This window comes from Guyparkeria sp. SCN-R1 (assembly GCF_003932495.1).
Lineage (GTDB): Bacteria > Pseudomonadota > Gammaproteobacteria > Halothiobacillales > Halothiobacillaceae > Guyparkeria.
The window spans coordinates 57318-169994 of sequence record NZ_QZMT01000004.1 but is presented as its reverse complement, the minus strand read 5'-3'; the positions used below and the strand labels follow the sequence as shown (position 1 = coordinate 169994).

Genomic DNA, 112677 nt, shown 5'->3' with positions numbered 1-112677 from the left:
GGAATCCAGGAAACGTAGCCACCAGATACAACCGAGTAGCTAGTCTTCCCAATGGAGCACGGATCGCTTCATTTAGGAGACAACAAAATCAAAACCAGGAGTTTCAATGGAATGAAACAACCCTGCGTCTACCTCCTCGCCAGTCGGCACAACGGCACGCTCTACGTCGGCGTCACCAGCGATCTCGTACAACGCGTGTGGCAGCACAAGAATGACCTGGTGGAAGAAGGTTTCACCCGTCGCTACGGTGTGCACACACTGGTCTGGTACGAGGCTCACCCAACTATGCAAGGCGCCATTGCCCGGGAGAAGGCCATCAAGAAATGGCGGCGGGTATGGAAGATTGAATTAATTGAAGAGTTCAATCCGGAGTGGCGGGATTTGTATGAGTTGATCGTTTGACCAGGGGATGGAAGGTCAACGTTCACTGCTCTCGGAAGACGGACGTGGATTCCCGCTTTCGCGGGAATGACGTGGCCTTTGGTGCCGCTTGATCAAGTTAGGGATTAGGCCGGCAATGGGAGATGGGGACACGACGCGTGTTTTTTCCGTATCCCGCCCGCTCTAAAAGAAACCGTCATTCCCGCGAAAGCGGGAATCCAGAGACCGAAACCACCCGAGCTTTTAGATCGACCAAACACAAGAAAGGGGCCACTTGGCCCCTTCCTCACGTACACCGAACGACAAACCTCACCGCTCCGGGTCGTACGCCTTCACCGCCTTGCTGCCGGTCTGCACTTCACTCAGGTCAGAGCGAATCTCGGCCTTGCGCTCTTCGCCCAGTGCCACCACGCGGTCATTGAGCGTCTGCAGCTCTTCCAGCAGCTCGCGCATCCATTCAGCCGGCGCCGCGTCATTCGGTGCGCCCTGGGCGACGACTTCGTCGATCATCGGGCGGCGGATTTCCTCCGCCTCGATCACGGCTTCCCAGTCATCCGCCTTGGCCGAGGCCAGCATGCCCTGGCTGATGGCCAGCAGGTTCTGGGCCCCTACCGGTAACCTGTCAGGCAGATTGGCGTGTGTCATTGGACTCGGCCTTTTGGCGGACTTGCTCCGGGGCGATACCGTCCCAGGCTTCCTTGATGTCACGCAGCAGCGTGGAGACTTCCTCAAGCTTCTCGATACTGGACTCGATGTTCGCTTCCAGCAGGCGGCGCTGCATGTAGGCGTACAGGCTTTCCAGGTTCTCGGAGAGCTCGCCACCATCCGGGTTGAGCGACTCGCGCAACCCACCGATGATGCCGATGGCCTTGCCGATCTGCTCGCCCTTCACGGCGCGGTCCTCGCGCTGCATCGCGCCCTTGGCGGTTGCGAGGCGCTGCAGGCCGCCTTCGAACAGCATCTGGATCAGGCGGTGCGGGGAGGCATCCTCGATCCCGGCGCGAACCCCGACGCTGGCGTATTGCTGGGCACCGAATGCGGCATTGGCGTACATGGCTAGTCCCTCGTCTTGCTCAGGCCGAATCAATCTTTCTTGAGATTGTTGAACGGCAGGTTATTCAATTGCTGGGACAGGTAATTCCCCGTGGAATTGAGCTGCCCAACCAGGGCGTCCATTGCGTTGAACTGGTCCAGCAGGCGCGACTCCAGGCTTTCCAGCCGGCGACCCAACTGCTCGCGCTGGTCACCGATATCGTCCAGCCGATTGTTCAGGCTGTCGGTGCGGCTCGAGAGGATTCCATTGAATCCCACATAGCCGTCCAGCAGATTGTCAAGCTTGCTGGCGTAACCGTTTTCACTGGCGAACAGCTCGCCCACTCCCTCGAAATCCTGCGCCAGTGCGTCGTCGAGCTTCGTATCGTCGATGGCGAGCGTGCCGTCTCGCTGGGTCTGGATGCCGATGGTCGCCAGCGTCTGGAACATGCCCTCGGCACCTTCGACCGACCCACCGATCTCGCGGCGCAGCTGGTTCATCACCGTGCGCAGCGTGGCATCCCCTTGCAGGGGCCCGGCCCGACCCGAATCCGGGTCATAGGACTGCAGTCGATTGGTGGTGTTAACCAACTCGTTGTACGACTCGACGAAACTGTTGACCTTGGATTTCACCGCGCCCGTGTTCAACGCAACGTCCAAGTTATATGTCGACAGATCGTCGGCTTTCTTTAGGTTCAATGTCACCCCATCGATGGCATCGTCGATGGAATTGGTCGAGCGGGTCACCGTCTGGCCGTCGATCTGCACCACGGCATCTTGTGCAGCCCGGAGCTCCTGAATCTCGCCCGAGGCACTGGAAAGCCGCGACAGCCCGGCCGCATCGGCATTGCTGCCGTCGTCGTCCACCGTCGAGAGCGTGATCTCGTTTGCCGTGCCCGGCGCATCGGACGTGAGTACCAAACGGCTGACCGTGCCGCCGACGCCATCATCCACGTTCACCGTCGTGGCCCTCACACCGGTGTTATCCGGCGAGCCGTTGATGGCATCCCGGATGCCGGCCAGCGTGTTGTTGCTCGCATCGACCGTGATGTCGAAGCTGTTGCCACCCACATCAAGCGTGAGCGTGCCGGTGCCGACCACAGCATCGCTGCCGGTGAAGTCGCCGCTGCGCAGTTTCTGCTCCTGCGCCAACTGCTCGACCTTCACCTGGTAGCTGCCTGCCACGGCACTGGCATCCGCCGAGGCCGAGAAGATGGAGGAATCGCTGCTGGTCGCCTTGCGCGCCTGAAAGGCATCCAGGTCGGTCAAGCCAGACAGCGATTCCTTGAATTCGTTGAGCACGCTCTTGAGCGAACCCAACGCGGAAATATTGGTCTGGATTTCGGCTTCCCGCCGATCCAGGCGATTGCGGGCGGGTTGGGCTTCGGCAGAAACCAGGTCCCTGACGATGCCGCTTACGTCAATGCCCGAACCAATGCCCGTGCTGGTGATCGCCATGTCAGTTACCTCGTTACTCGAAACATCACAACCCGAAACACGCAGTACTCAAGCCTCCAGCTCGAGCATGCCGCTTTCCCCGTCTTCGATCCGTCGGGCGATCTCGAGGAGTTCTTCCGACGGAATCTGTCGCACCACCTCGTCGGTCTGCGCGTTGATCACCTTGACGACGGTGCGCCCGGTGTCATCGTCGACCGAAAAGGACAAGTCACGCTGGCGGGACTGCATGAACTCGGAGAGCTCGGCGGCCTTTTCCTCCAGCGCCTCCCGGTCCAGGGCCAGATCACCTGAACCCGCCCGGGCAGGCTGGGCGGACGACGGGCGCGAACCCGACAACTCCGTCCCGGAAACCGTTTGCCCGGATGCGACAGAGCGCTCGCCGGTCGAGACCGGGCGAGCGCTGGTGTAAAGGCTCGGCATCTTGCCGAAGGCATCTGAGGTGTTCAATTCAGAGCTCATCATGCCACCCCCTTTATCCAAGTGATGACGCCCGTCCGCTGGGCGTCATCTCGTTAGCCCGGATTAGCCGAGCAGGCTCAGGACGTTCTGCTGCGAGGCGTTGGCCTGCGAGAGCATCGCGGTGCCGGCCTGTTGCAGGATCTGCGAACGGCTCAGGTTGGAAGTCTCCTGAGCGAAGTCCGCGTCCTGGATCTGGGAGCGGGCAGCGCTCACGTTCTCCGAGATGTTGTTCAGGTTGGCGATGGTGTAGTCCAGACGGTTCTGGAAGGCACCAAGTTCCGCACGCTTAGCGTCGACTTGACCGAGCGCGTCGTCAATGACGTTAATAGCGCTTTGAGAACCACCTTCGGTGCTGATGTCAATGCTCCCAACCGCGCTCAGATATGTGTCAGCACCGTCAAGGGCCAGGCCCGGACTCGCTCCAATCACGCCGTCGTCGTTAGCGTCGGCAGAAACGGTCAAAGCAGTTACTTCGTTTTCCGCGGACAAGACAAGGCTACCATTGTCATTCTCGGCATAGACGCCCAGGTCGTTGCCTTGGCTGTTAATCGAATCAACAAAGTTATCCAGGCTGCTGTCACCTTGATCCACAGTTACAGAGAAGCTGTTACTTCCTTCAGCCGTAGTGACTGAAAACGTGACGACTTCGTCCTGAGGATCTGTGCCGTTTGTGGCACTACCAAGGTTGGCGGTAGTGATGCCTGTCTGAGTAATTGATTGACGCGACGTGCCAATGTCGCTCGCACTAATTGAATCCAGGCCTAAGCTAACCGTTTCGTTTGCGTTTGCGCCAACTTGAAACGCACGTGTACCAAAGTTGCCATCGAACAGCTTAGTGGCACCGAAGGATGTGGTGTCGGAAATGCGAGTCAGCTCTGCCTGAAGCTCAGTAACCTCCTCCTGCAGCGCTTGGCGGTCCGATGCCGAATTGGTGCCGTTTGCCGACTGAATCGACAGTTCACGCATCCGCTGCAGGATATTGGTAGATTCCTGCATCGCACCCTCGGCGGTCTGCGCCAGAGAAATACCGTCGTTGGCGTTGCGCACCGCCTGATTCAGGCCGTTGATCTGCGAAGTCTGGCGGTTTGTGATCGCCAGACCCGCGGCATCGTCAGCGGCGCTATTGATACGCAGACCCGAGGACAGACGCTCCATGGCGGTCTGCATCTCGCTCTGCGTGGAGCCCAGTTGACGCTGCGCGTTCAGGGCCATTACGTTCGTGTTTACACCCATTACCATGATGTCGTCTCCTCTTTACAGACGGGCCCCGGTCTTGGGGCATTTTCTCTTGGTTACGGTTCCCTTATCGGCGTGTCTTGTCAGAGCTTTAGGCCTTGGGTGAATTTTTTTTGCTTGGTGGTCGGAAGGCGTGCTGGTGCGTTGTCGCCGAGTGTATGACGGGGTGGGTGGTGATGCCAGGGGGTGTGTTGGGCTCTGTTGGTGTTGGGGTTGCCGGTGGCTGTTGGTGGCTTCGATGGCTGGGTTCCCGCTCCCCGCCTACGCGGGGACAGGCTTCGCGGGAACGACAGGGTGGGGGCTCGCCGGCCTCAAGAGAGCAGCCCCTGGCAGCGGTAATGCAAGCGATGGCACCGGCCTACATAGGCACCACGACCTCTTTGCGCACCTCGTGGTCATGACGCACCTCGTCGTCATTCCCGCGGAAGCGGGAATCCATGACAGGTTCGACGAAGCCGATATGGCCGACTCTCCCGTCTCCCGGCCTATGGCATGAGATGTCTTCTACGCTGCTGCCAACCGAGGCTGGCGGTGGCTGCGTTCTCGAGATTCCCGCGTCCGCGGGAATGACGGGGGTGTGGGGTGGGTAGTGCGTGATCTGGCAGTCCGCGACAGGGTTGGGCTGACCGGGTGGCAACCCCCGCCAAGCGGAACCACGACTTCATTACGCACCAAGACGTCATTCCCGCGGAGGCGGGAATCCATGGCTGGTTCGAGGGAGCCGATGTGGCCGATCCTCCCGGCCTATGTCATGAGACGTCTTTTACGCTGCTGCCAACCGAGACTCGCGGTGGCTGCGTTCTCGAGATTCCCGCTTCCGCGGGAATGACAGGGTGGTGGCGCGGGAATGTCGAAATGGGGGTGGGCGGGGCCAGTCCGGTGGGTGACGCCTCCTAGGGGCCCGGCAGTGGCGCTGCCGCCTCGGTCGGCAATCTTGCTGTTACACCACCGACATGATTCAGCCTTACACTCGCTAGCTCATCCCCTCGAGCCCCTGACATGCCCACCATGCACCATCTGGAACTCCGCCCTTCCCTGCCGCCAGCGCTCTCCCGATTAAACGAGCTGGCCGGCAATCTGTATTACAGCCGGTCGCGGGCGGTGCGGGATCTGTTTGACCGCATCGATGCGGAGACCTGGGCGCAGGTGGAGGGCAATCCGGTGCGCTTCCTGCAACTGGTGCCGCAGGCGCGGCTGGACCAGGCGGCGGGCGATTCGGCGTGTCTGGCGGAACTGGCGGCGGTCTGGCGTGAGTTCGAGGTGCATTGCTCGGATGAGCGCGTGGACGTGCTTGGCTCGGTGATCGATCCGCAGGAGACGGTGGCGTATTTCTGCGCGGAGTTCGGCTTTCACGAGTCGCTACCCATCTATTCCGGCGGGCTGGGGATCCTGGCGGGGGATCACTGCAAGGCGGCCTCGGACCTCGGTCTACCGTTGGTCGGCGTGGGGCTCTTGTACCGGCAGGGCTATTTCCAGCAGTGCATCGATGCCGAGGGCCACCAGCACCCGCGCTTCGAGGATCTGGATTTCTCCCACCTGCCGATTCGGCCAGCCACTCGGGGCAGCGCGCCCATCGAGGTGCGTGTGGAATTCCCGGGACGGATGGTGACGGCGCAGGTCTGGGAAGTGCGGGTCGGGCGGGTGGTTGTTTATCTGCTGGATACCGATGTGGCCGACAACAAGGCCGCGGACCGGGAGATCACCCACCGACTCTACGGCGGTGACCGCCGTCGACGGCTCGAGCAGGAGATGCTGCTGGGTGTGGGCGGCGTGCGCGCCTTGCGGGCGCTGGGCATCATGCCCTCGGCCTGGCATATCAACGAGGGGCATGCCGCCTTCTCGATTCTCGAGCGGGTGCGGGAGCTTACCAAGGACGGATTGGCATTTGATCCGGCCCGGCACGCCGTGGCCGCCGCGACCCTGTTCACCACCCACACGCCAGTGCCCGCCGGGCACGACACCTTCGCCCCGGACCTGGTCGAAGCGCACGTCCAACCGTTTCTGGCCGATCTCGGTGTCGATGCATCCGCCGTGCTGTCGTTGGGCACCGACCCGGCCCATGATGGCAAGCGCTTCAACATGACCGCCCTGGCCCTGCGTGGCTCACGTCAGCACAACGGCGTTTCGCGGGTGCATGGCACGGTTGCCGCGCAGATGAGCCAAGCGTTCTGGCCCGAGGTGCCGGCCGAGGAGAATCCGCTCACGCACGTGACCAATGGCGTTCACGTCGAAACCTTCCTCAACCGGGACCTGACCCGCCTGTTCGACGCCACCCGTCGCGACTGGCGAGACCATCTGCACGAGGCGGGCATCGGCGAGCTGGTCGAGCGCATCGATCCTGCCCGCCTCTGGTCCATGCACCTGTCGGCCAAGGCGCATCTGGTCGATGACCTGAAGGCAAGTCTGCAGCGCCAATCGGAGCGGTTCGGCGAGGCTCACGTGCGCCTCAAGCAACGTTGCCGCGTACTGGACCAGCCGGTCGACAACTTCCTGATGGTGGGATTCGCACGGCGGTTCGCCACCTACAAGCGTGCCGGCCTGCTCTTTCGCCAACGCGAACGGCTTGCCCGCCTGATCGAGGCCAGCCCGCGGCCGCTGGTGTTCGTTTTTGCCGGTAAGGCCCACCCCGCCGACGAGCCGGGGCAGGCGCTGTTGAAGGAGGTCCATGAACTAAGCGCTGACCCGCGCTTTGCCGGGCACGTGCTGTTGATCGAGGGCTACGACATGGGGCTGGCGCGCCGGCTGGTAGCCGGTTGCGATGTCTGGCTTAACACGCCGGAGTTTCCCATGGAGGCCTCGGGCACCTCCGGGCAGAAAGCGGGGATCAACGGCGTGCTGAACCTGTCCGTGGCCGATGGTTGGTGGGCCGAGGGCCATGATCACCGCGCAGGGGTCGCCAATGGCTGGTCGATTTCACCGGCGCCGGGGGCGGCCGACCGCAACGAGCGCGAGGCCGATGACCTGCTGACATTGCTCGAGACCGAAGTGATCCCGCTGTTCGATCGCCGAGAGGCGCCTGCCGATAACGCCCCCGAAGGACTGCCGCTTGAATGGATTGCCTGGCAGCGACATGCCATCGCCACCATCCTACCGCGGTTCAATGCCTCGCGCATGGTGCGGGACTACGCCGAACATCATTACCGGCGGGCCATCGATGCGGGCCGCTTGGTTTCACAGCACGGCTATCGGGCCGCTCGAGAGCGTGCCGATTTCGAGCAAGCGCTGGCAGCCCACTGGGCGGGTGTCGAGGGGAAGGTGATCAGCACGCCCGGATCGATCGTGCGACAAGGCCAATCATTGAGCATCGACATCGAGACCACCAGCCCGAGGCTGCCGCCCCACTCGCTTCGCTGCGAGGCGGTGTTGGGTGATGGGGCATCTCGGCGAGTGGTCGTGGGGGAACTGGTTGAGTGGGTGGATGAACAGGCGCGGGGGCTGCATCGGATTGAGTTGCCCGGGGACCTCGCGGGGGAGGTCGATTATCGGCTGCGGGTTGTGCCGACGCACGAGACGTTGCTGCATCCCTATGAGTTGGGACGGATGGTTTGGTTGTAGTGGGGTTGGTCTGACCGCGCATGCGTGATTGGCGTTGGGGTGGCTTTAGCGTTTTGGTGGCTTCGTTCTCTGGATTCCCGCCCCCGTTTTCACGGGGACATGCTTGCGCGGGAATGACGAAGTGGTGGCGTCGTTCACTCGATTCCCGATTTCGCGGGAATGACGGGGTGGTGGCTTCGTTCACTGGCTCCCCTCTTCCGCGGGAATGACGGGGAGGTGGCTCTGCTCTCTGGATTACCGCTCCTCGCCTACGCGAGGACAGGCTTCGCGGGAATGACGGGGGTTGGTAGTCACGATCTCTGGGTGTTTGCTCGCCGCCCTTGCGGAGGCAGGCTTCTTCGGATCGAGGGTTGGTGGCTTCGTCCTGTGGATTCCCGCTTTCTCGGGCATGACGATGTTTGGGGGCGTCGTTAGTCGAGAAGCGGCAGAGGACAAGCGCTCCCCCTCAACCGGCACGCGTCGTTGTTCCGATTGAGGGCCCCGTTTTAATGGCTCCAATCCTGCCGAAGAATCGAAGAGCTCCCTCCCCGCTTCTCGACAGCCCCCACTCCGTCATTCCCGCGGAAGCGGGAATCCAGAAGGTTCAACGGCTGCACCAATCGCCACGCGCACCAATTCCCCTCTTAAAACGGCACCAAGGCGGCTCGGCTACGCTGGCCCGCAGGTAGTCACCTGCCCTCCTCCAAACCATTCCCATAAGCACACCGCTCAAGCAATGGGCACCCACCACAGGCCGGCTTGGCCCGGCAATGCGCCTTGGCGTGCTCGACGATCAGGCCGTGCCAGCGAGCAAGACGCGTGGCGGTAGGTTCGCGGGTGTGTGTGAGCAGGTCGTCGGCCAGCAAGTCATATTTGCGCGCCGCGGTGTCGGGGAAGCCGAGGCGATGGAACAAACGGCGGGTGTAGGTGTCGATTACCCAGACGGGGCGTTCCAGGGCGTAGAGCAGGATGTCGTCGGCGGTTTCATGGCCGACGCCATGGATGCCGAGCAACCAGTCGCGCAACTCGTCGGTGGGACGCGCCTGCAGGCCATCGAGTCCCCCGGCGCCCTGCCATGCCTCGGTCATGGCCCGCAGACGGCGGGTCTTGATGCGAAAAAAGCCCGAGGGGCGGATCAGTTCGGCCAGGTTTTCGTCGTCCAGATCCAGGATACGGGCGGCATCCAGCACCTCGGCGGCGTGCAGGTTGGCCAACGCCTTCTCGACATTGTTCCAGTTGGTGTTCTGGGTGAGCACGGCGCCGACAGCGATCTCGAAGGCACGCCCTTCGGCATCGTGCGCGTAGCCGGCCGGCCACCACGGCATTCCGGGAAACTCGGCACGATTGGATGGCATCTCTGGCTCGCGGGTTTGTTCGCAATCAAGGCGCCGGACCGAAGGCGGGCTCGTTGCCCGCCGAGGGGCGGCAACGCCGAGTGCGGGCAAACCCGCGAGCCCCGTCCGGGCGAGCCTCCAAGGGCCCATCTGCGGTGTTGCAGCCCTTGCAAAGGGCGACGGCCCTTCGCGGCGGACTGCGCCTTGCATCTGGACCCTTGGAGGTCCCGCAGAGACGTCATCCAATCGTGCCGAGGTTCCCTTGGCCGGCTCGCCACGCTCGAGGTGGTGTTGGTGGGCCGCGAGCAACCGCGGCTCGATCCAGTCGAGGCAGTCGGCCAGAGAGACGAAGGACGATGGATGAGGGATGCCGTTGTCGGCGTTGGTCACGGGGTGTACTCCACGGTTGGCTCGAATCGACGGCGGATGCGCTATTGTCACCGGATGGTAAACAAACCGGAGGCCCGACCGTGATCCAGGAAACCGAAATCGCCACCTTTGCCGCGGGATGCTTCTGGGGCGTGGAGGATCGCTTCCGTCAGCTGCCCGGCGTGATCGATGTGATCTCGGGGTATACCGGCGGGCAGGTCGATCACCCGGGTTACCGCCAGGTCTGTACTGGCAGCACCGGACACGCCGAGGCGGTCGAGGTGCGCTTCGACCCCGACCGGATCGACTTCGAAACGCTGACCCGGGCATTCTTCTCGATGCACGATCCGACCACTCCCAATCGACAGGGCCCGGACGTGGGCACGCAATATCGCTCGGCGATCTTCACGCGTGGCGACAACCAGCGCGAAATTGCCGAACGAGTGCGCGACGAACACCAGGCCACGCTGGGTCGCCCGATCGTCACCGAGATCGTGCCGGCCTCGGCCTTCTGGCCTGCCGAGGACTACCATCAACGTTACCTGGAGAAGCGCCGCGCCGGCGCACTCTGATCATCCCTTAGACGACACACAAGGAGATAGCGATGCTCGACTTTCCCTACGGTGGCCTGCTTGGCCTGATCATCCTCTTCCTGGATATCTACGCGATCATCAAGGTTGCGCAGAGCTCGGCCTCGGCCGGCATGAAGGCGCTGTGGATCGTGATCATCCTGTTCCTGCCGATCCTCGGCCTGATCCTCTGGTGGCTGTTCGGCCCCAAGTGATCAAACGATGGGCCGCCTGCAAACAAAACGGGTCTTTGATCCGCCCAAGCGCGACGACGGCTATCGTGTGCTGGTCGATCGGCTCTGGCCGCGAGGCGTGAAGAAGGCGGATCTCGATCACGACGAGTGGCTCAAGAATGTCGCCCCGTCCGGCGCCCTGCGCCGCTGGTTCGGGCATGACCCGGACCGGTTTGCCGCGTTCGCCGAACGCTATCGGAATGAGCTTGAAGGCAACGAGGAAGTCGAGAGACTGGCTGAAATTGCCGCCGAGCGATCGGTCACCCTCCTCTATGCCGCCAAGGACCGTGAGCATAACCACGCGCGGGTGCTGGCCGGCACCATTGAGGGGCGTTTGGAACAGAGTTGAGCCGACATTGCGGCGGCGAATGCTCTGCAAATGGGCCGGCAAGCGGCCTTTTTCGGTTGAGGCGTACTCAGCATCAGCACCCGTCATTCCCGCACAAGCGGGAATCCATAACAAGGTTACACGAAGCCAATACGGTCAACTGTTTCCAAGCGGGTACACCGCTAGCCTTTCCTGCGCCTCAGCCTACCGAGCATGTCTTGGCTCCGATCGCTGGATTCCCGCTTTCGCGGGAATGACGATTCCGGGGAAGCCGTCGGGCCAATGGATCTGGCGACTAGGTCAGGCTGGGATGCCCGCGATATTCACGCGCGAACCACACCGCCCCGTCATTCCCGCGGACGCGGGAATCCACAACGGAGTCGCCTCGAAGGCAGCGAGACCAAATCGCCCTGCCCCCTCTTTTGGGGCCACCGTGCGTCTTCATGCGTTACTGACAGCCTAGGAAGTTGTGGCTTCGATCGCTGGATTCCCGCGTCCGCGGGAATGACGATTCTGGGGGAGGCGCGTCGGGCCAATGGCTCTGGTGACTACGTCAGGCTGGGATGCCCGCGACATTCACGCGCGAACCACACCGCCCCCTTCATTCCCGCGGACGCGGGAATCCATAACGTTGTCGCCTCGAAGGCAGCGAGACCAATCCCCCTACCCCCTCTTTTGGGGCCACCGTGCGTCTTCCTGGGTTACTGACAGCCAAGAATGTCGCGACTTCGTTGGCTGGATTCCCGCTTTCGCGGGAATGACGATCGTGTGGCGTTGAATTGCCCCGCCGCCTTCGAGGCGTGGGGCTGATGGTGCTGCTACCTCACCCCCGCAGACCAATCCCGTTGCGGAACAGGCGCAGCACGTAGAGGTAGGCGATCACGATCCCTACGGCGAGGATGGCGTAGGTGCTCCACACCGGTACGTCCGAGATGCCCAGCATCGCGTAGCGAAAGCCGTTGATGATGTAAAGGATCGGGTTGTAGAGCGAGGCCTGCTGCCAGAACTCGGAGAGCATGTTGATCGAGTAGAACACCCCGCCGAGGTAGGTCAGCGGCGTGAGCACGAAGGTCGGCACGATCGAGATGTGGTCAAAGTGCGTGGCGTAGACCGCGTTGATCAGCCCACCCAGGGCGAACAGGATCGAGGTCATCAACGCCACGCCGAACAGGTTCAGGACGCTGTGGACCGAGAGCTCGGCGAACAGCAGCGCGACCAGGGTGACCGCCCCACCGACGGTCAGCCCGCGCGCCACCCCGCCGGCGACGTAGCCGACGATGATCAGCCAGTTGGGCATCGGCGAGACCAGCAACTCCTCGACGTGACGCGCGAACTTCGCGCCGAAAAATGAGGAGACCGAGTTGGCGTAGCTCTGGGTGATCACCGACATCAGGATCAGGCCGGGCACCAGGTACTGGATGTAGGGCACCCCGTCGATCTCGCCGATGCGCGGGCCGATCAGGTGACCGAAGACCACGAAGTACAGCGCCGTCATGATCATCGGCGGCAGCACCGTCTGCACCCAGATCCGGCCAAAGCGCAGGATCTCGCGGGTGAGCAGCATCATGAAGGCATTCCACGCCCCGCGCGGCGTCAGGCCGACCGCCTTCTCACCCGGCCCCTGGTGGTCGAATGCATCGCTTTCTGAACGGATACTCATGGACGTTCCTCGGCGTTGATGGCGGCATCGTCGTCCTGCACCAGGCGCAGGAACAGCTCCTCGAGACGGTTGGTCTTGTTCTTCATGCGCTCGATCACGATGCCGTGACCGCGCAGCACGTCGAACACGCCGGTCAGCTCCTGGCCGCGGGTGAGATCGACCTCGATGGTCTCGTCGTCGATCAGGCGCGAACCGACCACCGGCATCTCCGGCAGCGATTCCACCGGCTCGCGGGCGTAGAGGACGAAGGTCTCCTGCGAGAGCTTGGCCAATAGGTTCCTCATCGAGGAGTGCTCGACGATCCGGCCCTCGTTGATGATCGCGATATTCCGGCACAGCGCCTCGGCTTCCTCGAGGTAGTGCGTGGTGAGGATGATGGTGGTGCCCTGCTTGTTGATCTGGGTCAGGAAGTCCCACATGCCGCGGCGCAGTTCAATGTCCACGCCGGCCGTGGGCTCGTCGAGGATCAGCATGCGCGGGCCATGCACCAACGCGCGAGCGATCATCAGGCGACGCTTCATGCCGCCCGACAGCGCTCGGGCCATGCCCTCGCGCTTCTCAAAGAGCCCAAGCTGCTTCAACAGCTCGTGGGCGCGCTTTTTCGCCGCCTTGCGGGTCATGCCGTAGAAGCCGCCCTGGTTGATGACGACTTCCTCGACCGGCTCGAACTGGTTGAAGTTGAATTCCTGCGGCACCACACCGATCTGGGATTTCACCCAGGCCCGATCCCGGTCGAGATCGTGACCGAACACCCGCACCGAGCCGGCGGTCTTGTTCACCAGGGAACAGAGGATGCCGATGGTGGTCGACTTGCCCGCCCCGTTGGGTCCCAGCAGGGCGAAGAAGTCCCCTTCGGCAATGGCAAGCTCGATGCCCTTGAGGGCATGCGTGCCCCCCTCATAGGTCTTCTCGAGTTCGTAGATCTCGACGGCATTGCTCATGAAGCACTCGTGATTGGTCAAGCGTGTAGTGAAGCCGACACGGCCCTCAGCGGTTCGCCGACGGCAGGTGCCAGTGATAGCGAATACCCAGTCCGCGCACGGCCAGGGTGACGGTGAACCCGAGGATCACCGCGGCAATCGACCACTCCAGCCAATGGGCGAACAGAACATAGACGATCCCGCCAGCCAACGCGGCCGAGGCATAGATCTCGCGGTGCAGCAGCAACGGCGGCTCGCCGGCGAGCACGTCGCGGATCAGCCCGCCGAAGGCGGCGGTCATGATGCCCATCATCACCGCGATCATCGGGTTGGCATCCATCGACAGCGCGATCTGGGTGCCGATCACGCAGAAGGCCGCCAGCCCGACCGCATCGGCCCAGGGTAGCCAGTTGGCGCGCTGGTGGAACGGCTTGCTGACGTAGAAGGTGACGATCGCCGTCACCGCGGCGATCACCAGGTACTCCCATTGGGTCAACCAAAAGACCGGCCGGTCGAGCAAAAGATCCCGCAACGTGCCGCCGCCGATGCCGGTGACGGTCGCCAGAATCAGGAACCCCATCAGGTCCATGCGCTTGCGATCGGCCACCAGGGCGCCCGTGACGGCGAACACCGCCGTCCCGAAGTAATCCAGTCCCTGCAACACCTCGCCGATCATGCCCGTCTCCCGTGTCCATCCTGTCCCGCACCCGACCATCCGGCCATCCGGCCCAACCCTCTGGCGCGGAAGATCGCGGAGGATAGCCAGTCGGCCGCCGGGAAAAAAGTCCTGGCCGCCGGCAACGCCGGCAATTTCCCAGCATTCTACTCGGGGGACGAGCCGGTGCGGGTGGCGCTAGACTCCGTGTTAGAGCCTATACCCTTCAACGACACAGCGTTCATCGCCCATGAGCCAGATTGAAATCCCCTTCGACGCCGAGCTGATCCGCCGCTACGACACCAGCGGCCCACGGTACACCTCCTACCCGACCGCGGTGCAGTTCCACGACGGTTTTACCGAAGACGACTACCGGGCGGCCGCGGCACGCTCCAACGCCGCCGGCGGGCCGCTCTCGCTATACGTGCACATCCCGTTCTGCGACACGGTCTGCTACTACTGCGCCTGCAACAAGGTGGTCACCAAGGATCGCGCCAAGGCCCGTCCCTACCTCGACGACGTCTATCGCGAGATGGCACTGCAGGCGGCGCTGTTCGACGACGACCGCCCGGTCGACCAACTCCACTGGGGCGGCGGCACGCCCACCTTCCTCTCGCACGACGAGATGCGCGAGCTCATGGGCAAGACCGGCGAGCACTTCACCCTGAAGACGGACGACACCGGCGAGTACTCGATCGAAATCGACCCGCGCGAGGCCGATGCCGCGACCATCCGCCTGCTGCGCGAGATCGGCTTCAACCGCATCAGCCTCGGCGTGCAGGACTTCGACCCGGACGTGCAGAAGGCGGTCAACCGGGTGCAGAGCTTCGAGGAGACGCGCGAGGTGGTCGACACCGCCCGGGAACAGAACTTCCATGGCGTGAGCATCGATCTGATCTACGGCCTGCCCTTTCAGACGCGCGAGCGGTTCATGAAGACCCTCGACCGGGTGATCGAGCTCGACCCCGACCGCCTGTCGATCTTCAACTACGCCCACCTGCCCCAGCGCTTCAAGCCTCAGCGCCGGATCGCCGGCGACGATCTGCCCAGCCCGGCGGAAAAGCTCGACATCCTGGGCTCGACCATCGGCTACCTGCAGCAGGCCGGCTACGTGCTGATCGGCATGGACCACTTCGCCAAGCCCGACGATCCGCTGGCCATCGCCCAGCGCGAGGGCACGCTGCAGCGCAACTTCCAGGGCTACTCCACCCACGCCGAGTGCGACATGGTGGCCATGGGCGCCTCGTCGATCAGCCAGGTGGGCGGGGCGTTCAGTCAGAACGTCAAGGAACTCGATCGCTACCACGAGGCGGTGACGGCCTGCCGGCTACCGATCGAGAAGGGCGTGGTGATCACCGAGGAAGACATCCTGCGCCGCCACGTGATCACCGAGCTGATCTGTCACTTCCGGCTATCGATCCGTGACGTGGAGCAGCGCTTCGACATCGACTTCGCCAGTCACTTTGCCGGAGCCCTGGATGAACTGACCGACATGGCCCGCGACGAACTGGTCACCATCACGCCCGACTCGATCGAGGTCCAGCCACGCGGTCGTCTGCTGATCCGCAATGTCTGCATGGCCTTCGACGAGTACCACGGCACGCTCGATGGTCAGCGCTTCTCCAAGGTGATCTGATCCCTAACGACGAGACGCCGGACGGGCATCCGCGCGTTCGTGGATCAGCCAGGGGCCGATGACGACCAGCATCGCCAGGTAGACCAGCGCCAGCCCTCCGGCCGTGATCGCGAGCCAGACCGGCTCCAACCCCGGCCAGATCGGCAACAGCAGCCGGCTGGCCACCACCGCCAACATCAGCACCAGCACGGGCCGCAGCCACCTGGGCAGGTGAATCGGGCGGCCCGTGTGCCCGGCACTGACCCGCGTCATCATGCCCATTGCCATCACCACGAGCATGCCCAGACCCAGCGCATGCACCGGGCCGTCCAGCCCGCCGGCCGGCAAGCCAACGAGGACCCCCGCCAGCCACACAAGCCCGAGCAGCACCACCGAGACCCCCAGGAACAGCAGCCACAGCATCGGCTCGGTAAGCACCGAACGGTGCCACCAGCGAGTCAGGGCATAACCGCCGGTCACGGCGACCACGGCAGCGATCGTCGCTCCGACCAGTGGCACTGCGTTCGGCAGGATGGGGGCGGCCAGCAGGGTAACGAACAACAGCAACGGCCCACCACCGAGAATGGCCGCCACGTAACGCCCGGTGCGCCGTGGCGGTATGCCCAGCCGGTTGGCCGAAAACGGCGGCACCACCCGCTGGGCGATGAACAGCAGCATCGCCACGATCGGCAACAGCCCCAACCAGCCGTGGATGCCGGCCAATCCACCCTCATGTCGTTGCAGGGCGAACAGCGCATCCGCCAGGACAATCCCGCTCAGCGCAAGCACGAACAACAGGTTGTGCCATTGCCGGGAAAGCAGGATCAGCCGGGCGACGACGAACAGGATGCCCATCTCGGCGGCAATCGAAAGGAGGTACGGCCAGAGCGGATTGCCCCCCATGAGCAGAAACACGAGCCGCGCCGCGAGCCAGAGCCCCAGCACCACCAGCAGACCGGCCGGGTGCCAGGCGCGCCGACCGGTCCAGTTTTGCGCTGCGGTAGTCAGAAAGCCGGCCACCAGTGCCACACCGACACCGAAGGTCATCTCATGGGCGTGCCAGCGCCAGTCGAGTTGCCCGCCGTCGAACAGCCCCTGCATGGCCCCACCCCAACCACCGACGATCCAGACGCCGGCCCACAGACCCATCGCCAGCGTCGCGAAACCCAGCATTAGCAGAAACCAGGGCCGGAACCCGATCGAGAGCACGGGCCAGTGACGCCAATCGCTCATGCCGGTTCTCCTGCCTGCCCCGGCAGACAACCTTCCTGCAAGTGGTTGAACAACTCACGTTCCTCGAACCGCACGTGGGCGACCAGTAATTCACCCAAGCGATGGCAGTTCGATTGCTCGCCGTCACCATCGAGCACCGCGGTCAAGAGCTCCTCGATCTGGCGGTGTTCGCGTTGCATCCGATCGAGCTGCCCTGCCAGGGTTGTATCCGTCGGACATTGCCTTAACGCCTGACGCCCAATGGACTCTTCGGTGGCGAAATGCGCCTCGAGCTCGCCGCGGTGTTCGGTTAGATCCCGAAGCAGGTCGGCATCCGGCTCGCCCCACTGCAATCGCCGTGCGATCTTCAAAGTCTGATGGTGTTCGCGAGACAGGGGCTGCAGGCTTTCGTGACGTTGCATCGGGGGCTCCTCCCGCGTGACTGGTACTGGCCGATCAGAATATGCATACTGATTGCATATTACAAACCCTTGACCCTACCCTGAGCCACCCCTGAGAACGGACGCCATGCAGCTCAACCAGCAGACCGATTTCGCCTTTCGACTCCTGATGTATCTGGCCGACCATGCCGCCAGCAACACCGCGTCGGAGGCCACCACGGATGGGGCTACGGCACCGACTGCCCTGCCGAAAATCCGCGAGATCGCCGATTACTTCGGCATCTCCTACAACCACCTGATGAAGGTAGCGAACACGCTGGCCGCGCGCGGCTACGTCAAGGCGCGCCGCGGCAAGGGTGGTGGCTTGGCGCTCGCCCGCCCCGAGTCGTCCATCTCGCTGGGCGCTGTCGCCCGCGACATGGAAGGTCATTGGGAACTGGTCGAGTGCTTCGGGAAGGCCGGCGACTGCCGGATCACGGCGAGTTGCCGGTTGGCACCGATTCTCGGCGAGGCCCTGGAGGCATTCTGGGCGGTGCTCGACCGCTACACCCTGGCCGATATCGCCCATCTGCCGGCCGGTGAAACCCCACTAACCTTTCACCGTCAGCCCCCGCAACGCACGCAATAGAAACCGCTGTCTGCAAGAAAGGGCGGCGCGTGCCCAGAACAATCGGTGCCGCAACGGCCCCGCCATACCGTCTTCTCGCTCCCCTCACGCCAATCAGCCGATCACGCTCCTGCAAGAGTATTCCGCGCCATATCGGGGCGACGCGTGGACACCAGAAACCGCATGACAGCGCCATTACAGCGTGGTCGACAGGCCTGTCCGACCGGGGTGCCCGGTTGAGCTTTGCGCCTCATGCCCTATAATGGCCGCTCACTTATACGGACCTGATCGCGGCTGGAAACTTAACGCGGACAGGCAAAAAAGCATGACGATTCATTTTCGTGAACCGCGCCTCGAGGATGGGGGTCGGATTCACCAACTGATCCAGCGAGCGGGCACGCTCGACCTCAACTCGGCCTACCTCTACTTTCTGCTTGCGGACCACTTCCGCTCGACCTGCGCCATCGCGGAAAACGGTGATGACCTCGTCGGTTTCGTCACTGCCTACCGCCTGCCGGACAACCCCGACTCGCTGTTTGTCTGGCAGATCGGCGTCGATGCCTCGGCACGCGGCCAGGGCGTCGCCTCCCGCCTGCTGAACGAACTCCAGGAGCGCGACTGGTTCAGCGACATCAAGCGCATCGAACTGACCATCGCCCCGGACAACCCGGCCTCCCAGGCCCTGTTCACCCGCTGGGCGGAAAAGCTGGGTCGCTCGATCCGCAACGAGCCCTATCTCTCCAGCGAGCTTCTCGGCGATGGCCATCAGCCGGAAGACCTCTACGTCATCGATCTCTGATCAACGACATCACCGCCCGGTGCGATTCCCACCGGCGGTGCTATTTTCTTTTCGATCCCGATTTCCTTTTCAAGCTCTAGACGAGGACCTGTGATGAACATCGACCTGTTCGAGAAATACGAGTCCAACGTTCGCGGTTACATCCGCTCGTTCCCGACCATTTTCGTCAAATCCAAGAACGCCACGATGTGGGACCACCACGGCAAGGCGTTCATCGACTTCTTCGGCGGCGCCGGCTCGCTGAACTACGGTCACAACGACCCCGCCATCAAGCGCGCGATCATCGACTTCATCGAGCGTGACGGCGTCACCAACGCGCTCGACAAGGCGACCGACGCCAAGTACCTGTTCATCAAGAAGCTGCAGGAAACCATCCTTCAGCCGCGCGGCCTGGACTACAAGGTCCAGTTCGTCGGTCCGACCGGCACCAACGCCGTCGAGACGGCCCTGAAGCTGGCACGCAAGGTCAAGGAGCGCTCCAAGATCGTCTCCTTCACCAACGCCTATCACGGCCACACCCTGGGTGCCCTGGCAGTCACCGGCAACGAGTTCTACCACGACGACTTCTACGGCGTGCCGTTGAACGTCACCAAGATGCCGTACGACAACTACTTCGACCCGACCGGCGAAGGCCAGATGGACAGCATCGACATGATGCGCCAGTACTACGAGGATGCGAGCTCGGGCTACGACCTGCCGGCCGGCATCATCGTCGAGACCATCCAGGGTGAAGGCGGCATCAACGTCGCCTCGGTCGAGTGGCTCCAGAAGCTCGACAAGATGTGCAAGGACCTCGACATCCTGCTGATCGTCGACGACATCCAGGTGGGCAACGGCCGCACCGGCAACTTCTTCAGCTTCGAGCGTGCCGGGATCAAGCCGGACATCGTCACCATCTCCAAGTCGATCGGCACCGGCCTGCCGATGGCGATCGTGCTGATGCGCCCGGACATCGACGAGTGGTCGCCGGGCGAGCACACCGGCACCTTCCGCGGCAACTCGCTGGCCTTCGTCGCCGGCGCGACCGCACTGGAGCGCTGGGACACCGACGAGTTCTCCAAGGAAGTCGTCGAAAAGGGCAAGAAGGTCGAGGCACGCTTCCGCGCCATCGCCGAGCGCCACAAGGATCTCATCTCCGACGTGCGTGGCCTGGGCATGATCTGGGGCCTCCAGTCCGAGGCCGAGGACTTCTGCAACGAGGTCTCCGCCGAGGCGTTCAAGCGCGGCCTGCTGGCCGAGACCGCGGGCGCCGACGACCAGGTGATCAAGTTCCTCGCCCCGCTGACCATCAGCGAGGCCGAGCTGGACAAGGGCCTGGACCTGCTCGACGAGTCCGTCGACGCCGCCGCGGCCGCTCGCAAGGGCTGATCACGCCAATGACGTCGCCCCGTCTTGCCGACGGGGCCATCAACCAGTTACGGAGTCAAACATGCTCGTACGTTATCTTGATCGAGACATCATCGGCACCGACCGCGAAGTCGAAGCCGAAAACGGCAACTGGGTCAGCCGTCGCCTGATTCTCGCCGACGACAAGGTGGGTTTTTCCTACAACGACACCATCATCCGCGCCGGCACCGAGACCTTCATCCACTACCAGAATCACATCGAAGCGGTTTACTGCGTAGGCGGCAACGGGGAGATCCACGACATCAACAACGATGTCACCTACCCGATCCGCGACGGCATGATGTATCTCCTCAACGATCCGGCCGCCGACAAGCACTACCTGCGCGGTGGCAGCGAGGACATGCGCCTGATCTGCGTGTTCAACCCGCCGCTGACCGGGCGGGAAGTCCACGACGAGAACGGCGTCTACCCGGCACTCAGCCTGGACGACTGATCACGGCCGACTTCCGGTTGCCGTGAAACGAAGAAACCCCGACCTGTTCGCAGGCCGGGGTTTTTTGTTGTGTTACCGAGGTAGCCGTTCAGGCGTAAGCCGCCTCCCGGCCGAAGTGTCGCGTGAGCAGGTAATAGACGACGGCACGGTACTTGTGCCGATTGGACCGGCCGTACTGATCGAACACCTTGTCGAGTGCCGCGTCCAGATCGGGCCCGTCGGTCAGCCCCAGCTTCTTGACCAGGAAATTCTTCTTGATGCTTTCGACCTCGTCCGGATCACTTGCCGCGACCACCGAGGCATCGGCGTTGTAGACCGCGGGCCCCAGCCCGGCGACCACGCGCGCCAGCAAGTCACGATCCGGCGACTCGCCGCATTTTTCCTGAATCTCGTCCGCGTACTTGTCGACCAGTTCATCCCGACTACTCATGGCGATTCCTCCGCTCTGTCTTCGGCCTCGCCCACGGCTCACGACCCGTGACCGCTCGATCAACGAGACCCCAAACCCTTAGATAGGTCAGAGGGGTGGAATTAACAAGTCAGTAATGGAAGCGACCGGCCCGGGGCCCGACGTGGCCGCCATGGATCAACCCGGATTTTCACCCGGATCGAACTGGCGCTGTCGATTGATGTGCATGATCAGGACCAGCGCCTGATTGGGGTCGTTGTCGCGTCGTGCCTCGGTGGTCTTGACGACCAGCCCTTCGAGAATCTGGCGGATGCCGAGCTGCTCGTCGGCGTAGCGACGCATGACCACCAGGCGCATCCCTTCCTTGGCCCAGGTCAAGGGCAGTTGCTGGGCGTAACGCGGCACGATCAGGGCGAGGCGATCCTTGGCGAAGAAATCGAGATAGACACCCTCGAGAATGCGAATACCGCGCTCGTCCGGATTCAGCGCACGCACCGACTCCGGCTGGCCGTTGCGGCCATTGCGATTGTCGAGGCTCATGTCCTCGGCGCCGACCTCCTTGAGGTATTGCTCGGCGGCGCGGATCTGCTCCTCGGAATACAGGCTGGTCGATTTCATCAGGGACCGGTCTTACCTCTGGGGCCGTGCATCCCTGCCCGTTGAGCCGATTCCGTGGCCATGCCCGCTCACTGTACGTGGATTTGCCACGTCGATGGTGTGGTTACCTCAACAACGCCCCTTTGATCCAGAACGCGTCAGGACATTGTCATTTCGATAGGAAGGTTAGCAGAAGTCATGCCGCCAACCGATACCGCTACGATGCCGTCTGTTGAGCGAACCGGGTGTGCCGATAATCGATCAAGGAGGCAAGAAGTCCATCAACGCCGCAGGGCGACGCCAAGGAAACGGCCACAGCCCGGCACGCTCGCTACGCATGCGACCACGCTCAAGGAACAGCGCGCCATGTCGATCCGTGCGCCAGACCTGTGCCCCAGCGGCTTGCCAACGGTCCACGACCTCCGCACGGGGATGGCCCCAGCGATTGAGAAAACCGGCACTGACCAATGCTCGCCGAGCACCGGTGGCCTCAACGAACGCGGCGGTCGAGGAACTGGCCGAGCCGTGATGCGGCACCAGTACGGTCTCGGCATCGACGCGGGCATGGCGCAGCAGCCACTGCTCCGCGGCCGCCTCGATGTCACCGGTCAACAGAAGGCTCCCCGACTGGCCGGCCACGCGCAGCACACAAGAGCGATCGTTGGTGGACCCGCGTGGGGCGCGCAGCAGCGAAAACCGCACCCCGTCAAGCAGCCACTCCGTACCGTGCCGACACGCCATGATCTCCCCACTGACACCGAATCGACCGTCCGTCAGACCGACAACCGCGCCCTGCGCAAAGGCCTGCCGGATCGAGGCGAGTCCACCGGCGTGATCCATGGCGGCATGGCTGATCACGATCCGGTCGAGTTGTGAGACATCCAGCGCTCGCAAGGCCGGCAGCACGATCGCCTCGCCGGTATCGAAACGCCCGTGCCGTGGCCCGGCGTCATACAACAAGTCGTGGCGAGCGGTCCGCAACAACACCGCCGCGCCCTGCCCCACATCCAGCACCACGGCCTCGAACTGGCCGGGCGCGGGCCGCGACGATCCCACCAACAATGCCGGCAGCAACAACAAGATCGCCAGTCCCCGTCCCGGAAACCGCCGCGGCAACCCGAGCCAGAGCACACCCGAGGCAAACAGGGCCAGCGAAAGCGGACCGGGTGGCGCTTGATTGGAATCCGGGAATACCGCCACCAACCAGCCCAGTACCGCAAACAGGCCCTGGCCGAGCCCGTCGATCAGCCAGGCGGGCCAGGCGGCAGCCGCCGGGCTGATGATCGCCAGAAACAGGGTGAGTAGTGCCAGCGGCGTGATCAGCATCGAGACCAGCGGCACGGCCAGGAGGTTTGCCGGCAACGAGGCGAAGGCAACCCGGTCGAACAGCCCCCAGGTCAGCGGCAGCAACCCAAGGGTCAGCAGCCATTGCATCCGCAGCAGTTCCCAGGGCCGCCAGAGCCCGTCGCGGCCGCGAATCATGACGATGATCAGGAGCACCGCGGCAAACGACAACCAGAACCCCATGTCCAGCGGGGCGAATGGATCGATCACCATCACCAGCACGAAGGCGATCAGCCACAGATCGAGCAGCCGCCAGCGCCGCTGCATCAGCACTCCGAGCAACAGGACCGTCAGCATCAGCGCGGCGCGCAGGGTGGGAATCGACAGCCCGGCAATCAGGGCGTAGCTCCAGGCGGCCAACACGGCTACCAGCGCCGCCACTCGCTGGGCCGGCCAACCCCGGCTGATCGCCAACCGCCCCCACCCGACACGTACCAGCCAGGCCACCAGTCCCGCCACCATGCCGACGTGCAACCCGGAGATCGCCAAGAGATGATTGGTGCCGGAGGCCAGCAGCGATTCCCATTGCCGGTCGCTCAGCTCGCCGCGATCACCCAGTGCCAGCCCGTGCAGCAGCGCCGCCCCGGCCGACAGCGGCCCATCGGCAATGTCGCGCTCCGCAACGGCCAGGCTTTCCTGCAACCGGGAACGTGCGGCATCCCGCCAGCGGTCGACCGTCGCCCGCCAGCCAGAGGCCCTGCCCAGGGCAGTTGGTTGATGATCGCGCAGGTAGCCCGTGGCGAGTATCTGGTGACGAAACAGGTAGCGGCGGTAGTCGAAGCCACCGGGGTTGGCGTGGCCGCGCAGGGGCTTGAGGCGCGCGATGAGGTCATAGTCGACACCGGCAACCAGGTCGACCCGCTCGGCAAGCGGGGTGTAGTCGCTGAGCTTGAGGCGCCCGCCCCCAGGCAATTGCTGGCAGATCCGGGCAGCGACGCTGTCATCCGGGTCTGCCGCCCGGGCGGCATGCACTGCAACGGTAAAGCGGCGGCGATCGACCCGGTCATCGACCAGACCGACGATCGCTACCTCGAGTCGGCAATCGACCCGATCGGCGAACACCGGGGTTCGATCGACGAGGCTCGCCACCGGCACCAGCGTATGCAACACACCGGCCAGCCCGATCGCCAGCAAGGCCCAGCCCGAGAGATCCTGCCGCCACGCGACCAGCGCCAGCAGGGCAAGACCGAAGGCAAGCATCCCGGGCCAGCCGCTCCCCACGGCGGCCAGGCCCGAGCCGACCAGCACCTGCCACGGCACGAACCAGGCAAGCAGCGCCGCTCCGGCCCAGGCCAGCAACAGCCAGCGAGCGGCCACACGCCGCCGCGATACGCGTGCGCATGCTCCCCCGGACGCCGAGTCCTCACCCGGCGAAATGACTTCCCTGTCCATCGTTGTCGCGTCCCTGCTGACGTGCCATGTCGCGCGGTGACCCGCCGGTCAATCCGCATTCGGCACACGGGCATTCCTTGCCCCAGTCCGACTACGTTAAGATGCCGCCATGAGCACTGCAACCGCCCCGACCATCCATTGCATTCCCGTCCTATCGGACAACTACGTCTGGCTGATCGAGGGGGATGACCGCGCCACGGTGATCGTGGATGCCGGTGAGGCCGGCCCGGTGATCGAGGCCATCGAGGCCCGTGGGCTCAAGCCGGTGGCCACCTTGATCACGCATCACCATGGCGATCACGTCCAGGGCCTGGCCGAGCTGACCCAGCGCTTTCCCATGACGGTTTACGGCCCCGACAGCTGCCGGCGGGTGGGTGTCGACGCCGTCGTCGGCGAAGGTGATCGGTTCACCGTTCCCGGCGTGGGCGAGTTCTCGGTGATGGCCACCCCCGGTCACACCCAGGATCACCTGAGCTATATCAGGGGGCAGGCCATCTTCTGCGGCGACACACTGTTCACCGCGGGTTGCGGGCGACTGTTCGAGGGCACGGCGGCACAGATGCTGCACTCGCTCGACCGTCTGGCAGCCCTTGGTGATGAGAAGGATGGCGACATGACCATCTACTGCGGGCACGAATACACCACCGACAGCCTGCGCTTCGCTGCGCATGCCGAACCCGACAACCCCGACATCGCCGCCCGGGTCCGCGAGGTCGCGGAGAAGCGATCGAATGGCGAGCCGACGGCGAGTGCCTCGATGGACCTCGAGAAGCGCACCAACCCGTTCCTGCGCGTGCGTGTGCGGGGCCTGCGCAAGGCGATCGAGGCCTACGTCGGCGAACGCATCGAGGACGACATCGACGCCTTCGCCCAATTGCGTCACTGGAAGGACGACTTCGACGGCCTGGCGCGCCTGTGACTCCCCTGATGCTGGTCAACAACTACGGATAGCCGAACGACCCAATGCCTACACAGCCGACTCCCCCGAATTCCTCCCGGCAGCTCGCCTTGTCGTCGAGATTGCTGCGCGGCCTGCTTCTGCCCGTGACCGTCCTGCTGCTGCATGGCTGTGCCGGCCTGGTGCCGCCGGCCGACCGGCAAGGCGTCGACGAGCGGGAAAGCAGTCGACCGAGTTTCTCCACCCTGCCGGCGATCAGCCGCCAGGACGGAGACGAGCAGCAGGCCACGGATCACGAACACGACCTCTGGGGCGCGGTCGCCAGTCGCTTCACCCTGTCGGTGCCGGACAATGCCCGGGTCGATGCGGAGGTCCGTCGTTACGCCCGCCATCCGGAGTACCTGCGCGAGGTCAGCGAACGCGCCGAACCATATCTCTACATGATCGTGGAGAAGCTCGAGGCGGCCAATCTGCCGCTGGAGCTGACCCTGTTGCCGATCGTGGAGAGCGCCTACCTGCCGCAGGCCCTGTCGTCGAGCTCGGCGGCGGGCATCTGGCAATTCATTCCCTCCACCGGCACCTATTTCGAGCTGGATCGCGACGCGTTCTACGACGGCCGACGGGACATCGAGGCCTCCACCGACGCCGCCGTTACCTATTTCAGCCAGTTGCGCGGCATGTTCGACGATGACTGGCCCACGGTGATCGCCGCCTACAACGGCGGCCAGGGCACCCTGCTCAATGCCATCCGGCAGAACGAACAGCGCGGTCAGGCCACCGACTTCTGGAGCCTCAAGCAGATCCGCAGGGAAACCCAGGACTACCCGGCCCGCCTGTTCGCCCTGGTCAAGATTTTCTCCCAGCCCGAGAAGTACGGATTCACCCCGCATGCGATCGAGAATCGCCCGGCGCTCGCGCAGGTGGAACTGGAACGCTCCGTCAGCCTGGTCAAGTTGGCCGACATGACCGGGATGGACCACGACGAGCTCTATCGCCTCAACCCCGGCTTCGAACGGTCGATCACCGGCGACACGCCGCGGCAACTGCTGGTCCCACGCGAGGCCCAGGGGCGCTTCGATGTCGACACGCTGAACTCCGCGGCCAGTGCCGCCGAAGAGTGGCAGCGCTACACCTTCGTGCGCGGCGACAGCTTCTATCGGGTCGCGCAGCGCTATGGCAGCTCGGTCGATGAGCTACTGGCAATCAATCGCCGCCAGTCGGCCGTCGCCCGCCCCGGACAGGAAATCCTCGTCCCCTTGGGGCGTGTGGACAGCGCGATCGCCTCGGGCAATGCGCGCACCCATACGGTCCAGCCGGGTGAATCGCTCTGGGCCATCTCGCGCAAGCACGGCGTCAAGATCGCCGAGCTGCGTCGCATGAACGCCTACGGCGACAACCCGGTGCTGCGTCCGGGCGACGAGGTGATCGTCGGTGCTGAAGTCTCGGGTGGCAACGACGATGCCCCTTCGAAGTACGTGGTCCAGCCGGGCGACACGCTCTGGCAACTCGCGCAGCGGTTCTCCACGACCGTCGAAGAGCTCACCGCGCTCAATCGCATCGGACCGGATGCTGCGCTCAAGCCCGGGCAGGAGCTGTCGGTCGCGAGTAACTGAGTGCCCGACCAGCGGACGCACCAGACGCGAAAAGGGGCCCGACAAGGGCCCCTTTTTCATTGGCAGTCAATCGAACGACGATCGCCGCTCAGTTATCCAGCTTCAACCAGCGCCGCGTGTTCTCGTGTGCGCGGGCGGCCATTTCCGGCAGGCTCTCGCCGCGCAGGTCGGCCAGGACCTCGGCCACGTGGCGAACGCGGATCGGGTTGTTGGGCTTGCCACGGAAGGGGACCGGCGAGAGGTAGGGGGAATCGGTCTCGACCAGGATCCGGTCACCGGGCACCTTCTTCGCCACTTCGCGCAACGAGGCGGCCGACTTGAAGGTGACGATGCCGGAAAAGGAGATGTAGAACCCCAGGTCCAGTGCCCGGCGTGCGGTCTCCCAGTCCTCGGCGAAGCAGTGCATCACTCCGCCGCACTCCTCGGCATGCTCGCGCTCGAGCACGTCCATGGTGTCACCCGGTGCCCCGCGCGTGTGGATGATCACCGGCTTGTCCACGGCCTTGGCCGCCTCGATATGATTGACGAAGCGGTCGTGCTGCCAACGCTCGCCTTCCTCGCAGTGGAAGTAGTCCAGCCCGGTCTCGCCCACCGCCACGATCGAATCGGCGTGCCGGTCCTCGCGGATCGCCCGCACCAGCTCGTCGGTGGGGATCACGGCCCCGGCATCGTCGGTGGGGTGCAGACCGTAGGAGAGGAATACCTCCGGACGCTCGGCCCGCCGCTCGGGGTTGCCGGCAAGATACGGCGATACCAGCTCGGTCATCGCCGGCCAGCTCGACGGCTTGATCGAGACACAGAGCATCCGCGTGACCGATTCCAGCCAGGCGGTGTGCATGAAGCGGTCGAAGTCGTTGCCGAAGGCGTCAAGTTCCACCCGGTCGAGGTGGCAGTGCGAGTCGAACAGTTGCATGGTGCTCCGAGATAAGGACACAAAGAACGAGGAGGAAGCTCTGCAGGGTGCAATGGCATCTCTGGCTCGCGGGTTTGTTCGCAATCAAGGCGCCGGACCGAAGGCGGGCCCAGAGCAATCACCCGGGCCCGCCGAGCGACGGCAACGCCGAGTGCGGACAAACCCGCATGCCCCATTTGGGCGGGCCGCCAAGGACCCATCTTTGACGTTACCACCCTCATCAAAGGGCGAGGCCGTTAAAACGCGGAGCCCTTGGCGCGTCCGCAGAGATGCCATTGCACCCTGTAGAGCTTCCGTTACATGGTGTAAGTCGGTGTTTCCTTCTCCAGCGCCCCGGCAAGGTAGGTCTCGATCTGCTGGCGCGTGCGGCCCTGGTCCATGCGGCCAAACTGAACGCCGATGCCGGCCACCTTGCCGCCCTGCGAACCCTGCGGGGTGACCCAGATCACCTTGGCGGCCACGGCAAGCCGCTCGGGACTGCCCATCAGCGTCAGGGTAAGGAAGATCTCCTTGCCCATCGGTATCTGCGTGTGCCCCGGAATGAACAGTCCGCCATTCTTCACGAACGGCATGTAGGACTTGTAGAGCGTGTCCTTGTCCGGGATGTTGTGGTGGATCATGCCTCCACCCAGGCCGCCTCCTGCTGCCATTGCACGCTACCTCGTCACGGTTGGTCGATCGGCCCGGCCCGGGTAGGCCGGATCGGAACGCGGGAATTCGATTGAACAGTCTAACGGTAATCGCGGGACGGTCGAAGTTAGCCGATAGGCTCGAGACGCCGGGCCAGCCGCGGATCGACCAGATCGAGCGCCAGCTGCTCAACCGAAAGCTCGGGATGCAGCGGATGCCCCGCCTCGCGGGCAAACTGGATCAGGCGGGTCTGCACCTCCAGCCACCGCTCGCTGTCGTGGGCCCGGGCGAGCCGCTCGATCATCGGCACAATCGCCGCCGGCAGCGTATCGGCCAGACCGGTCTGGCGACGCGCCACCGCCGGCCAGAGCCTCAACAACCAGCGGGCCAGCACCGGCCGGGGTGTCGCCAGCCACGGTGCGATCGGGGCCAACGGCGAGCGGGGTTCCTCGGCCAGCTGCACCCAGGCACTGGTGACCGCCTGCCAGTCGAACGTGGGATCGGTGCCATCGACCAGCGTGGGATCGTCGATGAACGCCAGCAGTTCGGCCCGCTCGGGCGAACACCCGCTGGCCTGCCGCCACCACGCGGCCAGTTCCTCGGGCCGCGGCTCGCGCAGGCGAACGCGCTGCAACCGCGAGCGGATCGTGGGCAGCAACCGGTCGACCTGCTCGACCGTGCAGAGAAACTGCATCGACTCCGGCGGCTCTTCCAGGAGCTTGAGCAAGGCATTGCCCGAGGCGCGATTGAGTCGTTCGATACGCTCGATCAACACCAGACGCATGCGGCCGTAGCGGGTGATAAACGCGCCGTCGATCAACGTCCGGATGGCATCGACCGGGATATCGCGATGGTCGGGATCATCCGCCAGCCGATGCAGGTCGGGAAAGCTGCCCTGCTCTGCCTGACGGCAGGCGGGACACTCGCCGCAGGGCCAGCCATCGCGCGGCGCCTCGCAGATCAGGCGACGCGCCAGTGTCTCGAGCAGGGCCGTCATCGGCGCGCCCAGACGTCCGTGTAGCAACAGGCCGTGTGGCAGGCGCCCGGCGGCAATCATCCGTTCGAGCTGCGACCAGGCATCGTCCAGCCAACCGGCACTCTGGATGGTGGCCGGGTCGCTGATCAGTCGCTGTTCGGCCAGCCCCGACAGGTTGGTGTCCATCGTGTCAGCCACCATGAGCGGCCTCCAGTACGCTTTCAATCTGTCCACGCACCTCGTTCAGCGGACGTGTGGCATCCACCCGTCGTACCCGTGACGGTTCCCGCTCACAAAGCGACTCGAAACCGCCACGCACCCGCTCGAAGAAGGCGAGCGTCTCCTGCTCGAATCGATCCGCCGCCTCGCGGCTCGCCGCCCGCTCGAGACCGAGCGCCACCGGCACATCCAGCCAGATCGTCAGCTCGGGATCACAGCCCGCATGTGCCACCTCGGCCAACTGGTCGATGGTCGCCATCGGCAATCCGCGGCCGGCGCCCTGATAGGCACGGGTGGAATCGGTGAACCGGTCGCAGATGACCACCTTGCCGGCAGCCAGGGCCGGGCGGATCACCCGCTCGACGTGCTGGGCACGCGCGGCGAACATCAGCAGCAATTCGGTCGAGGCGGCAACCGGCTCCTCGCGCACGGCCTTGAGCACCGAGCGCAACTCCTCGGCCAGCGGGGTGCCGCCGGGTTCGCGGGTGCACAGCACCGTCTCGCCGCGCGCCTCGAACCACTCGCGCACGAAGGCCATCGCGGTCGACTTGCCCGCGCCTTCTAGCCCCTCAAGGGTGACAAAGCGCGGCGTGGCACGCGGTTCGGTCATGGACGGTCTCCCTGCTCGCGCTGATGGATCCGCCAACGCGCGACGGCCCGGTTGTGTTCCTTGAGCGTGCGCGAGAAGGCGTGCCCGCCGGTGCCGTCGGCAACGAAGTAGAACGCGTCGGTCTCGGCTGGCCGGGTCGCGGCCTCGATCGAGGCGGCCGATGGCAGGGCGATCGGTGTCGGCGGCAGCCCGTCGCGGGTGTAGGTGTTGTAAGGCGTGTCCTCGCGCAGGTGCCGGCTGTACAGGCGACCGTCGTAGTCGTCGCCCATGCCGTAGATGACGGTCGGGTCGGTCTGCAGGCGCATGCCGCGCCGGAGGCGATTGACGAATACGCCCGCAACTTCGCCGCGCTCACCGGAGATCCCGGTTTCCTTCTCGATCACCGAGGCGAGGATCAGGGCCTCGTACGGGTCGTCGAGCGGCAGATCATCGGCACGTGCCGCCCAGGCGGCATCGAGTGCCTCGCGCATCTGACGGAAGGCCCGCTTGATCAGGGTGCGATCGCTGGTGCCGGCGGGGTACTGATAGGTGTCCGGGTAAAGCCAGCCCTCGAGGTGATCGACGGGCAGGTCGAGCGACTCGATTACCGCCTCGGGCGTCAGCTCCTCGATCGTACGGCGGATGCGCGGTGCCTCGGCCAGCCGGTCGAGGAAACCTTGCGCGGTGATGCCCTCCGGCACGGTGAAACGATATTCGATCACGTCGCCGGCCACCATGCGATCGAGCAGCGAGGCCAGACGCTCGCCGGGACGGATTTCGTACTCACCGGCCTGAATGGAGCGGGCCTGACCACGGAAACGAGCGGTCCAGTCGATCGCCCGGGCCGGAATGGCCGGCTGCACCTCATGAATGGACGCGGCGATCCTCGGCATGGATTGCCCGGACTCCACGGTGACCGTGGTTGCCTCTTGGGCGAGCGGCTGGTGCCAGTAGTGCATGGCCAGCCCCGCCCCGACAAGCAGAGCCGCGAGCAGGCCCATGCCAGCCGCCCAGATCAAGAACACACCAATGGCTCGCCGCATCCGCAACTCCTAACTTTCGTTCGATTCCGGTGATGATGGGCTCGGCGAGCCCCACGCGCGCTCGGCGCCAAGCTCGCGACGGGCGACCCGCCCCCAAGCGCTGTCGGCCAAGGCCTCGGACAAGATCTCTGGCCAAGCGTTCGTCGCGACGTCGGCCGGCGGTTGCCAGCAGCCCTCGATACATTCCAGCCCCTCGTCGGGCGGGCCAACGGTCTCGGCAAGCGCCCGTCCGAGCATCGTGCCGACCGGCCGCCAGGCCGAGACGGCATTGCAGAGAAACGCCGTCTCGGCCAGGGCCAGCCTGCCCGGGGCGCAAGGGGTGATTCGAGCACCCAGGGTCTCGATCCACCAGGCGCGACGCGTGCCGGCAATCGCGCCACCGACCAGCGGCGGCGTATGCCAGCCAGCGCGCTCACGCCAGAAAACGTTGCCCATCGTACCGGAAACCACCCGCCCGGCCGGGTCCAGCATCAGTCCTTCGACCCGGCCACCCGGGAGCGACTGCTGGGCCAGCACCTGCACCAGCCGATTGAGGTGCTTGAGGCCACGCAGTGCGTTTGCCCCCTCCAGTGCCACCGGGACCGGGTCGAGGGTCAGTGGCGCGGTCGGGACCGGCGGCAGCGGGCCGAAGGTGGCCGCCACGGTCAGTTCAGGATGTTCGGGACGACGATAACCGCGGGGCCCCGAGCCGGCCGTGACCGTCAGTTTGCACACGCCGGTTGAGCCCGGCGTGATCGCTTCGTCGAGCGCTGCGAGCACCCACTCGCCAGACGGCTCGGGCAAACCGATCCTAGCGAGCCCGAAGCGCAGCCGGGCAAGATGATCGGCGAGCCGGATCACCCGCCCCTCGCGGACGAACAGCGTCTCGAACAGGCCGTCGCCAAAGGCGCAGCCACGATCGGTGACGGACAACTCGACCGGATTCATCCGACCGGCACCCCGGCGGTCAGGGCCGCCTCGCCACCGAGGGCATCGAGCACGCCTCGCGCCTTCTGGTAGGTCTCGTCGAGTTCCCGCGCCGGGTCGGAGTCGGCCACGATGCCGCCGCCGGTGCGGAATTCACCACGCCCGTCGGGGCTCAGGAAGACGCTTCGAATCAGGATGTTGCTGTCGAGCCGCCCGTGGTTGCTCAGGTAACCGAGGCTGCCGGTGTAGGGCCCGCGACCGGCCTGCTCCAGCTCGGCGAGGATTTCCATGCAACGGACCTTGGGGCAGCCGGTGATCGTCCCGCCAGGGAAGCAGGCAGCCAGCGCCGCCAGTGGCGAGGTACTCGCAGGAAGTGTCCCGACGATATTCGAGACCAGGTGATGTACCTGGGCGTAGGACTCGACCACCATCAACTCGTCGACCCGCACCGAGCCGGGCTCACAGACCCGGCCAAGATCGTTGCGCTCGAGATCGATGAGCATGACGTGCTCGGCGCGCTCCTTGGGATGGGCGCACAATTGCTCGATCAGCTCCTGGTCGCGCTCGGGGTCCGGGTCGCGCCGGCGGGTGCCGGCAATCGGGCGGGTCTCGGCACGGCCGTCGGCCACGCGCAGAAGTCGCTCCGGGGAGGAGCTGATGATCTCGCCTTCGGGCTGCCGGTACCACGCGGCAAAAGGGGCGGGATTGCGCCGACACAAGGACTCGTAGACCGCCTGCGACGACACACCCGGCGCGAGCCGGAAGTGCCAGGCATGCGAGAGATTGGCCTGAAAGACATCGCCGGCGAACAGGTAGTCACGGACACGAGCCACCCGCTCTCGGTGGGGCGCACCCGCCGGCGGGTGCAGTTCCGCCAGCTCGACCTCACCACGGCTCTGGTCGCGGCCAGCGGTCTTACCCGCCTGCACCCACGCGGCGATGAGGCCTTCGGCCAGCTTCGCCCCTCGGGCGCTACCGTCGTGAACCACGATATCCTCACCCGAGTCGTGATCCCGCACCAGGGCGGCCGGGTGATATTCGGCGATCGCGCGCGGAAAGCCACTCTCGGCCCCGAGCTCAAATGGCGGCAGGTCGAGCGTGGGCTCGATCTCCGCGGCCATCTCGTAGGCAAGAAAGAAAGTCCAGCCGCCGAGAAAAGGGAACGCCGGTGGCAGGCCCTGGGTCGCCAGCCAGTCGTCGGCTGCAAAGCCATCGTTCAGGGGCTGCTGGCGAGATACGGCCTGCTGGAAGGCATCGAGAAAGCGTGGCGCATCGGCTGGTGGCGTCGGTGGCGCGGTCAGCCGATCGTCGGCGGCGGAAAACAGGATCGACCAACGGCTCAGGGGGCCGCCGGCAGTCACGCTCTCGAACAGGTGGCTGGCGTCCTTGCCGGCGGCCGTCAGCACCTCGGCGAGCGAGGGTTGCGCCCTGCCCGGCTCCGATTCGAGGCGTTGGATGACAGGCTCGCTCACGAGCGGTTCACGCGAGGGTCGTTTGACGGATGCAATCCACTGGCGGCCGGCCCGGACAGGACCGACGGACGCCCGGCTGGTTCGAGCGTCGCCCCGCGTCCATCAGTCGATCGTGCGGCCGAAGATGAGCGTGCCGTTGGTCCCGCCGAAGCCGAAGGAATTGGACATCGCCACTTCGAAGCCTTCGACGCGGCGTGCCTCGTGGGGCACGAAGTCGAGATCGCAGTCCTCGGAGGGGTTGTCGAGGTTGATCGTCGGCGGCAGCACCTGATCACGCAGGGCGAGTACCGAGAACACGGCCTCGATTGCACCGGCCGCGCCAAGCAGGTGCCCGGTCATCGACTTGGTGGAGCTGACCGGGCACGCCACCGGCTGGTCGCCGTAGAGCTTCTTGATCGCCTTTACCTCGGTCCCGTCACCGGCGGGCGTGGAGGTCCCGTGGGCGTTGATGTAGCCCAAATCACTCGGTTGAAGATCGGCGTCCTTGAGAGCCGCCCTCATGCAGCGATGCGCGCCGTCACCGTCGGCGGCCGGCAAGGTCATGTGATAGGCGTCCGCACTCATGCCGAAGCCCTTGACCTCACCGTAGATGTGGGCACCGCGAGCCTGGGCATGTTCCAGCGACTCGAGCACCACCACGCCGGCGCCCTCGCCCAGCACGAAGCCGTCACGATCACGGTCCCACGGTCGCGACGCGCGCTCGGGATCGTCGTTGCGAGTCGACAGCGCGCGCGCCGAGGCGAAGCCTGCCACGCCCAGCGGCGAGACGGCACCCTCGGTGCCGCCGGCAATCATCACGTCGGCATCGCCGTAGGAGATCAGGCGGGCGGCCTGGCCGATGCTGTGGGTGCCCGAGGTGCAGGCGGTCACCGTGGCGAGGTTCGGGCCACGGAATCCATAGCGGATCGACAGCTGACCGGAGGCCATGTTGATGATCGCGCCGGGGATAAAGAACGGCGAGACGCGACGCGGCCCCTGATTCTCCAGGGCCAGCGTGTTGCGCTCGATGCCGCCCAGTCCGCCAATGCCCGAACCGATGAAGGTGCCCACCCGGTCGAGATCAAGCGAATCGCTGATCAGATTTGCATCCTCGATCGCCTCGATGGATGCGCTCATCGCGTAGTGGATGAACGGTTCCATCTTTTTCACGTCCTTCGCCGGGATGACCGTGGTCGGATCGAAATCCTTGACCGTGGCGGCAAACTTGACCGCCATCTTCTCGGTATCGAAGCGATCGATGGGGGCCACACCCGACCGGCCGGCAAGAATGCCGTCCCATGAATCCTTGACGTTGTTCCCCAGCGGGGTCACCAGCCCAAGGCCGGTGATCACGACGCGACGTTTGCTCATGATGCTCTTTTCCAGTTCGTTGGCTGACGGCCGGGCGGGCTGCCGATCGGCTTGGCGAATCCCGAGGGAAACTCAGGTCGATCGAATCGGGCTGAGCCCCCTAGTAAAAAACCGCGATCAACCCCCCGAAAGGAAGGCCGAAACACGGTTTTCAGGTCACAGGCCAGCGGCCTGTGAAACGCACAAGGGCCCGATTCAGGCGTCCTTGTGGTTATTGACGTAGTCGATGGCCTGCTGAACGGTGGTGATCTTCTCGGCCTCTTCGTCCGGAATCTCGCACTCGAACTCTTCTTCCAGGGCCATGACCAACTCGACGGTGTCGAGGGAATCCGCGCCGAGGTCGTCAACGAATGAAGCTTCGTTGGTAACTTCTTCTTCCTTGACGCCCAACTGCTCTACAACAATCTTCTTGACGCGTTCTTCAACGGTGCTCATTCGTATCGAACCTCTTCTGGTACAAACACTAATCAGTTAAACATTTTGGCCAGGCAACCCCGACCAACACTGCCCGGCATTCTAGTGAAAACCGCCCGGCAGGCCAAATAAAAATGCCCCGGCGAGCTAAAACCCGCCAAGGCGGGCCTTACGCCATGTACATCCCGCCGTTGACGTGGATGGTCTGACCGTTGATGTAAGCGGCCTCCGGGGCGGCCAGGAAACGTACCGCCGAGGCGATCTCCTCGGGCTGACCCAGGCGGCCGTTGGGGATGTTGCCCAGCAGGGCTTCCTTCTGCTTTTCCGGCAGGTCGCGGGTCATGTCGGTCTCGATGAACCCCGGGGCGACCACGTTGACCGTCACGCCGCGCGGGCCGAGCTCGCGCGCCAGCGACTTGGAAAAGCCCATGATGCCGGCCTTGGCCGCCGCGTAGTTCGTCTGCCCGGCATTGCCCATTGAGCCGACCACCGAGGCGATCGAGATGATGCGCCCCCAGCGGGCCTTGGCCATTGACCGCATGACCTTCTGCGACAGACGAAAGACCGACGTGAGGTTGGTCTGGATGATTGCATCCCAGTCGTCTTCCTTCATGCGCATCAGCAGCGTGTCACGGGTGATGCCGGCGTTGTTGACCAGCACGGCAACCGGCCCGAAGCGCGACTCGATCTCCTTGATCACCGCATCGACTTGCGCGCCGTCAGTGACGTCCAGCGCCATTCCGGCGCCATTCTCACCCAGACGCTCATCGATGGCAGCGGCGCCCTTCTCCGAGGTGGCCGTCCCGATGACCGTCGCCCCGGCTGCCACCAGGGCATCGGCAATCGCTGCACCGATCCCGCGCGATGCGCCGGTCACCAGGGCAACACGGCCGTCGAGGTTGGCAAATTGGGTCGCTTGTTCTGACATGAGTATTCCTCGTGATGATTCTTGTTCGATCGGCTTGCCTTACTCGGCGCCCAGTGCCTTTTCCAGCGTGGCCTGGTCGAAGACCGCCTTGGCGCCCATCTTGCGATCGATGCGGCGGGCCAGGCCGGTGAGCACCTTACCCGGGCCGAACTCGACCTGGTCGCCAGCACCCATGGCCTGCATCGCCTGAACGCAGGCCACCCACTGCACCGGCCGGAACAGCTGCTCGACCAGTGCGGTGGCGATGGCCTCGGGCTTGTCGTGGGTCAGGGCGTCCACGTTGTGGATCACGGGGATCTGCGGGGGACGAATGTCGACCTGTGCGATCTCGTCACGCAACTGCTCGCCGGCCTCGCGCATCAGGGAGGAATGCGACGGCACGCTCACCGGTAGCAGGACGAAGCGCTTGGCGCCCTCCTCGCCGGCAATCGCCTCGGCCCGCTCGACGGCCGCGCGGTCACCCGCGATCACCACCTGCCCAGGGGCATTGAAGTTCACCGCCTCGCAGACCTCGCCATCGGCGGCCTTCTCGCAGACCGCACGTACGGCATCGTCTTCCAGGCCAAGCACAGCAGCCATAGCGCCCTGGCCCTCGGCCACGGCCGACTGCATCAGCTGGCCACGCCGGGCGACCAGGGCGACTGCCGCCTCGAAATCGATGGATTGCGCGGCCACCAGCGCGGCGTATTCGCCCAGGCTATGGCCGGCGAGTGCGGCGGGCATGGCACCGTCGTTGTGACGCCAGATCTGCCAGGCCGCCACGTCGGCGGCCAGCATGGCCGGCTGGGTGCGCTCCGTCTGGTTGAGCTGGGCCGGATCGCCCTCGGCGACCAACGCCCAGAGGTCGTAGCCGAGCACATCGCCCGCGCGATCGAAGACCGCCTGCGCGATATCCTCGTGTTCGCCCCAGCCGCTGGCCATGCCGATGGACTGGGAACCCTGCCCCGGAAACACCCCTGCAATCATATTCATGTCTCGCCGATTGAAAATCGCGGCGATGGTATCACAGCGCCGTGGCACGCCCACGCGGGCTCCAGCGGAGTTCTGCTGACCGAACGAAGGAGAAAAACCGAAGGGAGTGGGGCACACGAGGCAGGACTCACCCCTGTAACTCCTAACCAAGGGCGGATTCCACCGGGGGAAAACGAATCGACTCACGTCGGGTCGCGAAGAGCGGAATAATGGCAACTGACCCGAACACCAACGCCGCCAGTGCGTGACGGACCGGTCAGATATTGTTGAACAGGGAAAGCCCCTGGATCTTGACCATGCTCTGCTGGGTGGCCTGCAGGTTGAAGTAGTTCTCGTTGAGGCGGGTGATCGCCTCGGGCATGTCCGTGTCGCGCATGCTGGAAACGGTCGTCTCGTTGGCGAGTTTCCAGGCCTCCTGATCGTTCTTCATGCGATCGAGGATGTTGAGGTCGTTACCCATTTCGCCACGGGCGACCACCACCTGCTCGAGCAGCACGTCCACGTCCTGCTGGCTGGCCGAGTAGAACTCGGAGGGGTCGTCCAGGTTGTCATGGTTGTCGATGGCCCACTTCAGGCCATCGATGACCTGAAGAGCAGAACGAGCCGCGCCAGGATCGGTCGACTCCAGTTCACCATCGTTGTCTCCTTCGGAATCCAGCACGAGATTGAATGGAAAATCGTCCGGCAAGTCATCTTGATTAAACCCGGTTGTGTTCGGGTCAACCAATGCTGGATACCGAGGCCCGTTGTCCGACTCCACTGTGAAAATGTCCGTACCGACACGCTGGGTTGTCACCTGCTGGTTCTCACCCACATCAACCCGAACGGCGCGTGAAACACCATCTTGGGGTGCAACGAAACTGTCCTGACCGGAATCAGGGTCAAAGGGACGGGTGTTGGCCTGAGTGCCCGAGAAAACGTATTCGCCCCGTTCATCCTTGGCGTTCATTTGCTCGGCGAGCGCCTCGCGGAGTTGCGAAAGCTCGTTGCTCAATGCCTTCCGTGAAGTTGGGTCCTGCAGGATGCTGCCGGTCTCCAGCGAGATATCGCGCACCCGCTGCAGGATGTCAGTGCTGCTGGCCAGTCGCGTTTCCTGCGAGCGGATCTTGCCTTCGGCCATCTCGTTGTTGCGCAGGAACTGCTCGACCCGCTCCTGTTGTGCGGAGAGTTCGCTCACGCGGGAGAAGGCGACCGGGTCGGCATCGGCGGTGCGCAGTTTCACGCCCGTCGAGATATCGGTCTGGGCACGCAGCATTTCCGACTGCTGGCGCTGCATGTTCTGCAGCCCGGTCTGGAAGATCATGGAGGTGGATACGCGCATCAGTTCACCCCTTAGCGAACGGCATTGAGAACCGACTGGAACAGGTCGCCGGAGATGGAAATACTGCGGGCGAGCGCCTGGTACTGCTGCTGGTACTGCAGCAGCTTGGCCGCCTCTTCGTCGAGGTTGACCCCCGAGACCGACTGCTTGCGCGCCTCGAGGTTGTCCAGTGCCGCGCGAGCCGATTCACCCTGCAGCTCTGCCGTGCGTGCCACGGAACCCGCCTGGCTGACAGCCGAGGAGATCGCGCCGCCAATGGTCTGGCCATCCAACTCATCGTCGGCCGAACGACCGACCACCGCCTGGTTGGCCAGATCGGTGATTTGCTGGATATTGGCGTTGTCTCGCGACCCAGCGGACACTAAAGCGGTGCCTGAGTCATTGTCATGATCCACTCCCCCCGCAGCGGGGACTCTCGCAGGGCTTAGATCCTCGGTAGCAATTCGACCGGCAGCGCCCAACCCCGCGTCTATGAATAACGTATCTCCGCTATCTGGCGTTATGCCGTCAAACGTAATCGTCATTCCCGGAACATCATCCACCGGAATAGTGCCGCCCGAGCCACCCTCCTTTGTGAGATTCCAATCCGTGCCATCGTAGCGAGCCACATAACGCCCACTTTCCAGCAAGGTAGCGTCCGAAATCTCGACCTTCGCACTCACGGAGCTTCCATTCCTCGGACTGGCAGTGACATTGCCCATCATCGGAGCATTGGGATCGCTTTGCCCAACATTGAACAGTGGCTCTCCCTGAAACCCATCCAGATCAAACCCATCCTTCTGGATCGCATTCACTTCCTGGGCAATCACCATCGCCGTGCGACCCAACTCGCTGCGCAGCGGCTGGATCAGGGTGTTCTGCGCCTCAATCATGCCGCCAAGATCCCCACCAGTAACCCGGTTGGTGATCGAGCGACCTTCAATCTGGATTTCCAGGCCACTTGGGGCGTTGATGGCCGTCAACTCGCTGGCGATATTGGCGGTGACCAACGACTGGCCGGAGCCTACGGCAAGGTTGAGTGAGCCGGCGCCATCGTCATCAACCCGCACGTTGATGCGCTCGGCGATGTTCTGGATCAGCTGGTCACGGCGATCGAGCAGGTCGTTGGGCAATGCATTCGGGTTCTGCGCGAACGCGGTGCTGATCTTGCCGTTCAGGTCGGCCACTTCCTGGGCGAAGGTGTTCACCTCGCGGGTGATCGCGTCGGCCTGCTGGCCGAGCCCGGCGTTCAATTGCGCCAGCTGCTCGTCCATGCGGTTGAAGCGGTCGGTCAGCGCGCCGGCCTGGTTGAGGAACGCCTGGCGGGAGGTGATATCGGTTGGGTTCGAGGCGACGTCACCGGCGGCATTGAAGAACGCCTCGGTGCTGCGCGTCATCCCGGTCTCGGTATCGCCGAGCACGCCGGTGACCTGGCTGGCGAAATCCTGCACAAAACTCAGGCGAGAGCTGTCGCTAGTGGCATCGCGCAGTTGCGACTCGACGAACTGGTCGAAGGTGCGCGTGATGCTGTCCACCTTCGTGCCGGTGCCGATGTAGCCGTTGCCCATGAACTGCGGCATCTGCGCGCTCATCTCCACCCGCTGGCGCGAGTAGCCCTCGGTATTGGCGTTCGAGACATTGTGTCCGGTCGTCGTCAGTGCACGTTGCACCGCGAGCAGGCCGCTGACCGAGTTGCTGAGGATGTCCGCCATGTTGAGGCCTCGAAGGGTTTACTGCCGACCTTATCGGCCGATTAAGGGAAAACTTGAGCGCCGGATCGGCTCGATCACACCGCGTCCTTCATCGCCGGCGAGTTCATGATGGAGATCAGCTTGTCGGCGTATTTGGGATCGGTGGCGTAGCCGGCCTGCTGCAGCTCACGGGCGAACTGCTCGGGGTCGTCACGGGCCTCCAACGCCTTGCCATAACGCGGGTTTTCCTGGATGAAGCGGGCAAAATCATTGAAGGAGGCGGCCATCGAGTCGTACTGGCGGAAGGCCGCCTGTCGGCGGACCAGGCTGCCGGATTCGAACTCCAGCGTCCCGTGGACCTGGCGCTCGCCGTCCCAGCTGCGATCGGCCTTGATGCCGAAGAAGTTGTTGCTCGCCGCGCCACCGCCGTCATGCGGCACGTGCTTGCCCCAGCCGGTTTCCAGTGCCGACTGCGCCACCAGCACCTTCGGCGAGACCCCCAGCTTGTCGGCGGCCTCACGGGCGTGCGGCAGGATGGCCTCCACGAACTGCTCCGGCGATTCCCAGTAGGCCGGCTGTTTATTGCCGGCGGCAGCTTCGCTTGAGTCCAGCGCGGCCAACCGCTCTTTCGTAGGCCCCGGCTGCGCCAGCTTCTTGTCGTCCGTGTCGGCGCCTTCGGCCTCCTTGTCCTTCTGCATCCAGGCATGGGGACGCAGGGTCCATTCGGAGGCATCGGGCAGCGGGTAGGCGCGTGGCGCCTGCTCGACCACGCCCCCGTCCTCGGCGACCTTCAAAGGAAAGCCCTCCGATGGCCGCTCACCGTCCATGCCGCCGGCTTGCTTGGACAACTGGCGCTCGATCATCTCGGCCAGCCCGATGCCACCGGCGCGGCTGGAAAGCTTCTGCGCGATCTCCTGATCGAACATGCCCTCGAAGGTCTTGGTCTGCTCGCTGTTGAACAGACCATCACGCGGCGTGGCTTCACGCATCGATTGCAGCATCATCTTGACGAACTGCGTCTCGAACTGGGAGGCAACCTGCTTGAGCGCCTGCCCGGGATCCTGGCCGGCCTGGGCCTTGAGCTGGTTGAGGCCCTGGAAGTCGCTATACGAGTTGATTTGTGCAGGACTGACCATCACGTCACCTCAGATCACGATCAACTGGGCCTTGAGTGCCCCGGCGCTTTTCAGTGCCTCGAGAATGGCGACCAAGTCCGACGGCGAAGCACCGACCGCGTTCACGGCATTGACGATGTCGTTGAGCTTCACGCCCGGATCGAACAGGAAGGCCCGGCTGTTTTCCTCTTGAACCGCCACGTCCGAATCCGGGGTGACCACGGTCTCGCCTTGCGAGAACGGCCCCGGCTGGGAGACATCCAGATCCTCGTCGACGGTAACGGTGAGATTGCCGTGCGAGACGGCGGCCGCCTCGATGCGCACGTTTTGACCGATCACCACCGTGCCGCTACGCGAATTGACCACAACGCGGGCCGGCCCCTCGCCGGGCTCGAACTCGACGTTCTCCAGCACCGACATGAAGCCGACACGCTGATCGGGCGAATCCGGCGCACGGATCTTGACGGTGCCCCCGTCAACCGCCTCGGCCACACCACCGCCGAGCATCCCGTTGATGGCCTCTTCCATGCGGCGAGCCGTGGTGAAGTCCGGCTGGTGCAGGTTGAGGAACACCGCCCCGGCACCGCCCATCTTGCTCGGCACGCTGCGCTCGACGGTCGCGCCGTTGGGGACTCGCCCGGCCGTAGGAATGTTGACGGTCACGCGCGAGCCATCGCGCCCCGAGGCATCCAGTCCGCCAACGATCAGGCTCCCCTGGGCAACGGCATAGATGTTGTCGTCCGCCCCTTTCAGCGGTGTCATCAGAAGCTCACCACCCCGAAGGCTGTCGGCATTGCCGATCGACGACACCGTCACGTCGACCGTCTGCCCCGGCTTGGCGAACGGCGGCAAATTGGCGGTAACCATGACCGCCGCGACGTTGTTCAACTGCACGTTGCCACCGTCGGGCGACAGCCCCTGACGCTCGAGCATGTTCTGGATGCTCTGACGAGTGAACGGCACCTGCGTGGTCTGATCGCCGGTGCCGGCCAGGCCGACCACGATGCCGTAGCCGATCAGCTGGTTGTCACGCACCCCGGCGAAGCTCGCCACGTCCTTGATGCGTTCGGCACCCGCCTGCGGGGCGAAGCCGGTCGCCCCCGCCGCGAGCAGCAAGGGCAGAAAACCGACAAGGAAGGCTCGAATGGATGTGTTGATGTTCATGCGTCCCACCATCAGAAGGGGAAGACCGGGCTGTTGAAGAAGCGAGCCAGCCAGCCCATGTTGTTGGATTCGTTGATCACGCCTTCACCGCCGTAGGCGATCTGGGCATTGGCCACCCGCGTGGACATGATGGTGTTGTCTGCCGCGATGTCCTGCGGACGGACCATCCCGGCCAGCTTGATGAACTCGCTACCCTGGTTGATACCGATCCACTTCTGGCCCCGGATCACCAGATTGCCGTTGGAGAGCACGCGGGCCACCGTGACGGTAATTTGACCGTTGAGGGTGTTCTGCTGACTGCTTTCGCCGTCACCGGCGAAGTCGCGCTCGCCGGAGATCTGGGCATTGAGCCGCTCAATCGCCGGGCCGGTCAGCCCGAGCACGTTCGGCGGGGTGATTCCCGTCTCCTGGCTCTTGCCGGTCGAGGTCTGTGCGCTCTTGGAAGCCTGCATGCGCTCCTCGAGAACCACCGTCAAGATGTCGCCGACCCGGTACGGCCGCGAGTCGGCGAACATGTTGTCCACCTGCCCCGTCTGGAAGATCGCGCCGTTGCTCTGCACCGGATTGTGCTCGGATGCCTCCGGCGGCATGGAGGGTTCGAACTGCGGATCGGGTTTGATCGGCGGCTGACTGGCGCAGCCGGCCAGCAGCGCGAATGCGACCAGCACCGACGCCCGGAAAAGCGAGTGGATTGACGGTTTCATGACGTGCCTCCGCGGATCGGCGTCATCAGACGTTCTGGTTGAGGTACTGGAGCATGCCGTCGGTCGTGGAGATGGCCTTGGAGTTCATCTCGTAGGAGCGCTGCGTCTCGATCATGCTGACCAGTTCCTCGACCACGTTGACGTTCGAGCTCTCCAGCGCGCCCTGCTGAATCGCGCCCAGCCCGTTGAGGCCCGGAGTGTCCAGCTGCGGCGCCCCGCTGGCCCCGGACTCGACGAACAGGTTGTCGCCGATCGGCTGCAGGCCCGCCGGATTGACGAAATCCGCCAGCTGGATGTTGCCCAGCTGGACCGGCTCGGCCTGCCCGGACAGCTGCGCACTGACCGTGCCGTCCGTACCGATGGTGATCGACTGGGCACCCTGCGGGACGTTGATCGCCGGCTCGACCGGCTGGCCATTGGCGGTGACCAGCTGGCCGTCGCTGTTGAGCGAGAAGTCGCCGTCACGGGTGTAGGCGATGTTGCCGTCCGGCTGGAGCACCTGGAAGAAACCGCGACCGTTGACGGCCATGTCCAACGCGTTGTCCGTCTGCTGGATATTGCCCTGGGTGTGCTGCTTCTCGGTAGCCACCACGCGGACACCCGTGCCGACGTTCAGGCCCGTCGGCACCTCGTCTTGCTGGTTGTTCGCCGCGCCGACCTGGCGGTAGTTCTGGTAGATCAGGTCCTCGAACACCGCCCGATCACGCTTGAAGCCGGTGGTGTTGACGTTGGCAAGGTTGTTGGAAATCACCGACATGCGCGTCTGCTGCGCATCCAGGCCGGTCTTGGCGGTCCAAAGTGCGGGTGTGGTCATGGTGTCTCTCCCCTAACTGATTTAACCGAGACGCATCAGGCGGTCGGCGGCTTCGCCGTTCTCGTCCGCCGTGCGAATCATTCGGCTCTGTGTCTCGAACATCCGGCCGTACTCGATCATGTTGACCATCGCCTCGACGGCATTGACGTTGCTGCCCTCGAGCACGCCGCTGGCAACCTGCACGGCGGCATCGGCCTGCGGCTCCTCGGCGCCTTCACGCAGCGAGAAGCGCCCGTCCTGCCCCTTGGTCAGGTCGGCCTGGTCCGGATTGACCAGCCGGATGCGATCGACCATCGCCGGGGCATTGGCCTGGCCACCCACCGGGATGATGCTGATGCTGCCGTCGGCGTGAATATCGATCTTCTCGGCCGGGGGTATGGCGATCGGACCCTCATTGCCCATGACCGGATCGCCCTGCCCGGTCTGCAACTGGCCATTGGCCGTCAGGTGAAGATCACCGCGGCGGGTGTAAGCCACCCGGCCATCCGGCGCCTCCACGGCCATGAACCCCTCACCCTTGACGGCGATGTCTAGATCCCGACCGGTGGTCATCAGGGGGCCGGCAGATAAATCCGCGCCCTTGCCCTGCGCCTCGGTATAGGCCCGCGATGCCTGCCCCGGGCCGTAGACCGGCAGCGCGGCAAAGGCATCGATGTCTGCCTTGAAACCCTGGGTGTTCACGTTCGCCAAATTATTGGCGTTGGTGGCCTGGGACCGTAATGTCTGCGAGGCACCGCTCATGGCGATATAAGCCAGACGATCCATCACAACACCTCCACGATTAACAAATCACAACCGGGGAAAATGCCCCGTTGCCATGGGTAATGCAGGAGGTGTGCCAAGAGAAGAAAACTAGCGAAAGACGCGCCGATTGAAATACTTGCGGGCACGAAAAAGGCGGCCCGCGGGCCGCCTTGTCAATCGGTCACTCGCCGAGGGGATCAGCGGATACCGATGATGGTGTCGCTCAAGGTCTTGTTGGCCTCGATCGCCCGCGAGTTGGCCTGGAAGTTCCGCTGCGCGGTGATCAGGTTGACCAGCTCCTGGGTGAGATCGACGTTGGACGCTTCCAATGCGCCACCCTGAATGGCGCCAAAGGTACCGCTACCGGCCTCCCCTGCTAGCGGCTCGCCCGAGTCGACCGTCTCGATCCACTGGTTGTCGCCGACCTGCTTCAACGCCTGCGGGTTGCGGAAGTCCACCAACGCAACCTTGCCGAGGGCGACGTTCTGACCATTGCTATAGCTAGCGCGGATCAGCCCGTCACTGCCCACGGAAACCCCAGTCAACTGACCCGTGGTGTAACCGTCTTGACCTTGGTCACCAATGTTGAATTCCGAGGAATACTGGGTTGAGGAATCATTGATATCCATCGTGAGTGTCAGATCATCAGCACCAGTTCCTGGATTAGCCAAGGTTAGCGCGGGTGCCGTGATGGGGTTTCCACTTCCGTCAACAACGGCATCGATGTTACTCGTCGGGGCAGCCGGATCCCCGGCCCCGTTTTTAACAACCAAACCTCCGTTGCCATCAAACTGAAGTCGCTGATAATCCTGCGACGGAACAGATCCCGGATAAATGTTGGTCACCGGCTCTTGGTCGTCAAACTGGTAGAAGACTCGCCAGGTGTTTTTGTTCACCGCCTGATCATAATCATCAGGATCCGTGATTGGATCACCGCTAGCATCCACCGGCTCTTCTTTGACAAAGTAGCTTGTCAAGGTATGAGGGTTGCCCAACGAATCGAATACCCGCTGAGAATTGGCTTGAGTGTAGGTATTTGGGTCGTCCCACTGGAAATTGCTCGGATCCAACCCGTCTGCCCCTGCGGGCAAGTTGAACAATTGATCCGCCTCGGTGGTAGCACGAGGCTCGCCTGCCTCGGCCGGCAGACGAACTGGGTCTGCTGTCGCAAGTGAAGTTGACTGGGAATTACCGTCAGCATCCGTCGGCAACGCCTTGAGAAATTCTCCGGCCTGATTAACAAGGTAGCCATCCTTGTCGACCGTCAATGCACCAGCACGGCTAAACACCGACTCGGCCGAATCCAGTGACGGCTGGAAGGCGAAGAACCCCTCGCCGGAAATCGCCAGATCCAGCGAGCGATCTGTGAAGTCGAGGTTACCCTGCGTGAACTGCTGACTTACTGCCTGGTTGATCACACCCTGTCCGACGGCCGTCTTGCTGTTGCCAAACGCGCTGACCGCGTAGATATCGCCGAATTCCGCCCGCGACTTCTTGAAGCCGGTGGACTTGGCATTGGCAATGTTGTTGCCGGTCACGTTCAGGTCTTTCTGTGCGGCGTTCAGGCCGCTGATGGAGGTATTGAACGACATGCTGCGTCCTCCGGTTTAGTTAATGATTTCAACGATATCCGCGAGCTTGACCGACGACAAACCGTCGAGATTCAGCTCCGGACCATTCTTGGTGACACCCACGCTCTCGATCACCGCCCCGACGTAGGTCTGAGGCGCCTGCCCCTTGCCGTCCACCGTGGCCGTCGCGTTCACCTTGTAGTTGCCCTCGGGCCCCATGCGCCCATCTTTCAACCGTCCGTCCCAGGAGAAGGATGGCCTATCCGATCCATCCACTGGCACGTCGATGGTCTTGACCACTTGCCCGTAGGCATTGGTGATCTCGACGTTCATCTTCGAAGCGCCATCCGGCACATCCACCGACCCCAAGATTCCAGACGGGGCCACGCTCCCGTCCGCCTGTTGCATGTGATACATCTGGGCGGTATCCCCCTTGACCATGGCGGCCTTGCCCACCAGTCCCGATGCCTGTATCACCTGGTTGGACTGCACCGAATCCTCGAAACCGGAGACCGTCGCATTCAGATCCTGTATCCCCTGCAACGAGGAGAACTGGGCCATCTGTGCGACGAACTGGGTGTTATCCATGGGTTCGAACGGATCCTGGTTCTCCATCTGCGTGGTCAGCAGCTTGAGAAAATCGTCCTGCCCGAGGTTTTGTTGGGCCTTGTTCTCATCCTTGCTGCCCTTCGAGGCGGCAAGCCCCAGATCGGCATAGATGTCGTTGCTAACGGAACTGGTCATGTCATGCCCCTTGCCTATTTTCGGCCTTCACTAACAGGCCTTACTGGCTCTGACCAAGCTGCAGCGTGCGCATGGCCAGCTGCTTGGTCGTGTCCATTACCTGGACGTTGGTTTGGTAGGTGCGCGAGGCCGACAGCATGTTGACCATCTCCTCCACCGGGTTGACGTTCGAGCTGTAGACGTAGCCGTTTTCGTCCGCCAATGGGTTGCCGGGATCATGCTTCGGTGCTGGCTGCGCCTGGGACTCGGTAATCCCGGCCACCTTCACCCCACGACCGCCATTGGCCTCGAGCACCGTCTGGAACACCGGGTTGCGCGCCTTATAGGCCTCTTCCGGTGAGGAGGCATCGACATTGGCGTTCGCGAGGTTCGACGCCGTGGTGTTCAACCGGGTCGATTGCGCCGCCATCGCGGAGGACGAGATATTGAATACGTCGTACAAGCTCATGATTCACCTGCCTTGACTGAAAAGTTTAGTTGGCGGGAAGACTGCCCGGTCATCACTGACCACTCAGGGCTTTCTTGATGCCGGAAACGCGACTGTTGAGAAACGACAGCGTCGTCTGGTAGCCCACCGCTTCCTGGGTAAAGCCCACCCGCTCCTTGTCGACATCGACGGTGTTGCCGTCCAGCGCCGGCGCATCGGGCACGGAAAAGCCTTCGCGGATCGACGAGGAGGTGCCACCACCTATCTGGCGCGGATCCTCGGTCATCAGGCGCCCGGCATTCCCGGATTGAGAGGAGGACTTCGTCTGCAAGGCGGTTTCCATCGCCTGGTCGAACGACATCACCCGCGCCTTGTAGCCCGGGGTATCGGCGTTGGCGATGTTCTCGGCGCGCATCTTGAGACTGCGCTCCTGGAGAATCAGGGCATCGTCGTGAATGCCAAGCAAGCGGTCATTGATGATCGACATGAAAAAACCCTCGACACGATGTCAGTGCCGAGGGCTTATGCGATAAGCGTGCCAGTTTTTGGATAGCCGACGGGGAGATCGGCCGTTGGTGTCAACTCTTGAGTCGGTAGGCCGTGCCACCGGTGGGCAACCGCTCGGGGGTGAAACGGTCGGAGAGTTGGGTAAGCGACTCCGAGGCGCCGAGTATCAGATAACCGCCGGGCACCAGTGTGTCGGCGATGCGGTCGATGATCTTGGCCTTGGTTTCGCGGGAAAAGTAGATCAGGACATTGCGGCAGAAGACCAGGTCGTAGCGACGGGACTCGGGACGCAGCTCAAGCAGATTGCCGACGCGAAACTGCGTCCGGCGGCTGATCTGGGGCGAGATCTTCCAGCCGTCATTTGCCTTGACGAAATATTGACGCTTCCGTTCCGGAGACAGCCCACGCCCCAGGGAGAGGTCATCGAAAACGCCTTGGCGGGCCTTCTCGACCACCGCCTCGGAGATGTCGGTGCCGACAATCTCGAGATTGAAGGGCACCCGCTGCTCTTCGGCCGTGATGCTGATCGAAAACGCCTCCTGACCGGTGGAACAGGCCGCCGACCAGATCCGGTAGGTGGCTTTTTTCGCGGCGACCGCCTCGGGGAAGAATTTCTTTTCGAGTGCGGCAAAGGGATAGCCGTCACGAAACCAGAGCGTCTCGTTGGTGGTCATGGCGTCGACCACGTCGCGCGCGAGCATGCGATCTCGGCGCGAGAGCAATGTCTCGATCAGCGACTCCACCGACGCGTGACCCTTGGAACGGGCCACGCGCGAGAGCCGGGTTTCCACCAGGTACTGCTTGTCACGGCTCAGCAGGATACCGCTGTGCTGCTCCAGGAACGCGCAGAACCGGTCGAAGGTTTCGGCCTTCATGCCGCGGGTCAAGCCTCGTCCACGGCGTGGTGCACCTCGTGGCGGCGAAGCGCTTCACCCACGACCCGGGCCAGGTCATCCGGATGGAACTTCGGGATAAAGCGGTCGGCACCGACCTGCTTGACCATCTTCTCGTTGAACACACCACTGAGCGAGGAGTGCAGGATCACGTAGATGCCCTTGAGCTGCGAGTCCTGGCGGATCAGCGAGGTCAGCGTGTAGCCGTCCATCGTGGGCATCTCGATGTCCGAGACCACCATGGCCAGTCGCTCGAGTTGCTCGGGCTGCTTCTCCTTCCAGCGCCGGAGCGTGTCGATCGCCTCCTGACCGTTCTTGGTGACCACCGACTTCAAGTGCATCTGCTCGAGCGTGCTTTCCACCTGCTTGCGCGCGACCACCGAGTCGTCGACCACCAGCACCAGATCCGACCCCTTGGCGATCTCGCCGTACTCGCCGATCACGTCGTCGGAGACTGTATCGGCCACGCCGACGACGCGCGCGAAGATCTGCTCGACGTCGATGATCTCGACCAGCTGCTTGTCGATCCGCGCCACGGCCGTCAGGAAGTTGGAGTTGTTGGTCCCGCTCGGCGGGGTCAGCACTTCCTTCCAGGACAGGTTGACGATCCGGTCGACCGAATGCACCAGGAACCCCTGCACGGCGCGGTTGTACTCGGTGATGATGACGAAGGCGTTCTGCACCTGCTCGTCGGTCATGCGCCCCTTGCCGATCGCCTCCGACAGATCGATGACGGTGATCGTGTGCCCACGCACGTCAGCGATACCCCGGATCGAGCTATCCGAGTGCGGTACGTCAGTCAGCTTGGGACAACGAATCACCTCACGGACCTTGAAGACATTGATCCCGAAACGCTGATCGGTGCCCAGACCGAACACCAGCAACTCCAGTCGGTTGCGACCGGCCAGCTGGGTACGGGAATCGACTGATGACATCACGTTGCTTTTCACGGCTAGTCCTGTACTGGTGACGCAGAAAGTGGCGGGGAGTCTTCGTTAATCAGACGTGGTATCGGCCCCGTCGACGCAATCTTTAGCATCGCGCTCAACCCCGCCCCATCGACCGGGCTGCTCTGACCGATCCGGTTCAACGAACCGGCAACGACGTCGTACCGGCATGGTAGCGCAGTCGTCCGAGGGTTGCGCCCACCCCGCCGCAGCGTCGGAGAGACGAACGCTCGGCGCAGGGAGTGGCATGGTAAGTGCTTAACAACGCGGTGCAAGCAACCCGAGGTCATGATTGCATCCCGATGAGTAATTCCCGCGTTATCGCCCGACCGAAAGGCACGACAGCCAGCAAGGCCTTGCTGTGTTCGATGCTGATGCTGGCCGGCTGGTTACTGGCACCGGCCTTGGCGCAGGCCGAGCCGGGTGACGCCCCCGAGACCGTTCAGATGCAGGTCAGTCAGGCCATGGAGGCGTTCCTCGACGCGCAGGGTGGCGGCAGCGATCAGCTCACCCTACGAGCCGGGCGACTCGACCCGCGGCTACGCCTGGGTGTGTGCGACCAGGCACTGGAAATCAACGAGAGCCGCCCCCTCAACCTCAATCGCGGCCGCCAGACGGTGAAGGTCAGTTGTCACGGCAACTCGCCCTGGCGCATCTACGTCCCGGTCGAACTCACCCGCCGCCAGCAGGCGGTGGTTGCCGCCCGGCCACTGGCAGCCGGTGACGTGCTGGGCATCGAGGATCTCGATCTGGCCACCGTCGATGCCAACCGCGCCCGCCGTCAGTACTACACCGACCCGGCGGAACTTGTCGGCATGATGGCGACTCAACCTCTACAGTCGGGGCAATTGGTGACCGCGCACAACCTGGGCATCAACGCGGTGGTCGAGCGTGGCGACATCGTCTCCATCCAGGTCGGCCATGGCGGGTTCGTGGTCGGCTCGACCGGCGAGGCACAGGGCCGCGCCGGCGTGGGGCAGCGAGTCAAGGTGAAGAACACCGGCTCCGGCAACGTGATCGAGACCGTCGTGATCGACAGTCGCACCGTCGAGGCGATCGGCCGCTAAACGGGCGACAGGAAACCGACGATGATCGTCAATTTTCAAAAGTATTTCAGTTGGCGCTAAAGTTTTGCGCCGACCGGCCGATGCTCAAGGGCGACGGGACATTTTGAGTTAACCTAGACGCCTGCCAGCCGGGCCCGTGCCCACGGCGCGGACACGTTGTCCGAGACAGGAAGGATCAAGCACCATGGCAAACGAAATCAACGGCTTCGGCCCGCGCAATCTGGGCCCGAATTCCTCGCTGGACTCGTCCCGTAATCGGGCCGAGGCCAAGGGCGAGAGCCAACAAGCAGCCGGCAGCGCGACGACGGGCATCAAGGAGGATGACGCCGTGACGCTTTCCAGCGGGGCTTCCCAGCTCCAGGAAATGGGCCAGGCGCTGGCCGAATCTGCCCCCTTCGATCAAGCCAAGGTCGATCGCATCAAGGATTTGATCAGCCAGGGCGAATACCAGATCGATTCCGGCCGGATCGCCGAGAAGCTGCGCCAGTTCGAGACGCTCTAATCCCTGGATGACCAGGTCCGGCACAAGACACCCCGGCGGGATGACCCGACCGGGGTGCTTCGATTGGGCGCAGACAATTCGTATGCTCACGCTGACTTCCCGGCATTCGTGAACATCAAGCAGGAACGCCAAGCAGGCACCCAAAAATGACCCAGTTCGATACCACCAGCGCCCCCGCCAATAACAACCCCTCGCCCACCGGCTGGCTGGCCGACATGCTCGAGCCGGCACGGGCGCTGCTCGACGACCACCAGGCACTCGCCGCCCTGCTTCGACGCCAGGAAACCCCGTCACTCGACGAGTTCGACGAGGTCTTCCGCCAGATCCGCGAACACAATCAGGCACTGGCCGAGGCCGAACAGGCTCGGCTGGAGTGGTTGGCGGCCGTGGGCGAGACCGACACCCAAACGGCACTGGAACGCGAGAACGCATCCGCGAACGCCACCTGGGACGAACTCAAGAGCACCGCCCGCCACTTTCGTGACCTCTCGGAAACCAACCTGATGGCCCTGCGGCGCATCGATCATTTCCTCGGTGAGCGGATCGATTTCCTGACCCAGCGGGACGAGCCGGCCGGCTCGCTTTACACCGCCGGCGGCACCGAACACAACGCCGGCAATCGCGGCCGGACGCTAGGCGACGCCTAAGGAAACTCTGCACGCATACGCAACGCCTCTGCGGGTCGCCAAGCGTCCATATGCTAGGCGCAGTGTGCCGCCCAATGGCCGTCGCCATTGGCAAGCGCTGCAACACCGCAGATGGGCGCCTGGCGGCCCGCCCGAAGGGGCTTGCCGGCTTGACCGCCCTCGCTGTTGCCGATTCTCGACGGGCAATGAGCCCGACTTCGAATCGCCGCCTTGATGGCGAACAAGCCGGTAAGCCAGAGGCATGGGTATGCGTGCAGAGTTTCCTCAGAGACATCAGGCCCGCCGTTCGAGCAATAGCGAACGGCTCTCCCCGGCTCGCGTCTCACGGCTCACGATGAAACCATCCGGAAGCCTGAGCGACTCGAGCGCCGCCCCCTCGACAAACACCCGCGCGTCCTCGGCCAGCCAGGGCGCCTGTGCCAGGGCATCCAGCGCCCCCTGCAACAACTCGGGCTGACGGAACGGCGGGTCGAGAAAGACCAGGTCGATCGGCCCGTCCAGCGCCTCGGGCACCGCCGACAACCAGTGGCGGGCATTCATGGCCCACACCGAGAATCGCTCCGAAGAGGCATCCAGCCCAGCCAGGTTCTCCTCCAGCGCTTTCGCCACCCGCGCCGATCGTTCGACGAATCCCACCCACGCGGCTCCGCGTGAAAGCGCCTCGATGCCCAGCACGCCGCTGCCGGCAAACAGATCGAGCACCCGCCATCCCGGCAGGCTCTGCCCCAGCCAGTTGAACAACGTCTCGCGCACGCGGTCCGGTGTCGGGCGCAGATCACGCGCCGACGGGAAGCGCAGACGCCGCGAGCGCCACTCCCCACCGATAATGCGCACCTGCTCGCCGCGTGCCGGGCCTCGCCCCTTGGGGGTGCTGGGCATGAAGACTCTCCTTGCCGATCACTGATAGATGATGGGGCGACGCCGGGTGGCTGCCGCCGTTGGCCGGTGACCGAAGCCGCCGGGCATGGCCTGCATGATAAACTCCGTCGGCGCCATGCGGGGCACCGCTGCGCCCTGCCAAACATCGGCCGCGAACCCAGGTACCATCGATTTCATGTTCGGATTTCTCAGACGCAAAAAGCGCAAGAACGAAGCCGCCGAGGTCCATGACGACATCCCTCAGGACCTCCCCGCGGCCGATTCGGCCGGGGCCGACAACACTGCCCCGGGCGAACCAGCAACCGAAAACGATCAACCAATCCAGCCAGCACCTGAGCCAGCACCGGAAACCGCCCGACCGGCCGAGCCCGCCGTCGCCGAGGAACCGACCGCCACGCCGGTACCGGAAGAGAGCGGCGGGCGTCAGGAATCCGTCGTCGAGTCGCCTTCCGTCGGCAAAGCGCCCGCCGTGGCGACGCCCAAGCCGGAGCAGTCCGGCTCGCTGTTCAGTCGACTGGCCAAGACCCGGTCGGGACTGACCGAGGGGCTGGGCGACCTGTTTCTGGGCAAGAAACAGATCGACGACGAGCTGATCGAGGAACTGGAAACGCGCCTGATCATGGCCGATGTCGGTCAGGCCACGACCGCTGCCCTGATCGACGAGTTGACCGACGAGGTCAGCCGAAAGCACGTCAACGATCCCGAACACCTGTTCGAAACCCTCTACCGTCTGATGGTCGAACGGCTCGAGGCGGTGCAGCCAGCCGAGCCGCCGGCACGCCGGCAATTGGGGCGACCGCACGTGATGGTCGTCTGCGGCATCAACGGCGGCGGCAAGACCACCAGCATCGGCAAGCTCGCGCATCGCTTCAAGGCCGAGGGCCGCGACGTCACGCTGGCGGCGGCGGACACCTTCCGCGCCGCTGCCGTCGAGCAACTGATCAGCTGGGGCGAACGCAATGACGTGCGCGTGATCGGCGAACCGGGCCGTGGCGATCCCGCCTCGGTCGCCTTCGACGCCGTGAGCTCGGCCAAGGCCCGCAACAGCGACCTGCTGATCGTCGACACTGCCGGGCGCCTGCACACGCAATCGGGTCTGATGGACGAACTCGGCAAGCTGATCCGCGTGATCTCCAAGGCCGAACCCGAGGCCCCCGACGAGGTGCTGCTGGTGATCGATGCGAGCATCGGCCAGAACGCGCTCGTTCAGGCCCGACAGTTCAACCAGGCGGTGAAGCTCACCGGCCTGATCGTCACCAAACTCGACGGCACGGCCAAGGGTGGCATCGTATTCGCCATCGCCGACGAACTCGGCCTACCGATTCATTTCATCGGTGTGGGCGAGAAGGCCGAGGACCTGCGCCCCTTCGAGCCGCGCGCCTTCGTCGACGCCCTGCTCGACCGTCAACCGGACTGAGCCACGGGCGCCTCCGAAACCGTCATGAGCAAGTTCGAGTGCCAGTTCAGAGTGCAAGGAGCCGCGGAGTGAGCGACGAGACATATCAAATTGATAGGCGGATGCAGGCCCTCCATGGCCTGCCTGCTTCGCACGCGCTCCGCACGCCCCGCTTTTGCTCCACGCAAAGCGGTAGGAGCGAACGAGCACGCGACGCCGCAATCGAACGGCGCAATAGGTTTTCGAGGTGCCCGCTGCAATGATTGAGTTCGCCAACGTGTCCCGCCGCTACGCCAACGGGCAATTCGGGCTGCAGGACATCAACTTCCGCCTGCCCACCGGGCGCATGGCATTCCTTACGGGCCATTCCGGGGCCGGCAAGTCGACGCTGCTCCGCCTGATCCCGGCGCTCGACCGTCCGACCTCGGGCAAGGTGCTGATCGGCGGCTACGATCTCAACAAGATGGGGCGCCACCAGTACCCCAAGCTGCGCCGGCAGATCGGGGTGGTGTTCCAGGACCACCACCTGCTGACCGACCGGCTCGTGTTCGACAACGTCGCCCTGCCCTTACAGGTCTCCGGCTATCTGCCCGGTGATGTCCGACGTCGCGTGGATGCCGCGCTCGACAAGGTCGGGCTACTGGGTCGGCAGCGCGCCCGCATCGAGGAACTCTCCGGCGGCGAACAGCAGCGGGTCAATATCGCCCGCGCCCTGGTCAACCGGCCACGCATCCTGTTGGCCGACGAACCCACGGGCAACCTCGACCCCGACCTGTCGCGCGACATCTTCGACCGCTTCTTCGAGTTCCATGCCGTCGGTGTGACCGTGCTGATCGCCAGTCACGACGTCGAGTTGCTCAAGCAATACCCGGTGCCGCGCATCGCACTCAACGAAGGACGCATCAGCGCCTTCGAGGAGGCCGAATCATGAGCGGGCCAACAATCAACGAAGCTCGCGCCAACAGCGAGAAAAGCCGCCGCCCGCTCGCGGCCTGGCGGCGCCATCATCGCCAGTGCCTGCGCGGGGCCTTTTCGCGACTGATTCGCCGCCCGGTCGGCGCCTGGGCCACCATCCTGGTGTTAGGCGTGGTGCTCAGCCTGCCCGCCCTGGTGATGACCCTCGGCCACCAGGTCGAGCGACTGGGCGCCATCTGGATGAGTGACGCCGCCCGCATGGACATCTATCTCGCCACCGATGCCGACGAGGCCGCCCGCCAGACCTTGCGCGACTGGCTCGACCGACAGGCAACGGTGGCCGAGCAACGCGTCATCCCGCCCGAGGAAGGCCTGGAGGCACTGACCGAACGACTGCACATCGATGGCCTTGAGACGCTCGAATCCAATCCGCTGCCCTGGGTGATCGAACTAACCCTGAGCGACGCGCGCGCCGACACCCGTCTGGCCCTGGCCGAGGGGCTACGCGAGCAGTCGGCGGTGGCCGAATTTTCCTCCGGCGACGACTGGATTCAGCGCCTCGAGCAGATCCGGGCCTTCTTCGACGAACTGGGCTGGTGGCTCCTGATCCTGCTGGGCATGACCGTGGTGTTCGTCGTCGGCAACACCCTGCGGCTCGAACTGCACGAGCGGCGCCGCGAGATCGCGCTAATCGCGCTGATCGGTGGCACGGAACGCTACATGCTGCGCCCTCTGCTCTATGACGGCACGCTCAGCGGCCTGCTCGGCGGGGTCGTGGCCAGCGGGCTGGTCGGCCTGGCCCTTTCGGTCACCTCGGGCCCGATCGAACGCTTCGCCGCATCCTACGGCGCGGCCATCTCGCCCCAGATCGACCCCGCGCTGGTCCTGCTACTGATGACCGCCGGCGCCCTGCTCGGCTGGCTGTCGGCCCAGGTCATCGGCCGGTTCTACATCGGTCGACTGAGCACGCCATGATTTTTTTCGATTGGTGCATTAGTCTTCCCAGTCTGACCCGCGATCGGTGGAACTTGCCCCGCGTTTAGCACTCTCATCTCGCGAGTGCTAAAATACGAGGCTACGACACGATTGGGATACTTGCAGCGAGGCGAGAGAATGCACACAGCAGGCAACCAGATGACAGACAGCAAATCGCGGGGCCCGACTCTGTCGGCTCAGACCCCGTCAGCCGGCATGACCATGCCGGTGATCGGCGATTCGTTGTCGCAATACCTCAACGAGGTGCGTCGTCTGCCCGTCATCTCCGTCGAGGAAGAACAGGTGCTGGGCCGGCGGCTGAAAGAGACCGGTGACATCGAGGCGGCGCAGAAGCTCGTGCTCGGTCACCTGCGGTTCGTCGTGCACGTCGCCCGGGGCTACCGGGGCTATGGCCTGCCGCTGGCCGACCTGATCCAGGAAGGCAACATCGGCCTGATGAAGGCGGTCAAGCGCTTCGACCCGGACCAGAAGGTCCGCCTGGTGACCTTCGCGGTGCACTGGATTCGCGCCGAGATCCACGAGTACATCCTCAAGAACTGGCGGATCGTCAAGGTCGCGACCACCAAGGCGCAGCGCAAGCTGTTCTTCAAGATGCGCCAGATGAAAAACTCAATCGGCTGGCTGAGCAAGGCGGAGGCCGAGGCGATGGCCGAAGAGCTCGACGTGCCCGAGCGCGAAGTCATGACCATGGAAGCCCGTCTCTACGGCCGCGACATGGGTCTCGACACCCCGGCGTACGATGGCTCGGAAGATGGTGACGGCCCGTCCTACGAGCAGATCATGGTCGATCAGGACGCGCTCTCGGTCGAGGACATCGCCTCGCAGCGCGACGACGATGATCGGGTCGAGGCGATGACCGCCGCACTCTCGACGCTCGATGACCGCAGCCGGGACATCCTGTCCCGTCGCTGGCTGGACGAGCCCAAGGCCACCCTGCAGACGCTGGCCGACGAGTATGGCGTCTCGGCCGAACGGATCCGCCAGATCGAAACGGCGGCGCTCAAGAAACTGCGCACCGCCCTGCCCCAGCCGGCCTGATCTCGATCTGGCCAGACGGGAAAACAAAAAAGCCACCGTTTAAACGGTGGCTTTTTTCGTTGCTGATCAGGCGCGTTGACCGCGCGGGCGATCAGCCGAAGAAGACGACGCTCAGGAAGCTCAGCCAGGAAAACACGATCAGGCCGACGATGAACGTGAACGCGAAGTTGTCGAAGTTGAAGAAGTCTTTCATGTCTGGTTCCTCCCGTTGATGGACGTATCGTAAACCAGCCGTACGGCGATGTCACTAGTCAGATCAGGGTTATTCCCTGCCCGAATGGGATGACTTCACCGCCGCCTCGTGACGCGTCCGGCCATCGGTCCCGGCTTCGGGCGCATCCGGTTCGTCCGTCGACTGGTTGGTCGGAATCTTCGGGTCGTCATCGTCCATGAGAATGCGATGCGCCGGACCTTCCAGATCCTCGTACTGATTGTTCCGGATGGCCCAGAACGCGGCCCAGACCAGGCCCGCGACCACCAGCATGCTCAACGGCACGAACAGAAACAGGACTTCCATCACGTTGCTCCATCAGGGTGTCGTTGCGATTGCGCCGATCTCGACTGCCGAACGACAAGAAGGCCCGCACGTGGCGGGCCTTCGGTTTCGGCCCCGCGGGGCCGGCAATTGTCACCCGCCGTCAGCGGGGTTTCAAATCGCGATCTCGCGCAACTGATCAGGCGACCTGCGCCTGGCCACTGGCCGCACGCAGCGCCGCGATCCGCTCGTCCAGCGGCGGGTGCGACATGAACAGCCGACCGAAGTTGCCACCGCGACCGAAGATGCCGAAGGCCTGCATCTGCGCGGGCATGTCCGACGGGCGATCGTAGTTGAGCTTCAGGCGCTCGAGCGCCGCGATCATCTTCTCGCGACCGGCCAGACGGGCCCCGGCGTCATCGGCACGGAACTCACGCTGACGCGAGAACCACATCACGATGGTGCTCGCGAGGATGCCGAAGACGATCTCGGCGACGATCGTGGTGACGAAAAAGCCGATGCCCGGCCCCTCTTCGTTCTTGAGGATCATGCGATCGACGAAGAAACCGACGATGCGGGCAAAGAAGATCACGAAGGTGTTCACCACGCCCTGAATCAGCGTCAAGGTGATCATGTCACCGTTGGCGATGTGACCGACCTCGTGGCCCAGCACGGCCTCGGCCTCGTCACGGGTCATGTTGGAGAGCAGCCCCGTGGAGACGGCCACCAGCGCCTTGTTGCGGCTCGCGCCGGTCGCAAAGGCGTTGATCTCGGGTGAGTCGTAGATGGCCACCTCGGGCATACCGATGCCGGCCTCGCGGGCCTGGCGCTGGACGGTCTCGACCAGCCAACGCTCACCCTCGGAGCTCGGCTGTTCGATCACCTGCGCGCCGACACTCCTCTTGGCGATCCACTTGGACATCAACAGCGAGATCAGTGAGCCGCCGAAGCCGAAGACCGCGGCCAGCACCAGCGTGGACGTCAGGTTGATGGTACCCGCCTGGTAATCCATCGTCCGACCGAGACCGAAGACGCTGGAAATCACGAACCAGACGATCATCAGCACGACGATCACGGCCAGGTTGGTCAGCAGGAACAAGCCGATGCGTTTCATCTCTACCTCAGGTATGAGTGGTTGGTCGTCAAGCGGTGGACTCAGCGCCCACGCGCCGGGGCCGAACGCCATCGTGACGCCCGGTGAAGCCTACCCCAATCTGGGGTGCGGTGGTGGGTTTTTCAAGCCGCTTTCGCAACGCCGGGCTACTGGTTAGCCAATCTCTGCAGCCATCGCCAGGTCGGCCGACGACTGCCGCTCGATTACTAACCGTTGGCCGAGGCTGCCGCCAGGGCATCGACGCGGGTCAGCCCCCGCGGCAGGCTGCGCCCACGCGCGGCCCGCTTGCCACGATACAGGGCCAGATCGGCCGGCTTGATGGTCATCGTGCGCGCCCCGGCGGTGACGCGCAGGCCGTCGTCCTCGCCCAGCGCGGCCACGGCGACGATCTCCGCCCCGGCTTTCAGCGCCACCAGCTTGTTGCCCTTGCCCTTGGCCAGCACCGGCAGCTCGTCGGCATCCACGACCAGCACATGACCATCGCTGGTGGCCACGGCCAGGTAGGCAAACCCCTTGCCCGGCAGGGCCGGCTGCCCGGGGACGGCGCCCTTGGGCAGGGAGAAGACCTTCTTGCCGGCTCGCTGGCGCCCCACCAGATCACCGACCGAGGTGACGAAACCGAACCCGGCGGGTGACCACAGGACCACGCGCTGCTCGGGCTCGCCCATCGCCAGCGCGGTAAAGCGAGCCCCGGAGGGCGGCGTGACCCGGCCACTCACCGGTTCGCCCTGCCCCCGCGCCGAGGGCAGGGTATGGGTGGCCAGCGTGTAGGCGCGCCCGGTGTCGTCGAAGACCACCGTCGGTTGGGTGGACCGCCCGGCGATATGCGCCTGGTAGCCGTCTCCCGACTTGTAGGACAGCGATTCGGGATCCACATCATGGCCCTTGGCCGCCCGGATCCAGCCGTTGTGGCTCAGCACCACGGTCACCGGCTCGGCAGTCATCAGGCGGGTCTCGTCGAGCGGCTGGGCCGATTCGCGCGTGACCAGCCGCGAGCGGCGCACATCGCCGTATTCCTTCGCATCGTGGGTCAGTTCGTCGCGCATAAGGCCACGCAGGGCCTGCTCGTCGGCCAGCAGGGTGCGGATTCCCTCGGCCTCCTCGGCGAGCTCCGCCTGCTCCTTCTTGACCGCGATTTCCTCGATCTTGGCCAGTTGGCGCAGTCGGATCTCGAGGATCGAGTCGGCCTGCAGCTCGGTGAGCTCGAAGCGGGCGATCAGCTCGGCCTTGGGGTCCTCGGCCTCGCGGATGATCGCGATCACCTCGTCGATATTGAGGAAGGCGATCAACAGGCCGGCGAGGATCTCGAGGCGGCGCTCGATCTTGGCCAGCCGCCACTCGAGCCGGCGACGCAGCGTCGTCTGACGGAAGGCCAGCCACTCGGTCAGCATCTCGCGGAGATTGAGCACCCGCGGCCGACCGTCGGCCGTGATCACGTTCATGTTGATCCGGTAGCTCTTCTCCAGGTCGGTGGTCGCGAACAGGTGCGCCATCAATGCCTCGACATCGACCTGGCGGCTGCGCGGCACGATCACCAACCGCGTGGGCGACTCGTGATCCGACTCGTCGCGCAGGTCGGTCACCAGCGGCAGTTTCTTGGCGTGCATCTGCCCGGCGATCTGCTCGAGGATCTTGCTACCCGAGACCTGGAACGGCAGCGCAGTGACCACGATCTGTCCGGATTCCATCTCGTAGCGGGCGCGCTGGCGCACGTTGCCGGCACCCGTCTCGTACATCCGGCGGATGTCCTCGGGCGGCGTAATGATCTCGCCCTCGGTGGGGAAGTCCGGTCCCTTGACGTGCTTGCACAACACCGCGACGTCGGCCTCGGGGTTCTCGATCAGCGCCACGCAGGCATTGACCACTTCCTTGAGATTGTGCGGCGGGATGTCGGTGGACAGCCCCACCGCGATGCCGGTTGAGCCGTTCAGCAGCACGTTGGGCAGGCGCGCGGGCAGCAGCGACGGTTCGGTGAGCGTGCCGTCGAAGTTGTCGACCCAGTCGACCGTGCCCTGGTCGGCCTCGGCCAGCAGGGTCTGGGCGTAGCGGGTCAGGCGCGACTCGGTGTAGCGCATCGCCGCGAACGACTTGGGATCATCCGGCGAGCCGAAATTGCCCTGCCCGTCGATCAGCGGGTAGCGATACGAGAACGGCTGGGCCATCAGCACCATGGCCTCGTAGCAGGCCGAATCCCCGTGCGGGTGGTACTTGCCGAGCACGTCGCCCACGGTGCGCGCGGACTTCTTGTGCTTGGCCAGCGCCGAGAGCCCCAGCTCGCTCATGGCGTAGACGATGCGCCGCTGTACCGGCTTCAAGCCATCGGCGACGTGCGGCAGGGCCCGGTCGAGGATGACGTACATGGCGTAGTTGAGATACGCCTTTTCCGTGAAGGCGCCGATCGACTGGCGCTCGAATTCGTTGCTGCTCTGGTCTTCGAACATGCGAGTCCCTTGTTGAAGTCGTCGTGCCCCGGTATCCGACCGCGCCGCGTGGACGTCTCGGCGGGGTCCCGCCGGTCAGCCGGTCGCCCGGCGGACGCGAGGGGTCGCTCGATACAATGCCACCACCCCGGCGATCGAGAACAGGGCCGGCGGCAGAATCGTACTGAGAATCGGTGAAATATCGTAGGCCGGTGCCAGTGCCGAGACGATCTGGGTGAGCGTCATGTAGGCCACGCCCAGCAGGATGGCAATGAACAGCCAGCGCCCCGCTGAGCCACCCCGCTGGGCGACGAACACGAACGGCAGCGTGACCAGCAGCATCGCCAGCACCGAGATCGGCTGGACCACGCGTGACCACATCGCCGTGGCATACACCGAGGCATCCAGCTGGTTGCGCTCGAGGTATTCGACGTAATCGGACAATTGCGCGACGTTCATGTAGCGCGGGTTGAGCGCTGCGATCTCGAGCACCTCGCGGTCGAACAGGCGCATCTCGTCCTCGCCACGTTGCTCGACACTCACCGGCTCGGCCGGCTCCTCGATCGACAGCTGCGTATCCACCACGTTCTCGAGGCGCCAGCGATCACCACCCAGGCTTGCCGCCCGCGTGGCCTCGAGCACCCGTTGCGGTCGACCGTCCGCCCCCAGCTCGAACACCCGCAGGCCCAGCAATTGGCCGTCGACCAGCGCCCGTTCGACGTTCACGATCCGATCGCCCTCACGCAACCAGAACCCGCTGGCAAGATCGGTGCTCACCTGCTTTTCCGTGGCAGACGCACGCATTTCGTTGGCCGCCGCCTGACCCCAGGCGCCGATGGTCTCGCCCATGACCGTGCCCAGGGCAGCGAGGATGATCCCCGCGATCAGCACCGGGCGGGCCAGGCGCAGCAGCGACATGCCGGTCGCCCGCATGACCGTCAACTCGGAATGGGCCGCCAACGCGCCGAGGCTCAGCAGCCCGCCGACCAGCACCGTCACCGGAAAGAGCTCGTAGAGATATCCCGGCGTGCTCATCACCACGAACCGCAACGCCTGGAAGGTGGTGTAGCCCGGGCCGATCTTGCTGAACTCGTCGATCATGCCGAAGACGAGGATCAGCACGCCGAAGGCCGCCGAGGCCCCAAGCCCACCGAGGACGACACTGCGAATCAGGTAGCGGTCAAGCGTATTCACGGCGTCCCTTCCACAAGCTGCGCAATCGTCCCCAGCCGCCACGCGCCGACCAGAACAGCGCGCCCCACAGCAACAGGAACCCACCGTGCGCCAGGGCAACGGCCCCGGCCAGGCCGTAATGGTTGGCCTCGATGCCATCGGAGACCAGCGGCACGACGTTGAAGTACAGGGCGTAGAGCAGGAATGCCCAGAACAGGCGCCCGTAACGCCCGCTGCGCGGCGGCGCCTGCGCCAGCGGGACCGCGATCAGCACCAGCACCAGGGCGATGATGCCCTGCGAGAGACGTTCGAACAGCTCGGCATGATCGTTCGGGTTGCCGGAGGACCATAACGAGCCGGAGGAGCGCACGCTCACCTCGCCGCCCTCCATCTCGGGTTGCCCCGGTAGGCGCATCAGGTGGCGATCGTAGTCGAGCCGGTTCCAGTCGGCCATGCCGACGGTCCCGCCGATGCGCCTACCGTCCTCAAGGGCGACATAGCGCTGACCGTCCTCCTCGACCATCACCCCCGTCGGCGCGCTCTCGACCGCGATCGAGCCATCCTCGGCCCGGTCAAAGAGGAAGATGCGCTGGTAGCCGCCGTTCTCGGAGGCACCCACGTAGGCGACCAGCCGCCCCTCATTGGCCTCGATGAACCGTCCGACCGGCACCTGCTGACCGATATAGTCCGTTTGCGCGCCCTCGACCATGCGATCACGCGCCTGCTCGGCCATCGGCCAGCCGAACAACGCGATCCAGCCGGTCAACAACGCCAGCGGGATGCCGACGGGCAACAGCGCCCCCGTGATCCGCCACAGGCCGAAGCCGCTCGAGCGCATGATGGTCTGTTCGCTGTCGCGATTGAGCCGCCCGAGCGCGAACATCAGGCCGATGAACATCGCCACCGGAATGACGTACATCAGCATCTTGACCAGGTTGAACCCCAGCAAGTTCGGCACCAGCGCCGCCGGCAGGGTGCCCTCGGCGGCCAGCGACAGCGCGCGGGCCAGCAGGTTGGTGGCCATGATCAGCATCAGCACGGTGGTCACCGCGCCGATGGAGATGAGCGCCTCGCGACGCAGGTAACCGCCGAGCCGCACGCCGTCAGTCGGCCAGATTGCGGGCGATCAGCCCGTAGCGCAGCCGATCGCCGAAGCCCTGCGCGCCCTCCGGCAGGCGCAGGCGTACCTGCCAGCCACTGCCCGGTGCCTCATCGAGCGGCTGGCCCTCCAGCGTCTGCATCTCGGCGAGCTGGTCGACCCGGTTGCCGTCCGGCAGCAGGAAGGTGATCTCGTCGCCCAGCTTGATCTTGTTCTTGATCTCCACCTGCGCCCAGTCGCCATCGACTTCGTTGATCTCGCCGACGAACTGCTGCTGACGGCTCTTGGAGACGCCCTCGATGTAGTTCTGGTATTCCTGCGTGTGATGGCGCTTGTAGAAACCGTCGGTGTAGCCGCGATTGGCGAGGTTATCGAGATCGGCAATCAGCTCCTCGTTGAACGGTCGACCGGCCATGGCATCGTCGATCGCCTGGCGGTAGACCTGCGCGGTGCGGGCGACGTAGTAGTGCGACTTGGTGCGGCCCTCGATCTTGAGGCAGTCCACGCCGATGTCGACCAGCGCCTGAACGTGCTCGACGGCGCGCAGGTCGCGCGAGTTGAGGATGTAGGTGCCGTGCTCGTCTTCCTCGATCGGCATCTGCTCGCCGGGGCGGCTCTTCTCTTCGAGCAGATACACCTGATCGGCCAGCGGGTGGCGTTCCTGGTCGCCCATGGCGCCATCCATCATCGGGTTGGCGGCATTGAGCGCATCCAGCGAGATGGGCTGCTCCTGGGGCTTCTCGTCCTTCTCGGCGGCCGGCTCCGGGCGCACCACGCCCGAGATGTCCTCGGAGGCATTCTGCGGCGTGTATTCCCAGCGACAGGCGTTGGTGCAGGTGCCCTGGTTGGGGTCGCGGTGATTGAAGTAGCCCGACAGCAGGCAGCGCCCGGAATAGGCGATGCACAGCGCGCCGTGGACGAATACCTCGAGCTCCATGTTCGGGCACTTCTCGCGGATCTCGCGGATCTCGTCGAGCGACAGTTCGCGCGACAGGATCACGCGGGTCACGCCCACCGACTCCCAGAACTTCACCGTCGCCCAGTTGACCGTATTGGCCTGCACCGACAGGTGAACGGGCATCTCGGGGAAGGCCTCGCGCACCATCATGATCAGGCCGGGATCGGCCATGATGAAGGCATCCGGCTTCATCGCGACGATCGGTTCCATGTCGCGGATAAAGGTTTTGAGCTTGCTGTTGTGCGGCGAGAGATTGACCGTGACGAAGAACTGCTTGCCGGCGGCGTGCGCCTCCTCGATACCAATGCGCAGGTTGTCCTCGAGGAAGTCGTTGTTACGGGTGCGCAGGCTGTAGCGCGGCAGACCGGCGTAGACGGCATCCGCGCCGTAGGCGAAGGCATAGCGCATCGACTTGATCGTCCCGGCCGGGGAAAGCAGCTCGGGGGCCTTGCGGCGAGTCGCGCCGGTGGTGGAGGCCTGGGTCATGGATGAGCTCCGAATAATTCTGGGGTGCGTGTTTGGCGCGCGATTCTAACAGGTTGACGGACAAGGCCCTTGTCCATTGCCGCGACACGAGGCGACCGATCAGACCCGGCACATGGCGAGTTGTTCAGTAGAGCGTGCGGGCCTGGCGTTCGTCGAGCCCGTCGTCGTAAGCCGCGCCATCGATGCTCGACTCGGGCACACCGGCAAGCATCTCGCCGGCCGTCGGCGTCTGTTCGGCCAGTTGCCGGCTGTCCGGATCCCACAGACTGGCACGCAGCAACGCCCGGGCGCACTGGAAATACACCGTCTCGATCTCGACCACGATCACGCACTGCGGCGGCTTGCCCTTCATGGCGGTCCGCTCCATCAGCGACCGATCGGTGGTTATCCGGGCCCGGCCGTTGACCCGCAGCGTCTCGTTCTTGCCGGGCACGAGGAAAAGCAACCCGACGCGCGGGTCCTCGATCAGGTTGCGCAGGCTGTCGATGCGGTTGTTGCCCCGGCGCTCGGGCAGCGCAATGTGCCGATCATCGAGCACCTGCACGAAACCCGCGGGATCACCGCGCGGCGAGCAATCCAGGCCGCCCGGCCCCTCGGTCGCCATCACGTAGAACGGCGAGGCCTCGATCAGCCGGCGGTAGACCGGCACGAGGCGGTCGACCTCCTTCTTGATCGCCGCCTCGCCGGGCGTGTCGAACAGGGACTCGAGTTCGTCGATCGACTGGATCTGGTGCGGGTCCAAATGGCTGTCCTCGGGAAACATGACTGGTGTCCATAGGGAACCTCTGCACGAATGCCTTACCGCTCTGCGCGCCTTGAGCCGGGCAGCTGCAAGGCGTCCGTCCGCCGCGGAAGGGTGATTCCCTTTCCAAGGACGGCAACGCAGCAGATGCCCGGCTCAAGGCGCGCCCTGCGGGGCTTGGCATTCGTGCAGAGGCTCCCTAGGATACGGCATAACACCCGACTCAGACGGTCAACGCATCGACTCGATCGATTGGGTGCGCAGGAACACCTCGGGCTTGATCACCGCGTAGCCCTGCTGCTGGTAATGGACTAGGTCGGTAAAGGCCGACGGCACCAGGGTAATGAAATCCTGGAAGTCCTCGCGGTCGTAGTCGTAGTCCTCGGCCGCCAGGCCGCAGACGTGGAAGTCCACCCCCAGATCGGCGTAGTACCGCATGCGGTCGACGACCTCCTGGTACTTTTCCTCGTTCTTCTTCGCCACGGTGACGATCTCGGTGCCGTGAATGATGACCACGATATCCATGTCCAGCATGGGGTCCATGTTGTACGGACTGGCCTGCAACGGGTTGATCAGCGACCGCACCCAGAACAGCGCCGCGTTCATCTTGCCCGGATCGTCTAGGTAGAAGTCGTAGACTACCCGTGGCGGCTCGTAGTCGGGCGTGATGACCTTCGCCTGCGCCCAGACGGCCGATGACCCCAGCGCCGCAAGAGCGAGGGCCAACCACATCAGGAGTGCCGGCATCGCGAGATGCCAGGCGGGGAGGATCGTGCGTTTCATGACGGCCACCTCTCGTCGTGCCGGACCACGCGGTCGATGTGCCGGCTGGCGCCATCGAGCCCTGGCCACGTCGGCCAGGGAAGGTCCGGATATCCCTCAACTCAAGAGTAGGCCATCTTTCGCAGCCCGTTGTCGGGAAAACAACGCCTTGCGATTTGTTCGTGGGCTTTCAGTCCTCGCGGCGCGCGCAGGCCGGGGTGTCGTCGGGATGCTCGACCGCTTTGGCCACCCGGTCGACGAATTCGCCCACTTCATCCGGGCTCAGAACCGACAGCATCCGGCTCATGATCGAGGGCTCGATCGGGGCGAAGCTCGAGCGACCATCGGCCAGGCTCACCCAGACGCCGGCCGAGATAGCGGCTTCCGCCCGGCCCTCGCTGAACAGCTCGGCCTCGGCCGCCTGCGTTTCTTCCTCGTACCAGCCCTCGATCCGCTCGGCCAGCTCGTCGCTGATGTCATCGGGAATCGCGATGGTCGTGGCCTCCTCGGCCATCGGATCGCGCGAGACGGAAACCGACAACCCCTCGGCCTCGAGCCGCTTGACGAACCCAGCGCCGCGATCCGGCGTCAGAAACGTGAACTCGTACATGCCTCCCTCCTGCTTGTCGCAGGCCTCGCCACGAGCGACGAGACCCTTTTGCTATCCTAACGGGCCTTCATTCAGCAACGCCAACCGGAGCCGTCCATGACGTTCTCGCGCGCCTTCCCCGCCCATCGCCCACGCCGCATGCGTCGCGACGCCTTCAGTCGCCGCCTGATGCAGGAGCACACGGTCTCGACCAACGACCTGATCCTGCCGGTGTTCGTGCTCGAGGATCCGAACGGGCGCGAACCGGTCGAGTCGATGCCGGGCGTCGAGCGACTTGGTATCGAGAACCTCTCGCGGCTGGCCGAGCAGGCACTGGAACTGGGCATCCCGGTGCTGGCCCTGTTCCCGGTCACCCCGCCGCAAGCCAAGTCCGAGCACGCCGAGGCGGCCTACGACCCGGACGGACTGGTCCAGCGCACCGTGCGGGCGCTCAAGGAACGCTTCCCGGAACTGGGCATCATGACCGACGTCGCCCTCGATCCGTACACCACCCACGGTCAGGACGGCATCATCGATGCCTCCGGCTACGTGCTGAACGACGAGACCGTCGAGGTGCTGATTCGCCAGGCCGAGTCCCACGCGTCGGCCGGTGCGGACATCGTCGCCCCTTCGGACATGATGGACGGGCGCATCGGCGCGATCCGCAAGAACCTCGAAGCGACCGGGCACATCCACACCCGCATCATGGCCTACAGCGCCAAGTACGCATCGAGCTTCTACGGCCCGTTCCGCGACGCGGTCGGCTCGGCAGCCAACCTCGGCAAGGCGGACAAGACGACCTACCAGATGGACCCGGCCAACGGCAACGAAGCCCTCCACGAGGTGGCCGCCGATCTGGCCGAGGGTGCCGACATGGTGATGGTCAAGCCGGGCATGCCGTATCTCGACGTCATCTACCGGGTAAAGGAAACACTCGAGGTCCCGACCTTCGCCTACCACGTCTCCGGCGAGTACGCGATGCTCAAGGCCGCCGCCGAGCGCGGCTGGCTCGACTGGGACAAGTGCATCATGGAGACCATGACCAGCTTCAAGCGTGCCGGCGCCGACGGCGTGCTCACCTACGCGGCCATGGACATCGCCCGCCAGCTCAAGTAGCGATCCGGTCTCGGCCACCGCGACCGGCAAGCCGCCCGATCTGCCGGTCATGCCACCGGCCGAAGGCGGTGATCGCCACCAGTGCCCCGAGCAGCGCGAACGCCATGTCCGACTGGGCATCCCAGGGATCGCCCTGCGTGCCGAGAAACTCGACCGCCCCGCCACCGGCGACTACCGCTACGCCCCACTCGATCAGCTCATAGACGGCGCTCACCGTCATCGCGACACAGATCGCGAGAAAACCGATCATCCAGGTGCCACGTGCAAACCGGCCGCGAATCAGAATTTCACGGGCCAGCAGCGCAGGTACCAGTCCCTGGAAGAAATGCCCGATCTTGTCGTAGGGATTGCGGGACAGGTCGAACCAGGCCTGGATCTCGAAGCCCAGCGGCACGCGGGCGTAGGTGTAGGCCCCGCCGTAGATCAGCACCAGGGCGTGCAGGAAAACCAGCCCGTAGAGCAGCGGGGTAAGCGGGAATGGCTTGCGGGTGAACCACAGGATCGGCAGTGCGATCACCGCCGGGGCGACTTCGAGCACCCAGGTGGCGCGATCGTGGGGATCGATGCCCGAGAGCAGCAAGGCGACGAGCACCAGCACGGTCCCGCCAGTCAGCAGCCACCGGTCGTTCTCCACCACCATCACGCACCCTGCCCCGGTGCCAGCGACACGTTACCCGCCGCATCCAGCTCCCAGAAAGGGTTCTGGGCCACCTCCCAGAGGTGCCCGTCCGGGTCGGCGAAGTAGCCCGAGTAGCCGCCCCAGAACGTCGCCTGCGCCGGCTTGGCTATCCGCCCGCCGGCCCGCTCGGCCGTGGCCAGCACCGTGTCGACCTCCTCCCGCCGGCGCACGTTGTGCGCCAGGGCAATCCCGGCAAAGCCGCTGCCCTGCGACGACGGCACCCCGGCATCGGCGGCAAGCGCCTCGCGGGGATAGAGGGCGAGGACGATGCCGTTGAGCTGGAAGAACACGACCTGCTCTGCGGCACTGCCGACCGTCCAGCCAAGCCCCTGCTCGTAGAAGGCCCGCGAGCGGGTCAGATCGGCCACGCCCAGGGTGATCACGCTCAAACGTTGCTCCATCCCCCGCCCTCCCGACGATTGCCGGCTATCGTGCCGACGACGAGCGCTCGCGGATTGCGCCCAGGATCAGTTTCGCCAGATTGCGGTCGACCAGCGGCTTGTGCTCCGGGGCGATGCGGGAAGCACGCATGGCCTGCCGACCGATGCGCAGCGAATACAGCGCCACAGCCACGCCCTGCCCGGCCCGGGCGCCAAGGTTGACCATCAGGTTGGAGGCCCAACCTTCACTGGCCGAATCGAGCACGGTCTCGGTGGCCGAGGCAAAGGCCATGTTCTGCAGGATCATGCGATAGAGGCGCAAGCGGGCCGGGAACGAGAGCGTCAGCCCGTAGATGCGGGCGATGGCATTGACCATCCGCGCATTGCGCCAAGCCACCAACAACAAGTCGAGCGCGGGATAGGGACTGGCAGCAATGAACAGGCCAGTACGCACCACTTCGCGATGGATCAGGGCTCGTGCACGGGCATCCTGGTCGGCGTAAGCACGCTCGAGCGCCACCACCAGTTCGGTGGCGTGGCTGCCGGCATCGATACCGAGCAGGGCCCCCTCGAAGGTCCGTCGTTGCGGGTTGTCGGCGAGCAGGTGCTCGGCCGCTTCACGCAGTTCGACCACCGACTCGCCCATCTCGCCCTCGCGTTCGGCCTGCGCCAGTCGACGATTCAGTCGGGTGATGGCATCGATCTGATGCCGCTGGCGCCAGGCCCGCCAGACAAGCGCCAGAACAATCCCGCCCACGACCACCCCGATCGCGAAGATCACCCAGCCCAGCGCCGGATGAGCGGCGTGCGCCCACCAGATTGCCTGCAGCCAGTTGATGGTGACCCAGGTGACCGCCACCACACCCAACAGGGTCGCTACCCAGGGAAAACCCCGTCGGGGTTCGAGCAGGTCGGCCATCTCCTCGGCCGACTCCTCGTCATAGAGGGCCTCGGTATCGATATCCGGCACCGAATTCCCCTGGGCGTGGATACGAGTGGTCAGATGACCACCTCGGGGTGGTTGCTCATCGCTCATTGAAAGCTCCGGAGACTGTCTGTGTGAATACGTGGGTTCATTGATCGGCGCTCAGGACTCGCCGATCAGGAAATCGAGCAGGGCATCGACTCGCCGGCCGGGGAACGACCGGGCCCGATCCAGGCCGGTCGGCGGCGCCAGCGTGGGCAGGTCGTCGATGGCCAAGTCCAGATCATGCGGCATCTGCTCGGGGATGGCCGGCGGGGTGAAGGCTATCTTCTGCCGCGAGCTCTTCTCGGTACCGACCAGCATGGGGCGACCGCGCGCATCCTCGCGCGGCTGCGCGGCGGTGACCGCCGACACGGCGAACAGGCGCAGCTCGATGTCCTTGCCGGCCAGCCGCTGGGTCAGCTCGAACAGGTAGCTGTCGAGCAGCCGGGTCAGGCGCGCCTGGTCGGCGGGCAGCAGGTGATCGATCTGGGTGGCGACGATCGCCACCCGGCGAATGCGGCGCCCGAACAGGTTGCCCAGCCAGTGCCCGTCGCGGTAGCGGAACGGTTCGAGGATCGATTCGAGCGCCGCGCGCATGTCCGCGAGTGCCGACCGACCGCTGCGCAGCGCCCCGAGCAGGTCGACCAGGATTACCTGCGCATCCAGTCGACCGAAATGGGATTCGAAGAACGGCCGCGCGATCCGGTCACGGTAGTAGGTGAAGTGACGCTGGCAGACCTCGCCCCAGGAGCCCTCGGGGTAGTCCACCGACGCATCGGCCCCGACGCCGGGCAGGGGCAGGAATGGCATGGCATCCGGATCGAAGCCCTCGCCCGGCATCAGCCAGCGACCCGGCAGGTTGCGCGACAGGCGATGCGGCGGCAGACGACTGTCGGCCAACATCATCGACCAGCGACCGGCCAACGCCTCCAATCGCTCGGGATCGAGCGGCGCGGCGGGATCGATTGCCTGCAATTCCTCGAGCAGCCCGGGCGCGATCTCCCGGCGCGGGCTACGTGCCAGCCAGTCGTGCCAGTGGGCGCTGTACTCGGCAAACGTCCAATCGAGTAGGGAGAGATCCAGCAGCCATTCTCCCGGGTAGTCGAACAACTCCAGGCAGCGTCGCCGTGGCCGCAGCGAATACCAACGCCGATCGTAATCCAATGTCAGGCGGGCGATCGACCAGTCACGGGTGGATTCGGGCCAGCTCGGTGGCTGACCGGTCAATGCGGTCAGGGCGTGGTCGTAATCGAAGGCGCGCTCGATCTCGCGGTGCCAGCGACCGTGGCGAATCGCTGCCAGGCCGGACTGCTCCGACAGCGCGCCGCGCCGGGCATTCTCCAGGTGATTGATGATGGCCGTGATCAGGGTCGACTTGCCGGCACCGGACAGGCCGGTAATGCCGATGCGTGTAACCGGGCAGCCCGCGAGTGACGGGGTGGTCGATTTCTCGTGGGCCGTCGATGAATCGGCCTTGGATGGATCAGCCATGGAGCGATCAGCCTGGGAGTCGTTGGCCATAACTGTTGGGGCCTTTCATTTTGGGGCCACCGCCGGGGGCCGCCCGGCGAGTGAGGCAGTGTCACGATGGTAGACGAGCCGGCCGGAGCGCCCAAGTACGGCGCATCGGGAGGCGGTTTCGACGCAATTTGCAGACACAGCCGACAAGCTCGCATCGACGCCCTGAATGGAAGGACTGGCGGTCGTCGCCGGGCTGCATTAAAATGGTACCAATTCAGTTCGGTATTAGTCTTGACTAACTTTCGCGCGGGCGGGGCAACTCGCCGGTAGCGAGGCTTGACCGCGACCCCGACAAGGCGACGATCACCCGATGCACAATCCACACGCCAAGCTGCTGCGCATGGTCACCACCGCTTCGGTGACGCTTGCCCTGACGCTGATCGCGCTCAAGCTCGCGGCGAGCATCACCACCAACTCGGTGAGCATGCTCGCCTCGCTGATCGATTCGACCATGGACCTGCTCGCCTCGCTGGTCACGCTGGTGGCGGTGCGCATCGCGCTGCAGCCGCCCGACGAGGACCATCGCTACGGGCATGGCAAGGCCGAGCCACTGGCCGCCCTGGCCCAGGCAACCTTCATCGCCGGCTCCGGCGTGTTTCTGCTGATCGAGGCCCTGCAGCGCCTGATTCGTCCTCAAGAGATCGACGCGGTCGAGTGGGGCGTGGCGGTGATGATCTTCTCGATGGTGGCAACGCTCGCCCTGATCACCTTCCAACGCTACGTGATCGTCAAGACGCGCTCGCCGGCGATCAAGGCCGACGCTTCGCACTACAGCATGGACTTTCTGGTCAATGCCTCGACCATCGCCGTGCTGATCCTCGCCGGCTATGGCCTGAACTGGATCGACCCGATCTTCGGCGCCCTGGTGGGCATCTTCGTGCTCTACAGCGCGTGGAAGGTCGGTCGGGAGGCACTCGATCACCTGATGGACCGGGAGGTGCTCGACGGCACCGAGATGCGCATCGCGCAGATCGCCACGGCTCACCCGTCGGTGCATGCCGTCAACCAGATCCGCACCCGCCTGGCCGGGCAGACGATGATCATCCAGCTATACCTGTATCTCGACAATCACATCGATCTCAACCGCGCGCACCAGATCGGTGACGAGATCGAGGCCAAGCTGCTACGCACCTTCCCCGGTGCCGACGTGATGATCCACGAGGAACCGCTCTCAGCCTGGGAGCCGGGTTGCGGACCATCACCAATGCGGGTCGAACCGCTCACCGCCCGGCGCCCGCGCGCCGGCCAGTGCGAGACCTGTCGGGATCTGACCGATACCCGCCCCAGCCTCTGGCGACGCCTGCCATTCGTGCGACGTCTGGGCCGCAGTCCCCTCTGACGGGAAGACCCCGCACCGCGGTAACCAGCGCCCTCATCACAACAGCAACGAAAAAGGCCGGCATATTTGAATTGCCGGCCTTCGTACGTTCATGACGTCGATATCGCCTCAGGTCTTGAAGCGATTGACCAGCCCGTCGAGGTTGGCCGACAACCGCGTGAGGTCACCACCCGCGGTGGATACCTGCTGCGAGGCATCGTCGAGCTCCTCGCTCTTGGCGCGGATGCGCTCGAGGTTGCGATTGACCTCTTCGACCGTGGCCGACTGCTCCTCGGCGGCGGTGGCAATCTGCATGGTCATCTCGTTGATGTGATTGACGTGGCGCACCACCGCATCCAGCGACTCGTCGGTCTCGTTGACCGCCTCCAGCGTCGCCTCGCCCTGTGACTGGCTGACTTCCATTGCCTCGACCGTCCGATGCGCCCGCTCGCGCAGGCCGTCGATGATGCCCTTGATCTCCTCGGTGGACTGTTGCGTGCGGCTGGCGAGGTTGCGCACCTCTTCGGCCACCACCGCAAAGCCCCGGCCCTGTTCGCCGGCTCGGGCCGCCTCGATAGCCGCGTTCAGGGCCAGCAGGTTGGTCTGCTCGGCCACGCCCTGGATCACGTCGAGCACCTTGCCGATGTCCTTGGTCTGCGACTCGAGCTCGCCGATCGACTCGGCGGTGTTGCGCATCGAGCCCATCAGCTCATGCACGGTATCCATCGAGCGCTTGAGGGCCTGCTGACCGTTGTGCGTGACCTCCTCGGTCTCGTTGGAGGCACTCGCGGTCTGGTTGGTGTTCTCGGCGATCTCGCGGGTGGTAGCGGTCAGCTCCTCGATCGCCGAGGCCACCATCTGAGTCTGCTCGTTCTGCTCGTGGGTGCTCTCGCGCGACTGGCGCGTGATCATCGACATTTCCTCGGCCGAGGCGGCGAGCTGGCCAGTCGAATCGGTGATCTCGTGGACGAGGTTGTGGATGCGCTCGACGAAGCGGTTGAAGGCGCGGGAGAGCTTGGCGAACTCGTCGTTGCCGGTCACCGGCAGTCGGCGGGTCAGGTCACCCTCGCCTTCGGCAATGTCCTCCATGGCGCGAATCACGCGATGGATGCGGCGGGTAAAGGTCGCCATTACCAGCACCAGCAGGAAGATACCCACGCCCAGTGCCACGGCACCGATGAACAAGGTGGCCGCGCGCGCCTCGAGCATGTGGTCCTCGGCCGCCTCTGTACGTGCATCCTCGCGCTCCTTGGCCGTGGCGATCAGCGACTGGATGTTCTTGCGGATCTGCTGCCAGTCCGGATGCTCGTCCTGCACCAGGATCTGCTGGGCGCGCTCGATATTGCCGGCATCGACCTGGTCGAAGACCGCCAAGCGGGCCGCCATGACGCGTTCCCAGCGGGTCTCGATGTCATCGAGCAGGCCCTGGGCCTCGGCGTTGTCCGCCGATGTGAGCGAACGGGCCTCGACCAAGGCGGCACGCACCACTTCGTCGGTCTTGCCGGCGACCTTGATCGCCGCCTCGAGATTGGGACGGAAGACCTTGTTTCGGGTCGCCACACCACCCAGCAGGCCGTTGCTCATGATGTCCTGCAACGCCTCGACACGGGCGTTGTCCTCCAGTTGTACGCGCTTGTATTCCGCCGAGACGGAGTCCATCTGGATCAGCGCGTAGCCGAGTGCGCCGATAAACAGCACGGCGGACACGGCAAACGCCAGAAGGATCTTGGTGGTGTTATTCAGCCGGTTCATTACGACTCCTTGAGACCGATGACTTGCGATAATTTCTTTCGATCGATTTTTCGGCCGAAGCAGGCAAACCTTTAGCCTGCCCACGCAAATTAGCGAACCCTTATGCAAAGGGCGCCAGAAAGCCGTTTTGGCGAAGGTGAATTCAAAGGCGGAGCAGCGTACACTGATCGTGCGCCGAGCATATTCACGGCTAGTGATATGCCCATAAACACACGTTTCGACGGAGGAGGCATCATGGCCGACTCGGTATCCGCCGCCGGCAGCATGCAAACTGCCATGGCGAACGCACAACTGGCACAGGAAGTGGGTGTGCGCGTACAGAAACAGGCGATGGACACGCAGGAGCAGGCAATGGCGCCGCTGATCGAGTCGATCGGCCAGAGTGGTGGCCAGACCAGCACCGCGGCCAGCGATGGTCCGATCGGCGGCCAAATCAACACCTACGCCTGATCCAACCGGCCATTGGCCCACCGCGCTAGCGGTCTAGGAAACTCTGCGCGAACGCCATGCCACTCTGGCCTGGCGAGCCGTTCGTGATCAAGGCCCGATGTCGCGGACGTGCCGGTGGCCACGTCAAGACATCGCAACGCGGAGCACGGGCGACTCGCCAAGCCCCGTAGGGCGTGCCTTGAGCCGGGCATCTGCTGCGTTGTCGTCCTTGGAAAGAGAATGACTCTTCCGCGGCGGACGAGCGCCTTGCATCTGCCCGGCTCACGGCACGCAGTGCGGCATGGCATCCGCGCAGAGTTTCCTTAACCAACGGTTCCGTCATCCCCGGCCCCGCCGGGGATTTTTCGTTGCCAGCCCCTCGCGAGGCCCTGTGGACGACATCACCCTTCTTCAATTGCTGCTGGCCAACCTCGCCATCTTCGCCGGCGCCTTTCTGCAGGGGCTGGCCGGTTACGGCATCGGCACCCTATCGGCGCCGTTGCTGTTTCTGATCAGCCCGCTGTTCCTGCCCGGCCCGTTGATCCTCAACGCCGTGCTGCTGACCGTCCTGATCCTGTGGCGCAGCCGCTCGAGTCTGAGTTTCCGCCCGGTGCGATTCGCCATTGGTGGCGACATCGTTGGCACACTGTTCGCCGTCGTGACCCTGGCGCTGCTCACCGCGCGGGGCTTCGAACTCGCCTTCGGCATCCTCATCCTGCTCGCCGTTGTCTTGAGCGTGGTCGGCATCCATCCGGCCCTCAATCCGCGCAACAGCGTGATCGCCGGGGCCGCCTCGGGCTACATGGGCACCATCACCGCCGTGGGTGGGCCGCCAATCGCCCTGATCTACCAGAACGAGCAGGGCCCGTTGGTGCGGGCCAATCTCTCCGCCTTCTTCCTGTTCGCGAGCCTGGCGAGTGCCGTGGCCCTGTTTTTCAGTGGTTTCATCGGTACCCGAGAGTGGTGGCTGTTCGCCACCCTCCTGCCCGGCACACTGGCCGGCTTCCTGGCCTCGGGGCGCCTGGTCAACCGCATCCCCTTCGGCGCCTTGCGCCCGATCATCCTCGGCATCGCGGCGATCGCCGGGTTGAGCGCCATCATCAAGGCCTTACTGCCCTGACGTTCGGCATTACCCCCGCTACAATGCCGCTCCCTGAGAGAGCAAACCGCCGTCATGACCGATCCGATCCCATCAACCGCCCCTGCCCCGACGCCATCGCCCAGCCCCTGGCGCTTCTGCATTGCCCCGATGCTTGCATGGACGGATCGGCATTACCGGTTTCTCGCCCGCCAGCTGAGCCGGCACGCACGGCTGTACACGGAGATGGTGACCACCGGCGCGCTGTTGCACGGGGATGTCGAACGGCACCTGCGCTTCGATGAAAGCGAGCACCCGGTCGCCCTGCAACTGGGCGGTTCCGACCCGCAGGCGCTGGCCGAGGCGGCGCGGATCGGCGCCGAGTGGGGCTATGACGAGATCAATCTCAACGTGGGTTGCCCCAGCGACCGGGTACAGAACGGGGCGTTCGGTGCCTGCCTCATGGCAGAACCCAACCTGGTGGCCGAGTGCGTTGCCGCCATGCGCGGGGCGGTCGACGTGCCGGTGACGATCAAGAGCCGCATCGGCATCGATCACCAGGAAACCTATGATGAATTCCGTGAATTCGTCGACATCGTCGCCGACCAGGGTGGTGCGGAGGTATTCATCGTCCACAGCCGCAAGGCCTGGCTGAAGGGGCTTTCACCCAAACAGAATCGCGACGTGCCACCCCTTCGACCCGAGTTCGCCACGCGATTAAAGCGGGAACGTCCGGACCTGACCGTGGTGCTCAACGGCGGGCTGACGGAGATCGAGGCGATGCGCGCCGCGCTCGCCGAGGTCGATGGCGTGATGGTCGGCCGGGCGGCCTATCAGAACGTCGGCCTGCTGGCCGACATCGATGCGGCCCTGTTCGACGACGGGAAAACCGCCGACCGGCTGGCTGCGCTGCTGGCGTATCGAGACTACGTGGCAGCCGAGATCGCCCGCGGCACCCGTCTGCCCACCCTGATCAAGCCGATACTGACCCTGTTCCAGGGCCGCCCCGGCGCGCGTGCCTACCGCCGCCACCTGAGCGAACAGTCACCGCGACGCGTCGATGATCCGAGCGTGATCGACGAGGCGATTGAGTTGCTCAGCTAATTGCGTCGGTGACCTCGGACGGAAAGCCCATCCAACTCGAACGCGTTGCCGAAACCGTTCACGTAAATGCCCACCCCGGGGTGAAGACCCAACAGATAGAAATCGCCCAGCCCGCACAGCAGTTCCACTGTCTTGCCGTGGCGCTTTTGCAGGGCGGCGGTGATGACCGCAAAGCGCTCGTCCTTGCGGTCGACAGCCTCGACCCGCACCGCCCAGTGGGCGCGTTCGCGGGCGAAGGGATTGCGGGTGGCCGACTGGTCGGCCATCAGGGCCACACTCGCTACACCGGTCACAGGTGCCCGGATTCGGACTCACCACGGCATCCGGCTGTTCAGACAAACCTTCAGCGACTTTCTCGAGCAGTGACGCGCAACTGCGATTCGCGGGCGCCGGCCCCGGCTGTGCGGCGACACACGACCTACGCGGTCATAAACATCGAGACCCTTGCGCGCCCCTGGGGGCCCTCTTCGCTCGCCGCGAGCTAGGTTACCAGCACGGCCCTGGCTCCGAGTCCGGGCAGACGGTGGTCTCGTCGGTGCGCACTTCCTCGAGTTCCGCCTCGACCACGTCGGCAAAGCTCAGGTCGGCACCTTCCAGGCGGACCCCAGACAGCACCGAGAAGAACAACCGTGCATCGTACAAGTCCACGCCCTGAAGATTGGCGCCGCTGAGGTCCGCGCCTTCCAGAACGGCGCTATCGAGGCGCGCGTCGATCATGCTCACCTCATGCATGACAGCCCGGGTGAAATCGGCGCGAGTCAGATAGGCGCCATCAAACCGCGCCCGGCGCATGTCTGCTTCGGCAAAGTTGACGCCGCCTAGAATCGCACCGCGAAGATCGGCATCCACTAGGCTGGCGCCACGCAGATCGGATGCGGTAAGGGTGACCTTTCTGAGGTCGGCATCGTCCAGGTTCGCGCCTCGCAAGTCCGCGCCCAACAGGTTGGCGCCCTCGAAGTGGACACCGGAGAGGTCGCATTCCACGCAGGCATTGGTGTTCGTCAGCTGGTCTTGCGGCTCCGCGAGACAGGCCGTGCTTGCCGCCCCAAGAATCATGACTGCCGTTGCAGCACGCCTGATCATTGTGTCACCTTGGTGAAACGGGCCTGAACCGGCCCTTCTCCCTGCATGCTCACCGTCACGGCAACACGAAGGTCATCAGCATCGCGCAGGTCAGGGTGGCGACCTGACAGCTCATTGTCCCCTTCCGGCGCGAGTGTCACCGACAGCCTGCGATCGCCCGACGCGATCATGGCCCGGCCTTGAGCCCCGCTCGTGGGCTGCGGATTGTCGGCATGGTCGGTCACCCATATGCGTACCCGCTCCTGTTCCACCAGCAGTTCGAGGTGATACTGCTCCGTGGCCCGTAGCATCCCGCCGTGCGTGCCCTCGAGTTTCGGCTGGTGCTCGTTGCCATGGGCCCACGTCAGCGAAACCATTGCAATGCTCATCCCTAGAACGAGTATCGCCCCCTGCCAGGGGCTGATCAGTTTGCGCATCTCTACCCTCCTCTTGAAAGAGAACGGAGGCGGCGAGAACGCCGCCTCCGTTACCCACTACACCGAAGTGCTGAGCGACGACTTGAGGTCCTCCCAACTCTCGGGAAACACTACGCGCTGGTGGTGACTGCCGGGACTCGACAGACGCGCGACGATATCGCCCGTATCTCTGTCGATCACCAGCCCCGACTGTCCAGCCTGGTGACCGACATACACCGTGGTGATGCACTTGTTTCCACACCACAGGTTTCGCAACTTGCGTGCCAGTGCGAGTGCAGTTCCAAGTGATTGACCGCCTGTGAACGCAACGCGGACCGGTTTCACGGGGAAACGGGATCCCGAACTGGCGAGCCTCGCCTCGTTCCGCACTGAAACGGTCGCGACCGATCGCGCAAGGTCAGTCGTCCTCGATTACGCCGCAGTACATGCGAGCACCGCCCTTGCCGTGCTGATGAGCGGCATGCTCGGCGTAGCGATCCGCTCCGTGATGGATCAACAAGGAGCGCCCCTGAAACTGCGCCACCTTGGGCCGCGGCGCCAACGTCGGAACCCGGGCTTGCCCGTTGCTCTCGACGACCAGCACGGGCAGGTCACCCAAGTGCCCGGCTCCGTACGGACCGGCGTGCTGACCCGTGCTCTCAGGGTCGTAATGGCCTCCCGCGGCTCCGGCCGCGACCATGTGCCCGTGCTTGCGCTGCGGCCCGCAGTCCGGGTTCTCGTGCACATGCACTGCGTAAGGCCCAGGGGCCAGTCCATCGAGGTCAGGCATCATCAGCAGGCCGTGATCGCCGTCGCGCAGGGTGATGTGCCCGACCTCTCCGCCCACCCCCTCGGCATCGACTTCATGCAGGGTGACGGTTACCTCACCGGCACAAACCTGTGCGGCCGCCAAACTCAGGGCCGCAGCCGTCATTGCCAATACACGCTTGTTCATATTCGTCTCCTACTCGTTGTTGCGAGAGTGCCGCGGTTCTGCCACGGCATTCGAAGGGGACCTTGATGGCAAACCCCCAACGCTCGTTGAAGTTCACATTCACGATGCCCAGCAGGTTGCGGTTAAGCGTGTGCTACTCGTCATGATGGCGAAGCACCTCGCCATCGCCACCTGCTAGGGGCTGGCCGGTTTGCGCATGTCTGCCCTTCTATTGAACGAGAACGGAGGCGGCGAGAACGCCGCCTCCGTTAGCACTACACCGAGGTGCTGCGCGAGGACTTGAGGCCCTCCCAGCTCTCGGGAACCACCACGTGGTCGTGGTGACCGGCAGGACTCGGCAGACGCGCGACGATTTCGTCCGTATCCGCGTTGATCACCACCAGCCCCGACTGTCCGGCCTGGTGGCCGCTGTACACCGTGGTGATGTACTTACCGTCCACCGTGCAGTCGCAGGTGTGCGGGTCCGGGCCGGTATCCCACTGGGCCACCACCTTCCAGGTCTTCGGATCAACCTTGCAGATATAACCGTTGTTGGGCTTGCGGGCCCAGATGGTGAAGAACACCCAGCGAGAATCGGGCACGTTCCCCATGTGCAGGGGCAGATACTTGCGCCCAAAGCCCTCGACAAAGGCCTCTTTCTTCCATTTGAGCGGATCCGGATCCGTCGAGCGGAACACCGCAATGTTGTTCTGCAGCACGTTGTTGCACGCCAGGAAGTACTCGCCGCTCGGCGTGAATCCGGCTTCGTGCAGGGGCGTCAGCACCGACGGCACCGAGTAGGTCCAGGTGGAGCCCTTTTGCTTGACCTCCGGGAAGGTGTCGGGAGAGCCCTTGGCCGTGGACAACAGCGCCACCGGCTCCCAAGTCTCGGTATTCACGATGACACAGCAGCCCAGACGGCGGATGAGGATCGCCCCCAGCGGCAGCTCCGGATGCCAGGTCCAGGCGTCGACGAACACCGCCGTGGGATCTGCCGGCATGAGTTCTTCGCCCAACATGGCCTCGTGCGAGGTCTTCATGCCCTTGCGTCCGAGCAGATCGAACTTGCCGGTGGAGCTGTCCGGGAAGATGTGCGAGACGTGGAGCTGACGGGACACCGGGTCGTAGTCACATTTGAAGGCCTTGACGATCTTCGGATCGTCACCCAGGTCGGTGATCAGGACCATGTCCTTCTGGCCGTCGGCGTAGGCGACATACTTGTTGGCATTCTGACCGACACCGATGGAAACGTGCACACCCAGGCCCATGCCGGTGGCTTCGGACACGTCAGAGACGACGCTGATGCGGTTCTGCTGGCCGCTGCCGTCATAGCGCATCTTGTACATCTTGAAATCGCCCCGATCACGCCACTCCGGAGAGTTCTCGTTGACGTAGGGCGCACCCGGGGGCTGCATGGTCTGGTAGAAATCGAAGCTCTTGTACGGATCCGCCGACGGCATGGCGGCGATATGGTGAGGGATCGGCATATCCATGCCGTCTAGCCCGTAGTTGTACCAGGCCAGGGTCTCGGGCGCCGACAGGTCGAGGGCCGACACCGTGCCGCTGTACTTGCCGGGAAGGAGCACGACATTGCCCTTGAACTTTTTAAACAGCTCGTGAGTGCCCTCGCCCCGGGCATCGTGGACCGCCCCGAATGCCGGAGAGGCCCCCAGGCCGAGCCCCATATGTCCCGCCACGCCGGCAGCGCCGGTGGCCAATGTCCCTCGCAGAAACTGCCTTCTGTTCATGCTCATAATGATTACTCCGTTCTTATATACAGGTGCAAATTCAGATCTTTCGCTTGTTCCAGTCCTGGCTGCCGACGAACACGTTCTCCACTGTGCCGTCCGCCTTGACCACCACCACGGTCGGCAGACCGCGGATGCCCAGCCGATTGGAAAGGCCGTTCGGTGCGAAAACGTTATTGGGCGCAACGAACATGGGGCTCTTCAAGCCCTCCTCGTGCTTAATCACCCGCAGCGTGCGAGCCGTTTCCTTGATCTTGTCACCGCCTAGCAAAGCGGTGCCGACCTGATCGGTGTTCAGGAACAAAAGCTGCGCGGAATTGGTATCCACCGCCTTCTCGAGCGCCTTAAGTTCCCCCACCGAGGCCGGAACGGCGCTGATGAAGAGCGCCAGGACGGAACGCTTGCCGTCTAGCTGCTCAGCAAGCTCCACCGGCTTGCCGTTGGCATCGTAGAGTTCGATATCGGTGGGGAACGGGTCGCCTGCTTTGAGTCCGTCGGGGAATACATCGCCGCCCACTTCATCTGCAGTGGGGAAGGCCCCCTCCTCCTGTGCCGACAGTGCCGGCTGGGACAGGGAAAAGGCGAGCAGCCCCGCGAACGTGGCGGCGCCGAAGACGCCGGAGCGCCTCTTGGCCGCACCAATGAGCGTGCGTGCACGCTTCTCAGTGTTTTCTGTCATATCGCATTCCTCCAATGGATCGATCTTGTTGATGCGTGGCCCGTTCTGCCGCGTCGTATGCAACGGTCCGAGGCCGCGCACTGATCTTTGAAGCAATAGCTGTGCCAGCGCCCGGAAAGGCCCTGAAAGGCCCGGTACAAGCGCGTATCGGCGGGTATGGAGGCCAGGAACCGTGAACCGGTTTCAGCAGGTGTTCCGGGGTGGAACGAGGAAGTCGAGGCGGGGGCGAAACAGACGTTCCGGGTTGAAACAGACGAAAAGCGTTACTACTTGTCCTATCTGGCCGGGTTGTCGTTGAGGCCGTAATGACGGATCTTACGCCACAGCGTAGTGCGGCCGATGCCGAGCTCCCGGGCGGCTTCGGACAGGTTCCCGAAGCGCTGCAGCGCAGCCTCAATGATCATGCGCTCGGAATCGGCGAGATTGTAGCCCTCATCGGCGAGCAACGCGGCAGCGCCGGGTACAGACGCAGTGTCCGCATCCGCCAACTCTTCGGGAAGGTCATCGATGCCGACTCGGCCGCTTTCATCCGCGAACACGGTCATTTGCTCGATGAGGCTGGCCAGCTCGCGGACGTTGCCTGGATAGTGATAGGAGAACAGACGCGCCCGCACCTCATCGTCCAGCCGCACCCGCGGCCGACCGTGCTTCTCGCAAAATTCGCGGGCGAAGCGGTCGACCAGCCTGTGGAGATCATCCGGTCGCTCGCGAAGCGGCGGCAGGTGCAAACGGACGCCGTTGATCCGATAGAACACGTCAGGACGGAACTCGCCATTCTCGATCAACTGGCGCAGGTCCCGGTTTGCCGCGGAGATGACGCGCACATTCACACGGGTGTGGCGGTTGCAGCCGACGCGGCGCACCTCCTTGTCCTGCAGGACCGAAAGCAGTTTCGCCTGCATTTCAGGGGAAAGGGTGTCGATCTCGTCGAGAAAGATAGTGCCGCCGTCCGCTTCCTCGAACAGCCCGGCCCTCGACTGTGTCGCTCCGGTGAAGCTGCCCTTGACATGACCGAACAGCTCGCTCTCGATGAGTTGCTCCGGCACGCTTGCACAGTTGAGACTGACGAACGGCCCGTCCCGGCGCGAACTCCGATCATGAACCAGCCGGGCCAAATGGCTCTTGCCCGTGCCCGTCTCACCGCTGATCAGAACGTTGATATCAGTGGCGGCCAGGCGATCGACACGGATCAGTAGCGCCTTCATCTCGGGGCTCTCGGCTACCATGCCTGCGTCCTTCTCATCCTGTGTCCGCTCGCCGGCACCTGGACGCTGGTCCCGCAACGCGCATGCCTCGCGGATCTTCTCCAGAATCTCATGCTCCTTGAATGGCTTCTTGAGATAATCGAAGGCCCCACCGCGCATTGCTTCGACGGCGGACTCGATCGAGCCGTAGGCGGTGATCAGGATCACGGGGATCTCGGGATGGCGAGCGCGCACCTCGTGCAACAATTCCGTACCGGACATGCCGTCCATGCGCAAATCGGTGATCACCACATCATGGTGCCCGCTCTCCAGAACTGCGAGGGCCTCTTTCCCACTCACAGCCTGGCTGGCTTCCATCCCGGCGTTCTCCAGGAGCAGGCCCAGGCTGCGACGCAGACTGCGCTGATCGTCGACGATCAATACCCTAATCATGCCACCGCACCTCCGACTTGACTCGGTTCGCCGGACTCTCCCGCGGACGGGTGCGCGGAATGCTGAGCGCGAAGCAGGTACCTCGGCCCGGTCCACCGAAAATGCGCAGCCGACCGGAGCACGTCCCCACCAGCTGGCGGACGATTGCCAGGCCGAGTCCCGCGCCGTGGGAACGCTGCGAGACGAAGGGCTCAAAGATCTCCTCGCGTCGGTCCGCAGGAATACCAGGCCCATCGTCCTTGACCATGACGTACGCCCGCTCGGACCGTACCCGCACCGAGATCTCCACTCGGCCTTCGCCCTCGATAGCCTGTGTAGCGTTTAGCAGCAAATTCGAAAGCACCTCGTGAAAACCATCGCTGTCGAGCAGAACCGGACCGGACTGCCCGCGCACATCGAGTGCGATCCGGATCGGGAGCTGTTCCTGCGCAATATGATGACGTATACGCGCAATCGCCTGTTCCGCAATCCGGACTGGATAGGCGGCTTGCGATGCCCGTTCACGGGGTTTTCCGAAGCTGAGGAAATTTCCTGTCAGGCGCTCCAGCCGTTGTACCTCTCCCTCCACGATCTCCAGGGCATCGCGGCCCTTGGCTTGCCCCGCCACACTGCTTCGCAGCACGGCGAGGCAGTTCTCGATTGCTCCCAGCGGGTTTCGCACCTCGTGCGCCACGCTGGCGGCCATTTGCCCCAATACGGCCAGACGCTCGGCGCGCAGCTTCTGTGCCTCGGCCTCGCGCAGTTGGCAGTTCGCATCTCTCAGGTCCTTGTAGGCGCGGCTATTGTTGACAGCGATGCGCACGCTCTCGGCGAGCAACATGCCCTTGTCCAGGGTCGGCCGGCTGTAGGCGACCGGCTCTTTGCGAAGCAGCACCATCACGCCCGCCAAGTCATCGTCACGGCGCAGCGGGAAGGCGGCCGCCGCCCCCCAGTCGCAGGTCGCGCTGGCAAATCGCAGTGGCGGCGGCCCTTCACCCTTGTGCAGGAGCGCCACCGGCTGCCCCGTACGCAGAAGCTGTTTGAGCAACGTCCGTCCGCCATCGCTGTCGGCCCAGTGCAAGTCGGCAGCTCCTTCCGCGGCCTGACCGCTGGCGAGAATGCACTGGCTCGCGATGGACAGGTTCTGCCCGCCGCGCAGGAATACAATGGCGGCATCACTGCCCAGCAATTGCGTGCTCTCACGGCACACGCGCTCGAGCACATTGTCCAGCTCCAGCGTCGAACCGAGCATGGAAGTGACCTTGAGCAGCGAGGTGCGAAAACCGATCGCCTCGACGCGATTCTCGTCGAGAATGGCGGTGTAGATGATCGGACCGATCTCTGCCGCCAAGTCAGAGAACAGGCTCGACGGCACACCACAGGTCGCACCTTCGCGCATGTGGACCGTGAGCATGCCGAACACCCTGTCGTTGGCCCGCAGGCTGAGCGTGAACGGGCCGCTCCCTGGGCGACACACGTCCGAGACCGTTTGCTGCAGCTGTTTTTCGCTCACGGCACGTACCGTCCAGGCCAATCGCTGGCGATCGAGTCCACGCTGCAACTCGGGGACTTCATCGTCCGGGACGCTCAGAATCAGTTCGTAAGCGTCCGCATCGATGAAGTTGGACAGAGCCCGCCCAATGACTTCCGTGGCATCGCGCAGGTCGAGACAATTGATGGCTTCGCTCACCATGCGGTTGCGGATGGCGAGTTCGCGGTTGATGACCTCCTTTTCGACGTTGGAGTCGCGCAAATCGGTGTGCGCCCGGGTCAGCTCGCTTCTCGAACGTTCCACGGCACGCAGCGCCATGACGAGCCCCACCGCGATGACGACCAGGATGCCGAGATAGAAGACCGCCTTGACCAGGTGCCAGCTCCACCATGCCATGTCCCACAAGAACGAAAAGCGGAATAAGTAGACACTCTCAGCGAACAGCAACATCAGCCCCGAGGCGAGCATCGCCACCAAATGGTGCGTCGCACGGTAATAGACGAGACAGGCCGTCGCGGTCACGGCAAACAAGGCGCCCGCCAGTTCGTGCAGGCGCAGGGCGCCGATTGGGAAACTCTCCTCGACCCCGGTTGCGCTTCCGGTCAGGGTGCCGATGAACAGCGCTCCGCCCACGACCACCACCGTCGAGAGGAAAAGCCACTGCGCCGTCATGGTATTGCGTCGCCCCGATGGCTCCCGGGTGAAGTGCACAACCACGCCGGCCAACATCAAGCCTCCACCGATCACCGCCGAGAGCGTATGCAGCTTGATGAACAGCTCGGTCTGTTCGCGCGGAGACGTCGCCGCATGCCAGATATCCAACCCGCCCATCGCCGCAAAGGCGAACCCGAACACGGCCAGCGAAAGCTGCCGGTACTGGTGGGAGAGGGAAAACAACAGCCCGGCGATCAGCAGCGCCGTTAGCCCGCAGAAGGCCTCGAGACTGGTGTGTGCAATGGAGTCGACGTAGCGCAGGCTATGCCCGTCTCCGTACCAGCTCACGAACAGCGCCGGGCCGAGCAGGAGAATCCCGACCCAGAGCAGAAACCACAACTCCGGCTTGAGTCCCAGCCTAATCGGCCGCAGCCAGTTTGCGTCTTTGGTGTCGATAAGGTTCAGCATACCGGGCGGCGCATCGGCTCTATCCTCCAAGCGTCACAGGTTACCTTACCCCAGGGCGCCACTGGCGCTAACACTGCCGCTCATGCTTGCGGAGCTGCATCACGCTCACACAGCTCGGGTCGACGGGCCACCAGCCAAGCGTAGCCCGCAGGCAGTATGAACAGGTTGAGCGCCGTGGAACTGATCATCCCGCCGAGAAGCACGATGGCGAGCGGGCGCTCCAGCTCCTTGCCCGCCGGATCACCAATCAGAAAAGGAAGCACGGCGAGTGCGGTCGTCAATGCGGTCATGAGTATGGGCAGCATGCGCTGACGCGCGCCACGGATCGCCAGCGCACGCGGCCCGACCCCGGGCTGCTCGACGCTGAGGCGCGTATAACGCGCCAACAGCAGGACGCTGTTGCGGGTAGCGATCCCGAACAGCGCGATTAGCCCGATGATCGAGGGTACGTTGAGCGTCTCGCCGGCGAGCGCCAGAGCGGCGAGGCCACCCAAAAGCGCGAACGGCAGATTGGTCATGACCAGCAGTGCAAGACGCACCTGCTTGAAGGCATAAAGCATCAGGGCGAAGATCAGCAGCACGGCCGCCGCGCCCGACAGCATCAGGTCGCGGGTCGCACGCTGCTGGCCTACGTAGTCGCCGCCGAATACGAGCGAGTAGCCGGCGTCGAGTTCCACTGCCTCCGCCAGGCGTTCCCGCGCTTCGCTCACGACACTGTTCAAATCGCGACCTTCCACGTTCCACTGCACCACGGCCCGGCGCGCGCCGTCCTCACGTTTGATGACGTAGGGCTCGCGCACGGGGTTCAGCTCGGCGACCTCGCGCAAGGGAACGATGTCGCCATCCGGCCCGCGAAGCGGAAAGGCGCCCAGTGCATCAATGCTGTCGCGGCTTTCCGCATTCACGCGTACCACGAGGTCGTAGGAGCGGTCGGCTTCCAGTACGGTGGACACCGCGACACCATTGAAGGCCTGCCCCGCCTGACGAGCGATCTCCCCGGGTGTAAGGCCGTAGGCCGAGGCAGCCTCCCGATTCACCCGAATATCCAGCCCCGGAGCGGTAATCATCGGCTCGGCCATGAGGTCGACCACGCCCGGCATATTGCGCACGGCATCCAGCACCTCCGCCTGCTTGCCTTGGAGGACCTCCAGCTCCGGTCCGTAGATCTTGACCGCGACCTGCGCCCGCACGCCGGAGAGCAATTCCTGCATGCGATGGGTGATGAACTGTGAGACGTTCACCTGAACTCCGGGCAAGTCGGCGAGCGACTCACGAAGTTCTTGCATCACCCCGGCCACATCACGCACCTCCGGATCGACCGTCACGTCGAATTCGCTGAAGTTGACCGGCTGGGCGTCTTCATCGAGCCGCGAGCGACCGGCGCGTTGCACCACGCTGACCACGCCCGGCACGGCACTGACCCGCGCCTCGACCTCGCGCCCCATGCGGAGGTTCTCGTCCAGCGACGTGCCCGGCATCATTGTGGTGGCGATGACGATGTTTCCTTCGTGGAAGCCGGGCAGGAAGGAGCGGCCCAGTCCGAGCAAGAGCACCAGCACGCCGACAAGGGCGATCAAGCCCACCGCCAGCATTGCACCGGGCCGCCGCACCGTCCAATGCAGGCCGCGCCGGTAAACACCTTCCAGCCGTCGGGTCAGCGGACTGACCCGATGTTCGTGCGCGGCGCCGCGACGATTCAGGAGGTAGTAGCAGAGCACCGGAATGAGCGTGAGCGCGACCAGCAACGAGCTACCGATGGCCGCCAAGTAGGCCACTGCCAGCGGCATGAAGATGCGCCCCTCGATCCCTGACAAAAAGAAGATCGGCATGAAGGCAACCACGATGATCAGCGTCGCGAACACCACCGAGTTTCGGATCTCGCGGGACCCCTCGTAAATTACCCGCAGCAGCGGCTCCCCGTCGTCTGCGGTGCGGCTCTCGCGCAACCGGCGAAGGATGTTCTCCACGTCGATGATCGCATCGTCGACCACCTCGCCGATGGCGAACACCAGGCCACCCAGGGTTAGGGCGTTAATGCCGATCCCCATCGCCCAGAGCACCAGCACGCCCATGAGGAGCGAGGCGGGAATCGCCACCAGGCTGATGACTGTGGGCCGCCAGCGCACCAGAAACAGGAACAGCACCAACGCCACGATGATCGAGGCGTGCAACAAGGCCTCGCGTAGGTTCTCCACGGAGCGATCGATGAACGAGGCCTGCCGGAACACATCCGTCACCAGCTCCACATCGGGCGGCAGGTTCTCCGCCAGGCGGGCCAGCGTCGCTTCCACTCGCTCGGTGGTCTCCAGGGTGTCCGCCCCCCATTGCTTCGAGACCGTCCCGACGACGGCATTGGCGCCGAACATTTGCCCGTCGCCGCGCTTGATCTCTTCACCGAACTGCACCTCACCGAGATCGCCGAGGGTGATCGGACTGCCCTCACGCATCGCGACAGTGCTCGCGCCCAGATCCTGAAGTCCGCCGAGACGTCCGTCCACGCGCACGAAGTACTCTTGTTCCCGGTTGGGATAGACGAACGCTCCCGCGCCAACGCGGTTCGCCTCGGTCGCCGCGTCGACCACATCGGCGAACGGGATATCGAAGGCGTTGAGCTTGAGCGGATCGACCATCAGCTGGTACTGCTTCACGCCCCCGCCCACGGCCACGACCGAGGCCACGCCGGGCTCGGCCAGCAAACGGTTGCGAAACTCCCAATCCACCAGGCTGCGCAGCGCCAGTGGATCCGGCTCGGCGGACCAGTCGACGAGCGCGAACTTCAGCAGCCAGCTAACCGCCGAGGTGACCGGCATCATCTGTGGGGCGTCGATATCGCGCGGGAGTTGATCCTGGACCAGCTGGATGCGCTCCTGGGTGAGCATTCGGGCCCTGTAGACGTCGGTGTCGCCGCCAAACACGATGACGATTCGGGAGAGTCCCCCGGAAGAATCGGAGCGTAGCTGTTCGACGCCTTCCATGCCGCTCAGGGCCACTTCCAGAGGCCGGGTGACCAGCAATTCCACGTCGGCAGCGGAATAGCCCGGGGCTTCGGTCTGGATCTGGACCTGCGGTGGCGCAAATTCGGGGAAGACATCTACAGCCATTTGCGTGGCGGCCACCACTGCCGCCCCGCCCACGACGATGTAAACCAGGAGCACGGCCAGTCGGTAACGCAAGGCCCAGGCGATGATGCGATCGAACATAGGATGCCCTTCAACTCAGTGATCGTGATGGTCGTCCAACCCGGCCCCGTCCCCGAGACGATAGGCCCCTTCCAACAGCGTCTTCCCTCGCGTCACGACCCGCTCGCCGGCGGACACTGCATCCGCCAGCGACCAGCCGCCCAAGTAGTCCCTGATAGTCAGCGTCCTGCGTTCGTACCGGCCTTCGCTGACCTCGACGAAGGCGATCGGCCCCGTCCCTTGGCCCATGACAGCGTCGCGGGGCAGCCAGCCCCCCTCCTCACCGCGGGTCAGCAATTCGAGCCCGACCAGGCGCCCCACGTCCAGCACGTTTGGGTTCTCAAGATCGACGAGAAAGCGCCCCAGGCGGTTGGTGGAGTCCACCGCCGGAACGCTCTGCGTAAGCGCCAGGTCGTGCATTTCTCCGTCGTCCGCGCGGACTCGGACACGCGTCTCATCATTAAGCGTGGCCAGGGTATCGGCGTAGACCGATCCTTGAAGGCGACGCCCGCCCCCATCGACCACGATTCGGGCGAGCGGCGAGCCGACCACGACGAAGCTCTCCATGGCGCGATCACCGGCGCGGACGATCTCGCCGGGCGCCACGAACACCTCCGAGATCACGCCCGAGACTTCGGCGCGCACGTCCAAATGCTCCACTGCATCCTTGCGTGCTTCCAGGGCGAGAATGTCATCCTCGGCCATCCCCCACCAGCGCAGATTCGAACGTGCATCGCGCTTGTAGTTAGGGAGCCGCCCCTCCTCGCGCAATGTCTCCTTCAACTCCTCGTTCTCCAACAGAGCGAGATAGGATCGCTGGGTCAGAATGAACTCGGGACTGTAGATGGACGCGATGAGATCGCCCTTTTCGACCCGCATCCCGGGGCGGACATGCACCTCGGAGACCTGCCCGCTCAGATAGGCGTTGATGTCGCGCACGGCGCCCGGCCGCGGCACCACGCGGGCATAGGCGGGGACCCGCGCTTGCGGGGCACGGTTTTCGACGAGGACGGTGCCTATGAGCGATGACGCCACCTCGACGACGGGCCACTGCCCGCCGTCATCCGTTGAACTCGGGAGTTGCCCGACGTCCGTCTCCTCGACGGGCGCCTCGGGTTCATCGTGGTGATGCTCCTCGCCCTCGGCGAAGGCCCCGCTGTCGCCGTGAGCGAGCACCGCCGGCGGCAGGTTCGTCAGCGCCAGAACAAAGAGTCCGCAGAGCAGTTTCCTGCCGTCCAACTGCTGGAGCACACTCATGACTGCCCTCCGATGGAGACCTGCAGCCGCGCCCCGTCGCGCAGCAGGGCTATCCCCGGCCCCGGTATCGGCGTGAGGCGCACCAGACGGCGTTGATTGGCCGGGTTCACGATGCCGGAGACCTGATCGACCATGGCCCGAAGCGGTTCACGGCCACCGCCATTCGTCACCCAGAGCGTCGCCGGACTCCCGGGCTGCATCTCGCGGCTCTGCTCCGCAGGAATTTCGGCCTCTACGATGATGGAAGCGCTGCTTGCGACGCGGAAAACGGTAGTACCGGCAGTGCTGAAAAGACCGGATGCCGCGCCGGCGTTGACGATTTGGCCGTCGACCACCCGGATGTCGAGAATGTAGCCGTCCACCGGCGACTCGATGGGCACGCTCGTGAGCGGTTTGCGCAGATCCTCGATGAGCTGGACGCCGTCCTCGGAAAGGCCGCGCCACTCCAGGTTCATCCGCCCTTCGATCAGCTTCTCCTCGGAGGTCAGGCTGATCTGGGCGATGAGCTGTATGTTGCGAAAGGTTTCGAGATAGGTGCGCTGTAAGGTTTCGAGCTCGGCGCTCTCGAACGCGGCCAGCCTCTCGCCCTCGCTCACCTTCCGGCCGACGAAGATATTTTCGAGTCCGGCGACCCGCGCGTTGACCTTGAGCACCACGTTCTCGATGTGCTGCGGGTCGAAGCGGACCGTCGCCGGGAACCGCCGTTGCCGAGGCTCCATGGCAGCCGGTCCGGTCTCCTCATGATGATGGTGATCGGCCGCAAAACCACTGGTATCGGAGTGGGCGTGCGCGGACCCGTGCCACGCCAAGCTCACTGTCAAGATCAGAGCCACGCGCTTGTTCATGCTTCCTCCTCTTTCCACACCACAGGTCTTGCAACCTGCGTGCCAGTAAGAGTGCAGCCCCCCAAGTGGTTGAACGCCCGTGGATGCAGCGCGGCCCCGTTTCAGGGTGAAACGGGATCCCGGACTGGCGAACCTCGCCTCGTTCCGCACTGAAACGGTCGCGACTCACTCGCCGAGGTCGATGGCGTGATGGTCGGCCGAGCGGCCTATCAGAACGTTGGCCTGCTGGCCGACATCGATGCGGCCCTGTTCGACGACGGGGAAACCGCCGACCAGCTGGCCGCGCTGCTGGCGTATCGAGACTACGCGGCGGCCGAGATCGCCCGCGGCACCCGTCTGCCCACCCTGATCAAGCCGATACTGACCCTGTTCCAGGGCCGCCCCGGCGCGCGTGCCTGCCGCCGCCACCTGAGCGAGCAGTCCCCCCGGCGCGCGGACGACCCGAACGTCATCGACGAGGCGATCGAGTTGCTGCGCTAACGCCGCCGCTGCTGGCAAACCGTGAGCCCGTCCAACTCGAACGCGCTGCCAAAACCGTTGACGTAGCGCCCCGCCCCGGGGCGAAGACCCAGCAGGTGGAAATCGCCCAGCCCGCACAGCAGTTCCACTGTCTTGCCGTGGCGCTTTTGCAGGGCGGCGGTGATGCCTGCAAAGCGCTCGTCCTTGCGGTCGACAACCTCGACCCGTGCCGCCCAGTGGGCGCGTTCGCGGGCAAAGGGATTGCGGGTGGCCGACTGGTCGGCCATCAGGGCAACGCGGGCGACGCCGCGTTGCAGCAGCGGACGGGTATGGGCGGCCAGTTCGCTGGCGAGTACCCAAAAGGCGTCGTCATGCTGGACGAACGGCAAGCTGCCGATCTCCGGCAAGCTCTCCTCGTCGGGCACGACGGCCAGCACCAGGGCCGACTGGCCCGCCAGAAACGCCGCCAGCCGCCTCTCCTCTTCGGCCAGGTCGGGCGGCTCGGGACGGGTGGGTCGCTCGTCGGATGACATGGTCTTATCCGGCGCCGGCGTAGGCCGCCTGCAGCTGCATGACCCGCTTGACGTAGGTGCGCGTCTCCTCATAGGGCGGAATCCCACCGTAACGCTGCACCGCACCCTCGCCGGCGTTGTAGGCCGCCACGGCCAGTTCGCGATCCCCCTGGAACATCTCGAGCAGCAGCGCGAGGTAGGCCACGCCACCGGCGATGTTGTCCTCGGGATCGAAGCGGTCGACCACGTCAAAGCGCGCCGCGGTTGCCGGCATCAGCTGCATCAGCCCACCGGCCCCCTTGGGAGAGACCACTTCCGGTCGAAAGGCGCTCTCGGCATGAATGACGGCGCGAATCAGCGTCGGGTCGACACCGTACAGGCCGGCAAACCGGTTAACCGGCTCGACATAGCGATCGTGCACCAGCCGCGGCATGACACGGTAGCCGTCCTGCCACCCCTTGGGCTTGGTCGCCTCGCTCTTGCGCCACAGGGCGTAGGGTTCATTGGCCGACTGCTGCGGCACGTTGGTCAGGTGCACGACGCCCTGGGCATCGCGATACTTGTAGACATCCGCCTGGGCAGCCGCGGCTGCCAGCAGGGAGAACAGCACGGTGGCGGCGACTGGGCTGATCACCCCGGGCAACCCTCGACGGACCATTCGGCCCGCAGCATTCCTATTCACGCAGAGCTTCCTTACACTGGCGGACATGAATCTCAACACCGGCACTCCTCACTCCATCGAACACGATCCATTCGATCAGCTGATGGATCTCTACGAGCAGAACTATATCCTGATTCGCCGTCTGCTCGGTGACCTGCGGCGCCTGACGCCGGGTGATGAATTCACCCTGGGATTCTCCGTGGTCGCGCAGGTAACCGAGCGGGGGCGCTTCACCCTGGAGATGGCATTCACCGATCACGAGGTGCTCGATTCGCACCAGCGCCCGGTGACCCTGCGCGTGCGCATCTACCTGGATGCCCGCTCGGCGGAACTGCACGACTCGCGTCACCCGGCCTCCTGCCTGCAGGCCGACCGCACCGAGTGTAACCGGGCACGTCAATCGCGCAACCGTATGTTGCAGCGTTGGTTATTGGCTCGACTGCGGCGGCATTGAACCCGGTCCGGCCATGAGGCAGATCACCCAGACCGGGATGCGCCATGCGGCGCGTCGAAGCACGACTTGACACGGGGGCGGTTCCTGATGAAAATTGCGCCCCCTCAAGCGGGAATAGCTCAGCTGGTAGAGCACAACCTTGCCAAGGTTGGGGTCGCCGGTTCGAATCCGGTTTCCCGCTCCAGATTTCGGCTGGATGGCAGAGTGGCTATGCACCGGATTGCAAATCCGTTTACCCCGGTTCGACTCCGGGTCCAGCCTCCAACACTGATGTACGTCACGGATAACCCGCCTCGCGCGGGTTTTTCTGTGTCTGCCCCACCCGCCGCCCGTGCCGACGCCAGCCGGCCGCGCCGGCGACGAGCCCCCCAGGCGACATGACCGACCCTCACCACCACCCCGAACGCTTCGAGATCCAGGACGAGCCGGCCTTCCGCGGCCGCCGACTGGCGTGGTTCGCCTTGCTGTTCGTCGGGCTGAGTGCCGCCGGCACCTGGGCGGTCTATTCACAGGTCGCCGGCCACGAGATCGTCTGGGATGCACGCCTGCTCGGCTGGCAGCTGCTCCTCGCCAGCCTCGCCCTGCTGCTGGTCTACTTCGCCGCCGACGGCCTGCGCCTGTGGTTCACCCTGCGCGCACTGGGCCACACTATCCCGGTATCGGCGATGGCCCGGCTGGTGTTTCTCAATATCTTCGTCTCCAACATCACGCCGCTGGCCACCGGTGGCGGAGTCGCCCAGGTTTGGTTCATGCGCCGGCGCGGCGTACCGGTGGGCACCGGGCTGACGGCCACCACCATCCGCACGGCACTGGCCGTGCTGTTCATCTTCGGCGCCACGCCCATCCTGCTGGTCACGCTCCCCGGCGCCGAGGGCGCGGCACAGAGCGATTCTCTGGTGATCACCCTGAGCGTGTCGGTCGCGCTTTACCTGGGCTTCTTCACGATCCTGGTCATGCGCAGCAACTGGCTGTTGCGACCGATGCTGGGCCTGCTCAAGGCGCTGCGAGCACTGCACCTGATCGGGCCGCGCCGACATCACCGCTGGCGCCTTCGGCTGGTGCGCGAGCTGCAGCGCTTCGCCCACGGCTTCGTGCGCTACTTCCAGGGGCGCAAGCTCGACATCGCCGCCTCGTTCCTCTTCACGGCCATCTTCCTGCTGGCGCTGTTCTCGTTCCCCGCCCTGCTCTTCTGGGCCCTGGGCTACGGCTTCGACTACTGGCTGGTGATCGGTCGGATGGTGATGACCACCTTCGTCATGTACTTCTCGCCCACGCCCGGGGCCTCGGGCATTGCCGAGGGCGTGTTCGGCTACTTCTTCCGTGATGTCGTCACCGCCTCGCACCTGGTGCTGGTGACCGTCGCCTGGCGGGCGCTGACGATCTATCTGGGCATGCTGATCGGGCTGTTCGTCACCCAGCGCGAGATTGCGGCCACCCGACGAGGCGTCTCATGAGCCGGCTGTCGGAAAAGCTGACGCCGCACCGACTCAAGCTGGCCTTCTACCTGACGCTGGCCGCAATCCTGCTGCTGGTGGGCTACCGGGTGTATCTCTCGATCTTCGAGACCACCTACCACGCAGTCCACGCCGAGCAGATCGAGCGCATCCAGAATCGAGCAGGTGCCCCGGCCGACGACGCGCTGCGTTTCGCCGTCGTCGGCAATATCAACAACTCGGTCGGCCTGTTCGAACGCAAGATGGTCCCGCGGCTCAACCGCGCCGGGTTCGATTTCGTGGTCTCGGCCGGAAACGCCGTCAGTGGGGGCGGCGAGGACAAGTATCGAGCCCTGTACCGCACGCTCTCGCACCTGGACATGCCCTACCTGCTCACCGTGGGCGAGAAGGAAAGCGGCGCCTTCGGTTCGTTTAACTACTACGAGCACTTCGGACCGTACTTCTTCGGCTTTCGCGCCGGCGGCAGCCAGTTCCTGTTCCTCGACAGCACCGACCCGGACACCTACCCCTTCCAGCTTCACTGGCTCAGGGAGCAGTTGCGCGACCCGTCGGCCGCGCATCGCTTCGTGTTCATCGGCCACCCGATGTTCCGCACCACCCAGAAAAGCCCGCTCGATTTCGACGACCAGTATCTGACCGACGAGGCCTTCCGCGACCGGCTTCACTCGCTGTTCCGCGCGCATGACGTCGACGCGGTGTTCTCCAGCAACCTGCACCTGTTCGACGAACAGCAACGCGACGGGGTCCGCTACGTGGTCACCGGCGGGGCCGGCGGCCTGGTGCTCAACGACGAGACCAGCTTCTATCACTACGTTGACGTGAAGACCGGTGATGGTGAGGTGGCGATCACGGTCGAGCGGCTCGACATCGGCCAACACCAGGTCTTCAAGACGCTGGAGAGCCTGTGGTTCTTCATCCACTCGCTGTTCTACGTCGGCCACCTCAACTTCCTGCTGGTGCTCGGCCTGCTGATCCTGCTGGCGATCAAGCTCTACAGCACGATCTTCGTCGAGCGCGACTATTACCGGAACTACGACCTGGACACCTCGCCCTGGACGGGGCGACCGCTCGCCATCGCCATGGTGACCAACAACTATCTGCCCTTCATCGGCGGGGTGCCCATCTCCATCGACCGGCTGCGCCGTGGGCTGGAACATTTAAGCCACCGCGTGCGGATCATCGCGCCCAGCTACGCCGACCAGGATGACCGGGAGAGCGACGTGGTCCGCATCCCCACCCTGCTGACCATGGGCCGCAATAGTGAATTCCGGCTGGCCAACCCGGTCTCGCCGCGCATCCGGCGGGGGCTGAAGACCTTCGCCCCGGACCTGATCCACATCCACCACCCCTTCTGGCTAGGCTGGGCGGCGCAATGGCATGCCCGCCGGCTGAAGGTGCCGACGGTGTTCACCTACCACACCCGCCTGGAGCACTACTCGCACTTCGTGCCGTTGCCGGGCCCACTGTTCCGCAACCTGATCGCACACACCGCCATCCGGCGATTCGCCAATCGCTGCGACGGGGTGATCGTGCCGACCGAATCGGCAGAGGAATACCTGCGGGTGATCGGGGTGACCGCCTCGATCTACGTGCACCCGACCGGGATCGATTTCGACCGGTTCCAGGCCGACGAACCCGCGGCCGTCGAGGCCCTGCGCCTCAAGCAAGGCATTGCCCCGAACGAGCGCGTGCTGGTAAGCGTCTCGCGGCTTTCGCGGGAAAAGAACATCGATTTCCTGATCTCGGCGATGGACGAGTTGCGCCGGCGCAGCGATCAGCCATTCCGTTGCCTGATCATCGGTGATGGCGACGAGCGCGAGCGCCTGCAGGCGCGCATCGATGCGCTCGACCTGACCGAGGTGGTCATCCTGGTCGGGGCCGTTTCACCCGAGGAGGTGGCGCGCTACTACCAGCTGGGTGAGGCGTTCGTGTTCGCCTCGAAGTCGGAGACCCAGGGGATGGTCATCCTCGAGGCGATGGCGGCAGGCATGCCGGTGATTGCCGTGCGCTCCAGCGGCATCGACGACGTGGTCAACCACGAGAGCAACGGCTTCAAGACCGCCGAAGACATCGACCGCTGGACCACGGCGGCCCAACGACTGATCGAGGACGATGCGCTGCGTGCAACCATGGCCGACCGGGCCATCAGCACCGCAAGGCGTCACGCCATCGACCATTTCGCCCGCGATGTGGGCGAGACCTACGCCCAGATCCTCGCCCAGTTCCACGCCAATCGGCAGGCAACGGGCAAGTAAAAACCTACCCGGCAACGGGGCTTTCGCCCCCGCCTCAAAGCGGCTGGCGCCACTCGCTCAGCACCGCCTGGGCCGAGGCGCTCAGGCGGCTGAGCAGGCCGCGTTTTTTTATCGGCTGGGTAATCTCGAAGGCATCGCCCTGCTTCACCGCCTCCAGGACAAGATCGTCACTGGTACCGATCTCGTCGATCAGGGCCAGCTCGAGCGCATCCTCGCCGTACCAGTGTTCACCGGTGGCGAGCTTCTCCAGGTCCAGCTGCGGCCGATAGCGGTTCAGGAAATCCTTGAACAGCACGTGCGTCTGCTCGAGCTCCTCGCGGAATTTCTCCCGCCCGGCCTCGGTGTTCTCGCCCAGCAACGTCAGTGTGCGCTTGTACTGCCCGGCGGTGTGCAGCTCGACGTCGATGTCGTTGCGCTTGAGCAAGCGATGGATATTGGGCAGCTGGGCGACCACGCCGATCGAGCCGACAATCGCGAACGGTGCGGCCACGATGCGATTGGCCACGGCGGCCATCATGTAGCCCCCGCTCGCCGCGACCCGGTCGACTACCGCGATCAATTCGATTTCCGCACTGCGCAGACGCGCCAGCTGCGCGGCGGCGAGCCCATATCCCGGCACCACGCCACCGGGACTGTCGAGCACCAGCAGCACCCGATCACGACCCGGCTCGGCCACCTGCAGCACGGCGCTGACCTCTTCGCGCAGGGCCTCGACCGCCGAGGCACGGATGTCACCGTGGAAACGCAGCACGAAGGTGCTTGACGACGCATCCGTTTCGCCCTTGTCCTCGGCCACTTTCGCCGGTTTGTCCTCGGTAGCCGCGCGCGCCTCACCCTCGTCTTTCTTCTTGCCGCCGGGCAACCGCTGGCGCAAATCGGCCCACTTGGCCTTCCAGCCGTCGTCGGTTTTTTTCAGCGCCTCGCGCAACTGCTTGCTGCGGGACTCGATCTCCTCGTTGAGGCGGCGGATCTTCAGCGGCTTGAGCCGGCTGTCGCCGGCCTGCGTGTTGCGCGCCTGCGCCACGACCGACACCACCGCGGCCACGACGAAGATCACGGCAACCGCCAGCGTCAGCGTCTTGAGAAGAAACAGGAAATACTCGGGCCACATGGACGATTTACTCCGGGCAAAGGAGCGAAGTATAGACGTCCGGGTCACCCCCGGAAAAAGTGACTAGAATCGGGGCGGGACCGAGGAAAATCCCGAGGCAAACCCAAATCAGAGACCGGCACCGACCATTCGGAGGAGATCGCATGCAGCCACCGTTTCACCCCTTGAGTGAACTGTTCGAACAGCTCGGCCTGGATGCCAGCGAGCAAGACATCGAGGCATTCATCGATCGCCACTCTCCCCTGCCGAGCGAGGTGGTATTGAGCGAGGCGCCGTTCTGGAACGAGAACCAGCGCCGTTTCCTGCGCGAATCGCTGGCCGATGACGCCGACTGGGCCGAGGCCGTCGATCACCTCGACGCCCGACTGCGCGACTAGGCCACTCTGGCCTGAGAAGTCGTTAGGCGGGCCTCTGCCGACTCGCCATCCGCTTTTCCCAGGCCTCGCGCAGTTGTGCCATGGCCCGATCGATGACACGCGTCGGCGTAGCGAGATTGATGCGCATGTAGCCGCGACCCGGCTCGCCGAAGATGATGCCCTGGCTCAGCCCAAGCCCCGCCTCGTCGATAAAGAAGCGCTGCAGTGCCCGATCCTCGGGGTCCGAGGCCGCGTCCGACAGCCCCATGCCGCGGCAATCCAGCCACAACAGGTAGGTGGCCTCGGGTGCCATCGGCTCGATCGGTAGATCGCGGACCGCCTCAATCACCCGGTCGCGATTGCCGGCGACGTGCCGCATCAATTCGGCCGGCCAATGGGCGCCCTGCGTGTAGGCGGCTTTCAACGCCGTCAGCCCGAACACCGACCCCTCACCCAGGTGCATCCCGCGGCACTCGCGATCGAAGCGCTTGCGGACCTGGGGATCGGGGATCACGGCATAGCCACCGCCGATGCCGGCGGTGTTGAAGGTCTTGCCCGGCGCGGTGACCGTGAACCAGCGACAGTCGGCCGCCGCGGCCACCCGGGCGAAGGGCGTGTGCCGGATGCCCGGGTAGGTCAGGTCCATGTGGATCTCGTCACTGATCACCATCACGTCGTGGCGGGCGCAGATGGCCGCGACCTCGCCGAGCTCCGCCTCGTTCCAGGCCCGTCCGCCCGGATTGTGCGGATTGCAGAGCAACAGCATCTCGGCGTCCCGTGCCTGCTGTTCCAGCGCCTCGAAATCCATCTGGTAACGCCGACTGCCGTCCGGCGAGTCGCGCTCGACCAGCCGGTTCTCGACCAGTTCACGCCCTTGGTCGCGCACCACCTGGAAGAACGGAAAGTACACCGGTGGCTGAATGATGACGCGCGCCCCGGGGCTCGTGAAGGCGCGGATCGCCATCGCCATCGCCGGCACCACGCCGGGCACGGGCACGATCGTCTCCGGACCGACAGGCCAGTCGTGCTGACCGGCCAGCCAGCCGGTGATCGCCTCGACGTGCTCGGAGGTGGGCTTGGCGTAGCCGAAGGCGCCGTCGGCGAGCCGCTCGGCCAGCGCTTCGGTGACAAAGTCCGGCGCCGGGAAATCCATGTCCGCCACCCACAGCGGGATGACGTCGTCACGGCTGAAGATCTCGCCGCGGCGATCGTACTTCTCGCAACCCGAGCCCGGGTACTGGGCCAGGCGGGTGAAATCGGTCGACGGTTGGCGCGCACTCATCGGCGTGCCCAAACCGTCACCTGACTGACCGTATGCTGGTAGCGCCGTGCCGTGTCACGGATGACCAACGGGATGTCCGCGGGCTCGCCCACCAGCTCGAAGTTCGGCTCCAGGCGCTTGAGCAGCGTGTCGAGGGTGCTCACCGGCCGGCCATCCTCATCGACATAGCCACCGAGCCAGCGCTCGCGCGGCGTGACGTCCTCGAGCCAGGTGTAGGGCGAGGCCAGCACCAGCAGGCCGCCGGCATTGATTCGCCCGGCGATGTCGTCGAGGAACTTGCCCGGGTCGTAGAGCCGGTCAATCAGGTTGCCCGCCAGTACCAAGTCGTAGCCGGTGAAGTGCGGCTTCATGTTGCAGGCATCCTGCTGCCAGAAGTCGATATTGTCGCGCGGCTCGAGGCCCAGTCCGGCCAGCGAGGCGGCACGGTCCTCGGTCAGCTCGCCCTCGGTGGGGAGCGCATAGGCGACCTGCCCCTCGTCGAGCATCGCCTGGGCGATCTGGATAAAGCGCGCCGAGAAATCCAGCCCCGTGACCGAGTCAAAGTGTGGCGCGAGCTCGAAGGTCGCCCGACCGGTGGCGCAGCCGATATCGAGTGCCGCGCCGTGGTTGCGCCCTTCCATCTGGCGCAGGGCGTACTCGGCCAGTGCCCGCGGGAAGTTGGCCACGCCGAAGTACGAACGGCCGTAGTGGAAGTCGCAGTACTGCGCCAGCTGCGCGTCGGTCTCGTAGTAGCTCTCGTCCTTGGAGGCCGGCGGGCGTACCGGCTCGCCCTCGACGTAGCGGAAACCGGCGTGCTGGAAGAAGTGCCGGCGGAAGGCGTAACGCGCATCACGCGTCGCCTCGTTGCCAGTCGAGATCCACGAGCCGCCCTTGATCAGGTTGTGCTGGTTGTCGAAGGTCGGCACGGAAAAGTCGTCGTAGATCGGGTGCGGCTCGAAGCCCTCGAAGGCGTCGATGGGCGTTTCGGTCCATTGCCAGACATTGCCGATCACGTCGAAAAAGTCGCCCTGGCCAAACCGGTTGACCGAGCAGGCCGAGGCCCAGTACTCCAGGTTGATGTTGCCCGGCGCCCGTTCACCCCATTCCGGCTCGTCGGGCACGCCGGCCACCTGGCGCAGGCGCTCGTACTCGGGCTCGGTCGGCAGACGGATCGACTTGCCCGTGCTCTCGGCGAGCCAATTGCAGAAGGCCTTGGCCTCGAGGTAGTTGACGTCCACCGGCCAGTCCCAGGGCATCGCGATCTCCCGGGTCATGGTCCGGTATCCCCAGGAATCCCCGCGCGGCACCCAGAAAACCGGGTGGGCCGCGCCGCGGAAGTCGAGCCAGCGCCGCCCCTCCTCGGTCCACCACTCGGGCGTCTCGTAGCCGCCGGCCTCGACGAAGGCGAGGAACTCCGCGTTGGAGACCTGCATGCGACTCGCGCGGAATGGCTTGACCTGCGTTGCCAGTTGACCGTACTCGTTGTCCCAGCCGTACAAGGGGGCATCGTGCGATTTGCCCTGCACCACCGTGCCACCGGCCACCTCGAGGAGCTCGTTGACGGGCGCATCAGCCGCTGTCGCCGCGGCGGTGTCGCAAATCGGCCAGTCGTCGTGTGGCTGCACCCACTCGAGGTCGAGCTGGCGAATCAGCACCGAAGACGTCTCCAGATGAATACGCTCATGCTCGATGCCCATGAAGATCGACCAGGTGGGATGGTCGTCCCAACGCACCGGCGGGCTCCAGTCAAGCTCCATGATCAACTGATCGACCCGTTCGCGTACCTTGCGCCGATAATCGCGCACGCGCTCGACCGAGGGCCAGTCGTAATGCGCGTCGTTGAGGTCATCCCAACTCATCTCGTCGACGCCGATGGCAAACATGCCCTCCAGCGTCGGATCGATGCGCGTGGTCGCCTTCGCCGTGACCAACTTGTTGATGTAGAAGGTGGCCGTGTGGCCGAAGTAGAAAATCAGCGGGTGGCGCAGCGGCTCGGGCCGCTCGTAGAAGGCCTGATCGTCGGTAAGCACCTCGAACAGGTTTTCGTAGATATCCATGGTGCGATGGAAATACGCGCGCACAGCCTCGCGCTTGCTCTCGACATCCGTACCGGTCAGCAATACCGAGCGGCTCTTGAGTCTGGACAACATGGCGATCCTCTCTTCGGGAACGTTTAGATGAGGTTTCCTTGAATACACGCGGTCCGACACCGTTACCGGCGTGTTCGTGGTCAAGGGAAGTCCTGAACGAATCTGCTACCGACTTTAGGCCATGGCCTGCCACGTATAAACCAAGCCAAGCACCGCAGGATGTCATTCCGGTCGCGAGCGCACTAGACTGCGAACAGACACATTCCTCAATCCGCGGTAGAAGACCTGCCATGCTTACCAAGCTGATACCCCCGCCGGTCGTCCTGCTCATCGGCATCGCCCTCGTCTACGCCCTGTCGAAGGCCTGGCCCGCCGCCACGCTTGACGGCTCCTGGCTGACTTGGCTTGCCGGCGTACTGTTCGTTGGCGGCGGCGCGCTGATGCTGGCCGCGGTGATCTCGTTGTGGCAGGCGCACACCACCATCAACCCGATCCACCCCGAACGCACCCGCCATCTGGTCACCAGCGGCATCTACCGCTTTAGTCGCAACCCGATCTACCTCGGCGATGCGCTGCTGCTCGCCGGCGTGGTCTGCTGGTTCGGTCACCCGGCCGGGCTTGTCGTGGTTGGCGCGTTCGTCTGGTTCATCGACCGTTTCCAGATCCGCGGTGAAGAGCGGGCCCTGGCGCAGCGATTCGGTGCCGGCTATTCCGCCTATCGGGTCCGTACCCGCCGCTGGATTTAAGCGCCCAAGCCGCCACTGAGGCCATCGGTACCAATAACCCATCAAAAAACTTTGATTTGAGTCCAGGCCGACAAACAATTAGCGTGGCTCAACATTTAGCCGTGCCCCCGGAGCACCGCGCGATTGCCTTGGAAGGGTTGCCCCGATCCAAGGTGTACGCACCAAGAAAAGATCCAATAAACCACCGGTGCACTCCCAGGACCAGATGACGCCCGCCGCCGACAGCCCGTTACTGACCAAGTCCTACCTGCTGATGGTGGTAGCCGCGTGCCTGACGATAGGTACGGTGGGCCTGCTCGCGCCACTGTTGATCACCAGCCCGGGGCCTCTGGGCCTGCCCCTGCCCCGTGAGAGCGCTCTGGCGGCCTTGCTTGCCGGCATCGGTCTGGGGGCTCACCTGCAAGGCTGGCGCCTGCTGCACACCGCGGCCGGCGGGACGCTCCTGCTGCTGGTGGGCTACAGCCTTGTCGTCCATGGCATCCACGCGCCCGCCGCCATGGATGCAATCCACAGCGGTCACGATCACCTCTCCGTCGAAGCGGCCCTGCTGCTGATCGCCATTGCCATCTGCCTGATGATCCCCGGTGGTTCGCGTCTGGTCCGCCGTCCCTGGCGCTGGGTCGGCACCCTGATGCTGTTCCTGGGTGGCATATCGGCGTTCTGGATGCTGCTGGGCAATTCGCCCTGGCTCCAATTCCAGTCGACAACCGCCTGGGTGGCGGTGCTGTTCACGCTCCTGTTCGGCGGCGCAATGCTGCTCGCCAGCCGCTTGCGCCAAACCGACCTCAAGGAACTGGGCTCCGTCGCGGTGACAGCCGGCCTGGTCGGCTCGCTACTCGCGGCCCTGGCGTGGTACGAGCTGTCCTTGGTTCACAATCGCGACCTGCAGGCCATTGGCGAGGCCCAGCTCGACCAGGTCGAAGGTATCGGTCAGCAGGTACTCACCGACCGTGTCAGAACGCTGGGACGTCTTGCCGAGCGCTGGCAGTTGATCGGCCGCCTGCCCACCGCCGAGTCGATCCGCGAGCGCGAGGCAGACACCTACATGCGGGACATGGAAAGCCTGCAGGTGATCGCCATGCTGGACGATCAACAGCAGGCGGTGTGGCATTCGAGCCGTGGCCCCAGCGGCAGCGATCTGCTCGACGAATTGCTTTCACAGCAGGACACCCGACACTGGCTATCCGAGCCCCGACCCTCTCCGCGATTGCTGTTGCTGGCCGACACCCCGTCCCATGGCAACAGCACCAGCCTCGTTGCCGTGCCCATGGTCAATCCGCAACGGCGTGAACAGCAATTTCTCGCCCTGCTCGATTTCAACCACTTGCTCAAGAGGGCGATGCGGCCGACTACCCAGCCGCTCGCCGTACACCTCGATTTCGCCGACGGTGCCCACATCGAGCTCTACACCGATCCGACGCAGCACGACCATCAGACAGTTCTTGCGCAACGGGATTTGACGCTGCCCTTCGGCCCCTCCCTGACGGCCACCAGTTATCTCGAGGATGGACAACAACCGGCCATCGCCTCCGTGCTGCCGTCGGCGGTCGCCCTGGTGGGTCTGGCGATCACGCACCTGGTCGTCCTGTTGCTGGCGCTGGGGCTCAGTCGGCTCGAGCAGACCCGCCGGTTGTCGGCCGCCCGCCGCGAACTCGAATCCCAGCAGATCATCCAGCAGATGATCCTGCACTCCGAATCGCTCGAGCACACGCTGGTATCGGTGTGCGAACTGATGGAGGAGCATAATCCCGACTCGCGCTGCTCGATCATGCTCAGCGACGAGAGCGGCGAGAACCTCCATCTAGCCGCCGCCCCCAGCCTCAATGCGGCCTACCGGGCGGCCATGACCATGATCCCGATCACCGATATCGGCACCTGTGGTGCATCGGCCCACCGCCGGGAGCCGGTGTTCACGGAGGACATCGCCCAGGACGAGCGCTGGGCCGGTTTCGCCGAACTGGCAACCGAGAATGGCCTGCGTTCCTGCTGGTCCTACCCCCTTCTATCCTCCGATGGCCAGGCACTCGGCACCTTTGCCAGCTACCGCAGCGTGCCGGGAATACCGTCGCAGACCCATCGCCGCCAGATTGCCCGGGCGGCGGACCTGGTCTCGCTGGCGATCGAGCGTCACCGCGATCGCATCGCCCTCGAGGAAAACGAGCAACGCTACCGTTCGCTATTCGCCTACAACCCCGACGCGGTGTTCTCGCTGGACAGCAACGGGCGGCTCCGGACGTTCAATCACGCCACCGAGACCATGCTCAACCGCCCCTCCGACGAGCTTTCGGGGCAGTCGTTGATCGAGTTGATCGACGCGAGCGAACGCCAACCGATCCAAAAGGCGGTCGATCGCACCCTGCGTGGACGGACCCAGGTCGCCGAGTTGACCGTCACCCACGACGACGCCAGCCGGCACGAATTCGACGTCACCTTCCTGCCGATGGTGATCAACGGCCGCATCGAGGCGGCCTATGGCATTGCCAAGGACATCACGATCCGCAAGCGCCAGGAGCGACGCCTGCGCACGCTCGAGCGCAGCGTCGAGGCAAGCATTCATGGCGTCATCATCGCCGATGCCAGAAAACCCGACCTGCCGATCGTCTACACCAACGCCGCCTTTACCCAGATCACCGGCTACCGGGCCGAGGAGGCGTTAGGCCGCAACTGCCGCTTCCTGCAAGGTGAACAGACCGACCCGGCCGCCATCGACCAGATTCGCCTGGGACTGGCCAAGAAACAGCCGGTCCGCGTGTTGCTGCGCAACTACCGCAAGGACGGCACCCAGTTCTGGAACGAGCTGCATATCGCCCCGGTCGAAGACGAGCACGGCGAGGTCACCCACTTCATCGGGCTGCAGAACGACGTCTCGGCACACAAGTCCTACGAGGCCCAGCTGGCCTTCAACGCCACCCATGACGCGCTGACGGGCCTGGGCAACCGGTCCCTGTTCGAGGATCGCCTGCAGCACACCGTCGAGCTCACCCGCCGTCGCGCCACCCGGGTGGCGGTGCTGTTCATCGATCTCGACGAGTTCAAGCCGATCAACGACAGTCTGGGCCACGCCATAGGCGACAAGATTTTGATCGAAGTGGCACGCCGGCTCGAAGGCCAGATGCGGGCGGAAGACACGCTGGCACGTTTCGGTGGCGACGAGTTCGTCACGCTGCTCGCCGACATCGACGGCGAGGACGAGGCGCTGATGGTCGCCGAGCGGCTGCTGCCGGAGATCGGTCGTCCCTACCGCATCGACGAGCACGAGCTGTACCTGAGCGCGAGCATCGGCATCGCTATCAGCGAGCCGGACATACAGAATCCGGGCACCCTGATCCAGCAGGCCGACATGGCCATGTACCGGGCCAAGCAACAGGGGCGCAACACCTGCCAGATCTTCAACGAGGAAATCGATAGCCAGGTGCGTCAGCGGGTGGGGCTGCGCAACGACATGCAGGAAGCGCTGGAGCGCGGTGACTTCCAGGTCTTCTACCAACCGCTGGTGCTGGGCGAGGAACGCCGCATTGCCGGACTCGAGGCCCTGCTACGCTGGCACCACCCGACTCACGGCTGGATCTCGCCGGCCACCTTCATTCCGCTCGCCGAGGAAACCGGCCAGATCATCCCGCTGAGCGAGTGGGTCCTTGAACGCGCCTGTCGTGACATGAAGACCCTGGCCGATCTCGGCATGGCCGAAGGCCGGATGGCGATCAATCTCTCGCCGATCCAGTTCAATCGCCCCAACTTCCTTGCCACCATTCGGCGAATGCTCGAGCTCAGCGGGTTGCCGGCCAACCGGCTGGAACTCGAACTGACCGAGGGCATCCTGATGAACGAGACCGAAACGGCCATCGAGACCCTGCACCAGCTGCGTGACAGCACCATCAGCGTCTCGATCGACGATTTCGGCACCGGTTTCTCCAGCCTGAGCTACTTGAAGCACCTGCCGATCGACAAGATCAAGATCGACCGCAGTTTCATCAGCGGCGTGGAACACAGTGCCGACGACGCGGCGATCGTGCAGGGGGTAATCTCGATGGCACACCACCTGGGCATCAAGGTGGTCGCCGAGGGGATCGAGACCGAGGCCCAGCGCGACATCCTGGTCGGCTGGGGGTGCGACATCCTGCAGGGTTATCTGTTCGCCAGGCCGATGCCGCTCGACGAACTCACCCGCTGCCTGCGAAACGACCAGCAGATCGCCGATCACCTCGACCCGCCCACGTCATAAAACTTGCCCTGAGCGCAAGAAAAACGCCCCCGGAGCAGCGCTCGCGGGGGCGTTTTTCTTGGCGACAGGCAGCCGCCATATCTGGTGCGCCCGACAGGATTCGAACCTGTGACCTTCGGCTTCGGAGGCCGACACTCTATCCAGCTGAGCTACGGGCGCGTTCTTGGTGAGGAGGCCTCACCAGGCAAGGGCGGCATGATAGCGGCTTGGCCGCCTCACGTCCATGGGACACCCGGGTTCTTACCCGTTTAGCGCGTCACCGACCACCTGCTCGGCCTGGGCGAAGATTTCCTCGAGGTGGCCCGGGTCACGGAAGCTCTCGGCGTAAATCTTGTAGATCGGTTCGGTCCCGGAGGGGCGCGCGGCGAACCAGCCGTTGGCCGTCTCCACCTTGAGCCCACCGATCGGCGCGTCGTTACCGGGGGCCCGCGTGCGGATACCGGTGACCGTCTCGCCGGCCAGGGTGTCGATCACAAGGCTGTTCGGGTCAAGTGCCTTGAAGCGCTCCTTCTGCTCGACGCTCAGGCCGGCATCGCGACGGGCGTAGAACGGCTGACCATACTGATCGATCAGGCGATTGAAGCGCGCCCAGACATCCTCCCCGGTCACCGCGAGGATCTCGGCGGCCAACAGCCCCATGGTCAATCCATCCTTGTCGGTATTCCAGAGCTCGCCGTTGCGGGCCAGGAAGGTCGCCCCGGCCGATTCCTCGCCACCGAAGCCCAACCAGCCGTCGGTCAGGCCCGGCTGGAACCACTTGATGCCCACCGGCGTTTCATAGACCTCGCGCCCCAGTCCGCCGGCGACACGATCGATCATCGAGCTCGACACGATGGTCTTGCCCACCTTGAGATCACCTCGCCAGTCGGGTCGCTGGCCGAACAGGTAGTCGATCGCAACCGACAGGAAGTGGTTGGGATTGATCAACCCGCCTTCGGGGCTGACGATGCCGTGACGGTCGGCATCGGTGTCGTTACCGAAGGCCACGTCGAAGCGGTCCTTGATCTTGAGCAAGTCCGCCATCGCGTACGGCGAGGAGCAGTCCATGCGGATCTTGCCGTCGTGGTCCAGCGGAATGAACCGGAAATCGGGCTCGATCTGGCGATTGACGACGGTCAGGTCGAGGCCGTGATGCTCGGCGATCGGCTCCCAGTATGGCAGCCCCGCCCCACCCATCGGATCGACGCCGATCGACACGCCGGCACGGGCAATCGCCTGCATGTCCACCACCGTGTCGAGTGCCTCGACGTAGGGACGGATGAAATCGACGCCCTGAGCGGCATCGCCCTTGATCGCGCGGTCGAATGGCTGACGGGAGATGGCCTGCCAGTCCGCCAGCAACTCGTTGGCACGACGCTCGATCCAGCCGGTGGCCTCGGTATCCGCCGGGCCACCATGGGGCGGGTTGTACTTGAAGCCGCCGTCACCCGGCGGGTTGTGCGAGGGCGTCAGGATGATGCCGTCACAACGCGCTCCACCCTGGCCACGTTGCCGGTTGACCGCGATGATCGCCTGGGAAATTACCGGCGTGGGGGTGGGGGCATTGTCGTGCTGATAGCGAAACGGCACACCGGCGGCCGCCAGCACCTCGATGCAGGTCATGAACGCCGGCCAAGCCAGCGCATGCGTGTCGAAACCGATCAGGATCGGCCCGTCGATCCCCTGGCTGCGGCGGTACTCGACCAGCGCGGCGGTCACCGCGGCAATGTGGGCCTCGTTGAACGAGCCGGTCAAGCTCGAGCCGCGATGGCCCGAGGTACCGAAGGAAATGCGTTGCGACGGGTCCTCCACCAGCGGTTCGCCCTGGTAATAGGCACTGATCAGACGTGGCACGTCGACGAGAAAGTCACGGGGCGGGGTCTGGCCGGCAAGTTCGTGCAATGGCATGAATAGAGAATCCTTCGGCTGTACGGTCTTAGACGTCGTGAAAACGTTGAAACGGATGGGATCGAGGTCGGTGGCCCAGAGTTCCTTGGGCTCTGGCGGCAATGGCCTGGACCGACATCGGCCCTGCCTCAATGCGGCAGATGGCCACAACTGCCGGCCTCGAACGGCGGCAGCGGGTCGACCTGCGCCTGGCGATGGGCGGCTACGCGTGCCAGGGCCAGCGAGGCGATCCGCACCTGTTCGGGATCGGCCCGCGAGGTGAGCACCACCGGCACGCAGGCGCCCAGCACGATGCCGGCAAAACGCGCCCCGGCCAGGTACTCGAGGTCCTTGTAGAGGATATTGCCTGAGACCAGATCCGGAACCAACAGGATGTCGGCGTGGCCCGCCACGGGGCTGATCAGGCCCTTGATGCGCGCCGACTCGCCCGAGATCGCCGTGTCGAAGGCCAACGGCCCGTCGATCTGCGCATGCGCGATCTGGCCGCGCTCGCCCATCTTGGCCAGGCAGGCGGCATCCAGGGTCGAGGGAATGGCCGGGTTGACCATCTCGATCGCCGACAGGGCCGCCACCCGCGCGCGCTGGTTGCCCAACCACCAGCATTCTGCAGGATCTCGGCCTTGGCGCGCACGTCCGGCTGGATATTGATCGCCGCATCGGTGATGAACAGCAGCTTGTGGTAGCTGGCCATCTCGGCCATGAACACGTGCGAGATGCGCGGGCCGCGCCGCAGTTCGCGGATGATCGGCCGCAGGAACACGTCGCTGTGGATCGCCCCCTTCATCAGCAGACTCACCCGGCCGGACTCGACCGCATCGACCGCTGCTCGGGCGGCCTGTTCCGGACCGGGCGCATCGATGACCGGGAAGCTCACGCCTTGCTCGGCCATGAGCGCCTCGATGCGCGCGCCCCGGCCGATCAGCACCGGTTCGATCAGCCCGGCGTCGGCCGCGTGACGCGCCGCCTCGATGATATGCACCTCGTCGGCCCCGACCACGGCCGTCGGGGCCGGCGGCAGGGCACGCGCCTCTTGGATCAGCTGATCGAGACTGCGGATTTCATCGGCGGAATGCTGGGTCATGACCTCTCCCTGTCGGTAACGATGTGACAACCGGCGCGCCAATGTTCATTGGAAAACCTCCCATCACACGTCGATGTCGTCCTGGCCGGCGAAACGCTCGAAATCCGGCAGTTCCGCCAGCGAATTCAGGCCGAAGTCACTAAGAAACTCGCGCGTGGTCCCCAGCATCTCGGGCCGTCCCGGGCTGTCCTTGACGCCCAGGCTCCGCACCCAGCCCCGTTCGACCAGTTGCTTGAGGATCTGTGGATTGACCGCCACCCCGCGGGCTGCCTCGATCTCGCCACGGGTGATCGGCTGGCGCCAGGCGATCAATGCCAGCGTCTCCAGCGCCGCGCGGCTGAGCTTGGGCACCCGTCCGGGGTCACCCGCCTTAAGGTACGGGGCCACGGCGGCGGTGGCCACCAGGTGCCAAACCCGGCGCCCGCCGATCTCGCGGCTGGCCAGCTCGATGAAGCGATGCGACTCCCACCGGGCGGCCACGCGCGCGAGCGTCGCCTCGAGCAGCTCCGGCGCGGTCTCCTGACCCACCATGGCGCCCAGCGCCTCCAGCGACAGCGGCTCATCAACCGTGAGCAGCAGGGCCTCGACCAGTTCGACCAGCCCCTCGGGCGGCTCGCTGCCGGTGGGCATCGCGGGTGGCACCTTGTCGGTCATCGGGGCATTTCCTCCTCAACGGCCGGCTCGCTCGGCGAGCCGGCCAGGCGAAACAGGGTCACGGGGCCGAAGGGCTGTTCCTGCGACCAGTCGAGTGCGTGAGTGCGGGAGAGTTCCAGCACCGCCACTGTGGTCACGGCCACGCCCATCCGCCCCTCCTCGGGGTGAAACACCTCGGCCAGCTCGCAACTCCTCCGGTCCGCCAGCGCATCGAGGATATCGGTCATGCGCTGTCGAATGGAAAGCCCCTCGGCGCGCACGTGGTGGGCACGACGCACGCTGCCCTCGCGCAGCAGGCCGTTCATCGCCGCGATCAGCCCGGCAAGATCGGCCGGCACCGCTGGCGCGGGCAGCTGCTCGGGCGGCTCGACCGAGAGGTCGAACCAGTCGCGACCGCGCCTTGGCTGCTCGTCGAGGAGACCGGCGGCCCGGGTGGTGCGCTCGTACTCGAGCAGGCGCTCGACCAGCTCGGCGCGCGGATCGAGCGGTTCCTCCTCGTCGTCCTCGCGCGGCTCGGGCGGCAGGAGCATGCGCGACTTGATCTCGGCGAGCCACGCGGCCATCAGCAGGTATTCGGCGGCCAGTTCGATCGCCATCGACTTCATCAGGGCGAGATACTCGAGGTACTGCTCGGTGACCCGTGCGACCGGGATCTCGAGGATGTCGATGTTGTGCTTGCGGATCAGGTAGAGCAGGAGATCCAGCGGCCCCTCGAACTGCTCGAGCCAGATCGCGAGCGCGTCGGCCGGGATGTAGAGATCCAGCGGCAACTGCTCGAGCGGTTGGCCGGAGACGCGCGGGGTGGCATCGACCCAGCGTCGCGAATCCGTTTCTGGCATGGTGCCCTCAGAAGACATGAATCAACGCGTTGAACCAGCCGAGCAGCGTGCCCATGATCGGCATCAGGATCGCCGAGAGCACCCCGCTGACCAGCAGCACCACCACGATCGGCAACCCCCACGCCTCGAGGCGTGACAACCGGTCGCCCCAGCTCGCCGGCAGCACGGCCACCAGCATCCGTCCACCGTCGAGCGGCAGGATGGGCAGCAGGTTGAACACGGCGAGGATCAGGTTGATGAAGATCCCCACCTGCCCCATCAGGGCCAACGCTTCGGCGAAACGCATACCGCCGTCGAGCCCCTTCAACGCCAGCACGGTAACCAGCGCCCAGCCGAGCGCCATCAGAATATTGACCCCGGGGCCGGCCGCCGCCACCAGGAACATGCCGCGACGCGGGTTGCGCAGCCGGGCGGCATTGATCGGTACCGGCTTGGCCCAGCCGAACACGAACGGCGTGAACAGGTACATCAGCAGCGGCACGACGAGCGTGCCCAGCCAGTCGATGTGAGGGAGCGGGTTGAGTGTCAGTCGCCCGGCCCGCTTGGCGGTGGGATCGCCCAGCGCGTTGGCGACATAACCGTGCGCCGCCTCGTGCACGGTCACCGCCAACAGGATCGGCAGGATGCCGATCGCGATCTTCTGCAGGAACGAGAGCTCCAGCACGCCCGGCTCAGTCCGCCAGTTCGGGCGGCACGCCGCCGAGCCCTTCGCGCTGGACCTCGAAATCCTCGCCGGTCAGGTCGAGCACCGTGCC

Annotated in this window: 107 protein-coding genes, 3 tRNA genes and 1 pseudogene (1 of these 111 cut by a window edge); 34 read left to right on the top strand and 77 right to left on the bottom strand. The window is 64.6% G+C overall.

Features of this window, described 5'->3' with window-relative positions; all coding sequences use genetic code 11:
- The first annotated feature begins 111 nt into the window (after positions 1–111).
- Complete coding sequence (locus tag D5687_RS03725; protein WP_125198418.1) at positions 112–402, top strand: GIY-YIG nuclease family protein; 291 nt, start codon at positions 112–114, stop codon at positions 400–402.
- 288 nt (positions 403–690) lie between these two features.
- Here D5687_RS03725 and D5687_RS03720 read toward each other — a convergent pair whose 3' ends face one another.
- The 5 genes from D5687_RS03720 to D5687_RS03700 form a co-directional block, all read right to left on the bottom strand.
- Entirely contained in the window at positions 691–1026 is a 336-nt protein-coding gene (locus D5687_RS03720) for a flagellar protein FliT (protein WP_125198417.1), read from the bottom strand.
- The gene (gene fliS / locus D5687_RS03715) at positions 1004–1435 is read right to left on the bottom strand and encodes a flagellar export chaperone FliS (protein ID WP_125198416.1); all 432 of its coding nucleotides are present in this window, start codon (positions 1433–1435) and stop codon (positions 1004–1006) included. The genes D5687_RS03720 and fliS overlap by 23 nt, the downstream gene beginning before the upstream one ends.
- A 29-nt stretch (positions 1436–1464) precedes the next feature.
- The gene (gene fliD / locus D5687_RS03710) at positions 1465–2871 is read right to left on the bottom strand and encodes a flagellar filament capping protein FliD (RefSeq protein WP_125198415.1); all 1407 of its coding nucleotides are present in this window, start codon (positions 2869–2871) and stop codon (positions 1465–1467) included.
- A gap of 48 nt (positions 2872–2919) precedes the next feature.
- Positions 2920–3330 (bottom strand): flagellar protein FlaG, encoded by a 411-nt coding sequence (locus D5687_RS03705; protein ID WP_192894152.1) that lies wholly within the window; start codon positions 3328–3330, stop codon positions 2920–2922.
- A gap of 63 nt (positions 3331–3393) precedes the next feature.
- Positions 3394–4563: a flagellin gene (locus D5687_RS03700; RefSeq protein WP_370271298.1), complete on the bottom strand. Its 1170-nt coding sequence runs from the start codon at positions 4561–4563 to the stop codon at positions 3394–3396.
- A gap of 1002 nt (positions 4564–5565) precedes the next feature.
- Between D5687_RS03700 and glgP the strand changes: the two genes are divergently transcribed.
- Positions 5566–8121, top strand: a complete 2556-nt coding sequence (gene glgP / locus D5687_RS03695; RefSeq protein WP_125198413.1) for an alpha-glucan family phosphorylase — start codon at positions 5566–5568, stop codon at positions 8119–8121.
- Positions 8122–8789: 668 nt separating this feature from the next.
- Here glgP and D5687_RS03690 read toward each other — a convergent pair.
- A complete protein-coding gene (locus D5687_RS03690) occupies positions 8790–9455 on the bottom strand; it encodes an endonuclease III domain-containing protein (RefSeq protein WP_125198412.1) in 666 nt (221 codons plus the stop codon).
- Positions 9456–9904: 449 nt separating this feature from the next.
- Between D5687_RS03690 and msrA the strand changes: the two genes are divergently transcribed.
- From msrA to D5687_RS03675, 3 genes are read left to right on the top strand one after another with little or no spacing between them, the layout of a single operon-like run.
- Positions 9905–10375 carry a peptide-methionine (S)-S-oxide reductase MsrA gene (gene msrA / locus D5687_RS03685; protein WP_240031408.1) on the top strand — a complete coding sequence of 157 codons (471 nt, stop codon included), beginning with the start codon at positions 9905–9907 and terminating at the stop codon, positions 10373–10375.
- A gap of 32 nt (positions 10376–10407) precedes the next feature.
- Complete coding sequence (locus D5687_RS03680) at positions 10408–10587, top strand: PLDc N-terminal domain-containing protein (protein ID WP_125198410.1); 180 nt, start codon at positions 10408–10410, stop codon at positions 10585–10587.
- Between the two features lie 7 nt (positions 10588–10594).
- Positions 10595–10954 (top strand): DUF488 domain-containing protein, encoded by a 360-nt coding sequence (locus tag D5687_RS03675; protein WP_125198409.1) that lies wholly within the window; start codon positions 10595–10597, stop codon positions 10952–10954.
- A gap of 802 nt (positions 10955–11756) precedes the next feature.
- On the opposite strand, the gene D5687_RS03670 is transcribed toward D5687_RS03675, so the two are convergent.
- From D5687_RS03670 to D5687_RS03660, 3 genes are read right to left on the bottom strand one after another with little or no spacing between them, the layout of a single operon-like run.
- On the bottom strand, positions 11757–12530 hold the full coding sequence (locus D5687_RS03670; RefSeq protein WP_255410299.1) for an ABC transporter permease: 774 nt from the start codon (positions 12528–12530) through the stop codon (positions 11757–11759).
- A gap of 59 nt (positions 12531–12589) precedes the next feature.
- Complete coding sequence (locus tag D5687_RS03665; protein ID WP_125198407.1) at positions 12590–13534, bottom strand: ABC transporter ATP-binding protein; 945 nt, start codon at positions 13532–13534, stop codon at positions 12590–12592.
- Between the two features lie 46 nt (positions 13535–13580).
- Positions 13581–14189 carry a trimeric intracellular cation channel family protein gene (locus D5687_RS03660; RefSeq protein ID WP_125198406.1) on the bottom strand — a complete coding sequence of 203 codons (609 nt, stop codon included), beginning with the start codon at positions 14187–14189 and terminating at the stop codon, positions 13581–13583.
- A gap of 229 nt (positions 14190–14418) precedes the next feature.
- Between D5687_RS03660 and hemN the strand changes: the two genes are divergently transcribed.
- A complete protein-coding gene (gene hemN / locus D5687_RS03655; protein ID WP_125198405.1) occupies positions 14419–15804 on the top strand; it encodes an oxygen-independent coproporphyrinogen III oxidase in 1386 nt (461 codons plus the stop codon).
- Between the two features lie 3 nt (positions 15805–15807).
- Here hemN and D5687_RS03650 read toward each other — a convergent pair whose 3' ends face one another.
- Both D5687_RS03650 and D5687_RS03645 read right to left on the bottom strand, forming a co-directional pair.
- Positions 15808–17016, bottom strand: a complete 1209-nt coding sequence (locus tag D5687_RS03650) for an NnrS family protein (RefSeq protein WP_125198404.1) — start codon at positions 17014–17016, stop codon at positions 15808–15810.
- A complete protein-coding gene (locus tag D5687_RS03645; protein WP_125198403.1) occupies positions 17013–17417 on the bottom strand; it encodes a hemerythrin domain-containing protein in 405 nt (134 codons plus the stop codon). The genes D5687_RS03650 and D5687_RS03645 overlap by 4 nt, the downstream gene beginning before the upstream one ends.
- Positions 17418–17523: 106 nt before the next feature.
- Between D5687_RS03645 and D5687_RS03640 the strand changes: the two genes are divergently transcribed.
- From D5687_RS03640 to D5687_RS03625, 4 genes are all read left to right on the top strand, one after another.
- Positions 17524–18024: an Rrf2 family transcriptional regulator gene (locus D5687_RS03640; RefSeq protein ID WP_125198402.1), complete on the top strand. Its 501-nt coding sequence runs from the start codon at positions 17524–17526 to the stop codon at positions 18022–18024.
- Between the two features lie 304 nt (positions 18025–18328).
- A complete protein-coding gene (ectA, locus tag D5687_RS03635; RefSeq protein ID WP_125198401.1) occupies positions 18329–18802 on the top strand; it encodes a diaminobutyrate acetyltransferase in 474 nt (157 codons plus the stop codon).
- 93 nt (positions 18803–18895) lie between these two features.
- Positions 18896–20170 carry a diaminobutyrate--2-oxoglutarate transaminase gene (gene ectB / locus D5687_RS03630; protein ID WP_192894151.1) on the top strand — a complete coding sequence of 425 codons (1275 nt, stop codon included), beginning with the start codon at positions 18896–18898 and terminating at the stop codon, positions 20168–20170.
- 61 nt (positions 20171–20231) lie between these two features.
- A complete protein-coding gene (locus D5687_RS03625) occupies positions 20232–20642 on the top strand; it encodes an ectoine synthase (RefSeq protein ID WP_125198400.1) in 411 nt (136 codons plus the stop codon).
- 88 nt (positions 20643–20730) lie between these two features.
- On the opposite strand, the gene D5687_RS03620 is transcribed toward D5687_RS03625, so the two are convergent.
- The 3 genes from D5687_RS03620 to D5687_RS03610 all read right to left on the bottom strand — a co-directional run bounded on the left by D5687_RS03620 (position 20731) and on the right by D5687_RS03610 (position 24309).
- A complete protein-coding gene (locus tag D5687_RS03620) occupies positions 20731–21072 on the bottom strand; it encodes a DUF2853 family protein (protein WP_125198399.1) in 342 nt (113 codons plus the stop codon).
- 156 nt (positions 21073–21228) lie between these two features.
- Complete coding sequence (locus D5687_RS03615) at positions 21229–21669, bottom strand: hypothetical protein (RefSeq protein WP_125198398.1); 441 nt, start codon at positions 21667–21669, stop codon at positions 21229–21231.
- 240 nt (positions 21670–21909) lie between these two features.
- Entirely contained in the window at positions 21910–24309 is a 2400-nt protein-coding gene (locus tag D5687_RS03610; RefSeq protein WP_158611733.1) for a DNA internalization-related competence protein ComEC/Rec2, read from the bottom strand.
- A 184-nt stretch (positions 24310–24493) separates the two neighbouring features.
- Here D5687_RS03610 and gloB point away from each other — a divergent pair, with 184 nt between their 5' ends.
- Complete coding sequence (gloB, locus tag D5687_RS03605) at positions 24494–25303, top strand: hydroxyacylglutathione hydrolase (RefSeq protein ID WP_125198396.1); 810 nt, start codon at positions 24494–24496, stop codon at positions 25301–25303.
- 44 nt (positions 25304–25347) lie between these two features.
- Positions 25348–26895, top strand: coding sequence for a LysM peptidoglycan-binding domain-containing protein (locus D5687_RS03600; RefSeq protein ID WP_125198395.1), 1548 nt, complete (start codon positions 25348–25350; stop codon positions 26893–26895).
- Positions 26896–26983: 88 nt separating this feature from the next.
- Here the strand turns inward: D5687_RS03600 and D5687_RS03595 are convergent, their stop codons facing one another.
- The 24 genes from D5687_RS03595 to D5687_RS03480 all read right to left on the bottom strand — a co-directional run bounded on the left by D5687_RS03595 (position 26984) and on the right by D5687_RS03480 (position 49931).
- The gene (locus D5687_RS03595) at positions 26984–27808 is read right to left on the bottom strand and encodes a TatD family hydrolase (RefSeq protein ID WP_125198394.1); all 825 of its coding nucleotides are present in this window, start codon (positions 27806–27808) and stop codon (positions 26984–26986) included.
- A gap of 296 nt (positions 27809–28104) precedes the next feature.
- Positions 28105–28458 carry a PilZ domain-containing protein gene (locus D5687_RS03590; protein ID WP_125198393.1) on the bottom strand — a complete coding sequence of 118 codons (354 nt, stop codon included), beginning with the start codon at positions 28456–28458 and terminating at the stop codon, positions 28105–28107.
- Between the two features lie 107 nt (positions 28459–28565).
- On the bottom strand, positions 28566–29615 hold the full coding sequence (locus tag D5687_RS03585) for a hypothetical protein (RefSeq protein WP_125198392.1): 1050 nt from the start codon (positions 29613–29615) through the stop codon (positions 28566–28568).
- Positions 29605–30243: a dTMP kinase gene (gene tmk / locus D5687_RS03580; RefSeq protein WP_125198391.1), complete on the bottom strand. Its 639-nt coding sequence runs from the start codon at positions 30241–30243 to the stop codon at positions 29605–29607. Before tmk ends, D5687_RS03585 begins: the two co-directional genes overlap by 11 nt.
- Entirely contained in the window at positions 30240–31265 is a 1026-nt protein-coding gene (gene mltG / locus D5687_RS03575) for an endolytic transglycosylase MltG (protein ID WP_125198390.1), read from the bottom strand. The genes tmk and mltG overlap by 4 nt, the downstream gene beginning before the upstream one ends.
- A gap of 9 nt (positions 31266–31274) precedes the next feature.
- Positions 31275–32192 carry an aminotransferase class IV gene (locus D5687_RS03570; protein ID WP_125198389.1) on the bottom strand — a complete coding sequence of 306 codons (918 nt, stop codon included), beginning with the start codon at positions 32190–32192 and terminating at the stop codon, positions 31275–31277.
- Positions 32189–33643, bottom strand: a complete 1455-nt coding sequence (locus tag D5687_RS03565) for a chorismate-binding protein (RefSeq protein WP_240031407.1) — start codon at positions 33641–33643, stop codon at positions 32189–32191. The genes D5687_RS03570 and D5687_RS03565 overlap by 4 nt, the downstream gene beginning before the upstream one ends.
- 102 nt (positions 33644–33745) lie before the next feature.
- Positions 33746–34993 carry a beta-ketoacyl-ACP synthase II gene (gene fabF / locus D5687_RS03560; RefSeq protein ID WP_125198388.1) on the bottom strand — a complete coding sequence of 416 codons (1248 nt, stop codon included), beginning with the start codon at positions 34991–34993 and terminating at the stop codon, positions 33746–33748.
- A gap of 195 nt (positions 34994–35188) precedes the next feature.
- A complete protein-coding gene (gene acpP / locus D5687_RS03555; RefSeq protein WP_058575544.1) occupies positions 35189–35428 on the bottom strand; it encodes an acyl carrier protein in 240 nt (79 codons plus the stop codon).
- Positions 35429–35576: 148 nt separating this feature from the next.
- Complete coding sequence (gene fabG / locus D5687_RS03550; protein WP_125198387.1) at positions 35577–36335, bottom strand: 3-oxoacyl-ACP reductase FabG; 759 nt, start codon at positions 36333–36335, stop codon at positions 35577–35579.
- 39 nt (positions 36336–36374) lie between these two features.
- Complete coding sequence (gene fabD, locus D5687_RS03545) at positions 36375–37301, bottom strand: ACP S-malonyltransferase (protein WP_204742125.1); 927 nt, start codon at positions 37299–37301, stop codon at positions 36375–36377.
- A 262-nt stretch (positions 37302–37563) separates the two neighbouring features.
- Entirely contained in the window at positions 37564–38628 is a 1065-nt protein-coding gene (gene flgL, locus D5687_RS03540) for a flagellar hook-associated protein FlgL (RefSeq protein WP_125198385.1), read from the bottom strand.
- Between the two features lie 11 nt (positions 38629–38639).
- Positions 38640–40319, bottom strand: coding sequence for a flagellar hook-associated protein FlgK (flgK, locus tag D5687_RS03535; RefSeq protein WP_125198384.1), 1680 nt, complete (start codon positions 40317–40319; stop codon positions 38640–38642).
- Between the two features lie 74 nt (positions 40320–40393).
- Positions 40394–41434, bottom strand: a complete 1041-nt coding sequence (gene flgJ / locus D5687_RS03530; protein WP_125198383.1) for a flagellar assembly peptidoglycan hydrolase FlgJ — start codon at positions 41432–41434, stop codon at positions 40394–40396.
- Between the two features lie 9 nt (positions 41435–41443).
- Positions 41444–42577: a flagellar basal body P-ring protein FlgI gene (locus tag D5687_RS03525; RefSeq protein WP_125198382.1), complete on the bottom strand. Its 1134-nt coding sequence runs from the start codon at positions 42575–42577 to the stop codon at positions 41444–41446.
- Between the two features lie 11 nt (positions 42578–42588).
- Entirely contained in the window at positions 42589–43281 is a 693-nt protein-coding gene (gene flgH / locus D5687_RS03520; RefSeq protein WP_125198381.1) for a flagellar basal body L-ring protein FlgH, read from the bottom strand.
- Between the two features lie 25 nt (positions 43282–43306).
- On the bottom strand, positions 43307–44095 hold the full coding sequence (flgG, locus tag D5687_RS03515; RefSeq protein ID WP_125198380.1) for a flagellar basal-body rod protein FlgG: 789 nt from the start codon (positions 44093–44095) through the stop codon (positions 43307–43309).
- 21 nt (positions 44096–44116) lie between these two features.
- Positions 44117–44860, bottom strand: coding sequence for a flagellar basal-body rod protein FlgF (flgF, locus tag D5687_RS03510; RefSeq protein ID WP_125198379.1), 744 nt, complete (start codon positions 44858–44860; stop codon positions 44117–44119).
- Between the two features lie 176 nt (positions 44861–45036).
- Positions 45037–46431: a flagellar hook protein FlgE gene (flgE, locus tag D5687_RS03505; RefSeq protein ID WP_125198378.1), complete on the bottom strand. Its 1395-nt coding sequence runs from the start codon at positions 46429–46431 to the stop codon at positions 45037–45039.
- Positions 46432–46446: 15 nt separating this feature from the next.
- Entirely contained in the window at positions 46447–47154 is a 708-nt protein-coding gene (locus tag D5687_RS03500; protein WP_125198377.1) for a flagellar hook assembly protein FlgD, read from the bottom strand.
- Between the two features lie 40 nt (positions 47155–47194).
- Positions 47195–47602, bottom strand: coding sequence for a flagellar basal body rod protein FlgC (gene flgC, locus D5687_RS03495; protein ID WP_125198376.1), 408 nt, complete (start codon positions 47600–47602; stop codon positions 47195–47197).
- Positions 47603–47654: 52 nt separating this feature from the next.
- Positions 47655–48068, bottom strand: a complete 414-nt coding sequence (flgB, locus tag D5687_RS03490) for a flagellar basal body rod protein FlgB (RefSeq protein ID WP_240031406.1) — start codon at positions 48066–48068, stop codon at positions 47655–47657.
- A gap of 91 nt (positions 48069–48159) precedes the next feature.
- Complete coding sequence (locus tag D5687_RS03485; protein ID WP_125198375.1) at positions 48160–48963, bottom strand: protein-glutamate O-methyltransferase CheR; 804 nt, start codon at positions 48961–48963, stop codon at positions 48160–48162.
- A gap of 8 nt (positions 48964–48971) precedes the next feature.
- Entirely contained in the window at positions 48972–49931 is a 960-nt protein-coding gene (locus tag D5687_RS03480) for a chemotaxis protein (RefSeq protein WP_370271297.1), read from the bottom strand.
- Between the two features lie 299 nt (positions 49932–50230).
- Here D5687_RS03480 and flgA point away from each other — a divergent pair, with 299 nt between their 5' ends.
- From flgA to flgN, 3 genes are all read left to right on the top strand, one after another.
- Positions 50231–50995: a flagellar basal body P-ring formation chaperone FlgA gene (flgA, locus tag D5687_RS03475; RefSeq protein WP_125198374.1), complete on the top strand. Its 765-nt coding sequence runs from the start codon at positions 50231–50233 to the stop codon at positions 50993–50995.
- Between the two features lie 184 nt (positions 50996–51179).
- The gene (gene flgM / locus D5687_RS03470) at positions 51180–51497 is read left to right on the top strand and encodes a flagellar biosynthesis anti-sigma factor FlgM (RefSeq protein WP_125198373.1); all 318 of its coding nucleotides are present in this window, start codon (positions 51180–51182) and stop codon (positions 51495–51497) included.
- 146 nt (positions 51498–51643) lie between these two features.
- A complete protein-coding gene (gene flgN / locus D5687_RS03465) occupies positions 51644–52144 on the top strand; it encodes a flagellar export chaperone FlgN (protein ID WP_125198372.1) in 501 nt (166 codons plus the stop codon).
- Between the two features lie 273 nt (positions 52145–52417).
- Here flgN and rsmD read toward each other — a convergent pair whose 3' ends face one another.
- The gene (rsmD, locus tag D5687_RS03460) at positions 52418–53023 is read right to left on the bottom strand and encodes a 16S rRNA (guanine(966)-N(2))-methyltransferase RsmD (protein ID WP_125198371.1); all 606 of its coding nucleotides are present in this window, start codon (positions 53021–53023) and stop codon (positions 52418–52420) included.
- 175 nt (positions 53024–53198) lie between these two features.
- Here rsmD and ftsY point away from each other — a divergent pair, with 175 nt between their 5' ends.
- The 4 genes from ftsY to rpoH all read left to right on the top strand — a co-directional run bounded on the left by ftsY (position 53199) and on the right by rpoH (position 57368).
- Positions 53199–54440, top strand: a complete 1242-nt coding sequence (gene ftsY / locus D5687_RS03455) for a signal recognition particle-docking protein FtsY (protein ID WP_125198370.1) — start codon at positions 53199–53201, stop codon at positions 54438–54440.
- A gap of 238 nt (positions 54441–54678) precedes the next feature.
- Positions 54679–55350 (top strand): cell division ATP-binding protein FtsE, encoded by a 672-nt coding sequence (locus D5687_RS03450; RefSeq protein WP_125198369.1) that lies wholly within the window; start codon positions 54679–54681, stop codon positions 55348–55350.
- Positions 55347–56309, top strand: coding sequence for an ABC transporter permease (locus D5687_RS03445; RefSeq protein ID WP_125198368.1), 963 nt, complete (start codon positions 55347–55349; stop codon positions 56307–56309). The genes D5687_RS03450 and D5687_RS03445 overlap by 4 nt, the downstream gene beginning before the upstream one ends.
- Positions 56310–56525: 216 nt before the next feature.
- On the top strand, positions 56526–57368 hold the full coding sequence (rpoH, locus tag D5687_RS03440; protein WP_125198495.1) for an RNA polymerase sigma factor RpoH: 843 nt from the start codon (positions 56526–56528) through the stop codon (positions 57366–57368).
- 262 nt (positions 57369–57630) lie between these two features.
- Here rpoH and ccoS read toward each other — a convergent pair whose 3' ends face one another.
- From ccoS to D5687_RS03395, 9 genes are all read right to left on the bottom strand, one after another.
- Positions 57631–57885: a cbb3-type cytochrome oxidase assembly protein CcoS gene (ccoS, locus tag D5687_RS03435; RefSeq protein WP_125198367.1), complete on the bottom strand. Its 255-nt coding sequence runs from the start codon at positions 57883–57885 to the stop codon at positions 57631–57633.
- Between the two features lie 157 nt (positions 57886–58042).
- The gene (htpX, locus tag D5687_RS03430) at positions 58043–58957 is read right to left on the bottom strand and encodes a protease HtpX (RefSeq protein ID WP_125198366.1); all 915 of its coding nucleotides are present in this window, start codon (positions 58955–58957) and stop codon (positions 58043–58045) included.
- Positions 58958–59163: 206 nt separating this feature from the next.
- A complete protein-coding gene (gene parC, locus D5687_RS03425) occupies positions 59164–61398 on the bottom strand; it encodes a DNA topoisomerase IV subunit A (RefSeq protein WP_125198365.1) in 2235 nt (744 codons plus the stop codon).
- A 75-nt stretch (positions 61399–61473) separates the two neighbouring features.
- Positions 61474–62571 carry an LPS export ABC transporter permease LptG gene (gene lptG, locus D5687_RS03420; RefSeq protein ID WP_158611732.1) on the bottom strand — a complete coding sequence of 366 codons (1098 nt, stop codon included), beginning with the start codon at positions 62569–62571 and terminating at the stop codon, positions 61474–61476.
- A complete protein-coding gene (gene lptF, locus D5687_RS03415; protein ID WP_158611730.1) occupies positions 62558–63649 on the bottom strand; it encodes an LPS export ABC transporter permease LptF in 1092 nt (363 codons plus the stop codon). Before lptF ends, lptG begins: the two co-directional genes overlap by 14 nt.
- A 4-nt stretch (positions 63650–63653) precedes the next feature.
- Positions 63654–65093, bottom strand: coding sequence for a tRNA 5-hydroxyuridine modification protein YegQ (gene yegQ, locus D5687_RS03410; RefSeq protein WP_125198362.1), 1440 nt, complete (start codon positions 65091–65093; stop codon positions 63654–63656).
- A gap of 124 nt (positions 65094–65217) precedes the next feature.
- Positions 65218–65856, bottom strand: coding sequence for a pyridoxamine 5'-phosphate oxidase family protein (locus tag D5687_RS03405; RefSeq protein ID WP_125198361.1), 639 nt, complete (start codon positions 65854–65856; stop codon positions 65218–65220).
- Positions 65857–66066: 210 nt separating this feature from the next.
- Complete coding sequence (locus D5687_RS03400; protein ID WP_240031405.1) at positions 66067–66618, bottom strand: DsrE family protein; 552 nt, start codon at positions 66616–66618, stop codon at positions 66067–66069.
- Between the two features lie 169 nt (positions 66619–66787).
- On the bottom strand, positions 66788–67207 hold the full coding sequence (locus D5687_RS03395) for a hypothetical protein (protein ID WP_125198360.1): 420 nt from the start codon (positions 67205–67207) through the stop codon (positions 66788–66790).
- A gap of 96 nt (positions 67208–67303) precedes the next feature.
- Here D5687_RS03395 and hemB point away from each other — a divergent pair, with 96 nt between their 5' ends.
- Positions 67304–68302, top strand: coding sequence for a porphobilinogen synthase (hemB, locus tag D5687_RS03390; protein ID WP_125198359.1), 999 nt, complete (start codon positions 67304–67306; stop codon positions 68300–68302).
- On the opposite strand, the gene D5687_RS03385 is transcribed toward hemB, so the two are convergent.
- Genes D5687_RS03385 through D5687_RS03370 form a run of 4 tightly spaced genes read right to left on the bottom strand, consistent with a single transcriptional unit; the run spans position 68295 to position 71819 of the window.
- Positions 68295–68942, bottom strand: coding sequence for a DUF2238 domain-containing protein (locus tag D5687_RS03385; protein WP_125198358.1), 648 nt, complete (start codon positions 68940–68942; stop codon positions 68295–68297). The two genes, hemB and D5687_RS03385, sit on opposite strands and share 8 nt — an antisense overlap.
- A complete protein-coding gene (locus D5687_RS03380; RefSeq protein WP_125198357.1) occupies positions 68942–69382 on the bottom strand; it encodes a VOC family protein in 441 nt (146 codons plus the stop codon). The genes D5687_RS03385 and D5687_RS03380 overlap by 1 nt, the downstream gene beginning before the upstream one ends.
- 25 nt (positions 69383–69407) lie before the next feature.
- A complete protein-coding gene (locus tag D5687_RS03375; protein WP_125198356.1) occupies positions 69408–70397 on the bottom strand; it encodes a DUF697 domain-containing protein in 990 nt (329 codons plus the stop codon).
- Positions 70398–70448: 51 nt separating this feature from the next.
- Positions 70449–71819 carry a YcjX family protein gene (locus D5687_RS03370; RefSeq protein ID WP_158611729.1) on the bottom strand — a complete coding sequence of 457 codons (1371 nt, stop codon included), beginning with the start codon at positions 71817–71819 and terminating at the stop codon, positions 70449–70451.
- A gap of 340 nt (positions 71820–72159) precedes the next feature.
- Between D5687_RS03370 and D5687_RS03365 the strand changes: the two genes are divergently transcribed.
- Positions 72160–73188, top strand: coding sequence for a cation diffusion facilitator family transporter (locus D5687_RS03365; RefSeq protein WP_148097303.1), 1029 nt, complete (start codon positions 72160–72162; stop codon positions 73186–73188).
- Positions 73189–73296: 108 nt separating this feature from the next.
- Here the strand turns inward: D5687_RS03365 and D5687_RS03360 are convergent, their stop codons facing one another.
- A complete protein-coding gene (locus D5687_RS03360; protein ID WP_125198354.1) occupies positions 73297–74919 on the bottom strand; it encodes a methyl-accepting chemotaxis protein in 1623 nt (540 codons plus the stop codon).
- A gap of 234 nt (positions 74920–75153) precedes the next feature.
- On the opposite strand from D5687_RS03360, the gene D5687_RS11240 reads away from it, so the two are divergent.
- The 3 genes from D5687_RS11240 (at position 75154) to dusA (ending at position 77530) form a co-directional block, all read left to right on the top strand.
- Positions 75154–75369, top strand: coding sequence for a YjfB family protein (locus tag D5687_RS11240; RefSeq protein ID WP_158611728.1), 216 nt, complete (start codon positions 75154–75156; stop codon positions 75367–75369).
- A gap of 370 nt (positions 75370–75739) precedes the next feature.
- A complete protein-coding gene (locus tag D5687_RS03350) occupies positions 75740–76468 on the top strand; it encodes a sulfite exporter TauE/SafE family protein (RefSeq protein WP_125198352.1) in 729 nt (242 codons plus the stop codon).
- Positions 76469–76522: 54 nt separating this feature from the next.
- Positions 76523–77530: a tRNA dihydrouridine(20/20a) synthase DusA gene (gene dusA, locus D5687_RS03345; RefSeq protein WP_125198351.1), complete on the top strand. Its 1008-nt coding sequence runs from the start codon at positions 76523–76525 to the stop codon at positions 77528–77530.
- On the opposite strand, the gene D5687_RS03340 is transcribed toward dusA, so the two are convergent.
- The 11 genes from D5687_RS03340 to D5687_RS03290 form a co-directional block, all read right to left on the bottom strand.
- Complete coding sequence (locus D5687_RS03340) at positions 77527–77796, bottom strand: hypothetical protein (protein WP_125198350.1); 270 nt, start codon at positions 77794–77796, stop codon at positions 77527–77529. The two genes, dusA and D5687_RS03340, sit on opposite strands and share 4 nt — an antisense overlap.
- 220 nt (positions 77797–78016) lie before the next feature.
- Positions 78017–78613 carry a pentapeptide repeat-containing protein gene (locus tag D5687_RS03335; protein ID WP_125198349.1) on the bottom strand — a complete coding sequence of 199 codons (597 nt, stop codon included), beginning with the start codon at positions 78611–78613 and terminating at the stop codon, positions 78017–78019.
- Positions 78610–79029, bottom strand: coding sequence for a hypothetical protein (locus tag D5687_RS03330; protein ID WP_125198348.1), 420 nt, complete (start codon positions 79027–79029; stop codon positions 78610–78612). The genes D5687_RS03335 and D5687_RS03330 overlap by 4 nt, the downstream gene beginning before the upstream one ends.
- A 397-nt stretch (positions 79030–79426) precedes the next feature.
- Entirely contained in the window at positions 79427–79963 is a 537-nt protein-coding gene (locus tag D5687_RS03325; RefSeq protein WP_125198347.1) for a superoxide dismutase family protein, read from the bottom strand.
- Positions 79964–80217: 254 nt separating this feature from the next.
- Positions 80218–81690, bottom strand: a complete 1473-nt coding sequence (locus D5687_RS03320; protein WP_204742124.1) for a twin-arginine translocation signal domain-containing protein — start codon at positions 81688–81690, stop codon at positions 80218–80220.
- A gap of 40 nt (positions 81691–81730) precedes the next feature.
- Positions 81731–82369, bottom strand: coding sequence for a TlpA family protein disulfide reductase (locus D5687_RS03315; protein WP_125198345.1), 639 nt, complete (start codon positions 82367–82369; stop codon positions 81731–81733).
- A 275-nt stretch (positions 82370–82644) separates the two neighbouring features.
- The gene (locus D5687_RS03310) at positions 82645–83994 is read right to left on the bottom strand and encodes a sigma-54 dependent transcriptional regulator (RefSeq protein WP_240031403.1); all 1350 of its coding nucleotides are present in this window, start codon (positions 83992–83994) and stop codon (positions 82645–82647) included.
- A 4-nt stretch (positions 83995–83998) separates the two neighbouring features.
- Entirely contained in the window at positions 83999–86599 is a 2601-nt protein-coding gene (locus D5687_RS03305) for an ATP-binding protein (protein WP_125198344.1), read from the bottom strand.
- Positions 86600–86679: 80 nt separating this feature from the next.
- Positions 86680–89799 (bottom strand): efflux RND transporter permease subunit, encoded by a 3120-nt coding sequence (locus D5687_RS03300; RefSeq protein WP_125198343.1) that lies wholly within the window; start codon positions 89797–89799, stop codon positions 86680–86682.
- A gap of 15 nt (positions 89800–89814) precedes the next feature.
- The gene (locus D5687_RS03295) at positions 89815–91035 is read right to left on the bottom strand and encodes an efflux RND transporter periplasmic adaptor subunit (RefSeq protein WP_125198342.1); all 1221 of its coding nucleotides are present in this window, start codon (positions 91033–91035) and stop codon (positions 89815–89817) included.
- On the bottom strand, positions 91032–91880 hold the full coding sequence (locus D5687_RS03290) for an efflux RND transporter periplasmic adaptor subunit (RefSeq protein WP_125198341.1): 849 nt from the start codon (positions 91878–91880) through the stop codon (positions 91032–91034). The genes D5687_RS03295 and D5687_RS03290 overlap by 4 nt, the downstream gene beginning before the upstream one ends.
- 189 nt (positions 91881–92069) lie before the next feature.
- On the opposite strand from D5687_RS03290, the gene D5687_RS03285 reads away from it, so the two are divergent.
- Positions 92070–92360 carry a hypothetical protein gene (locus tag D5687_RS03285; RefSeq protein ID WP_125198340.1) on the top strand — a complete coding sequence of 97 codons (291 nt, stop codon included), beginning with the start codon at positions 92070–92072 and terminating at the stop codon, positions 92358–92360.
- On the opposite strand, the gene D5687_RS03280 is transcribed toward D5687_RS03285, so the two are convergent.
- Positions 92357–92872, bottom strand: coding sequence for a hypothetical protein (locus tag D5687_RS03280; RefSeq protein WP_125198339.1), 516 nt, complete (start codon positions 92870–92872; stop codon positions 92357–92359). The genes D5687_RS03285 and D5687_RS03280 overlap by 4 nt on opposite strands.
- Before the next feature lie 4 nt (positions 92873–92876).
- Positions 92877–93533, bottom strand: coding sequence for a transglycosylase SLT domain-containing protein (locus D5687_RS03275; RefSeq protein ID WP_370271296.1), 657 nt, complete (start codon positions 93531–93533; stop codon positions 92877–92879).
- A 25-nt stretch (positions 93534–93558) separates the two neighbouring features.
- Here D5687_RS03275 and D5687_RS03270 point away from each other — a divergent pair, with 25 nt between their 5' ends.
- From D5687_RS03270 to D5687_RS03250, 5 genes are all read left to right on the top strand, one after another.
- On the top strand, positions 93559–93966 hold the full coding sequence (locus tag D5687_RS03270; RefSeq protein WP_125198337.1) for a DUF1249 domain-containing protein: 408 nt from the start codon (positions 93559–93561) through the stop codon (positions 93964–93966).
- A 108-nt stretch (positions 93967–94074) separates the two neighbouring features.
- Positions 94075–94150, top strand: a tRNA-Gly gene (locus tag D5687_RS03265).
- A 6-nt stretch (positions 94151–94156) separates the two neighbouring features.
- Positions 94157–94230 (top strand) — tRNA-Cys (locus D5687_RS03260).
- A 113-nt stretch (positions 94231–94343) separates the two neighbouring features.
- Positions 94344–95420 (top strand): lysylphosphatidylglycerol synthase transmembrane domain-containing protein, encoded by a 1077-nt coding sequence (locus D5687_RS03255; RefSeq protein WP_125198336.1) that lies wholly within the window; start codon positions 94344–94346, stop codon positions 95418–95420.
- Entirely contained in the window at positions 95417–97675 is a 2259-nt protein-coding gene (locus D5687_RS03250; protein ID WP_125198335.1) for a glycosyltransferase, read from the top strand. The genes D5687_RS03255 and D5687_RS03250 overlap by 4 nt, the downstream gene beginning before the upstream one ends.
- A 34-nt stretch (positions 97676–97709) precedes the next feature.
- Here the strand turns inward: D5687_RS03250 and sohB are convergent, their stop codons facing one another.
- On the bottom strand, positions 97710–98786 hold the full coding sequence (gene sohB / locus D5687_RS03245; RefSeq protein WP_125198334.1) for a protease SohB: 1077 nt from the start codon (positions 98784–98786) through the stop codon (positions 97710–97712).
- A 143-nt stretch (positions 98787–98929) separates the two neighbouring features.
- On the opposite strand from sohB, the gene D5687_RS03240 reads away from it, so the two are divergent.
- Positions 98930–99163, top strand: a complete 234-nt coding sequence (locus tag D5687_RS03240) for a DUF2789 domain-containing protein (protein ID WP_125198333.1) — start codon at positions 98930–98932, stop codon at positions 99161–99163.
- 22 nt (positions 99164–99185) lie between these two features.
- On the opposite strand, the gene D5687_RS03235 is transcribed toward D5687_RS03240, so the two are convergent.
- Positions 99186–100424 (bottom strand): MalY/PatB family protein, encoded by a 1239-nt coding sequence (locus tag D5687_RS03235; protein ID WP_125198332.1) that lies wholly within the window; start codon positions 100422–100424, stop codon positions 99186–99188.
- Complete coding sequence (gene ovoA, locus D5687_RS03230) at positions 100421–102553, bottom strand: 5-histidylcysteine sulfoxide synthase (RefSeq protein ID WP_204742122.1); 2133 nt, start codon at positions 102551–102553, stop codon at positions 100421–100423. Before ovoA ends, D5687_RS03235 begins: the two co-directional genes overlap by 4 nt.
- A gap of 230 nt (positions 102554–102783) precedes the next feature.
- On the opposite strand from ovoA, the gene D5687_RS03225 reads away from it, so the two are divergent.
- Both D5687_RS03225 and D5687_RS11350 read left to right on the top strand, forming a co-directional pair.
- Positions 102784–103239 carry an isoprenylcysteine carboxylmethyltransferase family protein gene (locus tag D5687_RS03225; protein WP_125198331.1) on the top strand — a complete coding sequence of 152 codons (456 nt, stop codon included), beginning with the start codon at positions 102784–102786 and terminating at the stop codon, positions 103237–103239.
- Positions 103240–103444: 205 nt separating this feature from the next.
- Positions 103445–107461 (top strand): EAL domain-containing protein, encoded by a 4017-nt coding sequence (locus D5687_RS11350; protein WP_204742121.1) that lies wholly within the window; start codon positions 103445–103447, stop codon positions 107459–107461.
- Positions 107462–107543: 82 nt separating this feature from the next.
- On the opposite strand, the gene D5687_RS03215 is transcribed toward D5687_RS11350, so the two are convergent.
- From D5687_RS03215 to D5687_RS11525, 4 genes and pseudogenes are all read right to left on the bottom strand, one after another.
- Positions 107544–107620 (bottom strand) — tRNA-Arg (locus tag D5687_RS03215).
- An 81-nt stretch (positions 107621–107701) separates the two neighbouring features.
- On the bottom strand, positions 107702–109348 hold the full coding sequence (pgm, locus tag D5687_RS03210) for a phosphoglucomutase (alpha-D-glucose-1,6-bisphosphate-dependent) (RefSeq protein WP_125198330.1): 1647 nt from the start codon (positions 109346–109348) through the stop codon (positions 107702–107704).
- Between the two features lie 128 nt (positions 109349–109476).
- The gene (locus D5687_RS11405; RefSeq protein ID WP_255410296.1) at positions 109477–109941 is read right to left on the bottom strand and encodes a phosphate acyltransferase; all 465 of its coding nucleotides are present in this window, start codon (positions 109939–109941) and stop codon (positions 109477–109479) included.
- A 62-nt stretch (positions 109942–110003) separates the two neighbouring features.
- Positions 110004–110132 (bottom strand): annotated as a pseudogene (locus tag D5687_RS11525) (phosphate acetyl/butaryl transferase); the annotation flags it as partial.
- On the opposite strand from D5687_RS11525, the gene D5687_RS11400 reads away from it, so the two are divergent.
- Positions 110115–110456 carry a hypothetical protein gene (locus D5687_RS11400; protein WP_240031414.1) on the top strand — a complete coding sequence of 114 codons (342 nt, stop codon included), beginning with the start codon at positions 110115–110117 and terminating at the stop codon, positions 110454–110456. The pseudogene D5687_RS11525 and the gene D5687_RS11400 overlap by 18 nt on opposite strands.
- A 36-nt stretch (positions 110457–110492) precedes the next feature.
- Here D5687_RS11400 and scpB read toward each other — a convergent pair whose 3' ends face one another.
- The 4 genes in view from scpB to D5687_RS03185 are tightly spaced (at most 7 nt apart) and all read right to left on the bottom strand, a layout consistent with a single transcriptional unit that may run on beyond the window.
- Complete coding sequence (gene scpB / locus D5687_RS03200) at positions 110493–111083, bottom strand: SMC-Scp complex subunit ScpB (protein WP_125198329.1); 591 nt, start codon at positions 111081–111083, stop codon at positions 110493–110495.
- Positions 111080–111922 carry a ScpA family protein gene (locus D5687_RS03195; protein WP_125198328.1) on the bottom strand — a complete coding sequence of 281 codons (843 nt, stop codon included), beginning with the start codon at positions 111920–111922 and terminating at the stop codon, positions 111080–111082. Before D5687_RS03195 ends, scpB begins: the two co-directional genes overlap by 4 nt.
- Before the next feature lie 7 nt (positions 111923–111929).
- On the bottom strand, positions 111930–112586 hold the full coding sequence (locus D5687_RS03190; RefSeq protein ID WP_204742118.1) for a site-2 protease family protein: 657 nt from the start codon (positions 112584–112586) through the stop codon (positions 111930–111932).
- A gap of 7 nt (positions 112587–112593) precedes the next feature.
- A protein-coding gene (locus D5687_RS03185) for an L-threonylcarbamoyladenylate synthase (protein ID WP_204742132.1) crosses the window boundary here: on the bottom strand, positions 112594–112677 show its 3' end. 534 nt of this gene lie beyond the right edge of the window; the window shows 84 of its 618 coding nt (coding positions 535–618); its start codon lies beyond the right edge, outside the window; it ends in the stop codon at positions 112594–112596.

What these genes read in the sequence shown, in the direction of transcription:
- D5687_RS03725 (WP_125198418.1), top strand. Translation starts at nt 112, where the DNA reads ATGAAACAACCCTGCGTCTACCTCCTCGCCAGTCGGCACAACGGCACG.
- D5687_RS03720 (WP_125198417.1), bottom strand. Translation starts at nt 1,026, where the DNA reads ATGACACACGCCAATCTGCCTGACAGGTTACCGGTAGGGGCCCAGAAC.
- fliS (WP_125198416.1), bottom strand. Translation starts at nt 1,435, where the DNA reads ATGTACGCCAATGCCGCATTCGGTGCCCAGCAATACGCCAGCGTCGGG.
- fliD (WP_125198415.1), bottom strand. Translation starts at nt 2,871, where the DNA reads ATGGCGATCACCAGCACGGGCATTGGTTCGGGCATTGACGTAAGCGGC.
- D5687_RS03705 (WP_192894152.1), bottom strand. Translation starts at nt 3,330, where the DNA reads ATGAGCTCTGAATTGAACACCTCAGATGCCTTCGGCAAGATGCCGAGC.
- D5687_RS03700 (WP_370271298.1), bottom strand. Translation starts at nt 4,563, where the DNA reads ATGGGTGTAAACACGAACGTAATGGCCCTGAACGCGCAGCGTCAACTG.
- glgP (WP_125198413.1), top strand. Translation starts at nt 5,566, where the DNA reads ATGCCCACCATGCACCATCTGGAACTCCGCCCTTCCCTGCCGCCAGCG.
- D5687_RS03690 (WP_125198412.1), bottom strand. Translation starts at nt 9,455, where the DNA reads ATGCCATCCAATCGTGCCGAGTTTCCCGGAATGCCGTGGTGGCCGGCC.
- D5687_RS03680 (WP_125198410.1), top strand. Translation starts at nt 10,408, where the DNA reads ATGCTCGACTTTCCCTACGGTGGCCTGCTTGGCCTGATCATCCTCTTC.
- D5687_RS03675 (WP_125198409.1), top strand. Translation starts at nt 10,595, where the DNA reads ATGGGCCGCCTGCAAACAAAACGGGTCTTTGATCCGCCCAAGCGCGAC.
- D5687_RS03665 (WP_125198407.1), bottom strand. Translation starts at nt 13,534, where the DNA reads ATGAGCAATGCCGTCGAGATCTACGAACTCGAGAAGACCTATGAGGGG.
- D5687_RS03660 (WP_125198406.1), bottom strand. Translation starts at nt 14,189, where the DNA reads ATGATCGGCGAGGTGTTGCAGGGACTGGATTACTTCGGGACGGCGGTG.
- hemN (WP_125198405.1), top strand. Translation starts at nt 14,419, where the DNA reads ATGAGCCAGATTGAAATCCCCTTCGACGCCGAGCTGATCCGCCGCTAC.
- D5687_RS03650 (WP_125198404.1), bottom strand. Translation starts at nt 17,016, where the DNA reads ATGAGCGATTGGCGTCACTGGCCCGTGCTCTCGATCGGGTTCCGGCCC.
- D5687_RS03645 (WP_125198403.1), bottom strand. Translation starts at nt 17,417, where the DNA reads ATGCAACGTCACGAAAGCCTGCAGCCCCTGTCTCGCGAACACCATCAG.
- D5687_RS03640 (WP_125198402.1), top strand. Translation starts at nt 17,524, where the DNA reads ATGCAGCTCAACCAGCAGACCGATTTCGCCTTTCGACTCCTGATGTAT.
- ectA (WP_125198401.1), top strand. Translation starts at nt 18,329, where the DNA reads ATGACGATTCATTTTCGTGAACCGCGCCTCGAGGATGGGGGTCGGATT.
- ectB (WP_192894151.1), top strand. Translation starts at nt 18,896, where the DNA reads ATGAACATCGACCTGTTCGAGAAATACGAGTCCAACGTTCGCGGTTAC.
- D5687_RS03625 (WP_125198400.1), top strand. Translation starts at nt 20,232, where the DNA reads ATGCTCGTACGTTATCTTGATCGAGACATCATCGGCACCGACCGCGAA.
- D5687_RS03620 (WP_125198399.1), bottom strand. Translation starts at nt 21,072, where the DNA reads ATGAGTAGTCGGGATGAACTGGTCGACAAGTACGCGGACGAGATTCAG.
- D5687_RS03615 (WP_125198398.1), bottom strand. Translation starts at nt 21,669, where the DNA reads ATGAAATCGACCAGCCTGTATTCCGAGGAGCAGATCCGCGCCGCCGAG.
- gloB (WP_125198396.1), top strand. Translation starts at nt 24,494, where the DNA reads ATGAGCACTGCAACCGCCCCGACCATCCATTGCATTCCCGTCCTATCG.
- D5687_RS03600 (WP_125198395.1), top strand. Translation starts at nt 25,348, where the DNA reads ATGCCTACACAGCCGACTCCCCCGAATTCCTCCCGGCAGCTCGCCTTG.
- D5687_RS03595 (WP_125198394.1), bottom strand. Translation starts at nt 27,808, where the DNA reads ATGCAACTGTTCGACTCGCACTGCCACCTCGACCGGGTGGAACTTGAC.
- D5687_RS03590 (WP_125198393.1), bottom strand. Translation starts at nt 28,458, where the DNA reads ATGGCAGCAGGAGGCGGCCTGGGTGGAGGCATGATCCACCACAACATC.
- D5687_RS03585 (WP_125198392.1), bottom strand. Translation starts at nt 29,615, where the DNA reads ATGGTGGCTGACACGATGGACACCAACCTGTCGGGGCTGGCCGAACAG.
- tmk (WP_125198391.1), bottom strand. Translation starts at nt 30,243, where the DNA reads ATGACCGAACCGCGTGCCACGCCGCGCTTTGTCACCCTTGAGGGGCTA.
- mltG (WP_125198390.1), bottom strand. Translation starts at nt 31,265, where the DNA reads ATGCGGCGAGCCATTGGTGTGTTCTTGATCTGGGCGGCTGGCATGGGC.
- D5687_RS03570 (WP_125198389.1), bottom strand. Translation starts at nt 32,192, where the DNA reads ATGAATCCGGTCGAGTTGTCCGTCACCGATCGTGGCTGCGCCTTTGGC.
- fabF (WP_125198388.1), bottom strand. Translation starts at nt 34,993, where the DNA reads ATGAGCAAACGTCGCGTCGTGATCACCGGCCTTGGGCTGGTGACCCCG.
- acpP (WP_058575544.1), bottom strand. Translation starts at nt 35,428, where the DNA reads ATGAGCACCGTTGAAGAACGCGTCAAGAAGATTGTTGTAGAGCAGTTG.
- fabG (WP_125198387.1), bottom strand. Translation starts at nt 36,335, where the DNA reads ATGTCAGAACAAGCGACCCAATTTGCCAACCTCGACGGCCGTGTTGCC.
- fabD (WP_204742125.1), bottom strand. Translation starts at nt 37,301, where the DNA reads ATGATTGCAGGGGTGTTTCCGGGGCAGGGTTCCCAGTCCATCGGCATG.
- flgL (WP_125198385.1), bottom strand. Translation starts at nt 38,628, where the DNA reads ATGCGCGTATCCACCTCCATGATCTTCCAGACCGGGCTGCAGAACATG.
- flgK (WP_125198384.1), bottom strand. Translation starts at nt 40,319, where the DNA reads ATGGCGGACATCCTCAGCAACTCGGTCAGCGGCCTGCTCGCGGTGCAA.
- flgJ (WP_125198383.1), bottom strand. Translation starts at nt 41,434, where the DNA reads ATGGTCAGTCCTGCACAAATCAACTCGTATAGCGACTTCCAGGGCCTC.
- D5687_RS03525 (WP_125198382.1), bottom strand. Translation starts at nt 42,577, where the DNA reads ATGAACATCAACACATCCATTCGAGCCTTCCTTGTCGGTTTTCTGCCC.
- flgH (WP_125198381.1), bottom strand. Translation starts at nt 43,281, where the DNA reads ATGAAACCGTCAATCCACTCGCTTTTCCGGGCGTCGGTGCTGGTCGCA.
- flgG (WP_125198380.1), bottom strand. Translation starts at nt 44,095, where the DNA reads ATGACCACACCCGCACTTTGGACCGCCAAGACCGGCCTGGATGCGCAG.
- flgF (WP_125198379.1), bottom strand. Translation starts at nt 44,860, where the DNA reads ATGGATCGTCTGGCTTATATCGCCATGAGCGGTGCCTCGCAGACATTA.
- flgE (WP_125198378.1), bottom strand. Translation starts at nt 46,431, where the DNA reads ATGTCGTTCAATACCTCCATCAGCGGCCTGAACGCCGCACAGAAAGAC.
- D5687_RS03500 (WP_125198377.1), bottom strand. Translation starts at nt 47,154, where the DNA reads ATGACCAGTTCCGTTAGCAACGACATCTATGCCGATCTGGGGCTTGCC.
- flgC (WP_125198376.1), bottom strand. Translation starts at nt 47,602, where the DNA reads ATGAGCTTGTACGACGTATTCAATATCTCGTCCTCCGCGATGGCGGCG.
- flgB (WP_240031406.1), bottom strand. Translation starts at nt 48,068, where the DNA reads ATGTCGATCATCAATGACCGCTTGCTTGGCATTCACGACGATGCCCTG.
- D5687_RS03485 (WP_125198375.1), bottom strand. Translation starts at nt 48,963, where the DNA reads ATGAAGGCCGAAACCTTCGACCGGTTCTGCGCGTTCCTGGAGCAGCAC.
- flgA (WP_125198374.1), top strand. Translation starts at nt 50,231, where the DNA reads ATGAGTAATTCCCGCGTTATCGCCCGACCGAAAGGCACGACAGCCAGC.
- flgM (WP_125198373.1), top strand. Translation starts at nt 51,180, where the DNA reads ATGGCAAACGAAATCAACGGCTTCGGCCCGCGCAATCTGGGCCCGAAT.
- flgN (WP_125198372.1), top strand. Translation starts at nt 51,644, where the DNA reads ATGACCCAGTTCGATACCACCAGCGCCCCCGCCAATAACAACCCCTCG.
- rsmD (WP_125198371.1), bottom strand. Translation starts at nt 53,023, where the DNA reads ATGCCCAGCACCCCCAAGGGGCGAGGCCCGGCACGCGGCGAGCAGGTG.
- ftsY (WP_125198370.1), top strand. Translation starts at nt 53,199, where the DNA reads ATGTTCGGATTTCTCAGACGCAAAAAGCGCAAGAACGAAGCCGCCGAG.
- D5687_RS03450 (WP_125198369.1), top strand. Translation starts at nt 54,679, where the DNA reads ATGATTGAGTTCGCCAACGTGTCCCGCCGCTACGCCAACGGGCAATTC.
- D5687_RS03445 (WP_125198368.1), top strand. Translation starts at nt 55,347, where the DNA reads ATGAGCGGGCCAACAATCAACGAAGCTCGCGCCAACAGCGAGAAAAGC.
- rpoH (WP_125198495.1), top strand. Translation starts at nt 56,526, where the DNA reads ATGACCATGCCGGTGATCGGCGATTCGTTGTCGCAATACCTCAACGAG.
- ccoS (WP_125198367.1), bottom strand. Translation starts at nt 57,885, where the DNA reads ATGGAAGTCCTGTTTCTGTTCGTGCCGTTGAGCATGCTGGTGGTCGCG.
- htpX (WP_125198366.1), bottom strand. Translation starts at nt 58,957, where the DNA reads ATGAAACGCATCGGCTTGTTCCTGCTGACCAACCTGGCCGTGATCGTC.
- parC (WP_125198365.1), bottom strand. Translation starts at nt 61,398, where the DNA reads ATGTTCGAAGACCAGAGCAGCAACGAATTCGAGCGCCAGTCGATCGGC.
- yegQ (WP_125198362.1), bottom strand. Translation starts at nt 65,093, where the DNA reads ATGACCCAGGCCTCCACCACCGGCGCGACTCGCCGCAAGGCCCCCGAG.
- D5687_RS03405 (WP_125198361.1), bottom strand. Translation starts at nt 65,856, where the DNA reads ATGTTTCCCGAGGACAGCCATTTGGACCCGCACCAGATCCAGTCGATC.
- D5687_RS03400 (WP_240031405.1), bottom strand. Translation starts at nt 66,618, where the DNA reads ATGAAACGCACGATCCTCCCCGCCTGGCATCTCGCGATGCCGGCACTC.
- D5687_RS03395 (WP_125198360.1), bottom strand. Translation starts at nt 67,207, where the DNA reads ATGTACGAGTTCACGTTTCTGACGCCGGATCGCGGCGCTGGGTTCGTC.
- hemB (WP_125198359.1), top strand. Translation starts at nt 67,304, where the DNA reads ATGACGTTCTCGCGCGCCTTCCCCGCCCATCGCCCACGCCGCATGCGT.
- D5687_RS03385 (WP_125198358.1), bottom strand. Translation starts at nt 68,942, where the DNA reads ATGGTGGTGGAGAACGACCGGTGGCTGCTGACTGGCGGGACCGTGCTG.
- D5687_RS03380 (WP_125198357.1), bottom strand. Translation starts at nt 69,382, where the DNA reads ATGGAGCAACGTTTGAGCGTGATCACCCTGGGCGTGGCCGATCTGACC.
- D5687_RS03375 (WP_125198356.1), bottom strand. Translation starts at nt 70,397, where the DNA reads ATGAGCGATGAGCAACCACCCCGAGGTGGTCATCTGACCACTCGTATC.
- D5687_RS03370 (WP_158611729.1), bottom strand. Translation starts at nt 71,819, where the DNA reads ATGGCTGATCCATCCAAGGCCGATTCATCGACGGCCCACGAGAAATCG.
- D5687_RS03365 (WP_148097303.1), top strand. Translation starts at nt 72,160, where the DNA reads ATGCACAATCCACACGCCAAGCTGCTGCGCATGGTCACCACCGCTTCG.
- D5687_RS03360 (WP_125198354.1), bottom strand. Translation starts at nt 74,919, where the DNA reads ATGAACCGGCTGAATAACACCACCAAGATCCTTCTGGCGTTTGCCGTG.
- D5687_RS11240 (WP_158611728.1), top strand. Translation starts at nt 75,154, where the DNA reads ATGGCCGACTCGGTATCCGCCGCCGGCAGCATGCAAACTGCCATGGCG.
- dusA (WP_125198351.1), top strand. Translation starts at nt 76,523, where the DNA reads ATGACCGATCCGATCCCATCAACCGCCCCTGCCCCGACGCCATCGCCC.
- D5687_RS03340 (WP_125198350.1), bottom strand. Translation starts at nt 77,796, where the DNA reads ATGGCCGACCAGTCGGCCACCCGCAATCCCTTCGCCCGCGAACGCGCC.
- D5687_RS03335 (WP_125198349.1), bottom strand. Translation starts at nt 78,613, where the DNA reads ATGATCAGGCGTGCTGCAACGGCAGTCATGATTCTTGGGGCGGCAAGC.
- D5687_RS03330 (WP_125198348.1), bottom strand. Translation starts at nt 79,029, where the DNA reads ATGCGCAAACTGATCAGCCCCTGGCAGGGGGCGATACTCGTTCTAGGG.
- D5687_RS03325 (WP_125198347.1), bottom strand. Translation starts at nt 79,963, where the DNA reads ATGAACAAGCGTGTATTGGCAATGACGGCTGCGGCCCTGAGTTTGGCG.
- D5687_RS03320 (WP_204742124.1), bottom strand. Translation starts at nt 81,690, where the DNA reads ATGAACAGAAGGCAGTTTCTGCGAGGGACATTGGCCACCGGCGCTGCC.
- D5687_RS03315 (WP_125198345.1), bottom strand. Translation starts at nt 82,369, where the DNA reads ATGACAGAAAACACTGAGAAGCGTGCACGCACGCTCATTGGTGCGGCC.
- D5687_RS03305 (WP_125198344.1), bottom strand. Translation starts at nt 86,599, where the DNA reads ATGCTGAACCTTATCGACACCAAAGACGCAAACTGGCTGCGGCCGATT.
- D5687_RS03300 (WP_125198343.1), bottom strand. Translation starts at nt 89,799, where the DNA reads ATGTTCGATCGCATCATCGCCTGGGCCTTGCGTTACCGACTGGCCGTG.
- D5687_RS03295 (WP_125198342.1), bottom strand. Translation starts at nt 91,035, where the DNA reads ATGAGTGTGCTCCAGCAGTTGGACGGCAGGAAACTGCTCTGCGGACTC.
- D5687_RS03290 (WP_125198341.1), bottom strand. Translation starts at nt 91,880, where the DNA reads ATGAACAAGCGCGTGGCTCTGATCTTGACAGTGAGCTTGGCGTGGCAC.
- D5687_RS03285 (WP_125198340.1), top strand. Translation starts at nt 92,070, where the DNA reads ATGGTCGGCCGAGCGGCCTATCAGAACGTTGGCCTGCTGGCCGACATC.
- D5687_RS03280 (WP_125198339.1), bottom strand. Translation starts at nt 92,872, where the DNA reads ATGTCATCCGACGAGCGACCCACCCGTCCCGAGCCGCCCGACCTGGCC.
- D5687_RS03270 (WP_125198337.1), top strand. Translation starts at nt 93,559, where the DNA reads ATGAATCTCAACACCGGCACTCCTCACTCCATCGAACACGATCCATTC.
- D5687_RS03255 (WP_125198336.1), top strand. Translation starts at nt 94,344, where the DNA reads ATGACCGACCCTCACCACCACCCCGAACGCTTCGAGATCCAGGACGAG.
- D5687_RS03250 (WP_125198335.1), top strand. Translation starts at nt 95,417, where the DNA reads ATGAGCCGGCTGTCGGAAAAGCTGACGCCGCACCGACTCAAGCTGGCC.
- sohB (WP_125198334.1), bottom strand. Translation starts at nt 98,786, where the DNA reads ATGTGGCCCGAGTATTTCCTGTTTCTTCTCAAGACGCTGACGCTGGCG.
- D5687_RS03240 (WP_125198333.1), top strand. Translation starts at nt 98,930, where the DNA reads ATGCAGCCACCGTTTCACCCCTTGAGTGAACTGTTCGAACAGCTCGGC.
- D5687_RS03235 (WP_125198332.1), bottom strand. Translation starts at nt 100,424, where the DNA reads ATGAGTGCGCGCCAACCGTCGACCGATTTCACCCGCCTGGCCCAGTAC.
- ovoA (WP_204742122.1), bottom strand. Translation starts at nt 102,553, where the DNA reads ATGTTGTCCAGACTCAAGAGCCGCTCGGTATTGCTGACCGGTACGGAT.
- D5687_RS03225 (WP_125198331.1), top strand. Translation starts at nt 102,784, where the DNA reads ATGCTTACCAAGCTGATACCCCCGCCGGTCGTCCTGCTCATCGGCATC.
- D5687_RS11350 (WP_204742121.1), top strand. Translation starts at nt 103,445, where the DNA reads ATGACGCCCGCCGCCGACAGCCCGTTACTGACCAAGTCCTACCTGCTG.
- pgm (WP_125198330.1), bottom strand. Translation starts at nt 109,348, where the DNA reads ATGCCATTGCACGAACTTGCCGGCCAGACCCCGCCCCGTGACTTTCTC.
- scpB (WP_125198329.1), bottom strand. Translation starts at nt 111,083, where the DNA reads ATGACCGACAAGGTGCCACCCGCGATGCCCACCGGCAGCGAGCCGCCC.
- D5687_RS03195 (WP_125198328.1), bottom strand. Translation starts at nt 111,922, where the DNA reads ATGCCAGAAACGGATTCGCGACGCTGGGTCGATGCCACCCCGCGCGTC.